Consider the following 115343-nt stretch of genomic DNA (forward strand, 5'->3'; position numbering starts at 1 on the left):
AATTAAAATAGTTACATAATTTTTGATGTGTTGATGGTTTGGAAAAGACGTTTTCGCATTAAAATAATTAAAGTAATTTGTATGGATTAATCTATTGCAGGGTTTTAACTGTGTTCTTTATGAATTATGATAAATGTTATAATATCCTTTATTTGTCATGTACAACATAAAAATCATTTAAAATAAGAAGTTGTCTGTATTAAAAAAATTGAATTATATTGACAATTAGGTGTGATGGTTGTACAATTTTAACGATTGTTTTTACAGAGAATGCCGCTTGGTATTTTATAGATGAAAGGGGAAATAATATGAAATTCAGAAAAGCAACTTTTGTGTTTGCGATGGTTTTGCTCATGTCGCTGATAGTTTCGGCTTGTGGAGGCAATGAAAATAGCGATAGCTTGGAGCGTGTTTTAGACAATGGTAAATTAGTTGTAGTTGGTAGTGGTGGATATCCTCCTTTTAATTTCATTTCTGACAGTGGGGACGTAATAGGATTTGATGTTGATACAGGTGAAGAGATAGCAAAACGTCTGGGAGTGGAGTTGGATTATGTGACATCTGACTGGGACGGTTTAACAGAAGGTTTGCGTAGTGGTCGCTATGATGGAATATTAGGAAGTATGGCTATAACATATGATCGTTTAAAAGTTGTTAATTTTACGGAGCCATATTATTATTCCGGCGCACAGTTATTTGTTCGTTCAGATTCGGGAATCACTGATCCTGCAGAGATGGAAGGTAAAACGATTGCTGTTGCAACAGGAACCAATTTTGTAAGAGATGCAGAAGAGCTTGGAGCAGAAACAGCTTTATATCAGGATGATAATGCTACTATGATGGAACTTATAAATGGTCGCGTTGATGGTGTTATTACAGATCGTCTGGTTGGTATGGCTGCGATGGATGAGCTTGCAGGCGGAAGCGAACTTGTGATGGCAGGTGAGCTGCTTAGACTAGAAGAGATGGGTATCGCTATAAATAAGCATGATGTTACTCTTTTAGAGAAAATTGATGAAATTCTTGCCGAAATGCATGAAGATGGTACATTATCAGCTATAAGTGAAAAGTGGCATGATGGTGTGGACATTACTGTAAAATAATCAGTTTTTTATACTTGGCATGCTGCACAGTTTGCAATTTAAGACATGCTTAAATTATTTCAAATGATTTAATTTAGCTATTTGATAATCATTATAAAACACGCACTGAAGTACAGTTTTCAAAAACTGTACTTCAGTGCCGTATACGAGGAGAATCGATATGGGAATGGATCTTGCTTCCTGGCTGGATTATTTTAAAACTTTTTTACCCCCGGCCTTAATGACTTTGCAAGTGACTTTTTTTGGCATACTTACCGGCGTGGTTTTAGGTGTTTTATTTGCACTTTTGCGAATATCAAAAATCAAGCCTCTGAACTTTATTTCAAAGCTTTATATAGGAATTATAAGAGGGACGCCGCTTCTTTTGCAGCTGCTGCTTATATATTTTGGTCTTGTAAATATTATAAGGCTGGATAGAATACCTTCCGCAATTATTGCTCTTGGTGTACATAATGGAGCTTATATAGCAGAAATATTCCGTGGTGCAATTCAGAGCATAGATAGAGGTCAGAGAGAAGCCGGTATTTCTTTAGGTATGACCAATATGCAGGTTATGAAAAGAATAATCTTGCCGCAGGCTTTTAAACGTGCAATCCCTCCTCTGGGTAATCAGTTTATCATTGCTCTTAAAGATTCTTCTCTGGCAAGTGCAGTTGCAGTTCCTGAATTATTGTTGCATGCCAGACAATTGGCTTCATCAAATTATTTGATGATAGAAATGTTATCTATTGCTGCAGTATTTTATTTGATTATGACATCTTTACTTACTTTGCTGGCAAATAAAATAGAGAAAAAGCTAAAGGTCAGTGACCATCGAACCTGATTTTTATAAAATATTTGAATAATTTTATGCTATGCATTTATACTGGAAAGGAAAATCGTTATGATCAAGATAAGATCACTCAGCAAATCATATGGTAAATTAAAAGTTCTAAAAAATATAGATTTAGATGTTGCGCCAAGTGAGGTTGTTGTAATAATTGGTGCAAGTGGTTCAGGTAAAAGTACTTTGCTGCGTTGTATAAATTTTTTGGAAAGAGCACAAAAGGGAACCATAACAATAGAAGGTAAAGAAGTAGATAATAAAAGCAAAAAATTGCATCTGATTCGTAAAGAAGTTGGCATGGTATTTCAGCATTTCAATCTTTTTCCACATATGACAGTGATGAACAATGTAATAGAAGGCTTGGTGCAGGTAAAAAAAATACCGCATGGCGAAGCGCTGAAACAAGGCAATGTTATGTTGGAAAAGGTAGGAATGATTGATAAAGCAGATGTTTATCCTGCTATGATTTCCGGAGGTCAAAAACAACGAGTCGCTATTGCTAGGGCATTAGCTATGAATCCGAGAATAATGCTCTTTGATGAGCCGACATCTGCTCTTGATCCTGAACTGGTAGGAGAAGTTTTACGTGTAATGAAAAGTCTTGCAGAAGAAGGAATGACTATGGTTGTAGTTACACATGAAATGGGTTTTGCCAGAGAAGTGGCTGACAGAGTTATTTATATGGATGAAGGTCAGATAGTTGAACAGGGAACACCTGAAGAGATTTTTGATAATCCTCAGAATGACAGAACAAAAGCTTTCCTTAGCCATATTATCTGACTACTTGGTTTTCAATGCTAAAAATATTTGCTGGTACTGACAATACCCATAATAAGATTGTTTGACACTCTTAAAAGGCTGAATCATAATATAGTAAATTATGATTGCGAAAAATTATGGGGTATCTGGATATGCTTTATGGCTGGCTTGTTGTAAATGGTTTTTTTATATCAGATAAATTTGAAGACATTTATGAACGCTTATTTAAAGCTGCTTCAAAGTATAGAGTGCGCTTAAAAAGAATAGCTAATAATGATATAACAGTTTGTTTACAGGATGATCCTTTCGCAGAGGATTGTCCTGATTTTGTTTTGTTTTGGGATAAAGATATAAGACTTGCCAGATACCTCGAAAACAAGGGGGTTCGCCTGTTTAATTCAGCAGAGGCTATAGAGTTGTGTGATGATAAAAGCATGACCTGTTTGCGTCTGCAGCAGGCAGGTTTGGATATGCCGAAAACGATAATCGGCCCGATGACTTTTGACAATGTTGGCTATCTTAACTGGTCTTTTCTAGATAGTATAGAGAATTCTCTAGGTTATCCTATGATAATAAAATGTGCGTATGGTTCTTTTGGTCAGCAGGTTTATCTGGCAAAAAATCGCAAAGAATCAAAAGCTGCTATTGACTGCATAAGTCCAAAACCAATTGTTTTTCAAGAATATATTGAAGAAAGTGCAGGCAAAGATTTGCGTTTGCAGGTTGTTGGCAACGAAGTTATCGGTTCAATGATACGCCAATCGGCTAAAGATGAGTTTAGAGCGAATTTGTCCTTAGGCGGGCAGATGAGGAAATGGCAACCAAGTATAGAAGAATCCGATCTTGCTATAAAAGCCTGCAAAGCTCTAAATCTTGATTTTGCAGGTGTAGATATTCTTTTGGGAGAAAATGACCGTCCTCTCATCTGTGAAGTGAATTCCAATGCACATTTTAAGACACTATATCAATGTACTGGAATAAATACTGCTGAGGAGATAATGAAATATATTAGAACAATTTACAGTAAATAGAAAGTAAGAGGTGATGTAAAATGCAACTATCTGGCTGGCTGATATATGATGCTTTTGAAGCAAAGCGTAATGAGGCTTATATCAACAAATATATGAAAGCGGCATTTAAGCAGAGTGTTGAATTAAAACTAATAATTGCGGATAATCTTATTTCTGGTACTGACGATAAAAAAAGTTTTATTCTTTATGAGGGTAAAGAAGTAGAGCTTCCTGGTTTTGTTATAAATAGAACAGGGGATGGCTTTTTGGGATCGCATTTGGAATCCTTGGCCTTGTCTGTTTATAATAGTTCAGAAGTTACCAATATGTGTACTGACAAACGTAGATCAATGCATATTGCATTATCTGCAGGACTGGACGTTATGCCTTCTCTTTTTTTTAGATCATGGAGCACAAAACCTAACTGGGAATATCTTGTTGAAAAGATAGGAAATTCTTCTGAAGAATCAGCTTTTGTGCTAAAGCCTGTTAATGGAAAAGGCGGTAAAAATGTTATGCTGGTTAGCGACGAACTACAGTATAAAAGAGCACTGGTTACATTTGACAAAACCGAAGACATTATTATTCAGAAGGCTGCTTCTGATCTGGGGAAAGATTTAAGAATATACTTAATGGGAAGACATATTGTAGCTTCAATGCTAAGAAAATCTGATCCTTTACGAGATTTTAGAAGCAATTACTGTCTAGGCGGCGAGGCAAGTGTTTATAATCTTAGTCATTCGGAAAAAGCATTAGTAAAAAGAATAACTGATCGATATGATTTCGGACTTGTAGGTATTGATTTTATTTTTAATAATAACTCGCTTGTTTTTAATGAGATCGAAGATGTTGTAGGGTCAAGAATGCTGTATTCTATGACAGATATAGATATAGCAGATATGTATATTGAATATATTATCAAAGATATGCATAAAAAATGGATTGTAGGGAGTTGACTAACGACCAGTATTTTGTCATTATTTGTATCGGTACTGATTAAGAATCTGTCTGATTAGATTTCTAACCAGAACGGAGGATAAGTGATATAAAAAAGATAAATAATCAAAAAGAGACTGTGGGAAAAAAGACTTCTCTGGAAAGAAGCGTAAATCGACGGCAGATTTTGCGTGATGATTTGGAGAAATATCAACCGCGCAGCTGGAAAATAAGCCTGCCGGTAAGGGACTATACGATCAGAGCAGAAGATGCCATACCTGCACTGGCGGGAACAATTGGTAAGATATCTCTGATAGCTGCTTTCGTATTAGCTTGGATGGACGCTTACTCAATTAATGATCCTGTTATGGCTGCAGCCAATGTTCGCCTGGAATTATTTGTAGGCAGTGTTCTTACTCTCATATTTTGTGTTTTCTTAAATACGGAGATGGCTCCTCCGGGAACTCTTGCACCATTAATTCCATTAATCCCGCTTATGGCAGTAAAGGGTGTTCACCCGCTGCCTCTGGCTTTGCTTTCGGGCTTTTTGGGAATACTTCTATCTTTGTTTAAAGCTTTTCCCTATCTTGTTAGATTTAACGGAACAGGTACTAAAGCAGGAATTCTTATGCTTTTTGGCATAATGGGAATTCAAAGTTCTATAGGTGGCTTGGGGCGTTGGTCTATAAATAACGAAGTTCCTTGGTTGTTATTTTTTCTTCTTTTAGCAGGGGGATTGATTTTTGTTGTTTTGTACCTTAGACAGCAAACATGGTTGACAATACCTTTGTGTGCTCTGGTGGGACTTTCTTTGCCAATGCTATTTGGAATTTTTCCTTCTTTTACAAGCAGTCCTGCATTGCCGGTTATCAATCCTGCTTTGTGGTGGCTGGAAAAATGGGGAATTGGTTGGGGGCTTGATGCTGCAACTATTATTAATTCTTTGCCTTTTGCTGTCCTGATTGTAGTAATGTGGCCTTTGGACGCAGTCGCAATAACTGCAATGCACGAAAGAAATTATGCCCAGTACGGTGAAAAGTTGATTTTTCGCTTGAATCCTTCTTTTTTACTTGCCAGTATCCGGAATATAATAGGTGCATTCCTGGGCGGTGCCCAGACAGCAGCCGTATGGCGAAGCTTTTTGATTCCACTTGGTGTCGTAAGGCGTCCAATACCCGGAGCTGCTTTTCTGCTTGCTTTATCGGGGATAGTTTTTAGCTTGACAGGATACCCGATTGATTTGGCAATGTTTGTTCCTCTGATTAATCTGGTGTTGATCATGGGAGTTTTTTTGCCAATGTTTATAACTGGTATTCAGATAGTCCGATCTCTAAAAGAATGGAGCATTGCAATTATATGTGTAACTGCCGGTTACTTTATTTCACCATTGATTGGCTGGCTGCTTTCGGTGTTGATTGACCTTTTGCTGGCACGATTTGCCGCCTTTAATAAACGTGGACGATTATAGCGTTGAGCGATTATGCAAGGCATATTAGCTATCAAAGCATAAATTATCATCACAAAACCTACCCAGACCGGATTCCAAAGAAAGAATAGAATGGCAGGAAGCATAGCTAAATAATGTGTTAGCTCGGCTCTTCTTGATTCCAGAGCGAATTGGTTAAGAAACTTTGGATCATTTTCCTGCAAGGTCTTTTTGGCAAAACCTCTACCCAGAATTGCTGCACCGTCAGGAAGCTTGTTTTTCCAATTTTTTACTTTAAAGGCATCATGCCAAAATCTGCCTTGTTTTTCCCATTTTCGACATTTGTAAAGCCAGTTATCGCTGGCAAAATATTTATCAGGCATTTTCAACGTTATCAGGGCAGCTGCCATATGAAAAATAAACCAAGCAACAAAATCGATTATTATAGTAGGGATAACAGGTAAATCTATTATTCGCATATGCTTAACCTCATACCTTTATTTTACGACCTCTCCAGTTTACGCTGTGCAGAACCTTGGTTCTAAATAATGACCAGATAAAAAGAATTGTAAAAAAAAGATGCAAAAAAGGATAAAAAACAAGCAAAATCAAGTTGAAATTTCCAACTCTTCTGGTTTGGAAAATAAACTGAAACATATACATTAAATAAGCGATAATTGCTGAACCTATCCAGAAATCTGAACCTGAAGTGATCGAACGAATCAAAAGAGCTGTTGTCGAATAACCGCCACTAATCCAAGCAATAATTAAGGCAAAAACAAAAGGGTGTGTAGACTGAGAAGCTGTTCCAAAGCTTTTGGTCCAACCTTCAAATAACTGTCTGAATCCTTCAGGGTACATTTGAAAATTAATTAACCCTCTGCCTGCATAACATTCTACTTGGAAACCGGATTTTCTGAACAATTCTCCCAATGCAAGATCATCCATCACAGCAGAACTGACTGCTTTGTGCCCTTCTATTTGGAAATAGTCTTTTTTGCTGCAAATTATACATGGACCAAAAGACCCAGCACTTTTGAATTTATTTTTCCAGGGAGTGAAAACGTTCATTCCTGCCAGGACAATAACATTGAATATGGCAGATAAACTCTCATAAAACTTTGTTACATGGTGATATGGCTGTAAAGATAAAATACCACTTCCGTTCATATCATTATATGCACTGGCTATTTTAGACAGACTTTGATTATCTTCCAATCTAGTATCTGCATCCAGAAACATAAGCCAGTCTCCTTTGGCTTCCTGTGCCCCTGTCCAGCAGGCATAAGATTTGCCAATCCAGCTATCATCTAGTCTGCTTGTGCTTATAACTTTTGCGCCTGCATTAGCAGCTATCTGAGCTGTTTTGTCATCAGACTGGTCATCAACAACAATTATTTCAAAAGGCTGATTTGCTTGATCTTTCAAGGTTTTCAGCAGTGCCGGAATCCTGTTTTCCTCGTTTCTGGCAGGTATTATAATACTAATCTTAGCGCATGATTCTGCAGCTTTTTCTCTAGCTTGGTCTGATGAATTTTCATCTTTTTTGCCTGGTTCAGGTATTTTCCACAGAATTATAAAACCTGATATTATGGAAATAGTGATGACTAAAAGACTAAAAAGCAGCATGTTTTACCTCCTCTTTTAAGGTAGCATTTTGCGGAATTTCTTCATTAGATTAATATACTTGATTTTATAAGGTGGGTATTTAGCTTTCAAATCAAATCTAAGAGAATTGTAACTAAGTGTTTTCTGATAAGAAAAGACGTCTAGACTTGCTTTGCCATGATAACTGCCATAACCGCTGTTTCCGACTCCGCCAAATGGTATTTTGGGACTGGCTGCCTGCTGAAGAACTTGATTCAAACAAAAAGATCCGCTTGGCAGTTCTGTTTCAAGTGTTTTAATTAGTTGCTTATCCTTGCAAAATGCATATACTGAAAGAGGCGTCGGAGTTTTTCTAACAATTTCTATAATTTCATCATAATTTCTGTAAGTGATTATAGGTAAAATAGGGCCGAAAATTTCTTCCTGCAGAAGCGCTCCTTCAGGCTCTATAATAATAGTTGGTTCAATATATCTGTTTTCAATATCAAAACTGCCGCCATGCTTTATCGTTCCCATTTTTAAATATGACAGGAGTCTATTGGTATGTTTTTCATTAATGATACGGCCATAATCAGGACTGTTTTGAGGATTTGCTCCATACATTAGATGAATTTGATTTTTTATAATATACAGAAATTTATCGAGTGATTTTTCTGGCAAAAGTAAATAATCGGGTGCTATACAAGTCTGGCCGGCATTAAAAAATTTACCCCACGTTATATTTTTTACTGTAGCCAGGTTTACACTTTCACTATCAACTATACAAGGGCATTTACCACCGAGTTCAAGTACGGAAGGTATTCGTAGTCTGGCTGCTGCTTTTGCTATAATGTCTCCTACTGATTCGCTTCCCGTAAAAAAGATAAAATCCCAGTCAAGCGATAATAAGTCTGCGGCTGTTTTAGCATCGCCTTCTACGGAAGTTACTGTGTTTTCATCAAAGTATTTTTCTATTAATTCAGTCAAGAGTCTGCTGGTAGAAACTGCTTGTTCGGAAGGCTTTAAAAAACAGCGGTTTCCGCATGCCAGTGCTCCTGCCAAAGGCAGTAAAGACAGCTGAACAGGGTAGTTCCACGGGCTTATTATCAATATAGAACCATAAGGTTTTCTCTTTACAAAAACCTTTGTTCCTGGTTTGCTTAAAACTTTTTTTGCCCGGAGAGCTTTTTTGCTTGTTTTTAGCAAATAGTCAATTTCATTTAAGGTAACGGCTATTTCTGAAGCATATGCTTCAAACTTTGATTTGCCCAAATCTTGATTTAACGCCTGTAACAAATCGTCTTCATTTTCCTCTATCATCTGACGAAGTTTTTTTAATTGCTGATGACTCCAAGATAACTGGTCATATTCTGCAGACCAGATTAATTTTTTTTGCATTTTAACAATGCTTTGCCATTTATCCAGAGACATATTACTACCTTTTTATTGTCAAACAATACCTTTCTGATGATAAAAAATATTTCAGGTGATTAATTTTCTGAATCTTTTTTGATAATTATATCGCAAACCTGTTGGCCGCTTAATGTAACCATAGGCATGCCACTGCCTGGATTAACAGAACCACCAACAAAAAGAAGATTATCAAATAATTCACTCTGTTTAGGATTTTTTAGACCATGATTTTTTTTCTTGTTTGAAACCGTTCCATAAATAGCACCATGGTCTGATAAATACATTTGTTCAATATCAGAAGGGAGCCAAATATCCTCGGTTACAATGTGTTTGCGTAAATCAGTAATCCCCATTTTTTCCATTTTCATAAGAACTATTTCTCTTAGTTTAAGATAGTCATCTCTGGAAAAATCTTTAGACTGAATGTAAGGGATGTGCGGGAGTATTTTGATGTTCTCGAATCCTGGTCTCGCTTGTGCAGGATCGGACTTGTTGCTGTTAACGACATAAAGCGTTGGATCATCTGGTAATTCGTACTTATGGAAAACTTTGTTAAAATGAGATTTCGGATTTGCCGAAAAGAAAAAATTGTGATGAGCAAGCTGAGGATATAATCGATCAACGCCAAGATGCAAAACAAGTCCTGAGCAGGCAGGTTCAAATTTTTGACGTTTCTTTTCCGCATATTCTGCTTTGTCTAAAAGTTTTTCGTAAGCTGGCAGAACCTCCATATTAGAAACAAAATAATCAGCACTTATAATACTGCCATCAGATAAAACTATACTTTCGATGCTCTTGTTTTGTCCCGTTATCATTTCTGTTACGAGCACATTTCTGTAAATCTCTACGCCTACAGTTTCGGCAAGTTTTTCAAGACCTTCTGCAATTTTGTACATTCCCCCCGGTACATACCATAAGCCTTGCGAATATTGCATATATATCATCATATTCAGCACTGCTGGTGCGTCATAGGGGGAAGATCCAACATATTTAATAAAATATGCCGGCATATCAAGCAAATTTTGATTGCTCACATATTTAGCAATTGCATCATACATTGTTGAAAAATAATCAAAATCTTTGACTGCGTTTATCAGACCATGTTCGCGGAAAATATCTTTAGCGGTATCTGCACCTTTTTGAAAATAACTCTGATCTGTTGCCTTATACAAGCCTTGAGCATAATTAAGAAAATCGCGGTATTCATATATGTGCTTCTGGTCAAGCGTGTTGTTTTCGCTTGCCATTTTATCCAAATCACTATATAAATCAATCGTAGAACCGTCAGGGAAAAAAGATCGCCATTCGAGATCTATTCTTTGAATCTTGATATAGTCTTGCATGTTCAAATTGCTCTGCTGAAATAATTTTTCGAAAATTTGCGGCATAGTGAGAATTGAGGGGCCTAGGTCAAAGTTGAAACCATCCTTTTCAAGGTGATTCAGTTTGCCACCCAAATGATTATTTTTTTCATACAAGGAAACAGAATAACCTTTTTGAGCAAGAGATATTGCTGCGGATATACCACCTAAACCAGCTCCGATTACTGCAACTTTTTTGTTTTTTTTCATTTTATGCTCCTTGATTTGCTTTTGCGGTCAACTTGTAACGAATTGTTTAACAAGATATCAAGTAAAAATATACTATGAGCACTTCATACATTTTAGCATACTATCAGTATTTAATTTCAGAAATATATTTGAGGAACAGCGTAAAAAAACATTTTGAATCTTTAATGTGTTCTAAATAATTATTTAATTAAATCTCTGAGCGCTGCACTTAGCTTGTTTGGATCAGTGTATTCTTTATATAATTCGACAGCTTTTTCGACAGTATGTCTGCTTATGAGAGATGCCGTGTGTTTCATCGGCAGTAAATTATGTATAGATACACTAAATGATCGAATTCCTAAGCCTACCCACAAAGGCAAAGCATGTGAAAGTGCTGCCGCCTCTCCACACAGTATAACTTTTTTGTTATTGTGTAGCTGCGCTATCGAAACTATTTGCGATATTAAATTTAAATTAGATCGAGAAAAAATACTTTCTCCTGAATAATAAGACAGATCATTACTTCCTATACTTATAAAATCAGCTGCTTCTATAATTTTTTTGAGTTTTTCAATTTTCATAGGCGTTTCAATCATTGCTCCCGTTTTAGGAACTTCAATAAATCTGTTGCTTTCTTTTAGCAACTCTTGTTGGGCTATATAAAGAAAATTTTTGCCTTTCATAAATTGATTGATGGATAGAACCATAGGAAAAAGAACAGCGATATTACTGTTTGCAGCTACTTTTAAAATTGCTTTTAGTTGCTTTATAAATTCTTCTTCGTTTCTTAAACTTCTCGCTAATCCTCGCAAATCGGGTGGTTCGGACCTTAAAGGAATTAAACTTTCCCTTATGTCTGTTATTTTGCTTGTATTTTCAAAAGTTTCTGAAACAGCAAGATCAAAAGTTCTGAATATGATTGTTTTTCCTTCGGTTTTTCGTGAAATATGTGAATAACTCTCAAATTGTACTTTTTCATCTAGCAAATCCTCTGGCTTTAAGAAAAGTGTTTCTGTGCGTAAAAGACCAATTCCATCATAATTAATATTTTCTAGCTGATCTATCTGCTCGGACTGGAGGACATTTGCTTGGATTTCTAACTTGATATTATCTGCTGTTAGCGAAGGCTGATAACGATTTGATTCATAACAATCTTTTTGAACCTGAATTTTTTCTTTGGCAGTTTCAATAAGTTTTTTTGTGTTTTCATCAGGGTTGACATATGCTTTGCCGTTATCCGCATCAAGATATGTGAAGGCTCCCTGAATATCATTCTGATTAGAGAATAAACTGTTACACTTGAAAATTGCAGGTATTTCCATCGATGCTGCCAAAATAGCCAGGTGTGAATTGGTTTCTCCTTGTTCACAAATAAGACCGGCTATTTTTTTGTGTGGGATAGAAATAAACTGAGAAGGGCTGATATTTTTTGCAGCAATAATAGCACCCTCTTCTATTTCGTAAGAGGGTAGAGGAGGACTGCTTTGTAAATTTGCCAGCAATCTATTCAAAATATCCTTAATATCCTGACTTTTTGATCTCGCTCTATTATCTTTTAATTCTTCGAACCTTTTTATCTGAGCCTTGTAAATTTTTTCGATAGCACTTGTGCAGTTATAATTAAAGTTGTTTATTAAAATTTTGACAGAATCATTTAGATCCTTATCTGCCAAAATCATAAGCTGAAGTTCAATAATATCAGCTTGCAGGTGCTGGTCTTCAGCTAAAGATTTTTGCTGCAAAAAAAGTAATTGTTGTTGGCTTTCAGACAAGGTAGTGTCAAATTTTTGTAGCTCATATTCAGAATTTATTGTTTGTGCAGGCATTTTCGAGGATATAAGTAAAGTATTGTCTACATAATTATCGGAAAAGTTGTTTGTAAATGGATAACAAGAGTTTTGTGCAAAATTTTTATCAGATGGTATAAAGACCAATTTACCACAAGCTATTCCAGGAGACGCAGGTGTACCTTCGATAAGAATTTGTTTCTTGATTTTGTCACAATGATTAAAATCTTTCAAAAAAGCCTCCTGCAATTAAAATGACATTGATTATTTTTTTACTTTTCCAGTATATCAGCAGTTAAGGAATGATAACAACTATAATGATATGATACAATATTTATAAAATCTATAGAATTGGAGTGAATACGATGCCGCGTCCAATCAAATGGAGAAAAATCGAAAAACTTCCATCAGTGTGTCAATTTTTTCCAGAAGTTAATGATCTTACTGGAATTGAGGAAAATATTTTAAAGCTGGAGGAGTTAGAGGCTATAAGGCTCAAGGATCTAGAGGGATTAGAACAAGGCGATTGTGCAGTGAAAATGGAAATATCAAGGCCGACTTTCCAGCGCATTCTCATTTCTGCTCGGTCGAAAATTGCTGATAGTCTGGTCAATGGTAAAGCCATAAGGATAGATGGCGGCAAATATACAAAAGCCATTAATCCTGTGCGTTGTCTGGAGTGCGGACATTCATGGCAGGAAAGTTCTGAAAATACAGATAAATGTTCACTTGAAACTTTTGTTTGTCCTGGTTGTCATTCAAAGCATTTACAATGTGGACAAAGAAAAAAAGAAACTGAAAAAATCCAATGGCGAAACTGTCGTAAAAACAAATAATAATTCAAGTGATAATTTTAGATAATATTAAAAAGAGGAGTTAACTGTCAGATTTCTGATTTGCGTTACTCCTTTTTGCGTCTGGTTGACATAATAAAAATATAGTTCTAAACTAAATAATGAGCATATGCTCAAAAGGAGGATAGAAAAATGAAAATAGCAATTGCAGCAGATGGTAAAAATGTATCTGAGCATTTTGGACATTGTGAAGGTTTCTTTTTGTACGTGGTAGAAGAAAAAGAAGTAAAAACAAAAAGTTTTATTCCTAATCCTGGTCACAAGCCAGGTCTCTTGCCGAAAATTTTGCACGAAGAAGGAACCAGTATAGTTATTTCAGGAGGTATGGGTGCAGGTGCGATAGATCTTTTTTCTGAAAACAATATAAAGGTAATAACAGGTGCATCCGGATTGGTTGAAGATGTGGTGTCTCTTCTTGTTGCCGGCAATTTACAGACCAATGGTACAGTTTGCAAAGAGCATAAACATGCTGATAGCTGTGGAGGTCATCATTAATGGAGGCAATGGAGCGAGCAGAGCTTGCAGTATCGCTTTTTGAACAAGGATATAATTGCGCACAATCTGTTGTGGGAGCATATGCTGATAAGGTAAATATGAGTAAAGAAGACCTTATAAGAATTGCCTCGTCATTTGGCGGTGGTATGGGAAGACTTAGAGAGGTTTGTGGAGCTCTTACGGGAAGTTTTATGATTTCCGGCTTGCTTTCAGGATATGTGGATCCAGAAAATAATAACCAGAAGAATATGCATTATAAAAAAATACAAAGAACAGCAACTTTATTTGAAGATAAATATGACACAATAATATGCCGAGAACTTCTGAAATTGAAAATTAAACATGATTATCCTGAGGCAAGTGAGCGAACGAGGGACTATTATCGAAGCAGACCCTGCGCAGGTTTTATCTTTGATGCTGTTATTAATCTTGAGAAGATAATCGATGAGGGTTCACTATCTAGGTAGAATGATGTAAAATATAATACCATGATTTATATTTTGCATACTATTCATAATTTAAGATCGCGTGAAAGGAGTTTTTATGTCTGCTAAAGGTATAGAACATCTTAAGCGTGAAGGTTTTTTTAGAGCCCTTGATTATTGGCTTTTGGTTCCGATTATGATTGTCACTTTAATAGGACTTTATGTTCTCAGCCAAGTGCTTTCTGAAGGGTTTGGAGATGCTTATCCTCTTAATTTTTATAAACAAATGGGAGCCGTGCTTTCTGGTATGGTTATCGTTTTAGTGATAAGCATTTTTGACGGCGCTGCAATGCGCCTTCTAAGCTGGCTGATTTACGGAGTTAGTTTGCTTTTGCTGATATATGTGAGAATAGATGGCTTTTCCATGGAAGATGTCTGGGGTGCTGACAGATGGATGCAAATTCCTGTTATAGGTACTTTTCAACCATCAGAATTAATGAAAGTCGGTCTTGCCATGGTTTCTGCACAAATTATGGAAAAAATGACTTTGCAAAGTATCAAATTATGGCAAGGAACACTTTTTCTTTTGCTTGTGTATGTACCTCCATTGCTTCTGATAATGATGCAGCCTGATTTTGGCACTACCATGGCTATTGCGTTTATGGCTGTTTGTATGGTTTTTGTCTGGGGAATAAAGTGGAGATATATTATGATAGGACTATCAAGTGCTGTTATTGCTGTTCCTGTTCTCTGGTTTTCTTATTTAGCAGATTGGCAAAAAAGCAGAATTATAACATTTTTGTTTCCAGGTCATGACCCGGATGCAAGCTTTAATCTTAATCAGTCCAGACAAGCTATCGCTTCGGGAGGTTTATCGGGAAATACTTCTGATTACTCTGTACATGTGCCGGTAAAAGAATCTGACTTCATATATACGGCTGTTTCTGAACATATGGGTTTTTTGGGAACCACGGTTTTATTAATGATGGCTTTTTTCTTTATTGTAAGAAGCTACTATATTGCAGGAAACCTTGTAAAGAAAAGACCTGCATCAGCTTACATGCTGGTAGGGTTGGCTTCTGTTCTTGCCATTCAATATATAGAAAATTTAGGAATGACCGTTGGAATAATGCCAATAACAGGTATACCGCTGCCTTTTGTAAGTTTAGGAGGCACGGCAATGATTGTAAATTTCATTGCTTTGGGAATAATGTTGAACATTGCTGCGGAACGAAAAATGTTACGGTAGATATTTGTATCTTTTGTGACGTTTATATAATAAAAATCTTTATTAGTGCATCTTTGTTGATTGTATACACAAAAAACTTGACAAAATATTATATGAGATATAAAATAAAAACAAGCTCCAGGGAATACCATAAAAGTTTTGTCAGAGATCGGTAAGCCGCCGCAGAGAGTATGCGGAAAGCGAAAAAGTGATTAATGGGACACGAGAAAAGTGTAAACAAATCGCAGGTCAGGTTGATGGATTTTAAATACGAAAATTAGTAGAAGATAAAAGGATTAGTCCCTAGATCGGAAACAGGTTTTGGTAATGGTTCAGTAGATATGATTTTAATTTCGCATAAAGGGTAACCGCAAAGGACAAATACTTGAAAAGGGTTCGCTGGAGCCCTTTTTTTCTGGATTTTTTATTGACAATACAGTAATTATTTTCGTGAAAATTCTGATTTGTCTATTTCTGCTATATAAGGAAGATGACGTCCTTGCTCTCTGATATCCATACCATAGCCGATCAGTCTGCTCTCAGTTATTTCAAATCCGTGGTACGCTACCGGCACATTTATAAGCTGTTGTTCAGGGTTAATAAGAAGAGTACATACTTTTACACTGGCAGGCATGCGGGCGGCCAGATTTTGAACGATATAACCTGTAGTAAGTCCTGTGCGTATAATATCCTCCATAACCAAAACATGTTTATCTGTTATTTCCAGATCAAGATCTTTAGTTATCCTGACTATACCTGTTTGATTGGTGGCGTTCGGGTAGGTTCCTATACTTATAAAATCAAGTTGCAAAGGTATGTTAAGTTTTCTTGTCAAATCTGCCAGAAAGTACATTGAGCCTTTTAGCATACCTACCATGATAAGCTCCTTGCCGGCATAGTCTTCATTAATCTGGTCGGCTATTTTCGCTATTCTCTCTTCAATCTCGTCTTTGTTATATACTACTTTTTTTATCGGAAAATCCAGAATATTCATAAAGTACCTCTTAACATTTATTTGTCACGAGCTGCGCTGAATCTTTCAACTAAAGACTGGAAATCTTTTTTATAGACAATTTTTACATTGGTTCCAGGATACATTTCTCTAACTTTTCTTGCTTTTCGGTTTTTTTGGGTTACATATTTTTGATTCATTGTTGTTAGTTCTATATATGTATCAAATTGAGTTAAGTAAAAATCAGGGCTGAATGCCTGGATGACGTTTCCTTCTGCATCCCATTCTATGGGAAAGGTTCTAGGTTCATAAAGCCATTCTATGTGATACATGTCAAGAATACGGGCAAATTCAATTTCTGCAGGATTTTTGAACACAGGTTTTTCTGTAAGATTGTTTATTGTTTTTGCTTCCTTGCTTTCACGGGCGATTCTAATCCTTGCTTCTTTTTCCCGGATAAGAGCAATCACTGCTGCACAAGCTTCGTCAATAGAAATGCCAGCAGTATTAATTGCTATATCATATAGGCTGCAATCACTTAAATCTGCTCCGAAGACAGTGGAAACAAATCTTTTATGTTTTCTGTCAGCTGTAGTAAGTATACCGGCAGCATCTTGATCCTGGCAGTTGAATTGTTTTTTTACTCGGTCAATTCTAATATCCTGTGGTGCGGTCAATCTTATATGAATCGCTTCCTCGTGATCACTAAATAAAATCTGTGAACCAAAACCCACAAAAATAACCGATTCTCTGCTAGTTAAAGTCAGCAGCTGATCGGTTAAATAATCAAGATAGGTTTCACCTTTTTTCATTTCGCTTAAAAAAAATTTAGAGCTTTCTCTTAATCTATTAACTTCTTTTTCGGCACAAATCGGAACAAAAAACATCTCAAGAAGTTTTTCGCGGTTGATAAGAATCCAGCCCATCCTGTCAGCCAAAGTTCTGGCAATTTCATCACCCATACTTCCCATCTGTCTTGATATTGTAAGAATAGCCAAAGACCATTCCTCCTTTTGTCATTATCATCTTTTCAGAATAACTTTATTATATCATAGCTGATTATCCTGTTTTTAAAGATATCATTCTGCAGTTAATGATGCAATTTCCTCTAGCCTGGCAATAATCGGAATATGTTGTGTGCATTTTTTTTCGCATTCTCCACAGGAAATACAATCAGCTGCTTTACTCAAAGGTATATTCCAATGATATTTGAGCCTTTCCTGAATTGATTCACCAAATAATTTTTGATTATATGCATCCATATATTTAGGTATCTGTATATCAACCGGACAGCCTTCACAATAACCACAACCTGTGCAGAGATCATTTAAGGATCTGCCCTTATTGTCGTACTCTGCTCTTATGTCAGAAACAGGATATTCAACTAAGTTTTCAACCGACTTTACGGCATCATTAACATGCTCTTTAGAAGACATACCTGCTAATGTAATAGTAATTTCGCGATGAGATGCAACAAATCTTAAAGCAGACTGTGGAACGGTTAATTCGGAATTTTCTGTTAAATAAGAAAATAGCTCCGGATGAGCAGGTATTACGCCACCTCCGAGAGGATTCATTGCTACAACACCCATTCCCTTGGCATAAGCTTTTTCAATACCTGATTGCCGGAATCTATAATTCAAAGCATTATAACCAATAAGCATTCCCTTAAAAAGGTTTTCTTCAATTACTTTTTCTAATTCATTACCTGGCATATGTGATGAAACAACAATATTACGAATTAGTCCATCTGATTTAGCTCTCTCAAAAAATTTATAAAGTGCTTCACTTTGTTTTGTATATGATTCAAGGCTTAACATGCACCAAAGGTGATAGAAATCAAGATAATCGACTTTTAATCGGGTGAGTGTTTTTTCCAACCTTTTTCTGAAAGCTTCTTCAGTGATTTCATCGCCGGTAGTGTGTAAATTTGCCTTTGATGACACATAGAACTTATCTCTTTTAAGTTGCTCGAGAGCGATGCCTGTAATTATTTCACTTTTATCATCACAATAAAATGGAGCTGTATCAAAATAATTTATCCCTTTTTCTGCAGCATAAAGCGCCACTTCCGCACACTTCTCAAATCTGCCTGCTTCAACATCCTCTTCGTTATACCGCATGCAGCCCATTCCTATGGCAGAAACCTGTATATCAGTATTGCCATATTGTTTATAGTACATAATAGATCCTCCATGATATAGATTTTTTGACAACGGCTTTTTGTCCCTTTTCTATTATACAGTATTTATTGAAAATCTTTATTATCAAAAACAGTTTTCGATTTAAATGAAAACGATCAATAGGGGTAACATGTGTTTCTGGTAAAAGAATAATAGCATGCTAATATTTGTAAAGATAATCTAATAAATTTAATATGGCTAAGCAAAGTGAAGATATCATTATATCTTCAAAATTTATTTGATGATCTTAGCGATGGCAAAGTTATTAACTAAGATATAAATCAAATTTTGAATGGAGGCAATAACATGAACAAAGTAAAATTAGCAATCATTTATTATAGTGCAACAGGAATAAACTATCAATTGGCTGAGTGGGCAAGAGAGTCAGCGGAAGAATCAGGAGCAGAGGTGAAATTAGTTAGAATAAAGGAAACCGCACCTGATAATGCTATTGATTCAAATCCGGCATGGAGAGCAAATTATGATGCAACTAAACATATACCGGAGGCTACTTCTGAAGATATTGAATGGGCAGATGCGATTATTTTTAGCATCCCTACAAGATTTGGCAATGTGCCGGCACAAGCAAAACAGTTTATAGATATTCAAGGTGGATTATGGGCTCAGGGTAAGCTAGCGAATAAAGCAGTAAGTGCTATGTCTTCGGCTCAAAATCCTCATGGAGGACAGGAAGCTACTATTTTAGCTCTTTATACGAGCATGATGCACTGGGGAGCTATAATTGTACCACCAGGATATACAGACAATTCGATATTCGCTGCTGGTGGTAATCCATACGGCACATCTGCTTCGCAAGGTGAAGATGGAAAGCCGGTTGAAGATGTGAAAGAAGCTGTAAAACACCAAGCAAGAAGAACAATTGAAGTTGCATCTTGGATTAAATCAGGTCAGAAGTAATATCTTTAGAATTTTTATCTCGATAAATTTTGATGAGATATATTATTGAAATGATCGTAATAATCAAAAAAAGAGCAAAAGCAATGACGAAGGATTTGTCAAAACTTGTTACAATCAGGCTGCCTGACAAAATAGAGAGTAATACTTTTGGCATGACTCCCATCATGGAACACCACATATAATCAATGAAGTTAAATCTGGAGGCGCCTATTATGACACTTGTAAGATTAATAGGCGCTCCTGGTATGAAGCGCAACAAATAAATCGTTAACTTCTGATGTGTTTGTTGTTTTTCGACTAAAGAATTGAATTTGTCGTACTTGTTTGATAATTTTGTGATAGCGCGCAAAAAAAGTGTTTGTCCCCACAATTTACCCATATAATAGTTTAAGCAAAACTCCAGTCCTACACATAAAAATACAACAGGTATAGCTAAAGAAAGAGGTAATAATATACCGGAGGCAATATAGACGGGAACTGCTGGAATAACAACAACAGCTATTGATTTCAGCAAAAATAATCCTGCTATGATAATTAGAGATATACCTGTATGTTCTCTTATTGCCAGTAGTTTTTCCTGATTATCGCCCGAAAGTTCTCTTCCTACGATGAGTGCAACTATAAGAATAAGAATTCCAGCAACAAATGTTAACCAAAATTGTGAGCTTTTCAATCTTTCCATACAAAGATTATACTCTAATAAAGTTCAATTTACAGTTAAATATTACCTAAGTATACATTGTCTAAATATTTTTCGGCAATCGATTTCAACCTGTACAAAGTTTTTCTAGGAGTAGGTTCAATGGACAGCATCTTATATTGAGGAAAAAATCTGGTTAGATGTAATGGGATATCTTTAGATATATCTGAAAGCCAAACTGCCTGATTAAACATATCTTTATCGCTATCGTTCAGACCGGGTATTATTAGTGATGTTACTTCAATGTGGCAATTTTTAAAGGCTTTGAATATTGTGTTTTTTACTGGTTCAATCTTGCCTCCTGTAAATTCTTTATAGAATGAATCACTAAACGCTTTCATATCTATATTCATTGCGTCAATATACGGAAGTAAATTTTCCAGCGGTTCATTACACACATATCCATTAGTGACCAGTACTGTTTTAAGCTGAGCCTTTTTGGCGAGCTTTGCAGTTTCCAGAACATATTCATACCAAATAACCGGTTCATTATATGTGAAAGCAAGGCCTATATTTCCTTTATCGTTATAATCTATAGCTGTTTTTACAAGATCTGTTGGCGAAATAAATTTTGTTTTGATTTTATTGACAGATGATCTGGCAATAGAATAATTTTGACAGAATGAGCAATGCAAATTACACCCGAAAGTTCCTACTGAAAGAATACTGCTTCCTGGGAAAAATTTTCTTAGTGGTTTCTTTTCGATCGGATCAAGAGATATTGCCGCGATTTGCCCATAGTTATCACAAACCATTTCCCCATTTTGATTGTGCCTGCCAGAACACAACCCAAATTGTCCAGGCTTAATGCTGCATCTATGGGGACACAAAAGACATTCAACCAATTTGTTTTCTTTTCTGATAAACCATAAGGCGGTTTTGTCCATGGAAGTTTCCCGCTTTCTGTCATAAATTTTTAATGATAACGTCTTACTTCAAATCTTTCAATATTGTAATCTTCAGAAGCAGTGATCCCTGCTTTTTGTAAAGCAATTGCTATTTGCTGATGAGGTGTATCAATGCCTTCCAAATCAGGCAGCAACAGCCCTCGACGAAAACCACAGCTTACTATTACACCATAACGCTTGACATCAAGTTGCTCAGGGTTAATTACAGGTTCTGGTTCAGACAAGACGTCTACACTTATCTCTAAATTTTCCAGATCTTTGATTGAAAGTGGAGGGAAACGCGGATCTTCGCTGGCTGCATGTCTTGCATTCGTCATTATTTCTTCCGCTAAATTATTACATGCAGGAGAAATCGTTCCTATGCAACCACGTAAATGTCCATTCTGTTTCAATGAAACAAAAGTGCCTGCTCTCATTTTATAGAATTTGTCAGGAATCCATTCAGGTACGGGTATTTTGCGCTCCTTTTCTATCCATGCTTCAATTGCTTCGCGTGCAAGGTGCACATGATCACTTTCTTTTTTTCCTTCAATTTGTATGCCGGCTGTTAGATAGCCCACGCCGAACGGAGCCTGATAAGAGTATATTTCAGGTCTGCCTGCTACGTTTTCTAAAAGGCCGTACATTATAGCAAAAGACCTTGTTCCACATTCTGCGGCCGCCTCCATTTCTGTTTCTGAAATAGATAACAGCTTTTGAATATCACCAGTTTCTACTATAGTTTTTATTTTCTGATCATAAGAAGCCCCTTCGGGACAGTAACCTGCCGGTGCTTCTGCAGTAAGTCCATGAGATAGATCCCCACTTGCAATATAAACAATTTTTTCATTAGAAGCTGTGACTGCATCAAAAATACAGCCACCAAATTTAAAGAGTTCATTTAGATTTGTTAATGGTGTAGAAACAACAATAAGTTTGAATTTTACGGAAATTTTTTTCAAAAAATATATGGGAACCAGTACCCCATGATCCAGTTTTTCATAAAAATGATTTCTGTCTCTTAGGTTTCTGTCAGGAAAACCTGAGTTAAGTCCTGATCTTTCTGCCTGGCTTATTATATTTTCAGTCAGAGGTAAATTATTTTCTAGCTCAAAAGATAAATCCGGTCTGCCAAAAGCAGAAAAATCCCCATAAAGCCAACGGTTTTTGGGGAAACAGAAAAAATCTCTAAAACAAGGCGCATGAGGCGAGGAAATAATTACTGTATCAGGCTTCTCTTGTTCTATCTTGCGTACTATTTTATCTGCTGATTTTAGAGTGTCGGCTATTTCATATTCACGCCCTTGACCTATTTCCGGTATCATTACCGGCGGATGCGGCATAATATAACAGCTTAAAATTTGTCCCATTTTCTTGCCCCCTTTATCATTGTCAGATCATTTATCTGACTGCAATATGCTGGCATTGGCAAAAGCTGTCAATCTACTTTCAAACTATGCAGACATAAACAGTTATTCTAAAATCATTGTACCAGATATTCATAAAATTTTAAGACGTTAGCACATGTCTATGCTAAAATCATTATTATGAAACCGGAGGTAAATTTATGTTTAAAATAGGTTGTCACCTTTCTGCTTCAAAAGGTTATGTTCACATGGCAAAAGAAGCTATTTCCATTAATGCTAATACTTTTCAGTTTTTCACCAGAAATCCTCGTGGGGGAAAAGCAAAGGCTCTTGATATGGTTGATATTGCTAAATTTAATCAAATGTTTGTAGAGCATTCTTTTGCACCGATTCTTGCACATGCACCTTATACTTTGAATGCTTGTTCTGCAGACCAGAGAGTAAGAGAGTTTGCTTTTGAAGTAATGGGGGATGACTTATCAAGGCTTACTCATACTCCTGAGAGTTATTATAATTTTCATCCAGGAAGTCATGTTGGTCAAGGTGTTGAAAAAGGAATAGAACTTATAGCTGATTTATTGAATAAAGTTGTCAAAGATGATAAAGGGCCTATTGTTTTACTCGAAACAATGTCTGGCAAAGGAAGTGAAGTTGGAGGAAGGTTTGAAGAAATAGAAAGTATTATTGAAAAAGTGAATATGCCTGAACGTTTTGGTGTCTGTCTTGATACTTGTCATGTGAATGATGCAGGATATGATATTGTAAATAACCTCGAAGGAGTTTTGGATGAGTTTGACCGTATAATCGGTCTGGAAAGGCTTAAAGCGATACACGTAAATGATAGTAAAAATCCTTTTGGAAGTCATAAGGATAGGCATGAAAGACTGGGAGAAGGAACGATAGGTCTTTTGGCAATTGAAAAAATTATTAACCATTCTTATCTGCGAAATTTACCATTTTATCTTGAAACACCAAATGAGTTGGAAGGCTACGCTATGGAAATTGCTGAATTGAGGAAATTATATATAGAGAAATGATGTATATTATTCATTATTTTCTAGCGGTTATAGAATAATTATGCAGTCTCTGTTATAGTATTAAGTCGAATATAAAAATGGGGGATTTATTTATGCCAAAGCGACAAGATATTCATAAAATTTTGATAATAGGGTCAGGACCTATAGTTATTGGTCAAGCTTGTGAATTTGATTATTCAGGCACACAAGCCTGTAAAGCATTGCGCAAATTAGGTTATGAAATAGTGCTTGTTAATTCTAATCCAGCAACTATTATGACGGATCCGGGAATTGCTGATCAGACTTATATTGAGCCACTTAATATCAAACGTCTGACAGAAATAATAGCCAAAGAAAAACCTGATGCCGTTTTGCCTAATCTTGGAGGACAATCTGCTCTGAATCTTTGTTCTGAATTGAATCAGGCTGGAATATTTGATCAATATAATGTAAAGGTAATAGGAGTACAAATTGATGCCATTGAGCGTGGAGAAGATCGTATAGCATTTAAAGAAACGATGAATCGTTTAGGTATCGATATGCCCCAGAGTAAGCCCGCATATACTATAGAAGAAGCTGAAAAAATAGCATCAGAACTTGGATACCCTGTTGTTATTCGTCCTGCCTATACAATGGGAGGTACAGGTGGAGGTCTGGTATACAATATAGAAGAACTCCGAACTATAGCTCAAAGAGGAATTGCTGCTAGTATGGTAGGTCAGATTTTGATTGAAGAGTCTGTGCTCGGTTGGGAAGAGCTGGAGCTTGAAGTTGTTCGTGACAGCAATAATAAAATGATAACTGTCTGTTTTATTGAAAATATCGATGCAGTAGGTGTACACACAGGTGATTCCTTCTGTTCTGCTCCTATGCTTACCATAAGTCCTCAAGTACAGCAAAGACTGCAGGAGGCAGCCTATAAAGTAGTTGAAGCGATAGAGGTTATTGGAGGTACAAATGTCCAATTTGCCTATAACCCTAAAAGTGATAGATTTGTAATTATAGAGATAAATCCAAGAACGTCAAGATCCTCAGCTCTTGCGTCAAAAGCAACAGGTTTTCCGATTGCGCTTATTTCTGCAATGCTGGCGGCAGGATTAACTTTAGATGAGATTCCTTATTGGCGTGATGGATCTCTTGATAAATATACTCCATCAGGAGAATATGTTGTTGTAAAATTTGCTCGCTGGGCTTTTGAGAAGTTTGCAGGAGTGGAAGATAAACTCGGAACCCAAATGCGTGCTGTAGGCGAAGTTATGAGCATAGGCAAAAACTACAAAGAAGCTTTGCAAAAAGCGATCCGCTCTTTGGAAATCGGTAGATATGGTCTGGGGTTTGCTAAAAATTATAATCAGATGAGTCTTGAGGATTTGCTTGCTCTTTTAGCTGAACCTAGTAGTGAGAGGCAGTTTATTCTTTATGAAGCTATACGAAAAGGTGCGGATATTGATAAACTTGTGAACATAACATATATCAAAAAATATTTTCTGCAGCAAATGACAGAATTGGTAGAATTGGAAGAAAAAATATTAAACTATCGTGATAGTAAATTACCTGATGAATTGCTTTTACAGGCAAAAAGAGATGGTTTTGCCGATCGTTATCTAGCATTGCTGCTCTCTTGCGATGAATCTGCCATACGTGAACAGAGAACTGTTTTAGGTATTACTGAAGAATGGGAAGCCGTTCCTGTAAGTGGCGTTGATGATGCCTGCTATTATTTTTCCACTTACTGTGGAGCGGAAAAGCTGCAGATTAAAGCTGATTTTTCTGAGATCCAAAACAGTGATAAAAAAGTAATGATTCTTGGCGGAGGACCAAACAGAATAGGTCAGGGCATTGAGTTTGATTATTGCTGTGTCCATACTGCCTTAGCTCTGCGCGAACTTGGATATAAAACCGTTATGGTTAATTGCAATCCTGAGACTGTATCAACAGATTACGATACTTCCGACCGACTTTATTTTGAACCTTTAACTGTAGAGGATGTACTTAGCATCTATGAGTCAGAAAAACCTTTAGGTGTCATTGTTCAGTTTGGAGGACAGACTCCATTAAATATAGCAAATGATTTAGAAAAAGCAGGTGTAAATATTTTGGGTACAACTCCTGCTACTATCGATCTTGCAGAAGATAGAGATCAGTTCAGACAGATGATGGATAAACTCAATATTCCAATGCCAGAGTCCGGAATGGCAACAAATCTTCATCAGGCTTTGGAAATAGCAGAAGAAATAGGCTATCCTTTAATGGTAAGACCGTCCTATGTTCTTGGTGGCCGTGGCATGGAAGTAGTTCATGATGAATCTATGTTAAAACAGTATATGGAGGCTGCGGTAGGTGTTACCCCTGATAGACCTATTCTGATAGACAGATTCCTAAGTCATGCTGTAGAAGCAGAGGCAGATGCGATTGCTGATGGCAAGAGTGCTTTTGTGCCTGCTGTTATGGAGCATATAGAGCTTGCGGGTATTCATTCAGGAGATTCTGCCTGTGTTATACCACCAATCAGTATATCTCAGAAGAATATTGAAAAAATAAAGGACTATACAAAACGCATAGCAGAGGAAATGAATGTAATAGGCTTAATGAATATGCAGTATGCAATTGCTGATGAAAAGGTATATGTTCTTGAAGCTAATCCCAGGGCGTCAAGAACTGTGCCTTTAGTTTCAAAAGTTTGTGATATTTCAATGGCTAGAATAGCGACAGAATTTGTTATGGCAGCATATGAAGGGAAAAAAGCAGGTATAGAAAAACTGTCTGAAAGAAAAGTTTCTTATTTTGGAGTAAAAGAATCAGTATTTCCTTTCAATATGTTTCCTGAAGTGGATCCTGTTCTTGGTCCGGAAATGCGTTCTACAGGAGAAGTTCTTGGCCTGGCAGATAGTTTTGGTCTGGCATATTTCAAAGCCCAGGAAGCAGCTCAGGCTGTGCTGCCATCTTCTGGTACTATCCTAATTAGCGTTAATGATGCCGACAAGGCAGAGGCTCTTGAAGTTGCAAAAGCTTTTGCTTCAGTAGGCTTCGATATTAAGGCTACTATCGGTACCCGCAAATATCTTGAAGAGAATGGAATAAAAGCAGAGCTTGCAATAAAATTACACGAAGGCAGACCAAATTTGGCGGATGATATAACAAATAAGGAAATATGTTTGGTGATAAATACAGCTGCAGGAAAACGTAGCAAGTCGGATGACTCATACATACGTAAATCAGCAATAAAAAATAAAATTCCCTATATAACAACGATGACCGCCGCAATGGCCAGTGCAAGAGGAATTGCTGATTATTTAGCAGAAAAATCAGCAAACAGCAGCCCTAAATCTCTTCAGGAATATCATGAGTTGATTCAAAAGAAATCATAATATCAGGAGGTTTCTTCTATGAAGATGATTGATTATGAGAAAATAAAACGGTTGAATAAATATATAGACAAGCTGCAGCAGGGAAGTGTTTCCGGCATTGCTGCGAAAGATCTGTATATGGAAAATAAAATTGATTTGATGAGTGTGACACCACAAGAAGCTTTTGAAATTTTCACTAACCGTTACAAAGCAGGTCAGTCATCATCAGAGATTTTAAACTATCTTGATAAAGTTATTAATGTATTTCATCATGGTCTTGTTGCTTACAAATGGAGAAAACCTATGACTGGAAGTTTTCTCCATTTGCTGAGTCTGGAAAACAGAAAACTGGTTGAACGTCTTGATGCTATAAGTGAAAAAATCCAAGATTTTCCAATAGTAAAACAGAAAGAAAGCCTCTTAGAAGATGTGACGAGATTGTTGGAATTTAATGATCATTATCTAAAAAAAGAAAATATTATTTTCCCGCTTATGGAGAAAAAACATAGCAGATTTGATGGCCTTGCAATTATGTGGTCACTGCATGATGAAGCAAGACAAAAAATTAAAGAGACGATTGAATTTCTGGAAAAAGAAACTCTAGATGAGGGTGAAGAGCCTGCTTTAAATATCGTCTTTGGCGAACTGTTTTTTGCCATGCATGGTATTGTTCAAAAGGAAGAATTAATACTATTTCCTACAATGGTTGAAATTTTCAATCATCAGGAGATGGAAGAGATGTTAAGACAAAGTTATGAATACTCTTTTCCTTTTCTTGAGAAAAATGAAATACCTCCCGAGCCTGATGGCATAAAATCAGATTTTTCTGTCATAAATAATTATTTGATTAAAACAGAAACAGGTAATATAACTTTGGAGCAACTTATGCTGATTTTTTCATCATTGCCTGTGGATTTGTCTTTTGTTGATGAGAATAATAAACTGTGTTTTTTCTCAAGGCCTAAGGATAGAATTTTTCCCAGATCTCAGGCTTCTTTAGGTCGTGATGTTGCTAATTGTCACCCGCCGGAAAGTGTTCATGTGGTACAGGAAATTATTGAATCTTTTCGCAGCGGTAAGCAAAACAAAGCAAGTTTCTGGATTGAAATAAAAGAAAAATTTATATTGATTCAATATTTTGCACTTAGAAATGAAAAAGATGAGTATAGGGGCGTACTCGAAGTGAGCCAGGATATAACTGATATCCGTAAATTAGAGGGGCAAAGAAGATTGTTGAATTGGGATGATTTATTATGAACTGATTTCATTAGACCAGACTACAGCATCAAGATAAAATTTGGCTAAGATATCCAAATCTATTCCAATATCTTCTGCTATTATTTCTGATAATATCCACTGAGCCTTTTCATATGCTATGGTTAGCTTATAGCATTGTGCCATTGGTGTTGAGATTGGTTTGCCGGATAGAATATCCTTGATTTCATCGGAGACAGGAAGTTCCGGAACTATCGCCGACATCTCGCAGCCGGTAAGGACATCAATCATGGAAAGAAGCCCAAGCGTAAAATAGGTCATTTTCTGGTTGGCATTTCCGGTTAACTCACTTAGTTGTTCAAGTACGCGACCTCTCTGCACAGATGTGCTTATGTTCTCTTCGTGGCTATGATCCCCAATGCGCCTTATTATCGTAATGAATGCCCACTTTTTTAATTCTCCAAGCCCCATTAATGCAGCTGCCTGCCGTATAGAATTTATTCTATTGCCACGATAGTATTTAACTGTTTTGGTCAGTTTAAGTATTTCATAGGTGAACGCTACGTCTTGCTCAATAATGTCAGCAATATCACCAATATCAGGATCTGGCTCATTTAACAGATGCATCAGGCGTATCTGATTATATTTTGAAGGCGGAATATTATTTGTATTTATAATTACAGGTTTGGCAAAAAAATAACCTTGGAAAAGTTCATAGCCAAGCCTTACAGCCATATCATAATCTTCTCTTGTTTCTACCTTTTCAGCAAGAAACCGTATTTTTCTGTTACGATTTTGAATTATGACAGCTTGTCTTTCTTCTTCTAATTTTAGTTCCATAAAATCAACTTTTATTATATTAGCAATATTTATTAATGCCTCATAATCATCTCGCAGAATAAAATCATCTAAAGCAATAATATAGCCTTTAGCCTTTAATTCTTTGCAGGCGGCAATAATTTCAGTAGTTGGTTCGATGGTCTCCAATATCTCAACAACAATTTGTCTTGGTGGGAAAAGTGTTGCTATTCCTCTTAATAGCATGTTCTCTGTAAAATTTATAAAAGCTTTGCTTTGATCTGATAATTCATTTACTCCCATGGAGAGAAATCCGGCTGCCATTACACTTGATGTTGCCATATCTCCGTCATGCTGATCATAAACAAACTGCCCCGGTTCCCGGTATAGCAGCTCGTATCCATATCTCCGGCCTCTGCGGTCAAAAATTGGCTGTCTGGCAAAGAGTAGTGGCACGTCAAGACCTCCTTTGGACTATGTTAATATATTTTAACATAATTAAACCTTTTGCAAAGAAATAATTAGATGTTTACGTTGTTTAACAGTGCTGTATTTGCTAGAATGAACTTCTAAGGAGGTTTTACACATGAAAGCATTATTTATTGGTGGAACAGGTACCATCAGCAAGGCTGTAAGCCATCGCGTGATTGAATTGGGTTGGGATCTGTACCTTCTCAACAGAGGGAATAGGCAAGAACATGTTCCGCCTCATGCACATATTATAATGGCAGATATAAATGATGAGCAAAAAGTAGCTGATCTTATATCCCAGCATTGGTTTGATGTTGTTGTTAATTTTATTGCATTTAATGTCTCAGACATAGAGCGTGATTTGAGATTATTTAAAAATAAATGTGGTCAATATATATTTATCAGTTCTGCTTCTGTTTATCAGAAGCCACTTTCCAATTATCTGATAACAGAGAGTACGCCTTTGTCAAATCCTTACTGGCAATATTCCCGTGATAAAATTGCTTGTGAGGAGAGATTACTTAAATCATTTCGCCTGGATAATTTCCCGATAACAATAGTAAGACCAAGTCATACATACGGTGATTGGTCGGTTCCTCTGGGTGTTCATGGTCCTAAAGGCAGTTGGCAGGACGTTTTACGCATTCGGCAAGGAAAACCAGTTATAGTTCATGGAGACGGCACATCTTTATGGACTATGACGCATAATCAGGATTTTGCACTTGCAATGACCGGTCTAATGGGTAATATTCATGCGATAGGTGAGACTGTGCATATTACTTCTGATGAGACATTAACCTGGAATCAAATTTATTTTTGCATAGGCCAGGCTATGGGTGTAAGACCTAATCTTGTGCATATAACTTCAGAACATCTGGCCAGAATTCGTCCTGAATTGGCAGGGACTTTGCTTGGTGATAAAAGCCACAGTGTTGTTTTTGACAATTCTAAAATAAAGAAGCTGGTTCCGGAATATAATGCAGTTATTAGATTTGATCAAGGCGTCCGTAGAACAATTCAATACATATTAAATCATCCTGAATTGCAGAAGTTGGATCAGGAGTGGGACGCATGGGTTGATGAAATTACTAATAAATAAATTATCAATTATCATCTGAAGGTTTTTTGGTGCAAGGAGCTGAATTGTGAATATAAAAGATCAGGATTATCTTAAATGGCCACATGATATGAGAGCCAAAGATGATTTTAAGTGGTGTGAAAAAGTAATAAAGTCTCATTCGGGAAGCTTTTATCGGGCTTTTAAACATTTGCGTAAAGACAAAGCCCTCGCTGTGTTTGCTATATATGCTTTTTGTAGAATTGCAGATGATGCAGTAGATGAACATAATGATGCGACAGAAATTAATTTACTTGAACAAAAGTTAACAGATTTTTCTCGTGGAATAAATTTTGATGAACCACTATGGAGAGCACTTAGATTGACTTTTGATAGATTCGATCTTACTTTTAAACCTTACTTTGATTTGGTTCATGGTCTTAAAATGGATCTTGAACATGTTCAGCCTGCAGATATGGCGGCTTTTGACAATTATTGCTATTTTGTTGCCGGCACCGTAGGGTTGATGCTTTGCCCTCTTATGGCAAAAGATCCTGAGAATAAGAAGATCGAAAATATTTGTGTGAAACTCGGACATGCAATGCAAATAACTAATATTTTAAGAGATGTTGGAACTGATCATAGATTAGGTAGAATATATTTACCTGCAAATATGATGCAGGAAGCAGGTATTGATTCAACACATTTGGCTGAACCTCTTATGTCAAAGAACTTAATTGCTCTTTGGGAAAAATTGGCAGCCATTGCAGAAGAGTATTATCTGGAAGTTGAAAAAAATATAGATTTTTTCGACAAAAAAGCTAAACTTCCATTATTACTCTCTCTCGAATACTATAGATCAATCATACATGAATGCAGAAAAAGTGATTATATGCTTTTGCAAAGAAGAATATTTGTTCCAAACTGGAAAAAATTACTTATTTTCTGGAAAATAAAATTTAAGACTATTTTGGGGTGACCTTTATTGATAAAAATAAATGACTTGATTTTTTTTGTACTAAGTCTGGTTGTTGCCGCTTTTGTTTACATTAAAGGGGCATTGACTTTAGCTGGGTATTTTACTGCTATGATATTGGCTTTATTCTTATTCTATATAGGTGGAGCACATTTCATAATTGTATTATTAACTTTTTTTATCAGCTCAACCCTCTTATCAAAAATAAACAAAAGCTTGAAAGAGTCGTTGGAAATGAAAATCTCTGAACATACAGGAGCCAGGACAAGTATTCAAGTTCTAGCTAATGGAGGTCCTGCCCTGATTATGGCGATTCTGTTTGCCATATATCGACAGCCTGAATTTGTAATTTGTTACTGCGCTGCTCTTGCTGCAAGCAATGCAGATACCTGGGCGTCAGAACTGGGAGTATTGAGCCGTAAAGATCCTATATCATTTATATCCGGCAAGCCGATCGAGAGAGGCCTCTCAGGAGGAGTTACTGCGTTTGGCTTTGTTGCTTCAATTTGCGGTGCGATGCTTATTGCTCTTATAAGCAGTATTTTATTATTCCCTGTAAAGTTTGAAATAATGATTGTTGTTGTATCAATGATAACACTTGCCGGCTTGCTTGGTTCTCTTTTGGACAGCTTGCTGGGTGATATTCTGCAAGCAAAATATATTAATCTACAAGGAGATATAACGGAAAAAAAGTATAGTAATGGCAAACCTAACAAGCTAGTAAAAGGATTTGCTTTTGTAAATAATGATTTGGTAAATTTTTTGAGCTCTCTATTTGCAGCTCTGATTTCATTAATTGTGATAAGGGTTTCAGATCAGAGTTGGCTTTATACTTTGCGATTATATAATTTGACTGATATTTTTTTGCCATTATTTTAGCAAGGGAGATTTACAACGAAAGCATATTTCATCTGAAATATCATTTAAGTCTGCACAGCAATTGCAAAATATGATGCTGTCTCCTGATTTGTCGTATTTTTCATAAGTGCCCAAAAAACCATGAAACCTGACATGATCACCAATTTTATAATAATTATATTTAGTATCATCGTTACGACCGATACTTTCATGAATTTTTCCTTTCATGTCGCGAATAAAAACAGTGTAGGCCATATATTCTTGCCAATGATAACTTCCAGAACCATCACTGTCACTATAATATTTTTTCTCTTTCTTTTTTTCTATTCTTTTGTCTACGACAATTCCATCCCAGCTTTTCCGACCTGACTTCGACAGTATTTGAATGCTCGCTATAAGAATAAACATACCACCTATAATAAAACCAATATACAAAGACTCAGGATTATCCATTTCTGAACCTACTTCACCGGCAATATAAAAACCAACAATTGCAATTGTCGCAATAATCAATGCAAAAATAATTGTCCAGAGTTTAGTGTTTTTTGCATATTTTATAATAGCAGGATCATTTATTTTAGGTGAATAGCCTATATTGCCGCCTTGTTTACGCTGTTCAAAACTGTTATTGTAGCTTTGCTTAGCTGTAGAAAATCCTGTACCACATTCAGGGCAAAAGGAGGCATTTTTATTAAGCTTACTGCCACATTTATTACAATACATTCTAAATATCTCCTTATTGATAGTTTAAGAGTTTATGCTATTTTATGATTGTATCATCAGAAGCAAAAAATAATGGTGACGCTGTTATTTTGTCAATGACAAATTTATTTGCAAAAGCCTAAATATAGAGTTATTATCAAAAAGTTAAATAGTTATTTATTAGAGAAGGGTTAACAATGGTGAATGGTATGCAACTTCTGATACTTATCTTAAATAAAACAGAATGTCTGGATAATCTGTTTGAAAACCTGATTAAAATAGGGGTTAAAGGTGCAACTGTTATTGAAAGCACGGGTATGGCTAGATTGATTGGCAATCAGTCGCAAAATTTTTTTGAATCAATAAAAATGATTATAGATCCAGATCTGCGATCAAATCTAACCTTATTTATGGCAGTTGATGATACATTGGTTGATCTTGCAAGGGAAACTATAGATGAAGTTGTGGGAGGACTTGCAAAACCTGATACGGGAGTCTTATTTGGTTTGCCAATATCTTTCTTTGATGGTAAAGTTTCAGATAAATAAGTTTGATAGAATAATCAAATTGAGATATTGTTCTTAGTATTGACAATTCATTGTCATGATTGTTATCGTGATCTTAATTTAGCAGTGGAGGGTTCTTTATGAGCAGAATAGTTGTTATCGGCAGCCTTAATATGGATCTTGTAGTTAATAGTCCGCGTATGCCTTTGCTAGGAGAGACAATAACAGGTAGTGATTTCATGACCTGCCCTGGAGGTAAGGGCAGTAATCAAGCTGTTGCTGCTTCAAGATTAGGTGCAGAAATATCTATAATTGGATCAGTTGGCAATGATCTTTTTGGTAAATCTCTTATCAAAAGCCTTGACTCTGATGGAATTGATTACTCTGCTGTAAAAGTTGGTGATGTTCAAACCGGAACTGCAACTATCGTGGTAATTGAAGGAGATAATTTTATAATTTTAGATCCTGGGGCTAATGGTCAAGTTTTCCCGGAGGATATAGACAGGAATATAGAAATGATAAAAAGTGCGGATATTATAATGCTGCAACTTGAAATCCCTCTGAATACTGTTAAATATGCTATAGATCTTGCGAAAAAATATAATATAAAAATAATGCTTGATCCTGCTCCGGCTGTCCCTTTGGATTTTGAACTGCTTAAACAGGTCGATATTTTTAAACCAAATGAACATGAATGTCAGATTGTAACAGGCCTGAATGCAGATACTGTAGAAACTGCCCTTGTAGCTGTTAAAACTATGAATACAATGGGAATCAAGCTTCCAATTATAACCATGGGTAAAAGAGGCGTAGTTTATTTTGATCAAGATAGTCAGAAGGCTGTGCATATGCCTGCGAATGATGTTGCCGTTGTTGATACAACTGCTGCAGGTGACTGTTTTAGTGGAGCTCTAGCTGTTGCTTTGGCAGAAGGTAAAAATACTTTTGATGCAATAAGTTTTGCCGGCAAGGCATCTTCTTTAGCAATTTCAAGATATGGTGCCCAGCCTTCTTTGCCATATAGAAAAGAACTGGAATAGATTACTTCTTACTAAAAGAAAAATCTATTAATCTGTAATTTTTTCAGCTGCCTTATAAATAGCTTTTCTGTCTTGTGAGGGCAAGGATTTTTCGACCAGATAGCCAAGAATAAAAATAACTGGTAAATTCAGAGCGAATCTTATCAGCATAAAATTAATTCCAAGAGAGCTTGCCTCAAACAAAAGCAAGGGGATTTTTGTTGTTGACCATGCACCGATAAAAATCATAATGTTAGAAAATTTAGTTCCTTTCTTTAACATTATGCCGGCAAAAGGAAATGCGGCATATAATGGCCCAGCAGCAAAGGAACCAAGTAAGAAAGAAATAGCAATTCCTTTTATTCCTGACCCTGATCCTGTAAGTTTAATCATAATTTCTTTTGGAACCCAAACATCTAATAAGCCCAATAGAATAAAGATAGGTGGAATAACTGCAAGCATTTCAATAATATTTTCAAAAGTCATATGTATAGCCTTAAAACCTATGTCTGGAGCTAAGGCTATTACAACTAAGTAAATTACTGAAAAAATTAAAAATAAGGAGTATCTTTTTACTAGAGAAATTTTAAGTGGAATTTTTGGGGGCTTTTCTGAAATGTTAATAGGCTGACTCATGATAATATAACTCCTAAAATTATTGCAACAAAAACTGCCATAATAAATGCTAATGAATTTCTTGTTAAGGTAGCTCTTTTGCCAAAATATTTTATTTCAACAGGAATTGTTACTATTCCCACCATCATAAGGGTAGAAATAAAAACCGCAATCTGGCTTATGCCGGCACCATTGATTAATAAAGCTGCAGCAAGCGGAAACGCTACAAATCCAGGAATAAGAGTTATTGATCCTATGATTGCTGCTAACAACATACCAATCCAGCCTGATTCCTGACCGATTATTCTGCTTATCAATTCTGGAGACAATACAGCCAACATTAATCCTATCAAAAGAAGAATTGCCAAAAATTGAGGCAATATATTCTCAAAAGCTTTCCAAGCCTTTCTTAATGCCATTTTGGTTCTTTTTTTATCTTTGAAAAAAGAGGCAGTTAGTAAAGCGACTGCCAAGCTGTATAAAACAATATTAAATATCATAAATTAATCTAACACCTTCTATCATTAGAATCATTATGCGATTAAATCATATTTAATAGAGTTTTAAAGTGATATTAGTCACATTGAACTCCTTTTTTATCTTGTCGAAGCCTTTTTAAATTTCCCCATTACAGCGAGAGTTATCGTCGTAATTCCTAGAGCTCCTACTATCAAAGTAAATAAAACTGAGTTCTTTCTATTGGCAGGGTAATTAATAGATGGGAAAAAAGGCAAATATCTTATTGTGACCGTACTCCCTTTTTGTGGAAGATTTGAGTAATTAAAGACATTACCCATGTCATAACTTCCGTTTATTCTTTTATCATCATCTGTTATAAAAGAGTAACTAACACGATAGTCATGATCCATTGCAGAACTGGAACTGTTAATTATCTGTCGTACATCTGTTACAACTGCCATTGTAGTATTGCCTAATAAAAAAAGCACAGGTATTCTTAAGGCATACATGCAAAGCAACAATCCCACCAAAAGTACGACGATGTTTGGTTTGGTTAATTTCTTTTTTGTTTTTCCAACTGATTTTTGATTGTTATAGGGTATGCCTGTATTAGTATCAATAACCTGTGATCCGCAAAACTCGCAGAATTTTGTTGTAGGCTGCAAAGGTTTACCGCAGTGGCGACAAAATTTCGAAATTACCATCATTAGACTCCTTGATGTACTTTTTATAATTCATAACAATGTCATTTAATGTCATTCAATTTTATCATATTATATGGTAAATGGCACTTTGATAAATTTATTGACACAAATTTTAATTGTAAAAGTGTCTTTATTTAATTATAAAAAGAAAAAAATTTTCAACTGTGATAAAATAATGTAGATAATTTAGAGAGGTTGCAGGATTATATTCCTGATATTTTTATGGCAATAAAAAGTTTTCTTAAATTAGTTGAAATTCAAACAAAAGTAGCAAGCGTATTACCATTTATACTTGGAACCATGTATGCAGTTTTCCGGTTTGATAATTTCAGAATTTGGGCTTTCCTCTTTATGCTGGCGTCTCTGATATGTATTGATATGGCAACGACTGCAATTAATAATTATATGGATTATAAAAAAGCTATCAAGAAACATGGTTTTGGCTATGAGAGTCATAATGCAATTGTGCGAGATAAACTTCAAGAAAAATATGTTTTGGCAACCATAATAGTATTGCTTGTTCTGGCTGCTGTTTTTGGAATTCTGCTTGTTTGCATTACAGATTATCTTGTTTTAATTATTGGAGTAATATCTTTGGCTGCAGGGATTCTTTATTCAACCGGCCCTGTACCTATTTCCCGAACTCCTTTTGGCGAAATCTTTTCTGGTGGATTTATGGGTTTGATTATTCCTTTTTTGGCAGCTTATATCCATGTGTCGGGAGAAGAATTTCTTATATATAAGATTAATTTAGAAAGTATAAATCTGCAGCTTTTTTGGCCGGAATTACTTTTCTTGTTATTAATATCCTGGCCTGTGGCAGCAGGAATTGCTAATATTATGCTGGCTAATAATATATGTGATCTTGACGATGACGTAGTTAATAAAAGGTATACCTTAACTTATTTTATCGGCAAATCCAAAGCGATTACTTTATTTAGAATATTATATTATAGTGGTTATGCTGCAATATTGCTTTTGCTTATTTTTAGAGTTTTAAGCTGGCCGGCCGTTTTGTTTTTCGTTACAATTATACCTGTTGAGAAGCATATTAGGTTATTTGCAAACAAACAAAGTAAGCAGGAAACTTTTGTACTTGCAGTTAAAAACTTTGTCATCCTATCTGTTTTCTTGATAATGACTATTTCTATTTCTTTTATTTTAGGAGTTCTGTGATGCCATCAGTCATCTGAACGCTTAAATCGTTAAAAACCCATATGACTTCTACATCTTCCAGACTGTCTGCGTATTCTCTGCCTTGTTCATAGGGAAGAATAAAGAAAACTGTTGAATAAAAATCAGCTAAACCAGAGTCAGGGGTAACCACTGTAATGCTTGAAAAATAATCAGCAGGAAATAGAGTCGAGGGATCTATAATGTGATGGTATCTTTTACCGTCGACTATATAGTATCTCTGATAATCACCGCTGGTTACTACCGAGGTGTTGTTAACAGCAAGAGTATATAAAATTTCATCATCGGTTTCCGGCAATTCAGCAGCCGGATTTTGTATTCCGATATTCCAGCTGTTTCTGTTTTCGTCCAAAGGTGGATTGGCAACGCTGACATTTCCGCCGCTGCTTATAATGAAGCTGTTCCAGCCGGCAGTAAGCAGTTCTTGTTTTACTAATTCTGTTGCATAACCTTTGGCTACAGCTCCTAGATCTAATTTCAAATCGGAATCTTGCAAGAAAACCGTATTATTCTGTTCGTCAATAATAATATCATCGACATTGGTGTGTTCGGCAGCTTTTTTCAGATCTGAAATATCAGGCAAATATGCTTGATCGATATTGTTGATTGAGTCTGCTCGGCTGTCATGCCATAATTCAAGCACCGAACCAAGAGCTATGTTAACAGTATTCGGCGATTCTTTTTGCCATTCAATTGAAATTTTGAGAAGATCAATAATCTCTTTTTTGACAGGTACGGGTTCAATTGCTCCAATCTCATTAATTGTTTTTATATTATTTATGCCTTCGTAAGTATTATAACGGTCAAATAATTGATGCAGTTCTTCAAATCTCTCATCAGCCATATTGATATACTTCTCAAAATCTTTTTCTGTTTGACTATAGCCGATAATAGTAATGGTAGTATCAAAAGCACCAACCATGTGACTTGTATATCTTTTCGCCTGATTATCATTTTTACTGCATGATTGGAGTAAAAATGCAGCTACTATCGTCAAAAGAATGATCATTAATTTAAATGAAATACATTCTTTTTTTCTTATCGGAATCCGGGTGTCAAATTCTTGATTTTTCATTTTTTAATAATCCTTCTCTCATATTAACTACAAATACAAATTATAATAAAAAATCCTCCGACTAAGCAACCGGAGGATTTTTTTGGAACGGAACCAAATGCTTTATCATCTGAAAAACGATAAATCAGTTGCAAGAATTATTTGCTGGCATCTTCTATTGCTTCAATTGCAGCAGCTATGTAGACGTCAACCTTAAGAGTTGCCTTTGAAACCAGATCGGCCTCATCAGGTACATTTGCTCCTGTATCGTCTGCTTTAACTTTCATATTTTTGATTTCTTCAGCCGTTTTCCCTGTCATCCATTCTTCGATAGCGTCTATTTGCTCATACCATTCACGACCGATACCAGAGGCAACTATCATGCCATAATCATCACCAAGCTCACGTTTAGTTGGATACTCGATAGATGTATCAGATGTGATAACACCATCTTCATCAAAATTAATTCTGGTTTGAGCTGCATCAATTTTGATATCCACTACTTTGCCATCTTCATCAATCATTACGGCTGCCATCACAGTATCTGCCTGAGCAGTACCGATCTTCACGCCTTCATCATTTTCCGCCAGATCCTTTGACGATCTGATTGTGGTAATCTGCCCAAGACCTACTCTGGTTTCTGAACTAGAAGAAGAACAACCAGCAAGTGCTACAATAAATACTAGTACAAGAATTAATGCTATAATTTTTTTCATAAAAATCCTCCTTTTTATGACATATAATGCCTTTTATTCAAAATGTTCCTGTTCCTTTGTCTTTCCCTGGTGTCTATATTTTATTAATACCGTAAAGAATGAAAACTCTATATCATTCTTAGCAAGTATATAATAACAATGAAAATTCTAATATTACTATGTTATTCTTCAACAATATTTACAAATTCATAAAGATATTTTTTACCCTCTGAATCTGGAAGATCATCTAATGTATTTCGACACTTTTTCAGATTGTCAGCAAGAATCTGTTTTGATTTTTCGAAGCTTCCTTTTGCTCTTGCCAGTTTTATTAAGTCTTTTGTTGTTACTTCATTTTTATCGCCTGCTAAATAATTTTCGAGAAGCACTTTGTAGTCTGCATAGGATGCAGATAATAAAATTGGCAATGTAACGATTCCATCCTGTAAATCTCTTCCTGTAGGCTTGCCTGCAATGCTTTGATCTTCATTCATGTCGAGCAAGTCATCTTTTATCTGAAAAGATGCACCTAGTCTTATGCCAAAATGCCATAATTTTTTCTGATCTTTTTCAGAAACTTGTCCTATATAAGCTCCACTGGCACAGGAAGCGGCAAACAATAAACCTGTTTTACCCGATATTCTTCGCAAATAAGTTCTATAGCCAGGAACTTTGTTTTTACCCAGGTATTGAGAAATGTCTCCTGCACAAATTTGTTCTATCACATATGCCAGTTTAGACGTTTCTTCTAATGGAAGCTCACATTCTGCCAGCATTCTCAAGGCTCTTGCAAGCATGTAATCTCCGGCATATATAGCAATGTGATTACCTTGTATTCTGTGCAGAGAAGGTTTGTTACGTCTGGTATCGGCATCATCAATAACATCATCATGTACAAGTGTTGCTGCGTGCATAGTTTCTATTGCTGCTGCCATCGGCAACACTTTTTCTCTGCAATAATCACCTGTCATAGCTGATGCAATAACTAATGCAGGACGGATACGTTTGCCTCCATTTGTCACAACTTCTTTAGCAAATTTCTGCACATATCCTTGAGATGTGAATTTCTGCATTAGATATTGTTCAAAATATTCAAGTTCTGCTGCCAAATTCGGCATCTTTCTGACAATTCTTTTATCCATAGTTTTTTCTATTTATTCTTCTGTATGCGAATGCTTTTCTTTTGCCGTGGGAAGAATAATTTTAGTCTGCGGTTCTTCCAGACTCCTTCCCATACTCTGTTAAGCCAAGGGAGCAGATAATGATCCATACCAAATGCTCTGCCTGCTCCTCCCATAGTAGCTATGGAGGCGAATCCCAACCACCATGTGTGAAAATATAATCCTGTTGAAGTCACAAACATTGTTAACATAGCAAATGAACCTAAAGATGCAAGGAAGGTAAAGCTGCCTGTTATCAGAAGCAATCCTATTATTATTTCTGCAGCTGTAACTGCTATCTGGAAAAACATTTCCCAGCCCTGGCTACTTAAAGCCCAATTCTCTATAATCCAAGGAACAAGATTAAAATTGCCAAATCTTAATAAATCAATTTTGGCAAACATATCTTTAGTTACAGCAGAGCCTTCAATCATCTGACTTGCATATCCAAGCTCAAAATCAATGATTTTTAACTTTAAATCAAAAATCTGATCAATTCTTAAACCGCCGCCGGTAGCAGCAGAAATGGCATCTTCTGCTAATTGATATCCTCTGCTTAAACCTGAAAATTCTGCCAGTTTAGGATTTGTAAACCAACCATCTGTAACTTTTTTCAAACCTTCAAGAAGCCAGTACAATCCCATGAACATTCTTAACGGAAACAGCCACCATGCCTGCATTTTTTTCGAATAATGCTTTTCCAGGAAATGCTTATTTTGTCTGCGGTTTACAATTTCATTTTTCAAATAATTGTAGGGCCCTCTGAATCCCATGATTTCAAAAAGATAATGGGCATTTACCAGAAATTTCATCACAACTGATAACCATGAAGGAAGGCTTTTCCCCATTATTTCTGAAACAGCGAAGTAATTTCCTATACAAACCATAGTTCCATGGAATTTTACCTCTACTTTTTCTGGTTCCTGCCCTCTTATTTGGCGTAAAATATTAGCAGCAGCTCCATCCGCCGATTGAATGGCGTTTTCGACCATAGCTGCATATGGTTCTCCATTTGAATCTGCAAGAGCGCCGCAATCACCGACAGCATATACACCATCATGCTGAGTAAGACATGTATCATCTACTTGTATTCTGCCGTTTCGACCTTGTCTTTCAAGTCCTAGAGTTTCAGACTCATTGCTGCAGCAAACGCCGGCACACCATATCAAGGTCTTCGTATGAATTTCCTCTTTGCTTGTTAAAATCACATCACTGGTCATTTCGTTAATGCCTGTTTCAAGCATAACTTCAATACCTAGTTTTTTTGTCATATATTTATATGCTTTAGCACTGTTTTTTTCATCAAGTACAGGCAAAACACGATCAAGCAAATCTATGAGAATGAGCCTGATTTCATTACGTTCGATATTATTCTCTCGAGCCAGCTTTTTTGCCCATTGAGCGAGTTCGCCTACCATTTCTACGCCGGTGAATCCAGCTCCGCCTACTACAAATGTTAATAGCTTTCTTCTTTCATCAGCATCTTTTTCGTCACGAGCTTTTTCAAAACAGCTTCTTACATGTTCTCTTATTCGAATTGCATCATCATATGACCAAAGTGTCAAAGCGTTCTCTTCAAGGCCCGGTATACCATAAAATGCTGGTTTACTACCTATTGCAACAATGCAGTAGTCATAAGTATAAGTATCTTTGGCTCCGACCAGTTGTTTACTGTCAAAATCAAAATGGTCAATGCTGTCCTTTACAAGATTGACTTTTGTATCACGGAAAATATCTTTCAGGAAAATTCTGATTGTTTCCTCATCTTGTCTGTTTCCCGCTACCTCATGCAATTCTGTCAAAAGGGTATGGTAATCATTACGATCTATTAATGTGATTTCCAGATCATCTTTCTTCCCTTTTTTATTTAGATATATTGCAGCCGCCACACCTGCATATCCTGCTCCGACAATGACTGCTTTTTTTGACATTTGAGCGCCCTCCCTTGTTTTCTCCACGACGAAAAATGTTTCAAATAGGTATCTGCTAAACTGCCACTGTCAATTAGTATTATAGTTCCGTATAGTTTATTAGTTGTGCAAACAATGTATACGTTTGAAAAAATAATAAACTAATACAATAATATTATCACTAATCTAGCAGTTAAACTACTTGAACATAGAATTCTGTGAATGTCTTAGTCAGAATAAACGTATATAAGGAATATGGCTGTTATAATGGTTACGAAAATTAAACAAAATTAAACAATTAATTTTATTGCGTGATCGTTTACAAAAAAATAGTATTATTTGCTTTCGTAATCTGAGGTAGGTGGATTTAGGCACCCGCCTACATATACAAGTATAGCGATCGTAAAACTCCTTATGCTGTCTTGATTTCTTTTACATAAAGCTCTAAGAAACTGTTCGTCAAAACAAAATAAATCCTGAGATTCTTCTAAAACAAGAGCGATACTGTCAAGTAAAACAGATTTGCTTTTTGCAAGATCGTTAGACAATCCGTCAAAATAATCCAAAGCAATGATCTTTTTTATTTGCTGAGAAGTACTAAACCAGCTATGTTCATTTTGAATATGTGCACCTGCCAATCCCGGATTATCTGTAGATGCAGCCACCTTGTCTAATTTGCCAAGTGTCTGTCTTGCAAATTCTCTAAGCTGCGGTAATTCTCCCGATAATCGCATCATTACAGTTGTGTCCATTTCTGTCATAAGCTGCGCAAAGCGTATGGTTTTGTCCTGTAAAAGATTTCGCCAGGCATTCAATCCTAAAACCATTTTTATTTGATTTTCATTTTTATAAGTCATTTATTAATCTCCTCAAAAGCAATAATCAGATTGCTTTATTTCCTTTAAATAATATGATAAAAAACATTCTATTACAAAAATAAAATTAGAACAATCAGATTATTAATCTGAAAGATCGATATTGTTTGCTTTCAAATGCAACAATGTTTCTTTATTATTCTGATCAATTAAAAAATCCGCTCCTTTTGCTATTGCAAAATCTTGGAAATATAAATTCTCCATTGGTATCCATTTTCGAATGAAATCATCAATATTAATATTACTTCTTTTCTTCAATCTGATTAATTGATCAGTAGGGTTTATGTTTATAAAAATGCCAATGTCTATTAATTTACGCCATTTTGGATGCAGGCTATATGTGCCTTCAAAAATAATAACTTGTTCCTGCCTGATTTCGATATTAAGAGAATAGTTCATTTTAGAACAATCAAATACTCTATAATTTATATTAACATCGTTTTTGATAGGTTCAATTACCTCATCGATAAATCTTTCATAATGTATATTTCCGCCTGCAGAAGACAATCTCTTTTTCTTTCTTAATTCCGGCGGTAAAAAAAAGTGATCCATATGCACCACTGAACATTTAAATTCAGGAAGCAAAACATCTTTTAGGTGAAGTGCCAGAGTGGTTTTGCCTGCACCGCAATTTCCATCAATACCTATTATCAAAGGTTTGGAAAAACCTCGTTTTGCCTTAATATCTGAATACTTATCTGCAATAGTTTTATAGATTGCGTCTGTAACTTTTGTAATTGCCATATCATTAAAATCAGAAGTCAATTTTTCACCTTCTTAAATCAATCTGCAAATCTTATTTCTTCTTATTTGCTCTAATTACTGCTTCTTATTTTAGGTAAAATATGTCCTGATTTTTTTAGTGCAATTATGATTAAAGGCACTAAAACTAACTGAATAATGATTCCTGGTATAGCATTTATCCAAACAGAATTTATGAATAGTGACCATGTCAAGGTATTTCCTTGTATTCCTAAAAGAAAAATGCTTGTGATACCCCACACTATTCTTCCCAGAATCATTGATGATATAAGACTTATGTAGATAAAAAAATTTTTTTCTGGTAGCTTTTTGTGTAAAAAACCTGTGCAAAAGCCATATGCAGCCAGTTCCAGTGACATTGCCACAGCTACAGGAAACATTGGCGGCATGCCATACAAGAGACTTCGCAATATAGGCGTAATTAAGCCTACCAAAAGACCATAAGGCCAGCCGCAAATAAAGCCGCATAACAAAATCGGCAAATGCATTGGTAATAATTTATTACCTAGACTCTGTATTTGACCGGTTAAAAACGGCAGTATTATGCCTAAGGCAATAAATATTCCGGAAAATGCCAGGTTTCTGGTTGTTTTTTTATTCATGCAATACCTCTAATAAATGTGTAGAAAATGATTTAATGATAATTTATCACACAAAAGATTAATTCGAAAGTGCGAAGATCTAATAGATTTAAAACAAAATAAGAATATAAAAGATATACCGCTGTAATTGTGGGTAAAATTATTTGTTTCATTATATTGTAAGTTCGATAAAATATTTAGTAAAGTATTTGAGGTAATTGTACGATAAGTATAATTACGGTACTATTAGAATATATTTTTTTATGGGAGGGAACCAAAAGATGGAAGATTATTTGAATGAAAAAATTTTTTCTGATAAAGAAAAGCAAAATCCCTCAGATTTTGATTTTAAGCAGGAGTTTTCTGAATCATCTACAGCAGGAAGATATCTGACCTTTGTAATTGCAGAAGAGAAATATTGCATAGAAATAAGGTATATTACAGAAATTATAAATCTGCCGAAAATAATTCAAGTGCCTGAATTGCCTGAATATATGCCTGGAATTATTTCTTTGCGCGGGAAAATAATCCCTGTGATAGATTCCAGAGTAAGATTTGGCAAGCCCTGTACAGAATTTGATGAGAGAACTTGTGTCATAATTCTTGATATTTCAGAATATGTGATAGGTTTTATTGTGGAAAAGGTCGATGAAGTTATAAAAATGAATGATAGTAATATAGAACAATCTCCTTCCATAGAATATCTTGGTAATAGGTTCATAAAGTCCATAGGAAAAATTAATGATCAGGTTGTAATAGTTCTTGATCCGGAAAAAATATTAACAGAAAAGCAAATAAACCAAGTACAACAAAAACTGGAGGAACAGGCATGAACAAAAAGGAGTCAGCATTGAAGAAAGAAGAAAAAAAGAAAGCAAAAATGGCTCGAAAAACACAAAAAGAAACGAAAAAGAATAAAAAGAACAGTGGTAAAAAAGCCAGAATCAGTCTTTTGGGTAAAATTAAAATAGGTCCCAGACTTATTATTGCTTTTTTGATCGTTGCTTTAATTGCAGGAGCAATAGGTTTTGTCGGCATGAATGGCATTTCACAGATTGAAGAGCTGGATAAAGAAATGTACGATACGATGACTGTGCCTCTTACACAGATGCTGACTGTTGTCGAAGCATATCAGCGAATACGTGGTGATTTAAAAGATGTTGTAATGGCTGAAAATGAAAATGATAGAGCCAGATTTGCAGATAATGCAATGCGAAATTCTGTACAATTCAATGTCTATCTTGATATGTATGAGAAGACTCTTTTTTCAGAAGAGGGAAAAAGACTTCTTCCTGAGGTAAGAGATTCTTTCGCGGAGTACATGGAAGTCGCCAATGATATAATCCTGCTTGCGAATGAAGGTAAAAGAGGGGAAGCCATAAATCTGATGAATAATTCTGGTGAATTTATCAGAACCAATATGGATGCTAAAATTCGCAGAATGGTGCAAATTAAAAATGACGCTGCTGCCGCTACTGTTGCCTCTAATTCCGAAACTGCAGCTGCGACCAGAGCTCAGGTTTTGAGTTTGCTTTTTGCCGGTATGCTTATTTCGGTTTTACTTGGCATAGGAATTGCTCTTTCTATTACAAGACCCTGCAAAAAAGCTTTGACAATGATGAAAAACATGTCTAACGGCAATCTTACTTTAAGAGTCAATTCCAGAAATAAAGATGAAATCGGACAGATGACAAAAGCCATGGACAATTTTGCTGATATACTGCAAAACTCTGTTGTTCACAATATGCAACGTATTTCAGAAGGTGATGTAAGTATGGAAATAGAAGCCGTAGATGAAATGGATGAGATTACACCTGCGCTTCAGACTATGATCAAAGCTATACGCGAATTGGTAAAAGATGCCAATATGTTGTCAGAGTCTGCCATTGCAGGAGACCTTTCTGTACGTGCAGATGTTTCTAAGCATGGTGGAGATTTTGCCAAAGTTGTCGAAGGTGTAAATGCAACACTTGATGCAGTCGTAACACCTTTAGATTCTGCATCGGCATTCATAGAACAGCTTGCACAAGGTAACGTTTCTGCTCTGATGGAGAATAATTATCAGGGCTACTATTATCAGTTTGTCGACAATATCAACAAAGTTGTTAATTCACTTTTGACAATGCTGGATCAGATGAATCAGCTATCGCAGAGTGCTATCGAAGGCGATCTTACCAAAAGAGCTGATGTATCAGAACTTCAAGGAGGTTATGCAAAAATAGTTAGCGGTGTTAATGACACCTTAGATGCCGTAATTGAACCTGTTACTGAAGCGACAACTGTGCTTGAAGAGATGTCCAAGGGCAATTTAAAATTGAGGGTTAATGGCGATTACAAAGGAGACCACTCAATTATTAAACAGGCCTTGAATAAAACTCTGGATGAAGTTTCTGGATACATCGATGAAATATCTTTTGTTTTGACAGAGATGTCAAACTCAAATTTCGATGTTGTCATCGAGAGAGATTATATGGGCGATTTCGTGAACATAAAAGATGCTCTTAATCTCATAATAAACACTTTTAACGAAGTTCTATATGAAATCAATGAATCTGCAAATCAAGTTTCAGCAGGATCAAGGCAAGTATCTGAAGGCAGCCAGTCTTTGTCACAGGGGACAACGGAACAGGCGAGCTCTATACAAGAATTAACCGCTACTATGACAGAGATTGCTTCCCAGACCAAGCAGAATGCTTCCAGTGCAAGTGAAGCTAATCAACTGGCAGTTCAGGCAAAAGGAAATGCTGAGCAAGGAAATGAACAAATGAAACAAATGGTAAAAGCAATGGAGGAAATCAGTGACTCTTCCAATAATATTTCTAAAATAATAAAAGTTATTGATGACATTGCTTTCCAGACAAATATTTTGGCTCTCAACGCAGCTGTCGAAGCTGCAAGAGCCGGACAACATGGCAAAGGCTTTGCTGTTGTTGCCGAAGAGGTCAGAAATCTTGCAGCAAGAAGTGCTGAAGCTGCTAAAGAAACTACAGAAATGATTGAGACTTCAATCAGAAAAGTAGGAGACGGAACAGAAATTGCTGATCGAACAGCTCAGGCTTTGCAAAAAATTGTTGAGGATATTTCAAGATCTTCCGATTTGGTTAATGACATTGCTTTGGCGTCAAATGAGCAGGCATCTGGTATAGCTCAGATAAATGAAGGCGTAACCCAGGTTTCAAAAGTTGTTCAGGCAAATTCAGCAACATCAGAAGAAAGTGCTGCTGCAAGTGAAGAGCTTTCCAGTCAAGCTCAGATGCTCAAAGAAAGAATTAGCAGATTTAATTTAAGATTAAACAATTAACTTGAAATTATTGCTGCGGGAGTAATGCTAAAGCGTCCTATGAAATTTTGTTCAATATAAATATTGATAAAAAACGATCTCCTCTCTTAACTGCGGGAGATCGTTTTTTGTTGGAAAAGTTCTAAATAGAGTTGACATTAATAGTAATATAACACTAAACTATAAATGCGAATGATTCGCATTCGCGTTTGGTTGTATGCAAATCTAAATAGATTTATGCTCCGTTTATTATTAGTATTTTGATGACAAAGGCGTTTAAAGCAAAAGGGGATTATTATGAAAAAGATTATAGTAATTAGCGTTATTCTATCCTTAATGGTTATGATTTTTGGCTGTGCACAAAACAGTACTGATATAGAGACTGTTAATACTACTATTGCAGAAGAAAGCCAGAAAGAAGAAGTTGATAGTGAAAGTAAAGAGGAAAACAAAGAAACAATTGTTCAAATAGATAAACTTAAAGTAGTGGCTAGTTTCTACCCCATGTATGACTTTGCTGCTCAAATAGGCGGTGAAATGATCGAATTAATCAATATGGTGCCTTCTGGTGTGGAACCGCATTCGTGGGAACCTGCAGCAAATGATCTGGTAAATCTGGAAAAGGCAGATGTTTTTATATATAATGGAGCAGGAATGGAACATTGGGTTGATTCTGTTCTGGCAGCTTTGCAAAATGAAAATCTGATTATTGTTGAAACTACTGCTGGTATTGATTTGTTGGCAGGTCACGACCACGGTGACGATCACGACCACGATCACGACCATGATCACGACCACGATCACGATCATGACGAAGATCATGGACATGACCACGACCACGGTGATACAGATCCTCATGTTTGGCTTGATCCAATGCTTGCTAAACAACAGATGGAAGCTATAATGAACGCTTTTATAAATGCTGATCCAGATAACGAAGAGAAATACAGACAAAACTATGAAACCGCTTCTCAGAAACTGGCTGATCTTGATAAAGAATTTCATGAAGCATTTGCAGACCTTAATAGCAGAGATATTGTTGTAGCTCACCAAGCATATGGATATATGACCTCCGCATATGAGCTTAATCAGATAGCAATTTCAGGATTATCCCCTGAAGATGAACCTAATCCTGCAAGAATGGCAGAAATCATTGATTTAGCACAAGAAAGAGAAATCAGAGTTATCTTTTTTGAAGAACTTGTAAGTCCTAAAGTGGCAAATGCTATTGCGGAAGCTATATCTGCAGACACGGCAGTTCTTAGTACGCTTGAAGGTCTTACCGATGAGCAAATTGAAAATGGCGAAGATTATTATTCTGTGATGAGAAAAAATCTTGAAGTCATTAAACAATATTTGAGTTGAAATAACTAGGCCGATTAATTTTTGAAATAATTGTTAATTAGCTTCAGCATTAAGAGGTGCCTGCAGTGCAAGCAGAGATAAAAAAAGAAAAAGAGGATGTTGCTGTAATAACAGTAAAAAATGTTAGTTTTGCCTACAGCAACAGCAATAATGTTCTAAACAATGTAAGTATGGCTGTGATGCCTGGTGAATTTGCTTCTTTGCAAGGATCTAATGGTTCTGGCAAAAGCACTTTGCTTAAAATTTTACTAGGAGAGCTAATGCCATTAACTGGAACCGTTGAATTAATGGGTCAAAATCCTACTCAGTTCAGTGATTGGATAAAAATAGGATATGTTGCACAAAATAAAGCGTCAAGCTATGGGGGGTTCCCGGCTACTGTTGAAGAAGTAGTTATGGCCCACTTGTATAAAACCATAGGATTTTTTAAACTGCCAGGTAAAAGAGAGCGCAAGCTTGTTAGTGCCGCTTTAGAACTTGTTGATATGCTTGAGTATGTAAAACGCCCAATAGGTGAATTGTCTGGTGGACAACAACAGCGGGTTTTACTGGCCAGGGCAATGGTAAATAATCCTGACCTTGTTTTGCTTGATGAACCGACTACAGGGGTTGATGCTAAAAATGCCAAAGCCCACTTTGAACTGCTGGCAAAGTTAAATCGTGAAATTGGATTAACTGTACTTATTGTTACGCATGACATGTCAAAAGCAGCTCAATATGTTAAGAAAACGTATTGCCTTGAAGATGGCAATATGGTATGCCTTAATAAAGATCAGATAATAGAAGAGCTTTCTCATCGTCATAAGCATCCGCATTAAAGCAAGAGAGGTATAGATGGAAATTTTGCAATATGACTTTATGCGCAGGGCATTGTTTGTTGGTCTTCTGTTAGCGATAATCATTCCTTGTGTAGGTGTAGTTGTAGTTTTTAAGCGTTTGTCAATGATTGGAGACGCACTTTCCCATACTTCTCTGGCCGGGGTTGCTATTGGTCTTGTAATGGGTTTTAATCCGGTTTTGGGAGCGATTGCTGTTAGTATAGTTGCAGCTCTGAGCATAGAAGCTATTCGTAAAAGAATACCAAGATATTCAGAGCTGTCTATTGCAATTGTAACATCAGCAGGAATTGGCTTAGCTGGTGTTATATCTGGATTTGTTCAAAGCTCGGCTAATTTTAATAGTTTTCTTTTTGGCAGTATTGTTGCCATAAGCCGTTTTGAACAATATCTGGTAACTGGTGTTGGAACAATTGTAGTTTTAGGCTTTTGGTTGTTATATAAAGAGCTGTTTTATATTGCTCTGGATGAGTCATCTGCGAGATTGGCCGGTGTGCCTGTGAAAACAGTGAACTTTATTTTTACTTTGCTAACGGCAATAACAGTTTCCATAGCGGCAAGAACAGTAGGGGCCCTTGTTGTTTCTTCTTTGATGGTAGTTCCTGTTGCTTGTGCCATGCAGATAGGCAGAAGTTATAAAAAGACTGTTGTGCTCTCTGTTGTATTTGCAGTTTTGTTTACTTTAAGTGGCTTGTTCATTTCATATTATGCTGGATTAAGACCAGGAGGAACCATAGTTCTTATAGGTGTAGTAAGTTTAATTTTTATATTGTTGTTAAAGACATTAATTTCCAAAATAAATTTCTTATACAGAGGGAAAAAAGCGGTTGTAAAGGTGGATCAGTGGAATGAGTAGGAATAATAAAGATCTGCAAAAAAAACTTGCTGATATAAAGCAGACCAGACCGCGCAAACTGGTTATAACTGTTTTGCAGGAGGCTAAAACCCCTATGAGTGCCTTGCAGATACAGTCTGAAATAGAAAAAAAGGGTGAGAATGTCTGGCTTTCAACAGTATATAGAATTTTGGATTTGCTGGTTGAGCGGGATATAGTTATAAAGAGTACTGTACTTGATCAGGAACAGTCTGTATTTGGACTTAACAGGTACGAACATACACATTATGCAGTGTGTGTAAGTTGTCATATGATAATCCCTATGGATAACTGTCCAATGGCGAGATCTGATTTTAATCCTGGGCTCAAAGATAAAAATTTCAAAGTGATTGGTCATAAAATAGAATTATACGGTTATTGTAACCAGTGTCAGGAAGAATAAAGAAAAAAATGCACCCTAGAATGTTAAGGCATCCAGGGTGCATTTAAATATGACGTTTTCTTTTTGCTTTTCTGGCAAAAGTAATATAACTATTACCAACGTCCGCCGCCGCCGCCGCCGAAGCCACCTCCAGAGAAACCGCCGCCGCCTCCGCCAAAGCTACCGCTGCCACCGCCGCTGCTGCTAGGAGGTTGAGAAATCATAACAGTATTCATTTGTGTTGCGGCTCTGTTCATCTGATTTGCAAAATGTAAAGCCGTAAATGTAGTCATTGTATCGGTATAGTACCAGGTAGGCGGTTGGATAGCTATACCTTCAAATTGTTTTGCCCACTTATTTGTGACATCAAGGACATAGGCATAAGGTAGTACATTATAAAAATATGCCGGGTTGTCATTAACTAATGTCTCTATTCGTTGTTTCTCCGCTCTTTGCATAAAACTACGGAATCCCATCAGGCGGGCAAAGAGCTTTTCACCTTCAATTGTTTTTCGGTTCATTAGTATAACAAAAGGAACAATTACCAGTGAAGAAAAAGCGGCAATTAATGAAGATTTATAAGGATCTAAAGAACTACTTAAAATTGTCATTGCTGATGTGAATTGAAAATTAAGCATAAGTATGCTTGGGATAATTACAGAGATGATTTTACCTGCCTTACTCTTAAGTTTCCATTTAAGCCGAGTATAGATAAGAAAAAGTATACCAGATAACATTACTATTGCATTAATGATACTGGTAATAATTAATGCGTCAGCATCCTCCAGCAGTCCAACAAAAAAAGTACGTGCAAATGATACTATTAACGGCAAAAAACAAATAAATATTCCTGCTATTTGTGCATGACTGCTTTTTTGCTCAAACGTATTATGCTGATGTGCTCCTTTCAGCTGATTTTTAGCTGTTTGCAATGTAGTATAAAAAGTTTCCTTTAATGAATCCAATTCAATATGATCGCCTTTTTTGAAAAGCCCTTTGAAAATAGTTAATTGATAGACTGGTTTATCAGCAGGTAGATCCTGCAGTTTTTTCAAAGATATTTTTTTGTTCTGCTCTATGATATTAATGTATCCCTGATCAGCCCAGTACATTATTAAAGCAATTAAGTCTTTATTGTCGGCCATACCGTCAGCCACGTAACCTGCATGGGCAGGATCAATACCATTTGGTGCATAGAATTCAACTGTCTCAGGTACCGGCCTATCACGACCCAGGCGCATATAAAGAATAATTATAAATGCCAGAGCCAGTATCGATATTCCTATAGTTGTAAAATCCAGGAATCCATTGTATCTGGCTTCTGTGAAATAGCCTTCAGGCAATTCTAAATAAACGGTTACCGCCTCAAATGCATTTAAGCCTTCAGGTACAGATCCGGAGATTGTTTTTCCGTCAACTTTATAATCAACAGCTTCATTATTTTCGCTGCCATAATAACCCGTAGTGAAGTTGATATCCTGTGAATCGAATTCGTTAGGCATCTGAATTGTAAAACTGAAATTAAGTATATTAGTGGTCCATTGTGGACCCAGTAGATTGAAGTAGAGAAAATCTGCCAGGCCTGAATGATCAGGTCCTGTGGTGTATGTATAACTGATCTCATATTGATATCTACCGTCAAGCCAGATATCAGGATCGCCAATACGTATTACTTTATTCCTGTTTTCCGTATATATATCTGTCTCATATCCAGGAACTTTAATGTCACGAATTTTTGCTCTGTACCTGCTTTCGTCAGCACCTGGCAAATCAACATTGAGCAGATAAGGTATATGCAGAAAAATCCCTCTACTGCTTTCAAGAAAATTAACGTCTATTTTTTGCCTGATTTCATAAACGTTAGCGTCGGTTAGGTTTACATCTATGTGAAAATTTTCAATTATATAGCCTGAATCAAGAGCCGCCTCAGTCTTTTCTGAGATTGCTAAAAAAGGCATTGCAGCAATGATTGAGCATATAAAAACTATAATAGTGTTTTTAAAAAAGGTTTTTTTGAAAACCCACATATTAGCCCCCCTGATCATATCAAAACTGAACCTTTACATTTTTTCTTTCCTGCTCATTATCTACCTCAAACATAGGAGATTTTTTAAATCCGAACATGCCGGCAATTATATTGCTGGGGAAAGATTCGACTTTTATATTAAATTCACGAACACAGGCATTATAATATTTGCGTGACTGAGCAATATCATTTTCAATCTCAGTTAACTGATTTTGTAAATTCATAAAATTAGTATTTGCTTTGAGATCCGGATATGCCTCGGCAACTGCGAATAAACTTTTTAATGTACCTGACAAAGCATTTTCTCCTGCCAGTCTCTGCTCTGGACTTGATGCCTGACTGATCATGCTTCTAGCTTGTATAACCTTTGTAAGAGTGTCCTTTTCATGAGATGCATAACCTTTAACAGTCTCTACAATGTTTGGAATAAGATCGAATCTTTTTTTCAGATAAACGTCCATAGTTGAAAAAGACTCTTCAACTATATTTTTCTTTTTAATAAATCCGTTATAAGTTCCTGCCAGCCAGAACAGTAGCAGAACTATAACTGCTGCTGTTATCAACAGCCCAATAGTACTTCCTGAAATAGATAGTGCAATATTTTGCATTTTTATTACCTCCATCGCTACGTAAATGATTAATAAAAAAATTCTTGTTAATAAATATTACCATATATATGATCTTTTATTTTCTTGCTGAGGTCAAGTCGAAGGGGAGACCGGTGGATATAATGATATTATCTGGCATATAATCGCCTTTAATTGTATGATATATATATATATATTCAGAGGCTGAGAGGAGAAAACATCATGACTACTTCTAAAGGCGACTGGGAAATACTAAAGATTGATCCTTGGCTTTCTTCTTATTATGATGATATTGAACTAAGGATGCAAAAATATAAAAATCTAAAGCAGCAGTTGCTAAAAAATCATTCAAATTTGAATGATTTTGCAAATGGACACCATTATTTTGGTTTTCACTGTGAAGAAGAAGGATGGTATTACAGAGAATGGGCTCCTGCAGCAGATGCGCTTTATTTAACTGGAGATTTTAATGAATGGAATAAAACTTCTCACCCTTTAATTAAAAAGAATGATGGCATCTGGGAGATATTTGTTGCAGGTAAAAACTCCCTGAAACATTTATCTATGGTGAAAGTGATTGTTCAAAGTAATGGCTATGAAAGGTATCGCATTCCGCTCTACATCAATAAAGTAGTCCAGGATCTTATAACACATGATTTTTGCGGGCAAATCTGGAAACCTGACGAAGAATTTAAATGGACCGATAAAGATTTTACTATACCAGCCAAACAGACCCCACTTATATATGAATCACATATTGGTATGGCTCAGGAAAAAGAGGGAATAGGTACTTATAAAGAATTCGCAGATTATATATTGCCGAGGATAAAAAGCCAAGGATACAATACTGTTCAGATTATGGCAGTAATGGAGCATCCTTATTATGCGTCTTTTGGCTATCATGTTTCTAATTTTTTTGCATCCTCTTCCTGGTTTGGAAATCCTGATGATTTGAAATATCTTGTAAATAAAGCTCATGAACTTGGAATAACAGTTCTTATGGATATTGTTCAGTCACATGCGGTAAAGAATATATCAGAGGGCATCAATGAATTTGATGGTACTGATTATCAATTTTTCCATTCAGGATCAAGGGGTAATCATTCTGCTTGGGATTCAAAAGTTTTTAATTATGGTAAACATGAGGTTATACACTTTTTGCTTTCCTGTATAAAATACTGGCTTGAGACTTTTCATTTTGATGGTTTCAGATTTGATGGTGTGACGTCTATGATTTATCTTGATCATGGACTAGGAACCGCTTTTGACAATTATGACAAATATTTCAGTCTAAATACTGATGTTGATGCAATTACATATTTGCAATTGGCGAATGATCTTATTCACGAGATAAACCCTCAAGCGATAAGTATAGCTGAGGATATGAGCGGCATGCCGGGAATGTGCCTTCCGGTCGAATATGGAGGCATAGGTTTTGATTACAGACTTGCCATGGGTATACCAGATTTTTGGATAAAGACTGTTAAGAAAAAAGATGAGGACTGGGATATGTGGCAGCTCTGGCATGAATTGACTACAGGGAGACCTGCAGAAAAGAAAATAAGCTATGCCGAATCACATGATCAGGCCTTGGTTGGTGATAAAACCCTTATTTTTCGTATGGCCGATCAGGAAATGTACTGGAGCATGAATAAGGATAGCAGCAATGTAGTAATAGACAGAGCAATTGCATTGCATAAAATGATCAGATTTATAACACTTCTTACCGGAGCAGATGGTTATTTGAATTTCATGGGTAATGAATTTGGACATCCTGAATGGATTGATTTCCCAAGAGAAGGAAATAACTGGAGCTACAAGTACTGTCGCCGCCAGTGGAGTCTGACGGATAGTCATTTTTTGCGTTATAGCGAATTGAATGAATTTGATATTGCTATGTTAAAACTGGTAGAGGATTATGATCTTTTGGGAATCGATCCTAAGCAATTATGGCTGAATCAAGAGGATAAAATAATTGCTTTTACCAAAAAAGAAATGATATTTATTTTTAATTTCCATCCTAATAAATCAATTGAACGGTTTTGCCTGCCGGTAAATATGCAAGGTGAGTGGAAAGTGGTGATTGATAGTGATGAATACAGATTTGGAGGTCAAGGAAGAATTTCTCATGACTCAATTTATAAATCCGTTTGGCTGTCAGATCAACAGGCCGAAGGTATAGTAATTTACAGCCCTTGCAGAACAGTAATTGTTTTGGGGAAGAATAAATTCGATTGATATTTGCTAAGTGGATAAATTTGCAAAAAACGTCAATTTTTGAATAAAATTTACTTTTAAATAGTTGATTATTGATATTATTAGTCTTTAAGAACGAATTAAATTGATGTCTTAGCTTTTTTTATAAATAAAAATATTAACGCCGATACTGCTGGATATGAGGTTTAAAAATTTACTATATATATTAAGTATATTTTGTGTTATTTTTTATTTAACAATATTTGTCACGGTATTCGTTTTGATTCGGATAGGATAATTAATGATTAAAAAAACATCTTCTTTATTTCTTAGTTTTGTAATTCTGGTGCTTTGTTTTAGTCCCTTTATGGTTTCTGCGGATAATCATGTAGAAATTGATTGTTTTGTAGAGTCCTCAGAGGTAGCTGATAATGAAAAAATAGAAACAGAAATTTCTTTATCTGATAGTGGCGATTATGAAATTCTTGTCTCTTTTGCAGAAACAGCAACCAGACTTGATAAATTTAAGCTTGATAGAAAATATACTGCATCTCTTACAGAGGAAATTGTCGATGAATTATATCTTCTGAATATTTCTTCAGGACAAAATTTAGAGCAGCTGCTGGAAAATATAGAATCTGAACCAGGCATAAAATATGCGCAGCCGAATTATATTTATAGACCTTCAGATTCAATCTCATCAGACTATTTAACTGGTTTATCAAACGATCTTGTAATTGACAGTCCCTTGTATTTTGCTGCTTCTACAATAAATGATCCAGGATTTTCAAATCAGTGGGCTTTAAATAATATTGGACAAAATTCCGGTACTGTAGGCATTGATATAAATATTCTGCCGGCCTGGGAGATTTCAACCGGCCTGGAAGATATAATTGTAGCAGTTATTGATACGGGTGTTGATATAAATCACCCAGATATTATAAATAATATCTGGATTAATCCTGGAGAAACTGCGGATGGTACAGATAGTGATGGTAATGGTTTTGTAGATGATCTGTACGGTTGGGATTTTGCCCGTAATATACCCATTGGTGCTGCCGGGTATCTTTCACACAATCATGGTACCCATGTTGCCGGAATAATTGCGGCTGAGCAAAATAATGGACAGGGAATAAGCGGTGTTGCTCCTAACATAAAGATTATGCCTATTAATTTTATGTCATATAGATCTTCTAATGAGAGTAAGCCTGTAGGATCCTCAAAGCTTGCTATAAAAGCAATTGAATATGCTAAAGACAATGGTGCTCATATAGTAAATGCTTCATGGGGGATAACCGGTTACTACGAACAAGCTTTAGAAAATGCAGTTGCTAGCAGTGGGATGTTATTTGCTGCAGCTGCCGGTAATAGTGGAAAAAACTCTGATTCTGCTTCTAACGCACAATATCCAGCTGCTTTCGAATTACCAAATATGATTTCTGTGGCGGCGATTACAAATACAGGCAGTCTGGCAAGCTTTTCTAATTATGGTGCCAAAAGTGTTCATCTTGCTGCTCCTGGAGCAAGTATTTTAAGCTTACTACCCCAAAACAGTTATGGAAATATGAGCGGCACATCTATGGCTGCACCTCATGTAAGTGGAATAGCCGCACTTATGTTGTCAGTTAATGCTGATCTTACTCCAAAAGATATTAAGGATATACTCATATCAAGTGTCAGGCCAATGAATAATATGGGCAGCACGATTTATAGTGCCGGAATAGTGGATGCAAGCAAGGCTGTAAATATGTCTGCTAATTACGGTACAAGTACAACAAAACATCAGGTTATTTTCCGTGACTGGAATAATACCTTATTAAAAAGAGAATATGTAACTTATAACAGTTCGGCAAAGGCTCCTGCAAGCCCCAAAAGAACAGGCTATACCTTTACCGGCTGGGATACTGATTTTTCTAAAGTTGTTTCTCCATTATCCATAAAAGCAAATTATAAAATAAACACATATACAGTTCAGTTCAGAGATTGGAATGGAAATATCCTGAAAACAGAAAAAGTCAATTATAATCAAGGGGCTACTGCTCCTGCAAATCCTAAAAGAACAGGCTATACCTTTACCGGCTGGGACAAAACTTTTAGCAAAATAACTTCTAATCTAACAGTTACGGCAAATTATAGGATAAATACATATACGGTTCAGTTTAAAAACTGGGATGGAACTGTCTTAAAAACAGAAAAAGTACCTTATAACAATAGTGCAACTGCTCCTGCAAATCCTGCACGAGCTGGATATGTTTTTAATGGCTGGAACTCTGACTTTAAAAATATAAAAAAGGATACGGTAATAACTGCTGTTTATCGGTTGGCAAAATTATCGACAAGTAGTAATTCACAACTTACAATAGATCAAAACAATAATTTTATCCGAGGAATAACTGCTGGCACAACAGTAAACAGTGTATACTCTCAGTTTGTCAATCCGGAAAATACTATACGATTGCTGGCTTCAAACGGTCAAACGATTAATGATCGAAATAGCTTACTTGCTACAGGGATGAAAATACAATTGACAGATGGCAGTGATCAAAAAAATATTATTATAAGAGGAGATGTCAATGGTGATGGACAGATTAGTGCATTAGATCTGTTGCAGGTCAAGCAGCATCTTATGGGCAGAAGTTCATTGCAGTCGGTTTACTATGAAGCTGGTAAAATAGGCGGACAGGAACAGTTATCCGCATTAGATCTTTTACAGATGAAAAGACATCTGCTGGGTCAGATAGATATTAGATAGAATAACAAGTGATAGGAGCAATTTATGCCAACTATAAATAAAATTCGTAAAAATACAGGACTTATAATTGTTGTTTTCGCAATACTTATGGTTAATGTAGCCAGTGTTTCGGCAGCTGGTGCATCTTTTTCCTTATCTACATCATCAGGAACAATAAGGGTAGGTGACACGATCACTATAACAGGATCTGTCAGTGCAGCAGCAGCTATTGCCACTTTTGATCTTGATGTTACATATGATCCTAGTCTGCTTGAATTTCAAGGTGCGCAGGCTGCCGGTTCTGTTTCATCAAGTGAGCTTGATATAGGAGTTTCTACTGGTAGAATCCAGTTTTTGTATCTGGACGATGGCGGAGGAACCAGTGGTATAACAGGTGGAAATATTTTTCAACTTTCTTTTAGGGTAATTGGAGGTCAAGCTGGAAATACGGCAGGGTTAAATTATAATATCAGAACAGTAGGAGATGCATCGGCTCAGGCGATGACCGCTTCCGGTTCAGGTGTAGGCATGAGCATTGCTGCTCCGAGATCCAGTAATAATAATCTTAAATCTTTATCAGCAACTCCCGGCAGTATTTCACCTGCTTTTTCTCCTGGGGTCACGAGTTATACAATGTCAGTTCCTTTTGAGGTTGATAGAATAAATCTGCAGGCTGCCGCTGAAGACACAAATGCATCAGTTAATATCAGTAGTCCTGGATTAGCTGCCGGAGGTAGGACTACACTTAGTGTTACTGTAACTGCCGAATCAGGTGCACAAAAGACATATTCTATTGTTGTGACAAGAGCAGAAGATCCTAATTATGTGCCGGAAAGTAATTCTGATTTAGCAAGTCTTTCCGTTGAAGGGTTTGCCATTTCACCTGCTTTTTCACCCGATCAAAAAGAATATATAGTGTATCTGCCGTTTGAAATACAAAACATAAATATAGCTGCATCCGCAGCAGGGTCAAAGGCCAAAGGTATAGATATAAAAGGCAATAATAACTTGATTGCAGGTCAGGTGAATATTGTTGAAATAACAGTTATAGCGGAAGATGATTCTGAACAGGTGTATTTAATAGCTGCTTTTAGGGCAGAAGAATTTACCAGTCTTGATGATATAAATGTTTCACTAGGTTTGGCAGAAGAACCTGTAAATGCAACAGAGCCAGAGCCTGAAATTAAGATTACTGAAGAAATAATAGTTACAGAAACGATTCAATTAGAAGAAGTGGAATCTGATTTGCCTGATTCAGAAGATAAAAAAGTGCATATAGGCAGATTTTTATTTGTATTTATGATTATAATTATTGTAGCGCTTATGGTAGCTTTGAGTTATATGTCTTTTCTGTTTTATAGATTAAAGCAAAAAGAATTAAAAGACTCCATTAAAGATTTTGAAAAATAAAGAATTATTTATTAATTCACAAAATACAGTTGTTTAATAGGTATTATTTCCCTAAAAAATGAATGAATGTTAGAATAGAGTGAATCTATAGTCAATCAGCTATAATAAAAATGCAGCTGTCTTTTATAAGCGGGAGGTAGAAATGACAAAGCATATAATGGTTCTTAATTGTGGTAGTTCCTCAGCCAAATTTAATTTGTTTAGACTGGAAAAAGAGAATATACTTAGTCCGGTTTTGCAAGGGGTTGTAGAGGAAATTGGCAATATTGACAAAAGTCTTCTCAAATATTCTGCTGACGGCAAGAAAGAGAAAATCAGCAAACCGGTTGTAAACCACCAAAATGCACTTCTTGGGATATTTGAGCTCTTAACTCAATTAGGTATAGATAGAGAATCGATTTGTGCTGTTGGTCATAGAGTTGTACATGGTGGAGAAGCTTATTCAGGCAGCGTTAAAGTTGATGAAAAAGTTATAGAGACTATTAGAAGCCTTATACCTATTGCGCCGCTTCATAATCCGCCTAATCTTGTAGGTATTGAAGAAAGCATTAAACTCCTTCCCAACGTTCCGCAGGTGGCGGTTTTTGACACTGCTTTCCATGGATCTTTACCAGAGCAGGCATATAGATATGCTGTACCATCGTCTTGGTATGAGAAAATGGGAGTTCGTAAATTCGGGTTTCACGGCACATCCCATATGTATGTTGCAAAAAGGGCTGCCCGCATATTGAATAAGCCTTTTGACCAGTTTTGCGGCATAACCGCCCACCTTGGTAATGGTTGCAGTATAACAAAAATTGAAAATGGAAAGTCGGTTGATACAAGTATGGGATTTACGCCTTTGGAAGGTGTAATAATGGGTACAAGATCTGGAGATATTGATCCTGCTTTGATAAGTCATGTTGCAAGTACTCTGGCAGTTGAAAATTCGCTTGAAAAGGGAGAAGCATACGATAAGGTTATGCATGCTCTTAATAAAGAAAGTGGACTTAAAGCCCTGGCTGATACAAATATGATGCAGGTTGTAAGACAAAAGGCTGAAGATGGCAATCTGGAGGCTCAGATTGCAATTAATATTTATGCTTATAGAATCGCAAAATATATTGGACAATACTGGGCGACCTTGCCTTGCGCGGATGCTCTTGTTTTTACCGCCGGACTTGGTGAAAATGAAGGATATGTGCGCAAAAAAATTCTGAATTATCTTGCTAATCTTGATTTTGAAATAGATGATAAAAAGAATGCAATTCGAGGTGAAGAAATCACTATAGCGGTGAGCAATATTAAATCTGCGTCTCCTTTCAGAGTAATGGTTATTCCTACTGATGAAGAAGCTGTGATAGGGTATGACACACTTTATTTGGGATATCTTGGGCAAAATATCCCGTCAGTGTACCCGTTTGAACAATAATAAAAACAGATCAACAGCATTTACTGTTATTTTTAATTTATGAGGTGGAAAAACTTTGTCTATCTTGTTTTACAAGTTTAAGGAAGTGGTGCTATCTTTAGCCCCTGTGGTAGTGATCGTATTATTACTTCACTTCTTTTTGACTCCGCTGACAACTTGGCAATTGCTTCGTTTTTTAATAGGTTCGATTTTTGTAATTATTGGGTTGTCGATATTTCTTGTAGGCATAGATCTAGGAATTTCTCCCTTTGCTGATCGTCTGGGCGAAACAATTGCAAAAAGTGGCAAAATCCGTATAGTTGCTCTTGCAGGTTTGCTGCTTGGTTTTTTTATTTCGATGGCTGAACCTTCACTACATATTCTTGCTTCAGAGATTAGCGTAGTAACTGATGGTGGAATTGACCGCTGGATTCTAATTATAGTAGTTTCTGCAGGAATTTCTTTATTGGTTTCAGCAGGTTTGATAAGAATATTGTATAATACCCCACTCTATATTATCCTTACGGTGCTATATATAATAATATTTTTGCTTTCCTTTTTTGTTCCTTCAGATTTTCTGGCAATTGCTTTTGATGCTTCCGGAGCGACAACAGGTGCAATGGCTGTGCCCTTTTTACTCTCTCTTGCACTTGGTATAGCCAAGATGAAAAAAGATGGCAAATCTTCAGAGAAAGATAGTTTTGGACTTGTTGCCATAGCTTCTGCCGGAGCAATTATTGCAGTTCAGATAATGAGTCTTTTTGCTGATAATATTATTGCTCCAGATGAGCTTAGTAATTATTCTGGAACAGACAAAGCAGTCTGGAGTCCCTTTATAAATGAAATGTTAAATGAAGCTTTTAATTCCTTATTATCAATAGCTCCTTTATTTATCATTTTTCTTGTCTGCCAGTTATTCTTTTTTTCCCTGAAACGGAAGTTTTTTATCCGTATTTCACGAGGTTTTTACTATGCCTGGATAGGACTGGTTATTTTTATGGCTGGTGTTAACGCCGGGTTCATGGAAGTTGGCCGTGAAATAGGTTCAGAACTGGCAGCCTTTAGCAAAACTACTCCTCTGGTTGTTGTAGGATTTATTTTAGGTCTTAGTAGTGTGCTGGCTGAACCTGCTGTTCATGTTCTTACTCAGCAGATTGAAGAAGTTACAAGCGGATCAATTAGGCGCATTTCTGTACTTATGGTTTTAGCATTAGGCGTTGGTATTGCAATTGCTTTATCTGTTTTGAGGATTCTAATACCAGCGTTTGAATTATGGCATATACTTTTACCGGGATATATTATAGCTGTTTTATTGTCGCATGTTGGCTCTAAGTTATTTGTAGGTATTTCTTTTGATGCAGGTGGAGTAGCATCAGGTCCAATGACTGCTACCTTTATTTTGGCATATATGCAGGGGGCTGCAAATGCTACAGAAGGAGCAAACATACTTATTGATGGATTCGGTGTTATCGCTCTGGTTGCATTAACCCCCATATTAACACTTCAAGTGCTAGGATTGATGTACAGGAGAAAATCTTTGGTGAGATCAGGAGTTGATAAAGATGATGATTGAAGATTGTGACAGCAGAATATTTATTATAGTGGCTATAGTTGATAAGGGTAAAGGCAGTAAAGTTCTTAAGCTTTGCCGGCAGTCCGGTATCAGTGGAGGTACAATTTGCTATGGTAATGGAACTGTAGGGCAGAGCATGTTTACCTGGCTTGATAATGCAGGCGTAAGAAAAGAAATTGTCATTATGGCAGCTCCTGAAAAAAAGGTCGAATCCTCACTTGATTATCTTAATCATAAGCTGAAATTAAGCAAACCTGGTCATGGCATTCTATTCACGATTGCCTTGGAGGAAATATATGGTTCCAAAAATTGCAGCATGTCTGCAGAAGATGATTTAAATTATATAAGTGATATTGAGGAGCGAGGTGTAAAAGCGGTGGATAATTTGTATAAAGCGATTTTTACTATAGTTGACAGGGGGAACTCGGAATTAGTTATTGAATCTGCTGAGCAGGCAGGTGCAAAAGGTGCAACTATAATTAATGCACGTGGAGCCGGCTCTCATGAAACCAGCACATTGTTTTCAATGCTGGTGGAGCCGGAAAAGGAAATCATACTGATTATCGCTGAGGAAATTCGCGTAGATGCAATTACAACTGCTATCAGATCGGCTGCTGAGCTTGACAAACCAGGTAAAGGCATACTTTTCGTAGCTGCCGTTGATAAAACCATGGGGCTATATTAAATTTAACTTGTTAGCTGAAAAATTTCCAGAATATTGCTATCTGTAATTTCGGCATCCGTCCAGGCTATTAATGCTCCATTGCCTTTTGTATGCTTGTTTATTTTATTGATCCACTGTATCTCATTACTACTTTTAGCTCTAATCAATAAATTTGTTGAATTAGTTTTAAACATTGAAGCATTGATAATCCACCATTTAACACTAATACCTGCACGATCCAGATCGTCTTCGAGGCGCTTGGCTTCATGATAAGGCGTTTCTTCAGGCAATGTAACAATCACTACGGCTGTTTCTTTTTTGTTCCTCAATCTAGGCAAAAGATTTCTGACTGAAGCAGTAACTTCTCCTGCAGACCGTTCAACCTCTTTAGCATAACTTTGTGACGAGTCCATCAGTAGCAGGGTATGCCCCGTAGGTGCTGTGTCTATAACCACAACCTTTTCATTTGCTTTTTCAACAATATCTGCAAATGCACGGAAAACTGCAATTTCCTGAGTGCAAGGAGATCTTAAATCTTCTTCTATATATGCAATATCTGACGCCGATGCCTTGTTGGCAATAGCTTTTGCAAGGACTTCTTTACGATAAATCTCTAATTGTTTATGTTCATCAATCCGACTCATTGTTATTAGGTTAGTTTCCGAAATTATATAGTCCAGATGTGCTGCGGGATCTGTTGTTGCCAGATGAACCTTTTTGCCTTTTTGGGCAAGACCTAGTGCAATAGCCGCTGCCATGGTTGTCTTACCTACCCCGCCTTTTCCCATAGTGAAAATCACTTTTTTATTGCTTTCAAACAAGTCATTAATTACATTCTTCAGACCTGGTAAATCCTGATCTGAAATTTTGTGTTCTGAAACTATATATTTATCATCAGTTAGCATATTTCTGATGTTTTTTATTCCAGAGATATTATAAGCTCGCATAGGAACATAGAATGTTTTTTTGTTTTTCAGTTCCGCTGGCATTGCTTTTAGCGCTTTTCTCTGTTTTTCGTATAAACTTTTAGAAGTCTGATCATCATATTTTTCCAGCAAGCCGTTTACTAACAGCAGCTGATTATTTATGCCTATTGATTGGAGTTCTTTAGAGGCACGCTCTGCCTCTTTCAAAGGAGTTTCATCTGGTCTTGTGATAAGCAATAATGTCGTGAGTTTACTATCTGCTAATGTTGAAACGGCATTTGCGTACATTTCTTTCTTATCACCTAGTCCAGAAAGCTGTCCCAAGCAAGATGCTCCATGAGCATTATTTGATATAAAATCATTCCAGGCTGAAGGTAATTGTAACAATCTCAGTGTATGCCCTGTAGGAGCGGTATCAAAAACAATATGATCATAATCATTGCTGATATTGGAATCCGTTAAGAAATGCGCAAATTCATTAAAGGCTGCAATCTCAACTGTACATGAGCCCGATAACTGCTCTTCCATATTTCTAATAACTGATTCCGGCAATTTGCCTCTGTATGGAGCTACAACACTATCTTTGTAATTTGCTGCTGATTCAATAGGGTCGAGATTAGCAACTGTTAGTCCCGGAACATCATCAATTTTTTTACCAAGACTGCTCAGTTTGGTATTAAAAACGTCCTGTAGATTAGATGCCGGATCTGTACTTATTAATAATACTTTTTGCCCCTGGTCGGCAAGATTGACAGCAAAAGAACAGGCAATAGAAGTCTTACCAACTCCTCCTTTGCCTGTAAAAAACATATATTTAGTTAAATTAACATTATTGATATCAAGAATGTTCAAAAGTATCACCCCAAAGCTCTTTCTTAAGCAAAAAAATTATCAGTAAGTTCAAGAAGATTTATCAGTTCATTATTGTCGGGATATCTGCCTTTAAGTACGATTTCATCATTTACCATAGTTATTGGTAGAACGTCTAAACTTTCGCTATTAATTATTTTATTTATTTTTATGTTTGAAATAAATTTTTCTGGAGAATTAGAAAGGTTATGTCTTTCTGCTTTGATCCCAGATTTTTCTAATTTGTTAAAGATTGATGAAATTCTTAGAAGTTCAGGATCCACGCTTACTCCGCAAAGTCCTGTGGAACAACACATCGCTGGTTCATATATAGAAATTGATTTCATTTGTTTTACCTCATCTTTCTAAAATGATTACTTGCAAAAATTCTAACTACACTAAAGTATAGTTTGAACATTGATAGTTGTCAATATTCAAATGTTTGAATGTTGTGTTATCACATTTATTGACAACTATCAATGTTATTAGTAAAATTCTCAATATTACAAATAAATAAAGAGGTTATTATGACTAAAATAACTAAAAAAAGTAAGATCAATGATAAATTTTCTGCTAATAATGAGAATGCAAACCATATTGATAATAAGCACCGCTCTTTAATTTTTCGTGTTGCTATTGTTCTTATTATTCTTGTTTCTATTGTTACAATTTATTTTATAAAAAACCCATTGGGGGGCGGGAATAATTCTAAAGAATACGATTCTTCAGAATTTGCACTAGATGCTACTGATAATTTTGATATGGAAGAATTACTTTCATACAATATGCCAATGATAATTGATTTTGGTGCAGATTCCTGTGAACCGTGTAAATTAATGGCACCGATCCTAGAAGAGCTTAATCAGGAGCTTAGGGGGAAAGCTATTATTAAGTTTATTGATGTATGGAAAAATTCCTCCGCCGGTAGCGATTTCCCTATACAGGCTATACCTACACAGTTCTTCTTTAATGCTGACGGATCTCCTTATGTTTTTGAAGATCCAGAAACTGCTGCAAGACAGGGATTCATAATGTATACCCTTCGTGATACAGGTGAACATGTATACACAGCACATCAAGGTTTTTTGGATAAAGAATCTATGCTGGATATATTAAAGGAAATGGGGCTGGAATGATAAATCAATTTCTTGAGCAGATTAGTATAATAATTCTAGATAATATGTGGCTTGCTCCACTTATTGCTTTGCTGGGAGGCGTGTTAACAGCTTTTACGCCTTGCTCTCTTTCCAGTGTGCCTCTTATAATTGGTTATGTTGGAGGCTATGCCGGTAATAATACAAAAAAAGCTTTTAGATACTCGCTTGTTTTTTGCAGTGGAATGGCAATTACTTTTACAACGTTAGGAATTACAGCATCCTTGCTAGGGAGACTAATGCAGGTTGCTGGTTCCTGGTGGTATATTTTGCTGGGTATTATAATGGTTTTAATGGCTCTTCAGACTTGGGAAGTTGTTACAATAATTCCTCAATCTGCTTTAATGACAAAAAATAATAAAAAAGGGTATCTGGGAGCCTGGTTGGCTGGAATGCTCGGTGGTTTGTTTGCTTCTCCATGTGCGACCCCTGTATTAGTGGCACTGTTGGCGATAGTAGCACGTGATGGGCGTATTTTGCTGGGAGCAGTGCTACTGCTTTTATACTCAATAGGACATAGTATCCTTTTGATGGTAGCAGGTACATTTATTGGATTTGTTAAACAGCTGTCAAGATCAAATAAATATGGTCTTATAAGTAAAATTTTAAAGATGCTAATGGGAGCGGTAATTCTTTTGCTTGGATTATATCTACTTTATCAAGGCTTCTAAAAAAAGAGTGTTACAAAATTTTGCAACACTCTTCTTTTCATTGGTATATCGTCAAAGCTAATATTTGTAAATTATAGTTTTTCAGATAACAAATCTTCTTTTAGTTCTAAAATTTTACTCTCTATTACTTTGATTGTATTAATAAAGATTTCGTCCGATTTGCCGCTTGGATCTTCCAGACCCCAGTCGAATCTTTTTTTGCAAGGAAGATAAGGACAGTCGACATTGCAACCCATTGTAATAACATAATCAACAGACGGTATCTCGTTGATCAATTTGGAATACTGGGTCTTTTCCATATCAATACCATAAATCTGTTTCATAAGCCTTACCGCGTCCTTATTAATCTCCGGCTTTGTCTCTGTGCCTGCTGAATAGCTTTCAAAAGCATCAGATGCAAGATGTCTACCAAGTGCCTCGGCAATCTGTGATCTACAGGAATTGTGGACACATATAAAAGCAACTTTTACCTTTTGTTTCATTTAAAATCTCCATTAATTTTTTTGTTGATATTTCAAGCAGTTTGTTTAGGTTCTGGTGGAAACCAGTCTGTTGTTTTGTTGGCAATTTTTACTAATGTAAGCATTACAGGCACTTCTACCAAAACACCAACTATGGTAGCCAAAGCAACCGGTGAGGTAGGTCCAAATAATGAAATAGCGACTGCTACAGCAAGTTCAAAGAAATTTGATGCTCCGATCATGCCTGCAGGCGCCGCAACACAGTGGTAAAGTTTTAACTTTCTTGAGGTGAAATAAGCAATGAAAAAAACCAGGAAAGTCTGAATGGTAAGCGGTATAGCTATTAGTAAAATATGAAGAGGATTGCTTAGTATAACATCGCCCTGGAAAGAAAAGATAATTACAAGCGTCAGTAGAAGACCACCAATTGTTACGTTATTAAATTTGGTTATAAATGAATTATTAAAATAATCTAAACCTTTGTGTTTAATAATTTTGACACGGGTGAAAACGCCCCCCACGAGAGGAACAACAACAAAAAGAACCACAGATAGTATCAATGTTGCCCACGGAATGGTAAAACCGCTTATTCCCAATAACAAAGCAACGATTGGAGTGAAAGCAACAAGAATAATCAAATCATTTGTAGCAACCTGGACTACTGTATATGCTGCATTTCCCTTTGTAAGATAACTCCAGACGAAGACCATGGCAGTGCAAGGTGCTGCTCCAAGTATAACCGCACCTGCTAGATAGCTTTGGGCCAGATCAGATGGGATAAAATTTTTAAATATAACAAAGAAGAATACCCAGGCAATACCGAACATTGTAAATGGTTTGATAAGCCAGTTAACAACCCAGGTTACATATAATCCCTTGGGGTTTTTGCCTACGAATTTAACACTGGCAAAATCTACTTTCATCATCATGGGATAAATCATTAGCCAGATAAGTATAGCAATTGGAATTGATACCTCAGCATAAGTGAATTTGCCAAGAAAGTCTGGTATCTGTGGCAAGAATTTGCCGATCAGAACGCCAGCTGCCATGCATAATATTACCCATAGCGAAAGATATTTTTCAAAAAAACTAATTCCCTGTATTTTTTTATTTTTCATTAAGCCGCCCCCTAGTGTTTCTATCAAGATGAATTAATTCTAAACCGAATATAGATATATGTCAATATGGACACATATCTATATTGTTGTCTTTTAGGAGGGGGTTATTAAAAATAGCCATCTGTGATATAATACTAACAAATTTGGGTGTAAATAATGTATAAATGTTAATTAGAACCCTGCTATCACTTTATCGTGTCATCCTAAACGGAAATTTTAACATGAAATATGAAAGTGAAGGAACAGGAATGAAACGGAAAAATATTGAAAAAAAAGGTCAGGATTTAGAACTTCCTTTAGTTCGTAAAGTTGAATCTGAGAATATTTGTAATGATGAAAATGGGAATAGATCATCATACTCCGGATATGGTATTATTACTTTAATATCGGAGAAGATATTTTCATTCAAGGGGAAGAACAATCTAGAGAGAGCCCTCCCGCCTTTGACAGGTGTCCTTGTTGTTTTCACTATGATTTTGCATATGACTATCGGAGCAGGCGCCGCGCTTCGTCCGATTGAACAAATAAATGAATACGAGGAACAGAATTCTTATAAACTAGCAATGCCAGAGCAAGATGTATTGGAAGATGCTTCTTTTAGTAGAGGTCAGTCAGAAAATTTATCTGGTGTTGTTATAAGTGATGATCGAGAATCGGATGAAGATTCTGTAGAAAATGAGTCAGACAAAATAGCTTCTGAAGATGAGATGGAAGAGGAACAAAGTTCAGATATCACTGAGGTTGAAGAAACTTCTGAAACAGAGGTAAATGAACCGTCAATAGAGGAAACCTCTGCAGTAGAAACAGAAGAAGCATTAGTTTTTGAAACGATCGATCAGACTTTGTTTTTAAAATCCAATATGGTAAATATAAGAAGTGAACCGAGTACGGATTCGGATGTGCTTGATACAGCGGCTATTGGACAAAGCATAAGACGCATAGGTGTTTCTGAATTGTGGAGCAAGGTTGCGCTTGATGGTGGTGTAGAGGGATATATTATGAATGAATATCTCACCGAAACACCGCCACCGACTCCGACACCAACTCCAACCCCGGCTCCGACTGCTACCCCTACGCCTGTACCTGCTCCTGAGGTTGTGGTTTCTCCTTCTTCAGCTATAAGTGCTCAGCAGCAACAGGAAATGGTAAGTTTAGCATATTCTTTTATTGGCAACAGATATGTTTATGCAGGCAGCCAACCAGGATCCTTTGATTGTTCCGGTTTTACCAGTTATATCTATAGAACTATGTTTGGAATTGACTTGCCAAGAACTACTACAGGTCAGATTGCCCGTGGCATAAGTGTTCCTATATCAGATATTCAAATTGGTGATATTATCTGTTTTGATTGGAAAAGAAATGGTAGTTGCGATCATGTAGCACTTTATACTGGTAATGGCAGTTATGTTCATGCTTCCTATTCCCGAGGAAGAGTGGCAGAAGGCTCGATAAATTCGGCTACTCAGCAAAATGCGATAATGTCTGTTCGCAGGATTATATATTAAGTTTTCTATTGTAGTAGGAAAGGTAAGATTTTTATGCCTAATCTGGAAAATGAGCAGGTCGTTGATTCTGTTGACTCAAAATCAAAAAGCTTTTTTCGCCGAACCGCTGTCTGGCTTATACCTGTTATTGTAATTGTTATTGCCGCTGTTTCTGTTACTTCATACTATGTAAGAAGTGCTTGGGAGAAAGCCGAACAGGAAAGAATTCTTCAGGAGCAGATACGACTTGAGTCTTTAGAAAAAGAACGTGAACAATACGAAGCTGCAAGAGCAGAAGTAGTAATTGATACTTTTTACGAAGGAATATTTATTGAAAAAATTAATCTTGCCGGCTTGTCCAAGTCAGAAGCAAGCAAAATGATTACTGATGAAATAAATGACCGCCTTGATCAGATAAAATATACTATAACTTTTGAGGGTCAGGAATGGATTTTGACAGCGTCAGATATTGAAGCTGAATACGATATTGAAAAAGTAATAGAAGACGCATGGAAAATAGGTAGGATAAGTGGTGCTCCTGATGAAAAATCAAAAATTTATGATCGCCTTGAACAAATCAATGAATTAAAAGAAGAGCCTGTAATTTTGGATATTCCCTTTAACTATGATCAGAAAAAAGTAAGTGATTTCTTAAAAAGTGAAGCCAAAAATTTAGAAGTAGAACCTGTTGAAGCTACTGTGACTGGATTTGATATAGGCAGCAAGAAATTTATTGTATCACAGCCTGTAAATGGTCTGGCGGTATCGGCAGACGATGTGATAATAGCCATAGATAATGATCTGAATAGCCAGAACTACCAGGCTTCATATAGTTTAAAGAGTGAAGTCATACCTGCGGCAGGTTCTGATTTACCTTCGCGGGTAGCAAATCTTGGTTTGGTTTCGCAGGCGACTACCTACGCAGCAACTCCAGATGCACCTAGAGATAATAATATTAGTTTGATTGCAAAAGCGCTTAATGGGCATGTTGTTTTACCTGGAGAAACTTTTTCTTTTAATGAGGTTGTTGGGCGCAGGACTGTCGAAAAAGGTTATCAGGCGGCGGGAGCCATTTTTGATGGGGCTTTGGTTGCAACTGTTGGGGGTGGAATCTGTCAACCCAATACAACTTTGTATCAGGCTGCCTTAAAAGCTGACTTAAAGATTACAGAACGTCATCCTCACACTTTCCCGAGTTCATATACAACCGTAGGTCTTGATTCAGCTATTGACTGGGGAAGCGCTGATATGAAATTCGTTAATACTACAGACTATCCGCTTGCTATTGTCTGTTGGTATAAAAAGCCGGAAATCACCTTCCAGATTTATGGCAAACCATTGCAGGCTGGTATGACAATAAATCTTAGTGCAGAAACAACAGCGAATGAGCCGCCTGAAGAGCCAATTGAGCAGTTGATACCAGAACTGGCTCCAGGTACCAGAAATTTGAAACGTGCTCCGCACAATATGATGAGAGCTCAGTCCTATAAAAATTACATTTTAAATGGAGAACTCATAAGAACTGAACCTATAACTGCTAGTTATTATCCTCCTATCAGAGCAATATACGAGGTAGGACCTCCTCTTGATCCATCTGAAATGCCCCCCGAAAATCCTGATTTGAATCCTGAATCAGAACAAATTGATCCAACTGTTCCTGAATCAGGAGAACCATTGATTCCTGTTCCAGCACCTGAAGTGGAATAAAAATGCATAAAAAAGTATTCCCGCCAGCCCAAAATGCTGGCGGGTTTTTTGTGTTTTTTATGATTTTGATTAACTCCCGGGATAAGAGTCTTGTCTGCAAAGTTTAATAGAAAAAATGACCATTTCTAAAAAGCGTGGTGTTTTGTTTGTTATGGCCATGATCATCACTACCGCCTGTGCGTAGAAGTCTTAATTTTAATGCAATGTTTGACAAAAGATCTTGCTCTGACTTTTCTGCTTCGCCATGAAAGGCTTCTATTCCGATCAATCCCCAACTACGATATTCTGACAGTCTTAGACTTAGATCTTCAATCATTTTTGTATTGCCGCGTGGTCTACACCAGCCGTATAGTGCAGGATGAGCCAAAACAGGAACCCCACCTGCCAGACGAATTTGCAAAATAGCTTCTCTCAAAGTCGGACGGGGTCTTTCTATATAACCTGGTTTGCCATAACCGAGAATATCCGCAAAGGCTTGAGCTGTTGTTTTAACATAACCTCTTGCTTTTAGAAGAAGTGCCATTTGCATTCTGCCGACACTATAATCTCCGGAGGCGTTTAAATCTTCTAAAGAGATGTCATAGCCCAGAGCTTGTAATGTTTCTACCATTTTTATATTTCTGGCTTCTCTTGCGTTTTGTTGTGCTTCCAGAAATGTTTGCAGATTTTCTTGTCCGCCGTAAGGGAAATAAGCCAGCAAATGTAATTCCCTCTCTTCTTGAACAGATATTTCAACTCCTGGGATAAAAATTATATCCTTTAAGCTATTTATGGCCGAATTATTTGTTTGACTTAAACAATTTTGAACAGTTTTTATCGCAGACATATTATCATGATCTGTTACAGAAAAAGAAGTTAAACCTGCTTTTACAACTCTCCTGCAAACTTCTTCAGGACTGTCACTACTATCAGAAGCAGTTGTATGAATATGAAAATCAGCAGATCCTTCTGTCATACATTTTTCAATAAGCGTCTTATGTTCTGGCCTTGCCAAGAAAAAATAATGATTATTTAATGTTTTATCTGATTTATCATGAAATATATTATCAGGATTTGCAATTAGAATATCCTCTTGATTTTTTTGTATTACAAGCTTTGGACTGAATTCTTCTGTGATTTTTCGAGGAAGTATTATTTGAGTGTTAAAAATTTTTGAGATTATTCCTTCTGTAATTTCTCTCTCTGAAAAATAAATATAATTATTGAAAAGATATTTTATTTTTTGAAAAAGTGGGGTGCTTGTAAAAAGAAAAATAGGTCTTGAATCGTCTTGCCAGCAAAGAATTTCCTTGAGATTGAATTCTTTGATTATAACTTTATATGTGACTTCTCCTTGTCTGGTTTTCAATAAAAAATTCTTTGCTTTTTGTGAATGCTCATGTTTGCCACTATCGACAAGACATAGAACCGCACGATCAAAAAAATCTTTAACACAGTAAAAATAATCTTCATTAAAAACATCTTCAGAATTTTTATTAAAAGAAGAATATAGATTATTTAAAACAAAGATCCGGTCTTCCAGATCTTTGTTAGAGATATCTTTTATATAACTGCAGTCAACAATATCTGGTTGACCATCATATGTCCAGTTATCAGACATAACTGGTATAAGCATATTTTGACTCCTTCGGATTAATCTCTCAAATTAAAAGCCTTATGAATTTCTTTTACTTCCTGATCAGAAATTTGAACAATTGATCCCAGACGCAAACTGCTTATAATCGCATGGGCACTGTACTCCGCTACTTCAAGGCGATCGAAAGCATTTAATAAATTTTGCCCAGTTACGATTACACAGTCATTTTCACAGATGACAACAGGTGTCTTGTGGCTAATAATATCTGCCGTCATTTCAGGTTGCATAAAGCTAGCACCAAAAGGAATTTTTTCGATGTTTCTTAACATGATATAGCTTTCAGGAATTGTTCTTGAGTCAAAAATTGCTTCTGTAACAGCAAAAGCCATTGTATAGGGCGGATGAGCTATCAATATAGAATTTATATCACTGTGTTTTTGATATATCATATTATGCAGTAAAGCTGATCTGCTAGGTGTTTTACCTTCCTCATGGGCATTATCTCTAACAAGTACTAGATCTTCAACTTCAAGATATTTTCTGTCTTTGCCATAAGGTGTTATTAAAAATGAGTTGTCGGAAAGTCTTACGGAATAAGTTCCTTGCGTGCTGGTAAATAAATTCTGGTCATAAGAACGACGGATAAGTTTAATCATGTCACGTCGGGCGGCTTTTTCTTCGCTGCTGTGACCTTCTGGTACAAAAGTTTTTAGAGGAGGATTATTTTTTTGCCGTGAAATATCAATCAATCTATCATCCAGAGTTTTAATATTACCAAGTAAAACAGCATGTTGTTCTATTCTGGCACTGAATTCGAGAGTTTCAAAAGCCATAAAGGCTTTGAATAATGTTTCTGCACCTATAACAATACCATGATTTTCCAGAATGACAGTTGAAAATCCCTCATCAAATTTTTTTGCTATTTTTTCTCCAAGATCGTCACTTCCAGGTAGTCCATATGGTGCCATAGCGATTTTGCCGCATATTAAGTTGACATTAGGTATTAACCGTACATCTGGCAGTCTTCTTACAATGCTGAAGGCAACCAGAGCTGAAGGGTGAGCATGTAGCACGGATTTTATATCAGGCCTTCTTCTGTACACAGACTGATGAAAAGGCAACTCGCTTGACGGTTTGTGTTTACCCTTGACCGAGCCATCTGCTTTTACGCATACCATATCATCTCTGGTTAAACTTCCTTTATCTACTCCGCCTGGTGTAATCCAAAGATCACCTTGTTCGTCCATAATGGACAAATTACCACCAGAGGTAGTTGTCATGCCATAATTATAAATTCTGTCCATTATCATTACTAATTGATCAGCTGGATGTAAAAGATCAAATTTCATCTGTAACCTCCAAATTTTTTTGCCTGACATAAAAACAGTGCTCTTCTGTGCAAATATGTTCAATACATATTATACTCCAGAAGATGTCTCAATAAACAGCATTTCAGTGGTTATTTGGCTTCAAACTATAAATTGCTGCATTATTCTCATGAGGAAAAGCCGCAACTTTTGTGAAGTTATCTTCGTAGAAATTTTCATTAATATAAAACTGATCATGCTGTCTCAATGTGTCGTCGATCAGAAGATAAGCGATGTTATTTTCTTTAGTGAATTTATATATTGAGTCAGGGTTTAAATCTGCGCCACCAAAAAGCCATTGCTCAGTTTCAAAACGCATACCTGTATCATGACCTGCAGACCAGGCATAATAGCTATGTCCAAGCCAAGATAAACGTCCGGTAAGAAAAAACTTATGATAGTGATAGGGGGCTGTTAAGAATACTGCATCTGGTTCCGTATTATCTCTGATCCAGTCTGTCATCGGTGTATTTAGTTCTATTTTATAAGAAAGCTTATTTATATTACGAAAGATATGCCATTCCATTATTCCTGTAATAATTAAAGGTAGAATAATTACCAGCACAAAAGCTCTCATAAGTATTTTTTTGGCTTTTTTCCCGTTTGCCCATAATTTTATCAATAAATCACCAATCCATATATTCAGCATAATTGTGGCAAGCATGATATATTTATGGTTAACAGTTATGTCTGGAGTTAGAGAGACAGTAAAAGCAAAAATCAAAGGGGCAATTGCTGCAAGAGTGAAAAAGCGAATTCTTTTTCCTGAAATGATCACAAAAAGAAAAATAAGCAAAAAAGATAGTCCCATTAACTCAAATAAATATGCCAAAACTCCTGCTATAGAAGTGTCTTCTGAAATGAAACCCCATTGCAAACTGAAGGACACTATTTTTTGAGCTCCGCCAGAAAACAGTTTTGCTTGAAGGAGTGCACCGATAAATGAACCTGAAGCAGCTAATAGATAAAACGCTTTCCCCTCGGATTTTATTGCGAATACGGCTAAAATAATCAGGGTTGTTATTAAAACAGAACCATGCCAGTAGGGCAACATAAATAAAAGCAGGCAAGCAATTAATACTTCCTTCAAATTTGAATTTGTATTTAGCCAGGCTTCTTTGTTTAACCAAAGCTTATTTATATTTTTATTAGAAAAAGTTGGCAGAAATAAAAGAAAAACAAGCAGCATAACGGCTATTGCAGGCATAAGATGGCGTTGGTTTGCGTAGACATTAACTGCCCATAGTCCCCAATCATCATGGGGTGTATTTCCTATAAAAGTTCGTTCAAATTTTATTTCATTGATCCATAGTGCTAAATCTATACCATGTCTTTTATACAAATCGCCCAGATAAGTGAAAAAAGCCATTGAACTTCTGGCAAGTGTAAGTAGCGGAGTAAGATAAAAAACGGCAGATTTGCCAGTTAAAACAACAGCAACGGTACCCAGGAGGATCATGGCACTAACAATACCTAGAATGCTGGGAAGATTAATTGCTGAGGCAAGAGAAAGTCCCAAATAATTCAAATTCCCGCAAAGAAAGAAAAACATAAAATGATAAGAGATTCCATCGCCAGCAAAATGCGGATATTGTGTAGGCCAGTTTTGCCCCTGAGAGAAAGAACTAACAAGTGCTGTATGCGGAGCAAAATCACTGAATACAGAATATCCAGCTGCCAGGTAATTGTTTTCTATCTTGAAAGAGCTTGTCATAAGCCAGGTAGAAAACAATATCAAAAAAAAGCATGTCATAAAGAATAAAATCAGAATATTGCGAAACTTACGATCATTTTTCAAGTAAAAGAGTTGTTTTAGGAAATAGTTTCTGTAATTTAAGTCATAATTGTTTTTAGAAAATATATTTGACCAATTTGAATTTGAAAACTGTTTTCGATGATTTCTCAGTATTTTATTTATTGAGGAATAATAACTTTTTAATAACCATATAAATGATAGGAGCATAATTGTTAAGTTAGCCGGCAAAAGCGGATGAATTGAGCTGTTTTTTAAAACAGCATCAAAAATTAATGCAAAAAGATAAACCAGCCAGCTCAAAAGTATAAATCCCAGCCATAAACCGCCGGCTGCCTGTGCTGCCGGCGCTAAAAAAGTTCCATCCGCACAGTTGCCGGAAAACGACCTTCGGTTTAAACGTAGCCACCAGCTGGCGGTACTGCCGGTAGCCAGCTTCAGGAGTCGCATCCCTAAGCACCAGCAAAGTAATATGTATATAACGGCAAGCATTGTTATTTATTCCCGCCTCTTTCTGTTGCTGATTCTTGATTTTTATTATCTTCTTCCTCATTATCTGAGAACTTGTTTTCTGTCTTCTCAGATATAATATATCTTGGTCTGCCTTTGACTTCTGTAAAAATTCTGGCAATATACATGCCAATTAATCCCAGGCTTAGCATAATACTGCCACCAATTAGCAGCTGCAGGAGAATTACTGTTGTAAAACCACTGGCAGCCTGGCCGCTAAACCAATTGAAAAGTGTTTGGATTGCCAGGATCAAAGATCCTGCAAGTAGAAGCATTCCTAGAAAAGTCACAAATTGCAATGGCATTGCCGAGAATCCTGTTATGGCATTCATACTTAGACCGGCGAGCTTAAACAATGACCATTTACTGCCTCCTGCCTGCCGATCTGCAACTTCAAAGGAAAAGGTTGTTCTCTTAAATCCAAGCCATGCTGATATTCCACGAAAGAAAGTATCATGCTCCTCAAGTTTTCTCCATTCCAGCACTACTTTTTTGTCAAGAAGTTTAAAATCAGAAGCATTTCTTAGATCATAGCCAGAAAAAAGTCGAAACAAGCCATAAAAAACCTGAGCGTTTAATCTACTGGAAAGGCTTTCTTTTCCTCTGGTCGACTTTATGCCTTCAACAACGTCATATCCTTGTTGCCAGAGTTTTATCATTTCAGGAATATGTTCGGGAGGATGCTGCAAATCTCCATCCATAAGAATAACAGCATCGCTGTCGGCGTAGTCAAGAGCAGCACAGATAGCAGCTTCCTTACCAAAATTTCTTGAAAAATGAAGGCCTCTTATGTGAGAATCTTCATTGACAGAATTTTGGATTACCTGCCAGGTACGATCTTTTGAACCATCGTCTACAAGTATAAGTTCATATTGCAGTTTTGTGTCTTCAAGAATGGGTTTAAGAGCTTTTAAAGTAATAGGAATCTGCTCTTCTTCATTATAAAATGGTATCAACAGGGAAATTTTCACAGGACACCTCCGCTTTATTGCTAAATTGACTTATATTTTACCATACCTTTTTTGATTGATAAAAAGGTCTTTTCGGTATACAATACTAGGTGGTTCAAACAATAGACCGTTATATACAGTGTGACTGGTATTAATAATTGAGGAGTGTGACAAAGATGGCCATGATGCAGAAAAAGAATGTAGAAGACCTGAATGTTGAGGGCAAGAGAGTAATTGTCCGAGTTGATTTCAATGTACCTTTAGACAAAAAGACTGGTGAAATAACTGATGATAAAAGAATAGTGGGTGCTTTGCCAACCATAAAATATCTGTCAGAGAACAAAGCGAAGGTTATTCTGGTTTCGCATCTTGGTCGACCCAAGAACGGACCGGAGGCAAAATTTTCTATGAAACCAGCTGCAGATCGTTTAGCTAAGCTTCTGGGCAAACCAGTTGCTCTTGCTTCAGATGTTATTGGCGAAGATGCAAAAGCCAAAGCTGCAGGGCTTGCCGATGGTGAAATTCTTATACTTGAGAATGTTCGTTTCCATAAAGAAGAAACAAAAAACAGTCCTGCTTTTGCTGCTGAACTGGCTTCAATGGCTGATATATATATAAATGATGCCTTTGGAACAGCACATAGAGCACATGCTTCAACGGCAGGTTTAGCAAACTACTTGCCTTCTGCTTGTGGTTATCTTATTCAAAAAGAAATTGATATTATGGGTGAAGCTCTGGCCAATCCTAAAAGACCATTTGTAGCAATCCTGGGAGGGGCAAAGGTATCCGATAAGATAGGTGTTATAGAGAATCTTCTTGAAAAAGTAGATACGCTTATAATTGGCGGTGGTATGGCTTATACTTTTTTTGCTGCCAAAGGTGCAAATATAGGAAGTTCATTATGTGAGACTGATAAAATTGATCTGGCAAAGTCTCTGATGGAGAAAGCGGCAGCAAAAGGTGTTTCACTCCTTTTGCCTGTGGATACTGTTGTTGCTCCTGAATTTTCCGCTGATGCCGAAAGTAAAACTGTTAATTCAAGTGAAATTCCTGATGGCTGGATGGGGCTTGATATTGGTCCAGAAGCTGTAAAAACATATTCTGAGGCTGTAAGCAATGCCGGAACTGTTGTCTGGAATGGCCCGATGGGTGTGTTTGAATTTGAAAAATTTGCTAATGGTACCAGAGAAGTAGCTCGTGCAGTTGCAGATTCATCTGCTATTTCTATTATAGGTGGTGGTGATTCTGCCGCTGCTGTTGAATTACTTGGTTTTGCTGAGCAGGTATCTCATATATCAACAGGTGGAGGCGCTTCTCTTGAATTGCTGGAAGGAAAAGTTCTGCCTGGAATAGATTGTCTTATGGATAAGAATCCACGTCGTACATTCGCTGCAGGAAACTGGAAAATGAATAAAGGTATTCCTTCTGAGGCTGTTAGCCTGATTAATGATTTGAAGGCAAAAGTTTTAGATGCTGAATCAGAAATTGCTTTAGGCGTACCTTTTACTGCTTTAACAGCTGCTCTTGATGCTGCTGCTTACAGCAATATTAAAATAGCTGCTCAAAACTGTCATTTTGAGGATAGTGGTGCTTTTACAGGAGAAATATCCGCTAAGATGCTGGCTGAGATGGGTGTGCCATATGTTATTATTGGTCATTCAGAAAGACGTGAGTATTTTGCAGAAACAGACGAAACGGTAAATAAAAAAGTTAAGGCTGCTTTATCATGGGGTGTGCGTCCTATAATATGTTGTGGAGAAACCTTGGAACAACGTGAAGCAGGTGAAACTTTTGATCTGATCAAAACTCAGATTAAAGCTGCTTTTGCCGATATCCCTGAAAATAAAACACACTTGATAACAATAGCATATGAACCCATCTGGGCCATTGGTACAGGCAAGGTAGCAAGTGATGAGCAAGCCCAGGAAGTTTGTGCATTTATTCGTGGTTTGCTGTCTGAAATTTATAACAGTGATGTTGCTCAGGCAATGAGAATTCAATATGGCGGCTCTGTTAATGCCAAAAACGCTGCCGGGCTGTTTGCTCAAAGTGATATTGACGGCGGTCTCGTTGGTGGAGCTTCTCTGAAGGCTGAGGATTTCAGCGTTATATGTAATGCCGGATCTAATTTGTAAAATTCTACCGTCCGGCGGTAAGTTTTGACTAAGGGCCGCGGATAATTTGTTTATCCCGGCCTTTTTTATCTAGGAGGAATTCTAATGGTAAAATTAAATAAAAGACCAGTTGCTCTTCTTGTTTTGGATGGTTTTGGGTTTAACGAGTCTGCAGTAGGTAATGCTGTAGCTGCTGCATCAACTCCTAATCTCGACAAGTATCGGGCAAATTTCCCAAGCACTCTCGTTCGGACAAGTGGTATGGCAGTGGGATTGCCGGATGGACAAATGGGGAATTCAGAAGTAGGTCATACCAATATAGGTGCTGGACGAATTGTTTATCAGGAGCTTACAAGAATAACTAAATCTGTCCAAGATGGTGATTTTTTTGAAAATGCTGCTCTTTTAAGTGCAGTGGAGAATGCAAAAAAACCTGGACAGGCGCTGCATTTGTTTGGACTTCTTTCAGATGGAGGCGTTCATAGTCATAATGATCATTTATATGCTCTCCTACAGTTGGCCAAAAAAGCTGAACTGGAAAATGTTTATGTTCACTGCTTCTTCGATGGTAGGGATGTGCCACCGGATTCAGCTAAGTGCTATACCGAGGAATTACAGAAAAAACTGCAAGAAATAGGCATAGGCAAGATTGCCTCTATAATGGGTAGATATTATGCTATGGATCGTGACAATCGCTGGGAACGTGTCGAAAAGGCTTACCGTGCGATGGTTACAGGAGAAGGCATTATTGCAGATAATCCTGTCAAAGCAGTTGCTGATTCATACGAATCAGGTGTAATGGATGAATTTGTTGTACCGACCGTAATTGTTGAAAACGGCAAACCGATTGGATTAATCAAAGAAAACGATAGTGTTATATTTTTTAATTTTAGGCCGGATCGCGCACGAGAGATTACTCGTTGTTTTATACAGCCTGATTTTTCCGGCTTTGATTTGCCCAAAGGTTATTTCCCTCTTAAATTTATAACCATGACACAATACGATAAAACTTTTGATCTTTTTCCAGGTTTGGAAGTTGCTTATAGACCGACAAGTCTTGACAATACTTTTGGTGAATATATTTCTAAGAACGGCTTAACACAACTACGCATAGCTGAGACAGAAAAATATGCTCATGTTACTTTTTTCTTTAACGGTGGTGTGGAAAAAGAGTATTCTGGCGAAGATCGTGCCTTGATTCCTTCTCCTAAAGTTGCAACATATGATCTTAAACCTGAAATGAGTGCTTATGAGGTTGCAGCTGAGGCGTTAGACAGGATCAATAGTGAAAAATACGATGTAATTATTCTGAATTTTGCTAATTGTGATATGGTTGGTCATACGGGAGTTTTTGATGCTGCCAAAGCTGCTGTTGAGGCAGTTGACGAATGTACAGGCAAGGTGGTTGATGCAATTCTGGCAAAAGGCGGAACTGTTCTTATCACTGCTGATCATGGAAATGCAGAGCAGATGATAGATCCTGATCAAGGTGGACCTTTTACAGCCCATACAACTTTGCCGGTTGAATTGATTGTTGCAGGAGCAGGGAATGTAGAGTTGAAATCTGGTGTTCTTGCTGACCTGGCTCCAACTATGCTTGATCTTATGGGTCTGGAAAAACCTGTAGAGATGACAGGGAACAGTTTGATAAATTAATTAAATATGTGAAATAGATTTAGATAACAAGCACAATCAAACGATTCGTAATTAACAATATAATTGTCCTGCTTTTACTGTAATAATCTATATATATATGCTATAATAGCTGTTGGTTCTTGACTGAACCGTAGTGATACAAGGGAACAAAATATAAAGGAGAGAGTCACATGGCAAAACAAAAAAAATTCATGACCATGGATGGCAATACTGCTGCAGCATATACTTCATATGCTTTCACAGAGGTTGCCGGCATTTACCCCATTACCCCATCGTCTCCAATGGCAGACTATACGGATCAATGGGCACTTGAAGGTCGCAAGAACATTTTCGGTCAAACCGTCAATGTTGTTGAGATGCAGTCTGAAGGTGGTGCTTCAGCAGTTGTACACGGTTCACTGGCAACCGGTGCTTTGACAACTACTTATACTGCTTCGCAGGGTCTTCTTCTGATGATACCTAATATGTATAAAATGGCTGGTGAGCTTTTACCGGGAGTTTTACATGTAACTGCCCGTGCTGTTGCAAGTCATGCCTTATCTATTTTTGGAGATCATTCAGACGTTATGGCATGCCGACAAACCGGTTTTGCTATGTTGTGCTCTTCAAGTGTTCAGGAAGTTGTAGATTTGGCAGCAGTTGCACATCTTGCTGCAATAAAGGGCAGAGTTCCTTTCCTGCATTTCTTTGATGGTTTCCGTACTTCGCATGAAATGCAAAAAGTAGAAGTTCAGGATTATGATGATTTAGCTAAACTGGTTGACATGGATGCAGTCGAAGCTTTCCGTCAACGTGGTTTGACTCCTAATAAACCGACTCTGCGTGGTACTGCTCAGAATCCAGACGTTTTCTTTCAGGCGCGTGAAGCTTGTAATCCTTACTATGATGCTTTGCCGGCTGTAGTTGATTACTATTTTGATAAAATTAATGAGCTGACAGGTCGTGATTATAAGGCTTTCAATTACTATGGTGCGCCTGATGCGGATCGTGTAGTTGTTTGTATGGGTTCCGGCTGTGAAGCTCTTGAAGAGACTATTGATTATTTGATTGCTAAAGGTGAAAAAGTCGGAATGGTAAAAGTTCATCTGTACCGTCCGTTCTCGACAGAAAGATTGCTGGCTGCAATTCCTGAAACAGCTAAAAAAATCGCTGTTCTTGATCGCACAAAAGAACCTGGTGCGCATGGCGAACCTCTCTTTCTTGATGTTTGTGCCGCTTATACAAGTGTATGCAACGGCCCTATGATTATAAATGGTCGCTATGGTCTTGGTTCAAAAGACACAACACCAGATCAGTTCATGGCTGTTTTCAAAAATCTGGCTTCAGACCAGCCAAAAGTAAACTTTACAATCGGTATTGTTGATGATGTAACTCATCTTTCTCTTCCTACTGAAGAATCAATAGATACTGCTTCTGAAGGAACAGTTGCTGCCCGTTTCTGGGGACTTGGTGCAGACGGAACTGTTGGTGCGAATAAAAACTCTATTAAGATTATTGGTGACCATACAGATATGTATGCTCAGGCCTATTTTTCATATGACTCTAAAAAATCAGGTGGCGTAACCATTTCAGATCTGCGTTTTGGTAAAAATCCAATCAGATCTACTTATCTGGTTAATAAAGCCGACTTTGTAGCTTGTCATAATCAGTCATATGTTGACAAATATGATATGCTTGCTGCACTTAAACCAGGCGGTATATTCTTGCTGAATACTCTTTGGACAGATGAGGAAATAAGTAAGCATCTGCCTGCTGAAATGAAGCGTTATATAGCTAAAAATAATATTAAATTCTACACGCTTGATGCTGTTACCAAAGCTGTTGAAATAGGTCTTGGCGGACGTATTAATACAATTTGCCAGGCTGCTTTCTTTAAGCTTGCCAATATTATACCTGTTGAAGATGCTGTTAAGTATATGAAGCAGGCTATTGTAAAATCATACGGAACCAAGGGTGACGAAATTGTCAACATGAACTATGCTGCTGTTGATGCTGGCATTGATGCAGTTAAAGAGTTCAAAGTTCCTGCTGACTGGGCTGATGCTGCTGACGATGATAAGGTAATGAAAGAAATACCTGCTTTCATAAGAGATGTCGTAGAAGTAATGAATGCACAGAAAGGTGATTCATTGCCGGTAAGTGCTTTCAGTGGTCGTGAAGATGGTACTTTCCCACAGGGCACCAGTCAATACGAAAAGCGTGCGATCGCTGTCAATATTCCTCAATGGATACCGGAAAACTGTATACAGTGTAATCAGTGTTCTTATGTATGTCCACACGCTGTAATCCGTCCTGTTCTATTAACTGATGAAGAGGCTGGTAAAGCTCCGGAATCATTTGTAGCCAAAAAAGGTATGAAACCTTATGATTCTTTCCAGTATCGCATCCAGGTTTCAGCATTAGACTGTACAGGTTGCGGTTCTTGTGCAAGTGTATGTCCTTCCAAGAATAAAGCTCTCGTTATGTCTCCTATTGGTGAGAACATGATAGAAGCCGATAATTGGGAATATGCACTTACTGTTGAACCAAAACAAAATCCAATGAGTAAAAATACTGTTAAAGGCAGCCAGTTTGAACAGCCTCTGTTAGAGTTCTCAGGAGCATGTGCAGGTTGTGGTGAGACTCCTTATGTTAAGCTGATTACTCAGTTGTTTGGTGATCGTATGCAGATTGCCAATGCTACCGGTTGTTCCTCAATCTGGGGTGGATCCGCTCCTTCAATGCCTTACACAACAAATAAATGCGGGCAGGGTCCTACATGGGGTAACTCACTGTTTGAAGATAATGCTGAATATGGTATGGGTATGCACCTTGGTGTAAAACAACTGCGTTCACGCATAGTTGCATTTGCCGAAGAATTGATCGCTGCCGGTGCTGATGAAGAAATAACAAAAACAGCACAGGCATGGATTGATGCAAAAGAAGACAGTGATAAAACACGTACAGTTAGTGAATCTTTTGCCAATGCCCTCAAAGCTTATAAAGGATCTGACGCTGCCGCTAAAAAATTAATTACCAAACTTCTGGAGCTTGAAGATTACTTTGTTAAACGTTCTACCTGGATTATCGGTGGTGACGGCTGGGCATATGATATCGGCTACGGCGGTCTGGATCATGTTTTGGCATCAGGAGAGGACATCAATGTTCTGGTTCTTGATACCGAGGTATATTCAAATACCGGTGGTCAGTCATCTAAGGCTACACCAACAGGTGCTGTTGCTCAGTTTGCTGCCGGCGGTAAACCGATCAAGAAAAAAGATCTTGGTTTGATGGCTGCGACTTATGGCTATGTATATGTTGCCCAGATAGCTATGGGTGCAAATCAGACACAGACACTGAAAGCTTTTGCAGAAGCTGAAGCATGGAATGGTCCTTCAGTAGTTATAGCTTATGCTCCTTGTATCAACCATGGTATGAAGGGTAATCTGACTGTTTCACAGCGTCAGTCAAAAGATGCCGTTGATTGTGGTTACTGGCATTTGTACCGCTTCAATCCTGTATTGAAGAAGGAAGGCAAAAATCCTTTTGTTATGGATTCAAAGAAACCTTCCGGTGATTTCCAGGCATTCCTTAGAAGTGAGGTTCGTTATACCACCTTGTACAAGAAATTTGATAAGGAAAAGGTAGATGCAATCTTTAATCTGGCTGAAGATCATGCCAAAGAGCGTTATGAGAATTATGTTCGTATGGCTGCTGATCTATCATCATTAGAGGGTTGATAATTATTTTATAAATCAACCTGCTGCTCCTGAGCAGTATATGATAAAAAGTGTTATAATAAAACCCCGTCAAGAAGACGGGGTTTTATTTTGTCGAGGGGGAGAATATTCTATGAAGCTCGAAGAGAGTCACAAACTGTTGTTGTCCGATACTCTGGTTCCTGATATATTTATTGCAGAATACTTGCCCTCTTTAGATGGGCTGGCTGTTAAGCTTTATATTTATTTGCTACTTGCTGTAAAAAATAAAAGCAGAATAAATGAAAATGATCTTGCAAGAAGAATGGGTACGGAGCTGGATCATATTAAAGTGGCACTGCTTTCACTGGCAGATTTAAAACTCATTAATATAAGTGATGATGGTCTGGAGATATGTGATGTTAAAGCTCAGGAAATTGAACGCATATACAGGCCTAAAACAAGCTCAACACCACTGGAAATAATATCTCATAATAATGTATTTAGTCAGCGGGAAAAATTATTATCTGATATTTCCAAAACTTTTTTCCAAGGATTGATGTCGCCGTCTTGGTATTCAGAAATAGATAGTTGGTTTGACAAGTATCATTTTGAACCAGAGGTAGTATATGCTTTGTTTCAGGAATGCTCCAGACGCAAAAAACTGGATAACAAAGCTTATATAAATAAAGTAGCAGAGAATTGGGCTTCACGCAGAATTATTACTTATCAGGATCTTAACAGTTACTTTTTGTCATATGAAAAAATTAATAAAATGGTTAAAAAAATAGGCAAAAAGTTGCGTAAAAATATGACAGAGTATGATGAAGAAATTGTATCTAAATGGGTTGAAAAAATGGGATATGATTTTGATATTATAGAAATTGCACTTAGAAAAACTGTTAGACTCTCCCACCCAAATCTCTCATATATTGATAAAATACTACAAGAATGGTTTTCACACCAGCTCAGAGATTTGGAATCCATTAATGCATACGAACAGGAAAAAGCAGCAAGAATTGGAGCTGTAAGAAATAATCAAAATAAAAAAACTGAATATAAGCCGGCAAATATGGGTAATTTTGAACAGAGAAATTATAGTAATGATTTTTTTAAGGAGTTCTATGAACCTGTGGATCTGAAAGATACTAAGGAGGCAGAGCAAAGTGAATCAATCGATAAGTAAAGCTGTTGCAGCTGCATATGAACACAGAAGAGATCGAGCAGAAAAGGAACGTCTGCAAAATATCGATAAAATATATCTTAAATATCCTGAGATCGAAATTATTGATAGAGAGATAGCTTCGGCAGGTGCAGCCATGCTTTTTGAAGCAATCGATCCCGAGAGACCTCGTTTAGCTGCAATCAAAAAAAAAGAGCTGGAAAAAAAGAGAGCAGATTTTATCCTTGCACACAATATAAGTGCTGATTTTGATCAGCCGGTATTTCATTGTAAAGCATGCAAAGACACAGGAATGGAAAAACAACATCTATGCAGTTGCTATAGACAGGTCATGATGCCTCTGTTAATAGAACATGCTAATTTGAAGAATCTTAAAAATATTAAATTTGATCAGTTCGATGAAAGTCTTTTTTCCGATAAAGTCGATGTGGAAAATAATAAAAGCGATGTGTCACCACGCAAGAATATTTCTGCAATTAAGAATTCTGTTATTAAATATGCAGAGGCTTTTGCAATGAAAAAAACAGAACTTATTGCATCAGAGAAATTAGCCGATAATTTATTGTTTATGGGTAAACCAGGGACGGGTAAGACTTTTCTTATGGCTTGTCTGGCCAATACTTTTCTTGAAGAAGGTTCAATGGTTTTTTATGTGAGTGCACCAGAATTGTTTGAAATACTCAATGAGCTTAGGGTTTTGCAATCATCCTTTCAGCCTGATCCAGTAAGAATGGAGCAGGTATCTGCTTTATATGATAGTATTTTGCATGCGGATTTGTTATTGATTGATGATCTAGGGACAGAAAATAAAGGAGCCAGCAGATACAGTGAACTACTGACTCTAGTAGACAGAAGACTTGCTCCTGGACTTCATACTGTAATATCAAGCAATGCCGATGCCGGAGCTATTAAGGCTTCGTATGATGAAAGATTGTTAAGCCGACTAATGGGCAATTACGCAATTTACAGATTTTTTGGTGATGATATACGATTGCAGTTAAGTCGCAGACGCCGTGGATTATGATTTCAGTCAATATCCGGCAAAGGAGTAATTGCAACTGATGGAGAAAGAATTTCAAAAGCCTTTCTAACAGATATTTCTGCAGGTTTTGGCAGGCCTGGATTGAATGAAAGGTATTTATCAGCGTTTTTGCCAAAATCAGAAAAATCAGGAGTTGTCGCTGTCAGTAAATTTAAATTACCGGCTATTTTCCACTTGTTGATACAGGCTGGAATAAGAACTGATTCTCCCTGTTTAATTTCAATTTCATGTGTATGCTCAGATTGCTGCCAGAACAGCATTCCCTGACCAGCGATAACAGTAATTGTATTAAACCTTTTAATCAGATCATCAGAATCAATACTTGTCTTTACTTTCCATTTTTCAACTTTGAAGTATTTATTTAATGCAAGCAATTCAATAATATTGCCTTTTTCTTCATAAATTTTTGCACCAGACTTTAAAACATTTTCGCCAAAATTAAAGTCAATCACATCAAGTGCTTTTTCTATGTGAAGAGGGCGGCTTTGTCCAGACTGATCTTTTCTGTCATAATCATAAACCCTGTATGTTGTATCAGAATTCTGCTGAATTTCACAAATAAGAAGCCCTTTTCCTATAGCATGTAAAAGTCCTGCTGGGATATTGATAATATCTCCTTCCTGAACATTTACATAATTCATACATTCATTCAATGTTCCGTCAGCAACAGCCTGAGTAAAACTTTCACGTGTTACACCAGGCTTGGTTCCTATTATCAATTTGCTTCCTGGTTTTGCCGAAACGATGTACCACATTTCATTTTTGCCATATTCTCCATTCTCAAGTATAGATGCCTGTTTATCATTAGGATGTACCTGCACTGATAAATCATCACAAGCGTCAATTAGTTTTATGAGAAGTGGAAATTTATAGCTTTCCTGCTGATCAAAATATTCTCCTAAAAGATCGGAAGCATATTCTTGTAAAATATAGTTTAGAGTTTTCCCTTTTAGATCTCCATTTGAAATAACTGACATTCCATTTGGATGAGCTGATATTTCCCAGCTTTCTGCTACTATGCCTTCATCAGGCAATTTTTTGCCCAATATGGAAAGTGTACGACCACCCCATAGGTAATCCTTGTAAACATTATCAAATTTGAACGGATATAACATTAGGTCACCTTCTTTATTATTTTTTGCCATGCTATAATTAAAACAGTCTGTTCATTGCTTTTCAAGTAATAAATAAAGTTGATAAAGTTTTGTAAAAATATTCTATGAAGCAGTGAAAGATAATTATTCAGAGGATATATTATATGAATATAAAATGTGGAAATGATCTGATAGGAATAAACAGAATTGAAAAAGCTATTAAAAAATCAGGAAAACCTTTGCTGGATCGAATATGGACTGAAAGAGAGCAGAGTTTTTGTAGATCAAGTGCTGGTCTTGCAGGGCGCTTTGCCGCTAAAGAAGCAATTGCCAAGGCATTGGGTTCAGGTATTGGTCCCAAAGGGGTGCGATGGACAGATATTGAAATACTACGTAAAGAAAACGGTGCTCCTGAAGCTTTTTTGCATGCTGCTGCTGCAGATCTTTATAAAGAAATAGGTGGTATTTCTTTAAGTATAAGTCTTAGTCATGACATGGATCTGGCACAGGCTTTTTGCGTTATTTTGTGTGATTGAGGAGAACAATCTTGGGATTAAAGAAAAAACCAGGCGGTTTTAGACCGCCAAGAAAAGTTGAGGAATACTGGAATCTTTATAAGAAAGGTCTATATGTCGAGAAACCATCGAGGAAGCTTCCGGCATGGTTTGTCCCTCTGCTCATTTTCCTGCTTATAATAACCATTGTCTTCTGGGCTGCTCCGATGGCTTTGTCGCGCTTGCAGATCCGCGTTGAAGACAGTTCTGATCATAATAATGATGTGTATATATATGAAGAGAATGTGTGGACTGTAAACAAGCCTGTGGCAGATGTTTTTGATCGTGCCGATCTAAAAGCAAAGCGTCTGACTCAAGTGCTTTATAATGAGCCTGTGACAGTAATTGATGATGAAAATACTGTATGGGGCTTTAGAAAAGTTGCGCTGACCGGAGGAAATACAGGGTTTATGCTTGCTACTGACCTGATGTCCTCAAGTGATAGTATAGAACCTGCTTTGGCTCAATATAAAACAATTGTATCTTCAAGTTCTAAGCGTATTATGAGCCATGCCCGAAGTGGTACTATGCTGGTGGAAGTGATGATGGGAACAACATTGTTTGCAGATTATAGAGGAGATGGAATTTTAAGAGTGCGTCTGCCAGATGGCGGTTATGGCTGGGTCAGTGAAGATGGTTTACTGGTGATTTTACCTGATCAATCTATTGAGATAAACGAAGATGGTGCAAGATATTACTGTAATACTGCTATGTCATTTCATAATGTAACTGTTCTGGATCAGGGTCAATCAAGAGATGGTGTTTCCGTAGAGGGGATTGCAAGAATTGCGGGTATAGTCAATGGTATTGAATTGCCAAGAACTATTGAAGAACAAATTCATGCTGGTAAAGATGTATCCCTTGCTTATATAAACAGTCAAGAAAAGACCGATCAAGATGAAGAAAATGATGAAAGTGCGGGAAATAATGAAAATCAGTCCGCTGTCAACAAGACTAACGGATTTGATTTGAGTGTCCTGAGACCTGCCGACCTGGTCTTTGTTGATGATGCAGCAAATCCTGGAATTCCTGTATCAATGGCAATAGTAATGGAAAACGGACAATTTTTAATGGCGAAATCTGGAAGCACCTCAATACAATTGGTAGATCCTGTTCAAATAGCAGATTGGACAAACAGAATTATTTCAGTTAGAAGGCTATTTTAAACAATAATAAAAAATTAGTCAGTTATGTTTAATTTAGAAATGCCGGTATAAATAGTAAAGTTTCAGGCAATAAGTAAACCACAAAAAAGGATATCAGCTAACTGATATCCTTTTGCATTCTGCGTAAACCCGTCAAGCGACAAAACATGTCGTCAACGCAGCTTCAGGACCTCTTAACCGCGTTGGAACGGAGGCACCTGGTGCAAACATGCATTGTTGTGGGAGTTCCATTTACAACAACCCTCACGGTGCGAATATTTGGTTTCTGCTTTGTTAGAGCGCGACGTGATACCTGTGAACGGGTAATGCTGATTTTTCTGCCAGAGAGTAAGTCTTTCTGACATACCTCACACTTAGCCATTTGAACACCTCCTTACGTTTTGTGCTAAAACGTGCACAAGGAATAATATCATAATACATATCTAAAAGCAAGCTTATAAGTGCAAATCAAAAAAAATTAGTTATCTTCTTTGCCGGTTGACGGCCATGTTCCCGGTTTTGAAGGTAATCCGTTGTGGATTGTTCCTGTAGGGCATTCCATTAAACATTCACCACAGTAAGTACATTTTTCATGATCGATGATGGCAAGAGTTCCTTCCATGCTTATTGCATCATATTTACAAGCCTTATAACATCGACGGCAGCCTATACAACCGACACTGCAATTTTTCCTTGTCTGTGCACCAGGCCATTTGTTTTTGCACTGAACTGCGTACATATTAAGATGTTTTGGTACTATTTCGATTAAATTTTTGGGGCAAGTTTGAACACAAAGACCGCAGGCTGTACATTTATCTGCATTAATCCTAATTATCCCATTTTCCTTATATATAGCGTCAAAATCGCATATTTCCATACAATCACCAAAACCTATGCAGCCATAGGAACAGGAATTGGGGCCAGAGAAAAGACTATGTGCTGCGGCGCACGTTTTTGTGCCGGAATATTCATAACGCTTGCTTGTATGGTCTAATGTTCCGTTACAAAACATATAAGCTACTTTTGGTCTGAAATCAGGTTCACCTAATCCGAGATATTCAGCTAGATTTCTGGCGGTTTTTGCTCCACCGACCGGGCATTTAGCAGTATCATCATTTCCTTCGGCCAGATATTGAGCATAAGCTTCACAACTGCTAAATCCACATGCCCCGCAATTTGCGCCCGGAAGTAAATCTTTTAGTTTTTCCAGCTTTTCATTTATGGGTACCGCAAAAAATTTAGCTGTTATAAGAATTATTGTCCCTAAAACAAAAGCAATTAGGCCACCTATTGCTATCGGTAGAAGTATAGCATGCACATCTATGGTTGCTTTGATATTTGCGATCATTACTGTGTAAAATACACTGAAAAATTCCATTTTTCCCTCCTGCAAAACTTAACCGAACAATTTTTCTATCAATCCTTTGAATCCAAAAAAGGAAATCGAAACCAGAGCTGCCGAAACTAATGTTATTGGCAGGCCTTTCATAAATTTCGGGACATCTGCATGATCAACCTTGCTTCTCACACCTGCAAAAAGGAAAAGTGCCAGCATAAAACCTGCACCTGCGCCCAGACTATTTACAAGTGATTGGAAAAAAGTATATTGCTCATCAATATTTAAAATGGCAACACCTAAAATTGCACAATTGGTTGTTATCAGTGGAAGATATATTCCTAAAGATTGGTAAAGAGGCGGTATAGCCTTTTTTAGGACTGTTTCAATTATTTGCACAAGAGAAGCAATTACTAGAATAAAAATGACTGTTTGTAAGTATGAAAGGCCATAGGGAGCAAGCAGAAGATTAAAAATGGGCCATGTAAGTGCTGTTGCAATTACCATTACAAAAATAACAGCAAAACTCATCCCCATGGCTGTTTTAAGATTTTTTGAAACACCAAGAAAAGGACATATTCCGAGAAAACGGGATAACACAAAATTATCGACGAGAATAGCGCTAAAAAGTATAATCAACATTTCTCTCATGATCTGTCACCACCTTCGGAAATTTTATCGGAAGATTTTTTAAAATCAGGATCTTGAGCAGAATCTTCAAATGTTTTATGCAAGCTGCATGCTCCACAAAGCAGACAAGCTGTTTTGTCTGAAATTGCACCTTCACAAATATCTTCAGAATTTTGATCAGCATCTTCCTTTTTCAATTTTTCAGCTATTTTTTGAGAAAAAGCGATTAATAAACCATATGCAAAAAAACCACCCGGAGGCAAAATCATGATTAGCATTGGTTCGATTGTACCACCAGGTTGTAAAACAGGCAGACTGAAATCCATAAAAGAACCATTTCCCATAACTTCTCTGATTGTACCCATTAGAAATAATGTAGCAGTATAGCCTGCTCCCATTCCCAGTCCGTCAAAGATTGAGGGAAGTACACTGTTTTTACTTGCAAACATTTCTGCACGAGCCAGTATAATACAATTGACAGTGATTAGAGGAATAAATATACCTAACGAATCATTAAGCTCAGGCAAATAAGCCTGCATAAGCATTTGAACTATTGTCACAAAACTTGCAATTACTGTGATAAAAGCCGGAATACGAACCTTTTGTGGTATTACCGGCCTGAGCATTGATATGACAAAATTAGAACCGACAAGCACAAATGTGGCTGCCAGCCCCATTCCCAGACCATTACGTGCAGTCGTAGTAACAGCAAGCGTTGGGCATGCTCCCAACATTAGTCTAAGTACGGGATTCTCACGAAGGATACCTTTAGAGAATTCTTGCTTTAACGGAATTTTTCTGGCCGGCATTATGATTCCTCCTTTATAATTTCAGAATAAAGAGCATTAATTGCATTGATTGATTCAGAAACTGCTCTGGAGGAAATTGTTGCACCAGAAACTGAATCTATGCTTTCTCTGCCTGGTTCATCTGGTTTGGTCGTATAAATTATACTTGTATCAGCTCCGATAAATTGATCGAGAAAAACTTTCTCTTCAATTTTTTTGCCAAGTCCTGGCGTTTCCTCATTAGACAAAACTCTGATTCCTGTAACTTTTCCCTGCTCGTCAAGTGCTGTCATTATAGGTACAAATCCACCATACCCTCGAGTTGATGCAGTGAATAGAAAGCCTGTTCTAAGGCCTTCCTGATCAAAAACCTCATAAATTTGCTTTACAGCCATTTCGTCTGTTTGCCATTGTGAAAAATCATATTCCACAAACTCTGTGGCATCAGGGAAAAGTGCTATGCGATTTGCATTTTCAGCATCAATTGCCTGCTGCAGCCTAGGAGCCATTGTCAACTGATTAGTGAAGGCTAACAAAGCAGTAGCTATTAGACATATTAATGCGAGAATCAAAGCAGGATAGATGCCATTATCTTTTTGCATGACTTAATCCTCCTCCGAATGGTGCGGGTTGAGTCCATCTGTCTATATGTGGCGTCAATATATTCATAAAAAGAATAGAGAATGATACGCCCTCGGTCATACCGCCAAAAAGTCTTATTATGGCCGTAATTATACCGCAGCCTAAACCGAAAATAATTTTACCCTTTCTTGTAAGTGGTGAAGTAACATAATCTGTTGCCATGAAGAAAGCTCCCAGAAATAATCCTCCCGACAAAATGTGATACAAAGGATCTTGTCCACCAGCAAGTGTTACTAGTGCAACAGTTCCGATATAAGTCAGAGGAATCCATAAGGTGATTACTTTTCTAATTACAAGGTAAACAATACCTATGGTAAGGGCAGCTATTGAAATTTCGCCTAAGCAACCACCTTTTATCCCAAGGAAGAGTTCAAGATACGATGGCATTTCACTTTGAGTCTGTAAGAGATAAAGCGGAGTTGCTGTTGATACAAGATCATTACCTACAGCAGGAGCAATGGTCTCAGTAATCCCGGTACTTAAAACATCAATTCTTTTTTCGAGTACTGCCCAACGGGTCATGGCTGCAGGATATGATATGGTCAAGATAACTCTTGCTGCCATTGCCGGATTAACAAAATTATGACCTATACCACCAAACATTTGCTTAACAATAACTATGGCGATAAAGGATCCTACGGCTGCTATCCAAAGGGGAATTGTAGGAGGTAGATTTAAGGCTAACAGTAGGCCTGTTACTATTGCACTTAAATCACTTATAGAATTATAACGCTTCATTACTTTGCGGGAAATATACTCAAAAAGAACAGCTGTACCGGTAGTAACAAAAATAATGATTGCAGAAGCACTTCCGAAAATCCATATAGAAACAATTACTGCCGGCATCAATGCAATGATAACATCCAGCATTAAACGCCTGGAGGTTATACCATCGCGTATATGTGGTGATGAAGAAACCTGAAGCATCATTTTTTATTACCCTCCACTGTTATTGACTGACGCACATATGTTTTACCGTTGCGTAGACTTTGTACCAGATGTCTTTTGGCAGGACATACATAAGTACAGCAGCCGCATTCAATACAATCCATTACATGATACTGTTTAAGACCTTCTATATTTTTATTCCGGGACATAATATCAAGGCTTGTTGGTAAAAGAAGCATAGGGCAGGCTGTAATACAACGTGCACAACGAATGCATTGAGTTTCTTCTGGAATAGCTGCCTCTTTTTTCCCGAAAACAAGAATTGCATTGTTATGTTTTATAATGGATACATCTAATCGATCAACTGCAACTCCCATCATTGATCCACCCATAATTATTTTGCCTGCTTCTTCCGATAAACCACCTGCGGCTTCAATAACTTCTGGAATAAGTGCGCCTATTGGAACATTGACATTGCAAGGAAGATTAAGACCGCTGCCGTCAAGCGTTACTCTTTTTCTTACAAGTGGCATGCCGGTTGTAAGATATTTAGAAATAAAACGAACGGTGCTGACATTGAGCATCAGCACACCTATATCATGAGGCAAGCCTCCCGAGGGTATAATTCTTTTGGTTAAAGAATAAATTAGCATTTTTTCAGCACCCTGAGGATAAATTGTTTTTAGACTTACAACTTTTATATCTGGTTTAATATTAAAAGCAAGATAATACTTCGTTATCTCATTGCGCAAAACTTCAGCGGCCAAAGGTTTATTATCCTCTACCCCTATTATTGCTTTTTCTATCTGCATATATTTCATTACCTGCATAGTTCCATCTATTATTTCATCAGGATGCTCTGCACATTGACGAAAATCAGCAGTTATATAAGGTTCGCATTCAGCTGCATTTATCAATAATACATCGGGTTCCTTTCCCGGCGGTGGCTGCATTTTCATATATGTAGGGAATCCGGCTCCTCCCAGACCTACCAGGCCTGAATCACGCAGCGCCTTTACAAAACTATCCTTATCTGTAACTTCAGGTGGAGAAATGCTTTCATGCCACGTGTACTGCATGTCTGATTCTATTTCAACAACTTCCATAGAACGTCCATTGCTTGCTACTTCTTTACGAATAGCTTTAACTTTTCCGGAAACACTTGAGTGAATAGGAACAGCCATAGCAGAAACAGGTTTGCCAATTAACTGTCCCACCTTTACTTCATCACCTGCCTGCACTATACATTGACAGGGCGGTCCTATATGCATACTCATCGGTATTCGCAAAGTTTTGAACTGGTCAAGTCTTACTGTTGGATAAAAATGAGTGTTTTTATTCCCCTTCGGATGAACTCCGCCGGAAAAAGTAGAAAATTTTAACACCAGGTTATACCTCCCACCATTGCCTGAAACAATATAATCCATCAATTAATATAACATAAAACGATAATAAAACCATTAGATGTAGCAATGATCATAAGCTAATATATTGCTAAATCAGTAAATTTGTGCAATATGATAAAGATAAACGTTTACGCAACACAAATCTGAATACATGCTGACGAAAAAAATGCATAATACTAAATCTGAATATTATCGTAAACGGTTACGATAATACAGTTGCCTGTTGCTCTGGTACCGGGATAGTATATGGATTATAATAAAATTAAAAATTTAACAAATATGATTGTACACAGATTTTAGTTATGATTGGAAAAATCTTCTGATTTGAGAAAAATCTGATCAGGCATTATAGTCAACAAATAAAACTATCTGTTGTTTTATTGAAAAATTGACAGAATAATATATATTCGTAACTTTGGAAACGATATGAGGATAAAAAAAGATATATGCTTATATCGACATATGAACAGTTGTTCATATGATTAATGAGTGGAGGTTAGACATGGCTGATGAATGTTGCAGTACAAATAAAATTCATCCGGAAAGCGTTTGTTTGGCAAAAGAAAATATGCCCTCGGATGATGTTTTGAGAGATATGACTGAGCTTTTTAAGGTTTTATCTGACGAGACGCGTATGAAAATAATTAGTGCACTTGAGCATTGTGAACTTTGTGTATGCGATCTTGCAAATCTAATTAATGCAAGTCAATCTGCTGTTTCGCATCAATTACGTATACTACGCCAGGCTAGGCTGGTTAAATACCGTAAAGATGGCAAAAATTCCTTTTATAGGCTTGATGATGAGCATATAGAAGCGATTGCAAAATGCGCGCAGAGCCATGTGCAGGAGACCTACCACAAAGAATAAGAGGTCATACATAAATGGCAGCAGGTAAAATGGTTTTTAAAATCGAGAATTTAGGGTGTGCGAATTGTGCCTCGAAAATGGAAAATGCAATCAATAAAATGCCGGAAATAGAACTAGCTATGATTGATTTTCCAAATAGTAAGCTGCATCTTAACTTAAACCCGGGCTATAAAAAAGAAGGCATTGTTTCCGAGATTGATCAACTTATCAAAACGTTTGAGGGTGATGCAGGAATAATTTCAGAAAACACATCTGATAAGGGTGATATAAGCTCTAATGAGAATTTTAGTGAAGAAACTGATACTGCTATTAAGAAAATTGATTGGCGAAAATCCTTTCCGTTAAAACTGTTTATTCGTTTTTTGACAGGTGCATTGATTTTTGTTTCAGCTTTTTTGCCTCTATGGACGGAATTTGTTTCTGCTTCGTTGTTTGTATTAGCCTGGATTGTTCTGGGATATGATGTTATTATCAGAGCTTTCAAAAAATTGTTTTCACGGCAATTGTTTGATGAAAATTTTCTGATGTCTATAGCTACAATTGGAGCATTAATTATAGGTGAGTATCCCGAGGCTGTAGCGGTAATGCTATTTTATCAGGTTGGTGAAATTTTTCAGGATGTAGCGGTTAATCATTCCAGATCTTCGATTAAGGCTCTTACAGAATTACGGCCTGATTATGCTAATCGGCTTCAGCAAAACAGTCAGACTGATTACCAGACTGTCATGCCTCAGGAAATTGAAGTCGGTGATAGACTTTTGATTAAACCTGGAGAGAGAGTTCCTTTGGACTGTGTTATTGTCAATGGTTTTTCCGATATAGACATGTCAGCTTTGACGGGAGAAAGTATTCCAGTATCTGTATCTCCAGGTGATGAAGCTTTATCTGGCAGTGTAAACGGAACCGGTTTGCTGGTTGCACAAGTTAGAAAAAATTTTTCCGAATCAAGTATTTCCAGAATTTTGGAGATGGTAGAAACCGCCGCAGCCAGAAAATCACCTGCAGAAAAATATATAAGTAAATTTGCTGCCTGGTATACTCCTATAATGATAATCATTGCCACTATGCTGGCTTTCATTCCACCGTTGATACTATCAGAACCTTTCTCGGATTGGATATACAGAGCGCTTATACTTCTTGTAATATCATGTCCTTGTGCACTTGTTCTATCTGTGCCTATGAGTTATTTTGCCGGGCTTGGCGCTTCTTCTGCGAAGGGGCTGCTAATAAAAGGTGGACAATATCTGGAAAAACTTTCTCAGGTAAAACAGATTGTTTTTGACAAAACAGGTACTTTGACAAAGGGTAAATTTGTAGTTACAAACATTAAATCTTTTGCCAATGAAGATGAAGAAAGTATCCTTGAAATTGCTGCTAAACTTGAAAAATCATCTAATCATCCAATTGCGAAATCAATATATGAGGCATGGCTAAATACGAATAAAAATATAAATGACGAAATAGAATGGCAAGACTATCGGGATCGTCCTGGATATGGCGTTCAGGCTTTTTATCAGGGTATAGAATATAAATTAGGAAACGATCGTATGATTACTGAAGCGGGATTAATTGTTCCTGAAAATATTGAATCCTCGGCAGGCAGACAAAGAATATGGCTAATTATTGGAAACACTTTGTCAGGATATATTGAACTTTCCGATCAGGTTCGAGAGGGCGTTTTGGAAATGCTTTTAGAATTGAAAAATCAAGGTATTGAGAAAACAGCGCTTCTATCTGGTGATAAGTACGAGGCTGCTCATCTCATTGCTTCATCGCTGGGCATTGAAGAAGTCTATTCAGATTTGCTGCCTGATCAAAAGGTGGAAAAACTTGAAGACTTTATGCAGAAAAATAATAACAGAAAAGGAGCGACTGTATTTGTAGGTGATGGTATAAATGATGCTCCTGTGCTGGCAAGATCTGACTTAGGCATAGCTGTTGGTTCTGCAAGTGATGCCGCAGTCGAAAGTGCAGATATTGTACTTGTGGGGCATGACTTGAAAAAAATTAACACAGCAATTAATATTGCTAGAAAAACAGCAAAAATCGTGAGGCAAAATGTTGCTTTGACTCTTTCTCTAAAAGGAATAATCCTGATTTTAGCACTGTTTGGACTTGGCGGAATCTGGCAGGCTGTATTTGCTGATGTTGGTGTAACTCTTCTGGCTGTTTTTAATGCGATGAGAATACTGCGAGACTGATAAGTTACGACATCTACCATTGCATTTTAGGCATTTTTTCCCCTTTGCTTTTTTTGACATAACCTGCAGCCGACATACCTGCTTTAGCACCTTCTCCCACTGCTACAGCGACTTGTAACAGACCGCCTGTACAGTCTCCGGCTGCATATATACCAGGGAGATTAGTCGATTGATCTGAATTTGTTATTATTACTTTGCCATCATTGTTTAAACCTAGTTTTAACGCAAGATCAAGAGCTGAAGCTGTACCTTCGGCTATGAAGATTCCATCGACTTTTAATTTGCTGCCATCCTCTAGATCTAGGCCTTCGAGTTTTTCGTCGCTACCAAATATATTTTTTATTTTTCTTTTGTCGAGCTCGATTTTATCATCGCTGAACTGTCCGTCAAATTCGCGACCATTTGTAATTAGAATTATTTTTTCAGCAAAAGGTTTTAGCTCACTAGCTTCTTTTAATGCGTATTCACCATTGCCTATGACTGCTGCTGTTTTTCCCCTATAGAAAAAACCATCACAGGTAGCACAGTAGCTGATTCCTTTTCCTTCATATTCTGCAAGATTTTTTATGGTTGCTTTTCTTCTAGGTATACCCGTTGCCAGTATTACAGCAATAGAATTATATTTTGAAACGGAGGTATGAATTTCAAATTTTTCTAACCAGCTTATACCCGTTACTTCTTCTTCGATTATTTTCACACCCAGTCTTCTGGCCTGGCTTTCGCTCTGTTTTAGTAATTCAATTCCACTTATAGGCTCAGGAAAACCTAAATAATTTTCTATTTTTTCAGCTTTTTGCAAAGCTCCGTAATCTCTTCCTAAAACTAAAACGGAAAGTCCGGCTCTAACTGCATAAATCGCTGCTGATAAACCGGCGGGGCCTTTTCCTACTATTATCAAATCAAACATATATTTAACCTCCACAAAAGCATAGTTTATTTTTTATAGTATAGGATAAAACCATTTGCATCAAGTGACTGCATCACATAGTAGATTTTCTGACTGAAAATAAAATCCGCTCTGATTGAATTTTAATTCAAAAGAGCGGATTCTTAATACTTATATTACCGTATATTTTAATTTATTAATTTGTCCCAGTCTGAATTTTATCCTAAAATCGCTTTGAGATCTTCGTCTGCTGTTGTTGTTGGGCGGATTCCGAACTCTTCAACTAATACATTAAGAACGTTTGGAGAAACAAAATATGGCAATGTAGGACCAAGATATATATTCTTAACTCCTAGAGAAAGAAGTGTAAGGAGAATACATACGGCTTTTTGCTCATACCATGATAAAACCAAGGTCAGTGGCAGGCTGTTTATATCAGTTTCAAAAGCTTCTGCCAAAGCTACAGCCACTCTTATTGCTGAGTAGGAATCATTGCATTGCCCCATGTCCATTATACGAGGGAAAGGTCCTATTTTACCAATATCGAGATCGTTGAATCTATATTTGCCGCAGGCCAGAGTAAGTATTAATGTGTCCGAAGGTGATTTGGCAACAATATCAGTATAATAATTACGTCCTGGTTTGGCTCCGTCGCAGCCTCCGACCAGCATAATATGCTTAAGTGCTCCGCCTTTTACGGCTTCGATTACTTTATCGGCAACCCCCAGAACTGTGGCATGACCGAATCCTGTTGTGAGAACAGTTCCGCCATTAATTCCTGTCATGATTTTTTCTTGTTCATAACCTCCAAGCTCAATGGCTTTAGCAATAACTGGAGAAAAATCCTTGCCATCTTCAGAATTATCAATATGAACCAAACCGGGATATTCAACAACTGCTGTTGTAAAGACACGATCAGCATATGATGGCTTAGGTGGCATCAGACAATTGGTTGTAAAGAGGAAAGCTCCTGGAACATCAGCAAATTCTTTCTGCTGATTCTGCCAGGCTGTACCAAAATTGCCCTTAAGATGAGAATATTTTTTCAATTCAGGGTATCCGTGTGCTGGAAGCATTTCTCCATGCGTATAAATATTTATTCCTTTTCCAGCGGTCTGATCAAGTAATTGTTTAAGGTCATGCAGATCATGTCCGGAAACAACAATAAAAGGTCCTTTTTCAATTATGGTTGTTACTTCGGCCGGTACCGGATTTCCATAAGCTCCGGTGTTAGCACTATCCAGCAACTCCATACAGCGGAAATTATCTTTGCCGAACTGCATAAGAATTTCTAACCATCTTTCAACACTGTGATTCAGACCGGCTTCTCTCATTCCGATAAAAAGTGCTTCATTAACTTCTTTGTCAGTACGGCCCAGAACAAAAGCATGATATGCATATGCACCCATACCACGTAAACCTAGGATTAAAAGGCTGCGCAGTGAAACCTGATCCTGATCTCCTTTGAAAATATCTTCAGCACTTGCAATATCAGGCTGAGCTATACATGATGTGCATGAACCACAACCTTCATTTGCTGGAGAACGGTTCTCAATAGTAAATTCAACCAGATTAATCAACTTTTTCAAACTTGCATCATCAAAGCTGACATTTGTTACGGTTGTAAACAGACCCTCCATCATCAACTGTGCATCAAAGTCAGTAATTTCCTGACCTTCCATGATAAGTGCATAACGAATAAGTGCATAGGTTAGTTCATCCTGCAAAGCTGATGTTGACGGCTCTTTACCGCAAACTCCTATTGTTGTACATCCCTTTTGTGGTACTGTTTGTTCACATTGAAAACAAAGCATGTTTGACATAAATAGATCCTCCCTTAATTTTGTGATTGTTCTCTTGTCTATCCACAAAGGTGCTTGTGAAAATGCACTTGATAAAACTTGTATGATTTTTGTTTTATCGGTGAAAATGCACAAAGCTACCTACATGTTAATCTTCTAAAATTCTTCCGTCTGTGCTTATAGTTACGACTTTCCAAGGAATCATTTTGCCGCAGGCCTGTAAAGCCTGTCGTGCTGCCATATCTAATCCCCCACAGCAAGGTACTTCCATTCTGACTATAGTTACACTTTTTATGTTATTAAGAGTCAAAATTTGTGTGAGTTTGTCAGCATAACTTCCTGCATCAAGTTTAGGGCAACCGATTACAGTAATATGATTTTTTATGAATTCATCATGGAAGCTGGCTCTTGCAAATGCTGTACAATCTGCTGCTATAAGCAACTTGGCTTGATCAAAATATGGTGCTTGAACCGGCACTAGCTTCAGTTGGCAAGGCCACTGTTGTAATTGAGAATTTGCTTCTCCCGGATCTGCCGGTGTTTTTTGATGCGTGTTGTTTGAAAAAGGCTTGCTGTTCATAACCGGTTCACGTTTAAGCGCACGGGCATGAGTTCCAGGGCAGCCGCAGGGCAGTTTATCTTCATTTTTGTTTTTGACATCTGTTTGTTTTTCTTTTTCAGCTTTTTCTTTAATTTCAAGATCTGCAGGAGACCCTGGGGCAGGCATTAAAAATGGATCAGCTTTTCTTTTCCGGATAGTGATAGCTCCTGTTGGGCAGGCTGGCAAGCATGCTCCCAAGCCATCGCAGTATGTTTCAGAAATAAGTTTTGCTTTGCCGTCTACCATTGCAAGTGCTCCTTCATGGCAACCGCTTATGCATAATCCGCAACCATTACATTTTTCTTCATCAATATGTATAATATCTCTTTCCATCTATATTCCCTCGTTTCTATTTATTAACTTGTTCGACATGTCCAAGTGTACTATAATAAAATCATCATTTATGTAGCTGTGGCTACCAAATTGCACTGATAAGGATGGCAAAAGCAAATGCATCAAAAATGGATTGAACAAATGAAGGCAACCGGACTTTTTTTCGGTTTATCCGATCAAGAAATAATTGGTTTGTTACCTTGCTTTAAAGCAAATGAAGTTTCTTACGGGAAAGGGGATATAATGTTTCAGGCTGGCGATAGCCAGTCAGCTATAGGAATAGTTGTAGAGGGCGAAGTGCATATTCAAAAAGAAGATTACGCAGGCAATAGATTATTAATAAATATTGTAACTGCAGGGAATATGTTTGGTGAAGTATCTGCATTTGCAAATACCGGACGCTGGGCAAATACCGTAATTGCCGGACTCGATAGTACAATTGTTTTTATTCAAATTGAGCATATAAGTAAACCTTGCAGTCATATTTGTCAGGCTCATCGGTTTTTGATAGAAAATATGCTGAAAATAGTAGCGCAAAAAGCTTTGATTATGAATTCCAGAATCAATTATCTTAAGTTAAAAGGTATGAGAGAAAAACTGGCTACATTTTTGCTGGAACAGAGTTTTAGAAGTGGTAAACATACTTTTGATATACAAATGAACAGAGAGTCTCTTGCTGATTTTCTCAATGTGTCCAGGCCGTCAATGTCCAGAGAACTAGGGCGCCTGAGAAATGAGGGTGTTATTGATTTTTATAAATCTTCTTTTGTAATAAAAAATATTAAAGCTCTTCAGAAAATGATATGACAAAAAATTTGCAATACAGTTGTTTTAGATGGATTCAAAGGCTAGAATATAAGAATAAAGGAGGTTTTTCAAATGGAAGAAAATAATATTATGCTAATTAAAGTAAATCACAGATTGCATCAGGCGGAAGCTTTACAAAAAGTTTTTTCAGAATATGGTTGCAGTATAAAAACAAGATTAGGATTGCATGAGGCAGGTGATGTCTGTGCAAATGATGGACTTATTATACTTCAGCTGGTCAGCGGTCAATCAGATCTCGAAAGATTTGAGAAGCGTTTGAATGAGCTAGAAGGAGTAACCGCTAAACTGGTAAAAATCTAATTGCCGGATAAACGTCATGAATTTGAGTTGCAGATTTATTATCTTAAAAAGAAATTGAACTGGATTGGAAAACATAAATGAGAGATGAGAGATTAGACAGATTGGCAGATGTTCTGCTGGAACATTCATTGAGATTGGAAGCCGGTGATGTTGTTCAGGTTAGAGCTGCTGTAGAGTCAAAACCATTGGTAAAGGCCCTTTTCAGACGAGCTTCTGAATTGGGTCTGTTTTTACTTGTTCAATGGCTGGATGAGGAAATCTCCCGGCTTAATTATGAATTGCTTTCTGCAAAGAAGGATAAAGCTGAGAATTTTCTGAAACTGACAAATAAATGGGAATTACAGCGAAGCGAAGATATAAAAGCATATCTTACTATAAGAGCAGAAGTGAATGATCAGGAGCTCAACGGTATTTCTGCCGGAATTCTTCAAATGGCAGGTGCTGCTTCCAGAGAAGTTTCCGACCGTATTATTAATGAGAGACAATGGGCACTTTTTTACTGGCCGACCAGAGGACAGGCACAAAGGGCAGGGATGCCTTTTGACAAGTGGTTTGATCATGCGATGGCAGTATCTATAATTGATTACAAGAAATTGCATCAAGCAGAACTTAAACTGGCTGCTTTGATAGAACAAACGAATTCTGTTCGTATAGTAGCACCAGAAACAGAATTAACATTTTCTGTAAAAGGAATGCCTGCCGTTTGCTGTTACGGTCGTAGAAACGTGCCAGATGGCGAAGTTTATACCGCTCCTGTTATAGATTCAGTGGAGGGGCAAATAACATATAATGTGCCTTCAAATCAATGGGGACATACTTTCGAAAAAATAAAGCTCAAATTTGAAAAAGGAAAAATAATAGAATGTAATTGTTCCAGCAATTCAGATCTTCTAAATGATATTTTTAATAGTGATGAAGGTGCTCGTTATATTGGTGAATTTTCTTTTGGAGTAAATCCTAGGCTTACTGAACCAATGGGAAGTACTCTATTTGATGAAAAAATTACGGGATCAATTCATTTTACGCCAGGCAGAGCCTATGCTAAAGCAGATAATGGGAACAGATCATCACTGCATTGGGATTTAATTCAGATTCAGCGTCCTGAGTACGGCGGTGGAGAAATTTATTTTGACGGTAAGCTTATCCGCAAAGATGGTTTATTTGTTCTGCCTGAACTTCAAGAATTAAATCCTGGCGGTTTTGACTGAATACTCAACATAGAGTATAAGTATTGGAAAAGAGAAGGTACTTGACCAGTTTATATAAATTTACTAATATTTGATAATGATCTGAAATAGGAGGAGCAAGATGCTTGATATTAATCTGATCAGACAAACGCCTGATTTAATACGTGAAAAATTGGCTAAAAGAGGATATGAGGCTGATTTTAGTGAGTTTTTAGAAATTGATAGTAAAAGACGTGAACTTATAAGCAAGACAGAACAGCTTAAAGCTGAGAAAAACCGGGCTTCTGCGGAAATACCAAGGTTGAAAAAAGACGGCAAGGATATTTCTGACATAATGGCAAGAATGAAAGAAGTTGCGGACGCAGTAAAAATCATTGATGAACAACTTGCCGATCTGAATACAAAACAGCAAAGTTTTTTAGCGGCTTTGCCGAATCTTCCTGACGATAATATCGCTGCCGGAGGCAAAGAAAACAATAAAGTGATTAAAGTATTTGGTCAAAAACCTGAATTTAGCTTTGCACCACGTCATCATGTTGATCTGGTTGAGCAACTTGGTATTATTGACTATACGCGTGGTGCCAAACTTGGTGGAAGCGGTTTCTGGGTATATCGCAAGCAAGGTGCATTGCTGGAATGGGCTTTGCTTAACTACTTTATTCAGGAACACTTAAAAGATGGTTATGAAATGATGCTTCCTCCGCATATTCTTACATATCAGTGTGGATACACCGCGGGTCAATTTCCCAAATTTAAGGACGATGTTTTCCAGTTGAAAAATGATGATAGCGATGATTTTACCCATTTTATTTTACCTACTGCAGAAACTGCATTGGTAAATCTGCATCGTGATGAAATTCTTTCAGAAGCAGAGATGCCAAAAAAATATTTTGCCTATACTCCTTGCTATCGTAAGGAAGCAGGAAGCTATAGAGCAGAAGAACGGGGAATGATACGTGGACATCAGTTCAATAAGATTGAAATGTTCCAGTATGCTTTGCCTGAACAGTCAGATCAAGCTCTGGAAGAGCTTGTAGGTAAAGCTGCCAGATTAGTCGAAGGACTGGGATTACATCATAGAATAAGTGAACTGGCAGCCGGTGATTGTAGTGCATCTATGACTAAAACGTATGATATCGAAGTTTGGATACCAAGCATGAACGACTACAAAGAAGTTAGTTCCGCTTCGAATGCCGGTGATTATCAGGCTAGAAGAGGCAATATGAAATTCCGCCGCCAATCAACAAATAAGTTAGAGTTTCTACATACCTTAAATGCATCAGGTCTGGCGACAAGTCGAATTTTGCCGGCTCTTGTAGAGCATTATCAACAAGAAGATGGAAGTGTAGTTATACCTGAGGTTCTACGTCCCTGGATGAATGGGCTGGAAAAGATAAGTTATAAAGAGTGATTGTTACGCGACCGGAGGTTTTATTTCTGTTAAAATAAGGTAAACAGATCATGATTGGCAGAAATAGGAAACTTCAGAGCTAAAATGAAAGGGGTAATGACTATGCTGGTACGAAATTGTGCAGGTGGGGTTGTTTTTAACAATGATAAAGTGCTGCTTCTTATGAACGAGAAACAGGAATGGGTTTTTCCCAAGGGTGTCATGCGAACTGGCGATTTTCCTGATGAAGTTGCCGTTAAAAGAGTCCTGGTAGAAGCTGGCGTGAAGGCACGTATAATATCAGCGGCAGGCCGCACAAATTATGAATTTTATTCGATTTCAAGACAACGCCCGGTTGCAAATAAGATAGTTTGGTATATTATGACTACTGATGACGATGCAGTTACCCCTAACAATGTGCAGAATTTTTCTGACGGTGGCTTTTTTACAGTTGAAGAGGCTATTGAGAAGGTAACATATAGCCAGGATAAATCTTTGTTGATGTTGTCCTATCAAAAATACAAGGAGCTTGTATAGTAATCTGATGCGAAAGTCTTATTGTACGGTCAAACACGAGGCACGTATAGAGATTGAAGAAAAGAAATCTACTTTTATAGGATATTGTCAGCCGCTGGCTGATGAGCAGCAGGCTAATCTATTTGTCAGTGGCATTCGGGAAAAACATCCGGATGCCACTCATCATGTGTATGCATGGATATTAGGCGGTCAGGTTAAACTGCAGAAATATTCAGATGATGGTGAGCCTCAAGGAACTGCAGGTATTCCTGTGCTTGACGTTATGAGAAAGGCAGGAATTGAAGATCTTGGACTAGTAATAGTTCGTTATTTTGGTGGAGTATTATTAGGTGGCGGTGGACTGGTACGAGCTTATAGCAAAACCGCTTCTCTAGCTCTTGAAAAAGCTGAACCGGTAATAATGCAATTATGTTGCAGATATAAAGTTACTGTACCTTACCATGATTATGAGCGTTTGAAATTTCATCTTTCGCAAGGGGACTTTTGGCAAGGAGAAACAAAGTATTCGCTTGATGTTGAAATGTTGGTTGGTGCGATCCCTGATAAAGTGGAAGAGTTAATAAAAATATGTAAAGATCAGACTGCTGGCGTTGCTTTGATAGAAGAAGCTGAGCCGTCCTATGTTCCTTTGCCTCCTCCTGATCCGCCGCTAAGCATTTAATTATAATAATAGTTGGAGTTTTTAGCAGATTCGACTTCTGGTTGATTGTTGTGAAGATGCTGTTTATCAAATACATTTAACGGTGATGCCGTATTGTCGTGGAGGTACATATGTCAGGTCATTCAAAGTGGAGTAATATAAAACATAAAAAAGGAGCAGCGGATGCTCAAAGAGGTGCTATATTTACAAAAATAGGCAGAGAAATCCAGGTTGCAGTTAAAAATGGCGGTCCTGATCCGGAGTCTAATAGCAGGCTTAAAGATGCTATTGCAAAAGCCAAAGCAAATAATATGCCAAATGATAATGTTCAAAGAAGCATTAAAAAGGCTTCAGGTCTAAATGATACTGAAAATTATGAAGAAATATTGTATGAAGGATACGGTCCTGGCGGTATTGCAGTAATGGTCAGAACTTTGACTGATAACAGAAACAGAACTGCCGGTGATATAAGACATCTATTTGATAAATTTGGTGGCAATATGGGTACAAATGGCTGTGTTTCATTCCAGTTTGAAGAAAAGGGAGTTTTGATACTTGATAGAGAAGAGTTTCCTGAAATAGATGAAGAAACAATTATGATGGCTGCTTTGGAAGTTGGAGCTGAAGATATTTCTGTAAATGATGATTCGTTCGAGATTATTGTCTTACCTGAAAATTATCAACAAGTAAAACAGCAGATGATTGAACAGGGATATGTTTTTGCGGATATGTCTTTGGGACCGGTGCCTACTGTATGGGCAAAAGTTGATGATTTGGAAATTATTGAAAAAATGAAAAAAATGGTTGAAAAAATGGAAGAGCTAGACGACGTTCAAGAAGTCATTCATAATTGGGAATGCGATTGAATAAGATTTTTAAAACATTTACTTTGTTTTGATTAAGGAAGGTGTTCAATATGGCTTTGCTTTTCGATAAAAGAAAAAAGCCGGCAGATAAAAGTCAGCCGCCTTCTTCGGATAGTGTTAATGAACAGACAGGACCGTTCAAAACTCTTGGCAGAATATCTGATGTGGTAAATAAAACTGTTGCAGATCGTAATCAGATGAGCGAAGAAAAAACACGAGAGGCTTTGCGAGAGGTTTTATCTGGCATAGCTGTGATTGCGTTTATTGGCCCTAGTGGAACAGGGAAAAGTACGAGAGCTGTTTCTGTTGCACGTAAGCATCAGATAGCCTGGCTTATAGATGACGGACTATTAATAAATGGCAGCAGAATAGTTGCGGGAACATCTGCTAAAAAAGCAAAATCAAAGTTAGAATCTGTCAGACAAGCTCTTTTTGCTGACGAAACCAGAGCTGCTGTTATGAGAAGAGCACTAGCCGAGCATTGTCCTACGACTTTGATGATACTTGGAACTTCTGATGGGATGTTAACAAAAATATGCAATAACCTTTGGTTGCCTCAACCTGCTATGCTTATCAGAATTGAAGATATAAGCAGTGAAGAAGAAATGCGTCAGGCAAAACAAACCCGATTATCTGAAGGGAAGCACACCATACCGGTTCCCAGCATGGAGATAAAGCATGAATTTTCTGGTTATTTTGCTGATCCTATTTCAAAATTGCGTAAACGCTGGGATAGGGATAGGGGTATAGCACCTGTCGCACCTGATTCTGAAAGAACTGTTGTAAGACCTACTTTCTCAGGTTTGGGAAGTTATTCAATTTCTGATGAAGCTATGCGCATGATGATTGAACTGATTCTGCGCAGAATCAGGGGTGTGGCTGGTTTGGTAGACTTCAAAACGACAACTGAAGTTTATGGTGCTGTTTTTACTTTGGATTTATCTCTTTATTATGGATATAATGCGCAAATGATACTTCAGGAGGTTCAACAAAAAGTAAGCCATATGGTTGAGGAATATACTTCTGTTAATGTTATGGCGGTCAACGTTAGAGCAAGAAGAGTAATACACCAAAGTTGATTACATAAATTATGATCGAAATTAATTTTGATTGATTTGTGAAAAACTGGAGGTTTTTGTGAAAGAAAAAATATATACTATCCCTGTAAATGATGCTTATTTGTCTGATGCGGCTTGTCCGCTTTGCCAGTTAGAACATACAACAGAGCAGTCTTTGCTTGATTATTATCTGGGAGCTGCTATTATGGAACCCGATGTTAGGGTTGAAACTAATAAGAAAGGTTTTTGTTGTAATCATTGGGGACTTTTATACAAAAGAGAAGATAATCGTTTGGGATTAGGTCTGCTTCTTCATACGCATGTTGAGGATTTATGTAATGATTTAAATTCTGAGTTGACTGCAACAGTGCCTGGAGTTCGTAAAAATATATTTTCCGGAAAAGATAAAAATTATAAACAGAAACTTGAAACTATGGCAACTAAGATAGAATCAAGAACTAAAAGCTGTATAATTTGTGAAAGAATCAAATATACCATGGAAAGATATCTGGATGTAATTTTTCATCAATTTTTCCATGAGCCGGCTTTCAAACAATATTTCGAAAGTAAAAAAGGGTACTGCCTTCCACATCTTGCTATGTTGCTGAAAGAGGCTTCTCAAAAACTTAATCAGGAAGAGGCGTCAGTTTTTCTAAATGTTCTGGCTTGTCAGCAAAATGAGTCTTTAGAAACTTTGCGCGACGATGTTGAATGGTTTACTTTGAAATTTGATTATAGAAATACCAAAGCTGATTGGAAAAACAGTAAAGATGCTCTTCCTCGTGCAATAGATAAAATTAGCGGTAAAGTAAAAGATTAGTGCAACCAATATATTCGCATATAATGGGGGTGAAAAACATTGATGAATCTTGAAAACAGCCAGACAATAACTGATGTTGATGCTTCTTCCATGACCAATGCAATGCTTGAAGCTGTTAGTAAGAATGAACATAATCTGGTAATTGTGTTTAGGCAAGACCAGTTAGGTAGCGGAAACCGGGAATTGGGCAGGGGTTTAATCAGGCCATATCTGGAGGCTTTGCTGCGACTGCCTTTGCCGCCACAGACTTTCATTTTTTATAATTCTGCGGCCTATCTGGTTGTGAAACAATCTCCTGTTGTAAATTTGCTCAAGGAGCTTCAGAATAAAGGTTCAGAGATTCTTGTCTGTAATATCAGTCTGCAACATTTAGGACTTATTAGTCAAATGGAAGTAGGAGAAATAAGCACACAAGAAATTCTGCTGGAAAAACAGTTGAAAGCAGATAAAATACTTTGGCCCTAGGATTGCCAGCCTCCAACTTGATCCACAAATACTCTTGCCAGCTTTGGATCAAATTGAATTCCGGCATTTTTTATTATTTCATGACAGGCAAAAAACGTTGATTCTGCACATCGATATGGGCGATCGCTTGTTATGGCGTCATAACAGTCAGCTATGGAAACAATTCTTGCACCAAGAGGAATTTGATCTCCTTGAAGTTGTCGAGGATATCCTTTTCCATCCCAGCGTTCATGATGACTTAAAACACTATCCGCCATATCTGCCAGATCATGTACTGTGCTTAAAATTCTAAAACCGATTTCAGGGTGCCTTTTTATTTCTTTATACTCGTATTCGCTGAGTGGTCCGCACTTATCAAGTACAGAATCGCTGATCGCAATTTTGCCAATGTCATGCATCATTCCAATTGTTTTGAACTCTTTCAGAAGACTATCTTCGCAGCCAATAGATTGACCAAGCTTTTCACAAAGCCAGCCAACTCTTCTTGAATGTTTTTCTTCTCTGGGATGAGTTTCGTTTAGTGTCTGAACAATTGTATGTATTCTCTTGCCTCGTACGCTTGGGCTTTCAAAAAGTTTGCGTCTATACATTCGGTTTTCGGCCTGAGTATATACAAGATTAAAAGAAGTATCTGGAGATGTTTTCGTTTCCCAGCCAAAGGAAATTGATAAACCTACGGATTTCAATTCTATAGAAGAACATAACTGACGCATTGCTTTGACTCGTTTTTGTGCTGCAGTCTGATCTGTGTAAGGCATTAATATAACAAACTCATCACCGCCTAGTCTTGCTGCAATATCGTTTTTTCTGCACTGGGATTTTATAACATCGGCGGCACTACACAACATTTCATCACCAAAAGCATGGCCGAATGCGTCATTTATTTGTTTGAAGCCGTTTGCATCAGCCATTACGATTGTTAAAGGCAGAAATTCAGGATTGTCGTAAGTTTTTATCATTTTTTCAAAATGTTTTCTGTTAAAAAGCCCTGTTAATTGATCATATTTATTTAAATACTCGATGGTTTTTAAGGCAGAATCAAGTTTCTTTTGTTCCTCTTTAATTGTCTGTTCATAAAACTGTTGTTTATTTAAATCTTCAATATAATCGCTATATTTGATTGCAATTATTCCAGAATAAATTGTTAACAAGTCAAGTTGTTCGTTGGAAGGTTCTTCATTCATAATTAGCCATATTTGACCATGGTTTCTTTGGTTGCCTACTAGATTAATGTTAAGCAAAAAAAATCCTTTTGCCATCTGAGATATTGTTGATAAATTATTTTCGTATTTATCAGAGGTGCTTATATTATCAAGAAATGCTTTCGCATCAATATAGGTGTTTATCAAATTATTTTCAGGGCTGCTAAAAACTTTTGCCTTGTATGTATAACCTTTCTTAGCTATTTTTAATAGTTCTTCAAACAAAACGTAACTGATATTATTGGCTTTGGCGCCTGTTTGTATATTTTTTTCAGTTTCTGAATCATTCAAATAAGCTGCTAAATAGAAATTATTATCAGCAGTAATAATATTGTCGTTTCTGGCAAGATTTAATATAACTGATCGGACTCCGGGAATATTACTTAATATTTTCAAAAAAAATTCTTTAGAAAAATCTGTACAGTAATTTCTTTGCCAGCTTAAAATATCTTTAGCCAAGTTTGCTATTTGCATCTCGATATCCGTACAATGCTTTATATTTTCTTTGGAAACGCCACGATAATTTGACATAATGCCTCCCTGATAAAGTACTTATAACCGCTTATATCATTACAGGTTAAACAATGTCAAATTAAGTTTATAGTGACAAGATATTGCGGGTTTGTTACATAAGTCCTTGTATCGACAATTTATGATACTTATAATTGAAACAGTAAGGAGGAGGCAGAGAATAAATATTTATTTAAAGGTGGTTTTAGGATTCTCTGTCGAATGAAGATAATATGAAAACAACAGATTGTTTGATGACTATTTTTGGAGCTACAGGTGATCTTACACACCGTAAGTTGATTCCTGCCTTGTATCAGCTTTATTTGCAGTCTTACCTCCCACAAAAATTTAACATTCTGGCAATCGGCAGACGTGATAAAACAACTAATCAATTCCGCAATGATTTGAAAACTTCAATTATAAAATATATCAAAAAAACATTGGATGAAAAGCTCTGGACTGAATTCGAAAAAAAGATCGAATATATGCGAATGGATTTTCAGAATTCTCAGGAATATGAATTGCTGGCAAAAAAAATTAATTCGCAACGTGTTAAAGGGTTTTATGCTCGTAATAGTTTGTTTTATCTGGCTGTAGCTCCCGAATTTTTCGGATCAATAGTTCTTGACTTAAAAAAAGCGGGACTTATAGAACCTTGTGATGATTCTGACAATTCGCAAAATTTCTGGCAGCGGCTTGTTATAGAAAAACCTTTTGGCAAAGATTTGAAAAGTGCCACTGAGCTTAATGAAGTGATAACAAGTGTTATACCAGAAAAGAACATATATCGTATTGATCATTATCTTGCTAAAGAAATGATTCAGAATATTACTATGCTAAGAAGAGAAAATGCAATTTTTGAACCAATCTGGAATAAAAAATATATTGATAATATACAGATAAGTGTTCTTGAACATGAAGGTGTAGGAAGCAGAGCTGGATATTATGACAGAACAGGTGCACTAAAAGATATGATTCAAAATCATCTTCTGCAGATTGTTGCTATTCTGGCCATGGATTTACCCTTGAAAACAGATTCCTGGTCAGTTCATAATGAGAAGGTAAAACTATTAGAATCATTACATAACCAGATAAGTGAGAATGTAATTCAGCCTGTTATTACTGGTCAATATGAGAGCTATATCTCCGAAAATGGCGTAGAAAAAAACTCTGTTACAGAAACTTTCGTAGCATTGAAACTGACCCTTGATAATGAAAGATGGCAAGGGGTTCCTTTTTATCTTGTTACTGGGAAAAAAATGGCCGAGAAAGCCGCTCTGGTTACAGTTGAATTCAAAAAACCTTCAACTGCTTCGGAAATAGAGGCTTCGCCTAATTTGCTTCAGATAGGCATACAACCACGTGAAGGAATTCACTTGAAATTAAATACAAAAAAGCCTACAGTAATAGATGAAATGACTGTGGCAGAAATGGAGTATTGCCAAAGCTGCCAATATAATTTTAATACGCCCGATTCATATGAAAAATTACTGATGGATGTAATTATTGGAGATTCAACACGTTTTACTCGCTGGGATGAACTTGTACTGTCTTGGAGTCTAACGGATGAAATAGCCAAATACTGTGAAACCCATCCTGTTTTAGAAAAATATCCTGATTATTCCTGTGGACCTCAGGGAGCTATTAAAATGATTAGAAAAGATAAACGAAGATGGTGGCATCTGGCAGAAGGAGGAGATGCTCCTGAATCTTATTCTTGCAAAACAGCTGACTTTGAGGATTAGATTAAAATAGAATGCAATCTGATGCTGACATTAATCGCAAAAGAGGACAAGGAGGCCACAATGATCATACATGATATAACAATGACAATAAGAGAGAATATGCAGGTATACAAAAATAAATCTGAGAAAAAACCTGTTTTAGAAATTACAAGAGATTTTGATAATTCTGCAGCAAGAGAAAGCCGAATATGCATGGATATGCATACAGGCACTCATCTGGATATGCCCTTGCATTTTATTCCTGGAGGCAGTACAGTGGATCGGCTTGATCTGACAAGGGTTGTTACTCCTTGCAGAGTCATTGATCTGAGTTATATTGAACAGGCAATAACTGCGGAAGATTTAAAAGACCATAATCTATTGCCTGACGAAACTATATTGTTGAAAACCAGAAATTCGCAGACGGATGTGTTTGATCCGCAGTTCGTATATCTGGCATCAGATGGGGCAGATTTTCTTGTTGAAAGCGGTATTCAATGTGTCGGTATCGATGGTTTGGGTATTGAGCGTTCTCAACCTGAGTATAGCACGCATAAAACGCTGCTGCGTGCTGATATAATAATCTTGGAAGGTCTGAGGTTGCAAGATATATCACAAGGATACTATCTTCTTGTGGCAGTACCTTTGAAAATTGCCGGAGCCGAAGCTTCACCCGTTAGAGCTATGCTCATAGAGAGAGATAATCCTGGCAAGGAGGATTGTGAAAAGCCGCTGATTTCATTATAAAAA

102 protein-coding genes are annotated in these 115343 nt (G+C 37.0%); 57 read left to right on the forward strand and 45 right to left on the reverse strand.

The annotated features are described in order from the left end of the window. Positions 1-308 precede the first annotated feature (308 nt). From AC0KSB_RS01870 to AC0KSB_RS01895, 6 genes are all read left to right on the forward strand, one after another. The gene (locus AC0KSB_RS01870; protein WP_472306151.1) at positions 309-1103 is read left to right on the forward strand and encodes a transporter substrate-binding domain-containing protein; all 795 of its coding nucleotides are present in this window, start codon (positions 309-311) and stop codon (positions 1101-1103) included. 160 nt (positions 1104-1263) lie between these two features. Further along, positions 1264-1926 (forward strand): amino acid ABC transporter permease, encoded by a 663-nt coding sequence (locus tag AC0KSB_RS01875; protein WP_472306153.1) that lies wholly within the window; start codon positions 1264-1266, stop codon positions 1924-1926. 60 nt (positions 1927-1986) lie between these two features. Then, entirely contained in the window at positions 1987-2709 is a 723-nt protein-coding gene (locus AC0KSB_RS01880) for an amino acid ABC transporter ATP-binding protein (protein ID WP_472306155.1), read from the forward strand. A 116-nt stretch (positions 2710-2825) separates the two neighbouring features. Continuing rightward, on the forward strand, positions 2826-3719 hold the full coding sequence (locus tag AC0KSB_RS01885; protein WP_472306157.1) for an ATP-grasp domain-containing protein: 894 nt from the start codon (positions 2826-2828) through the stop codon (positions 3717-3719). A 20-nt stretch (positions 3720-3739) separates the two neighbouring features. Beyond that, positions 3740-4654 (forward strand): ATP-grasp domain-containing protein, encoded by a 915-nt coding sequence (locus AC0KSB_RS01890; RefSeq protein WP_472306159.1) that lies wholly within the window; start codon positions 3740-3742, stop codon positions 4652-4654. 119 nt (positions 4655-4773) lie between these two features. Further along, a complete protein-coding gene (locus tag AC0KSB_RS01895; protein ID WP_472306161.1) occupies positions 4774-6102 on the forward strand; it encodes a DUF3360 family protein in 1329 nt (442 codons plus the stop codon). On the opposite strand, the gene AC0KSB_RS01900 is transcribed toward AC0KSB_RS01895, so the two are convergent. From AC0KSB_RS01900 to AC0KSB_RS01920, 5 genes are all read right to left on the reverse strand, one after another. Beyond that, positions 6006-6539, reverse strand: coding sequence for a glycosyl-4,4'-diaponeurosporenoate acyltransferase CrtO family protein (locus AC0KSB_RS01900; protein WP_472306162.1), 534 nt, complete (start codon positions 6537-6539; stop codon positions 6006-6008). The genes AC0KSB_RS01895 and AC0KSB_RS01900 overlap by 97 nt on opposite strands. Positions 6540-6549: 10 nt before the next feature. Further along, positions 6550-7689, reverse strand: coding sequence for a glycosyltransferase family 2 protein (locus AC0KSB_RS01905; RefSeq protein ID WP_472306164.1), 1140 nt, complete (start codon positions 7687-7689; stop codon positions 6550-6552). 15 nt (positions 7690-7704) lie between these two features. Then, positions 7705-9078: an aldehyde dehydrogenase family protein gene (locus tag AC0KSB_RS01910; RefSeq protein ID WP_472306166.1), complete on the reverse strand. Its 1374-nt coding sequence runs from the start codon at positions 9076-9078 to the stop codon at positions 7705-7707. 59 nt (positions 9079-9137) lie between these two features. Further along, positions 9138-10631: a phytoene desaturase family protein gene (locus tag AC0KSB_RS01915; protein ID WP_472306168.1), complete on the reverse strand. Its 1494-nt coding sequence runs from the start codon at positions 10629-10631 to the stop codon at positions 9138-9140. A gap of 179 nt (positions 10632-10810) precedes the next feature. Further along, positions 10811-12631 (reverse strand): putative PEP-binding protein, encoded by a 1821-nt coding sequence (locus tag AC0KSB_RS01920; protein WP_472306170.1) that lies wholly within the window; start codon positions 12629-12631, stop codon positions 10811-10813. A gap of 131 nt (positions 12632-12762) precedes the next feature. Between AC0KSB_RS01920 and AC0KSB_RS01925 the strand changes: the two genes are divergently transcribed. The 4 genes from AC0KSB_RS01925 (at position 12763) to AC0KSB_RS01940 (ending at position 15420) form a co-directional block, all read left to right on the forward strand. Then, on the forward strand, positions 12763-13233 hold the full coding sequence (locus AC0KSB_RS01925) for a DUF134 domain-containing protein (RefSeq protein WP_472306172.1): 471 nt from the start codon (positions 12763-12765) through the stop codon (positions 13231-13233). 150 nt (positions 13234-13383) lie between these two features. Further along, entirely contained in the window at positions 13384-13746 is a 363-nt protein-coding gene (locus AC0KSB_RS01930) for a NifB/NifX family molybdenum-iron cluster-binding protein (protein WP_472306174.1), read from the forward strand. Further along, positions 13746-14213 (forward strand): C-GCAxxG-C-C family protein, encoded by a 468-nt coding sequence (locus AC0KSB_RS01935; RefSeq protein WP_472306176.1) that lies wholly within the window; start codon positions 13746-13748, stop codon positions 14211-14213. The genes AC0KSB_RS01930 and AC0KSB_RS01935 overlap by 1 nt, the downstream gene beginning before the upstream one ends. Positions 14214-14289: 76 nt before the next feature. After that, complete coding sequence (locus AC0KSB_RS01940) at positions 14290-15420, forward strand: FtsW/RodA/SpoVE family cell cycle protein (RefSeq protein ID WP_472306178.1); 1131 nt, start codon at positions 14290-14292, stop codon at positions 15418-15420. A gap of 421 nt (positions 15421-15841) precedes the next feature. Here AC0KSB_RS01940 and hpt read toward each other — a convergent pair whose 3' ends face one another. From hpt to AC0KSB_RS01955, 3 genes are all read right to left on the reverse strand, one after another. Further along, positions 15842-16393 (reverse strand): hypoxanthine phosphoribosyltransferase, encoded by a 552-nt coding sequence (hpt, locus tag AC0KSB_RS01945; protein ID WP_472306180.1) that lies wholly within the window; start codon positions 16391-16393, stop codon positions 15842-15844. Positions 16394-16410: 17 nt separating this feature from the next. Beyond that, on the reverse strand, positions 16411-17349 hold the full coding sequence (locus AC0KSB_RS01950; RefSeq protein ID WP_472306182.1) for a cytidylate kinase family protein: 939 nt from the start codon (positions 17347-17349) through the stop codon (positions 16411-16413). An 81-nt stretch (positions 17350-17430) separates the two neighbouring features. Beyond that, positions 17431-18534: an aldo/keto reductase gene (locus AC0KSB_RS01955; protein ID WP_472306184.1), complete on the reverse strand. Its 1104-nt coding sequence runs from the start codon at positions 18532-18534 to the stop codon at positions 17431-17433. Positions 18535-18840: 306 nt separating this feature from the next. Between AC0KSB_RS01955 and wrbA the strand changes: the two genes are divergently transcribed. After that, entirely contained in the window at positions 18841-19452 is a 612-nt protein-coding gene (gene wrbA, locus AC0KSB_RS01960; RefSeq protein ID WP_472306186.1) for an NAD(P)H:quinone oxidoreductase, read from the forward strand. Here wrbA and AC0KSB_RS01965 read toward each other — a convergent pair. From AC0KSB_RS01965 to amrA, 3 genes are read right to left on the reverse strand one after another with little or no spacing between them, the layout of a single operon-like run. Next, positions 19433-20134, reverse strand: a complete 702-nt coding sequence (locus AC0KSB_RS01965) for a VTT domain-containing protein (RefSeq protein WP_472306188.1) — start codon at positions 20132-20134, stop codon at positions 19433-19435. The two genes, wrbA and AC0KSB_RS01965, sit on opposite strands and share 20 nt — an antisense overlap. 35 nt (positions 20135-20169) lie before the next feature. Continuing rightward, positions 20170-21039, reverse strand: a complete 870-nt coding sequence (amrS, locus tag AC0KSB_RS01970) for an AmmeMemoRadiSam system radical SAM enzyme (RefSeq protein ID WP_472306190.1) — start codon at positions 21037-21039, stop codon at positions 20170-20172. 29 nt (positions 21040-21068) lie between these two features. Beyond that, entirely contained in the window at positions 21069-22409 is a 1341-nt protein-coding gene (gene amrA, locus AC0KSB_RS01975; RefSeq protein WP_472306192.1) for an AmmeMemoRadiSam system protein A, read from the reverse strand. 197 nt (positions 22410-22606) lie between these two features. On the opposite strand from amrA, the gene AC0KSB_RS01980 reads away from it, so the two are divergent. The 3 genes from AC0KSB_RS01980 to AC0KSB_RS01990 all read left to right on the forward strand — a co-directional run bounded on the left by AC0KSB_RS01980 (position 22607) and on the right by AC0KSB_RS01990 (position 28026). Next, positions 22607-23443 (forward strand): deoxyribonuclease IV, encoded by an 837-nt coding sequence (locus tag AC0KSB_RS01980; protein ID WP_472306194.1) that lies wholly within the window; start codon positions 22607-22609, stop codon positions 23441-23443. A gap of 92 nt (positions 23444-23535) precedes the next feature. After that, entirely contained in the window at positions 23536-26790 is a 3255-nt protein-coding gene (carB, locus tag AC0KSB_RS01985; RefSeq protein WP_472306196.1) for a carbamoyl-phosphate synthase large subunit, read from the forward strand. An 18-nt stretch (positions 26791-26808) separates the two neighbouring features. Continuing rightward, on the forward strand, positions 26809-28026 hold the full coding sequence (locus AC0KSB_RS01990; protein WP_472306198.1) for a PAS domain-containing protein: 1218 nt from the start codon (positions 26809-26811) through the stop codon (positions 28024-28026). Here AC0KSB_RS01990 and AC0KSB_RS01995 read toward each other — a convergent pair. Further along, a complete protein-coding gene (locus AC0KSB_RS01995; RefSeq protein WP_472306200.1) occupies positions 28021-29238 on the reverse strand; it encodes an EAL and HDOD domain-containing protein in 1218 nt (405 codons plus the stop codon). The genes AC0KSB_RS01990 and AC0KSB_RS01995 overlap by 6 nt on opposite strands. A gap of 130 nt (positions 29239-29368) precedes the next feature. Here AC0KSB_RS01995 and AC0KSB_RS02000 point away from each other — a divergent pair, with 130 nt between their 5' ends. The 3 genes from AC0KSB_RS02000 to AC0KSB_RS02010 are packed head-to-tail and all read left to right on the forward strand — an operon-like array spanning position 29369 to position 32165. Then, complete coding sequence (locus AC0KSB_RS02000) at positions 29369-30352, forward strand: SDR family oxidoreductase (protein ID WP_472306202.1); 984 nt, start codon at positions 29369-29371, stop codon at positions 30350-30352. 46 nt (positions 30353-30398) lie between these two features. Further along, positions 30399-31289, forward strand: a complete 891-nt coding sequence (locus AC0KSB_RS02005; RefSeq protein WP_472306204.1) for a phytoene/squalene synthase family protein — start codon at positions 30399-30401, stop codon at positions 31287-31289. A 6-nt stretch (positions 31290-31295) separates the two neighbouring features. After that, complete coding sequence (locus AC0KSB_RS02010; RefSeq protein ID WP_472306206.1) at positions 31296-32165, forward strand: DUF92 domain-containing protein; 870 nt, start codon at positions 31296-31298, stop codon at positions 32163-32165. Here the strand turns inward: AC0KSB_RS02010 and AC0KSB_RS02015 are convergent. Next, on the reverse strand, positions 32157-32867 hold the full coding sequence (locus tag AC0KSB_RS02015; protein WP_472306208.1) for a zinc-ribbon domain-containing protein: 711 nt from the start codon (positions 32865-32867) through the stop codon (positions 32157-32159). The genes AC0KSB_RS02010 and AC0KSB_RS02015 overlap by 9 nt on opposite strands. Before the next feature lie 176 nt (positions 32868-33043). On the opposite strand from AC0KSB_RS02015, the gene AC0KSB_RS02020 reads away from it, so the two are divergent. After that, positions 33044-33394 (forward strand): hypothetical protein, encoded by a 351-nt coding sequence (locus AC0KSB_RS02020; RefSeq protein WP_472306210.1) that lies wholly within the window; start codon positions 33044-33046, stop codon positions 33392-33394. A 98-nt stretch (positions 33395-33492) separates the two neighbouring features. Next, positions 33493-34392, forward strand: coding sequence for a ribokinase (rbsK, locus tag AC0KSB_RS02025; RefSeq protein WP_472306212.1), 900 nt, complete (start codon positions 33493-33495; stop codon positions 34390-34392). Positions 34393-34419: 27 nt separating this feature from the next. On the opposite strand, the gene AC0KSB_RS02030 is transcribed toward rbsK, so the two are convergent. The 3 genes from AC0KSB_RS02030 to AC0KSB_RS02040 form a co-directional block, all read right to left on the reverse strand. Continuing rightward, the gene (locus AC0KSB_RS02030; protein WP_472306214.1) at positions 34420-35007 is read right to left on the reverse strand and encodes a permease; all 588 of its coding nucleotides are present in this window, start codon (positions 35005-35007) and stop codon (positions 34420-34422) included. Further along, positions 35004-35483: a permease gene (locus AC0KSB_RS02035; protein ID WP_472306572.1), complete on the reverse strand. Its 480-nt coding sequence runs from the start codon at positions 35481-35483 to the stop codon at positions 35004-35006. Before AC0KSB_RS02035 ends, AC0KSB_RS02030 begins: the two co-directional genes overlap by 4 nt. Before the next feature lie 99 nt (positions 35484-35582). Continuing rightward, positions 35583-36149, reverse strand: coding sequence for a zinc-ribbon domain-containing protein (locus AC0KSB_RS02040; protein ID WP_472306216.1), 567 nt, complete (start codon positions 36147-36149; stop codon positions 35583-35585). Positions 36150-36344: 195 nt separating this feature from the next. On the opposite strand from AC0KSB_RS02040, the gene AC0KSB_RS02045 reads away from it, so the two are divergent. Further along, positions 36345-37325, forward strand: a complete 981-nt coding sequence (locus AC0KSB_RS02045) for a 1,4-dihydroxy-2-naphthoate polyprenyltransferase (protein WP_472306218.1) — start codon at positions 36345-36347, stop codon at positions 37323-37325. On the opposite strand, the gene AC0KSB_RS02050 is transcribed toward AC0KSB_RS02045, so the two are convergent. The 7 genes from AC0KSB_RS02050 to AC0KSB_RS02080 all read right to left on the reverse strand — a co-directional run bounded on the left by AC0KSB_RS02050 (position 37306) and on the right by AC0KSB_RS02080 (position 44401). Further along, entirely contained in the window at positions 37306-38418 is a 1113-nt protein-coding gene (locus AC0KSB_RS02050; RefSeq protein ID WP_472306220.1) for an FAD:protein FMN transferase, read from the reverse strand. The two genes, AC0KSB_RS02045 and AC0KSB_RS02050, sit on opposite strands and share 20 nt — an antisense overlap. A gap of 137 nt (positions 38419-38555) precedes the next feature. Next, the gene (locus tag AC0KSB_RS02055) at positions 38556-39113 is read right to left on the reverse strand and encodes a hypothetical protein (RefSeq protein ID WP_472306222.1); all 558 of its coding nucleotides are present in this window, start codon (positions 39111-39113) and stop codon (positions 38556-38558) included. Between the two features lie 161 nt (positions 39114-39274). Beyond that, entirely contained in the window at positions 39275-40234 is a 960-nt protein-coding gene (locus AC0KSB_RS02060) for a polyprenyl synthetase family protein (RefSeq protein ID WP_472306224.1), read from the reverse strand. A gap of 8 nt (positions 40235-40242) precedes the next feature. Then, the gene (locus AC0KSB_RS02065) at positions 40243-42183 is read right to left on the reverse strand and encodes an FAD-dependent oxidoreductase (RefSeq protein ID WP_472306226.1); all 1941 of its coding nucleotides are present in this window, start codon (positions 42181-42183) and stop codon (positions 40243-40245) included. 314 nt (positions 42184-42497) lie between these two features. Beyond that, positions 42498-43019, reverse strand: a complete 522-nt coding sequence (locus tag AC0KSB_RS02070; protein ID WP_472306228.1) for a hypothetical protein — start codon at positions 43017-43019, stop codon at positions 42498-42500. A gap of 102 nt (positions 43020-43121) precedes the next feature. After that, a complete protein-coding gene (locus AC0KSB_RS02075; protein ID WP_472306230.1) occupies positions 43122-43802 on the reverse strand; it encodes a uridine kinase family protein in 681 nt (226 codons plus the stop codon). Between the two features lie 50 nt (positions 43803-43852). Further along, entirely contained in the window at positions 43853-44401 is a 549-nt protein-coding gene (locus tag AC0KSB_RS02080; RefSeq protein ID WP_472306232.1) for an ECF transporter S component, read from the reverse strand. 260 nt (positions 44402-44661) lie between these two features. Here AC0KSB_RS02080 and AC0KSB_RS02085 point away from each other — a divergent pair, with 260 nt between their 5' ends. The 6 genes from AC0KSB_RS02085 (at position 44662) to AC0KSB_RS02110 (ending at position 51138) form a co-directional block, all read left to right on the forward strand. Further along, entirely contained in the window at positions 44662-45213 is a 552-nt protein-coding gene (locus AC0KSB_RS02085) for a chemotaxis protein CheW (protein ID WP_472306234.1), read from the forward strand. Further along, a complete protein-coding gene (locus AC0KSB_RS02090; RefSeq protein ID WP_472306236.1) occupies positions 45210-47681 on the forward strand; it encodes a methyl-accepting chemotaxis protein in 2472 nt (823 codons plus the stop codon). Before AC0KSB_RS02085 ends, AC0KSB_RS02090 begins: the two co-directional genes overlap by 4 nt. Positions 47682-47957: 276 nt before the next feature. Further along, positions 47958-49025, forward strand: coding sequence for a metal ABC transporter solute-binding protein, Zn/Mn family (locus AC0KSB_RS02095; protein ID WP_472306238.1), 1068 nt, complete (start codon positions 47958-47960; stop codon positions 49023-49025). Positions 49026-49090: 65 nt separating this feature from the next. Continuing rightward, positions 49091-49843: a metal ABC transporter ATP-binding protein gene (locus tag AC0KSB_RS02100; RefSeq protein ID WP_472306240.1), complete on the forward strand. Its 753-nt coding sequence runs from the start codon at positions 49091-49093 to the stop codon at positions 49841-49843. Positions 49844-49859: 16 nt separating this feature from the next. Further along, positions 49860-50717: a metal ABC transporter permease gene (locus AC0KSB_RS02105; protein WP_472306242.1), complete on the forward strand. Its 858-nt coding sequence runs from the start codon at positions 49860-49862 to the stop codon at positions 50715-50717. Beyond that, positions 50710-51138 (forward strand): Fur family transcriptional regulator, encoded by a 429-nt coding sequence (locus AC0KSB_RS02110; protein ID WP_472306244.1) that lies wholly within the window; start codon positions 50710-50712, stop codon positions 51136-51138. The genes AC0KSB_RS02105 and AC0KSB_RS02110 overlap by 8 nt, the downstream gene beginning before the upstream one ends. 92 nt (positions 51139-51230) lie before the next feature. Here AC0KSB_RS02110 and AC0KSB_RS02115 read toward each other — a convergent pair whose 3' ends face one another. Then, positions 51231-53144 carry a DUF2207 domain-containing protein gene (locus AC0KSB_RS02115; protein WP_472306246.1) on the reverse strand — a complete coding sequence of 638 codons (1914 nt, stop codon included), beginning with the start codon at positions 53142-53144 and terminating at the stop codon, positions 51231-51233. Between the two features lie 19 nt (positions 53145-53163). Beyond that, on the reverse strand, positions 53164-53751 hold the full coding sequence (locus AC0KSB_RS02120) for a LemA family protein (RefSeq protein ID WP_472306248.1): 588 nt from the start codon (positions 53749-53751) through the stop codon (positions 53164-53166). A gap of 201 nt (positions 53752-53952) precedes the next feature. Here AC0KSB_RS02120 and AC0KSB_RS02125 point away from each other — a divergent pair, with 201 nt between their 5' ends. The 6 genes from AC0KSB_RS02125 to AC0KSB_RS02150 all read left to right on the forward strand — a co-directional run bounded on the left by AC0KSB_RS02125 (position 53953) and on the right by AC0KSB_RS02150 (position 63715). After that, the gene (locus AC0KSB_RS02125) at positions 53953-55968 is read left to right on the forward strand and encodes an alpha amylase C-terminal domain-containing protein (protein ID WP_472306250.1); all 2016 of its coding nucleotides are present in this window, start codon (positions 53953-53955) and stop codon (positions 55966-55968) included. Positions 55969-56227: 259 nt separating this feature from the next. Beyond that, positions 56228-58678 carry a S8 family serine peptidase gene (locus tag AC0KSB_RS02130; RefSeq protein ID WP_472306252.1) on the forward strand — a complete coding sequence of 817 codons (2451 nt, stop codon included), beginning with the start codon at positions 56228-56230 and terminating at the stop codon, positions 58676-58678. 24 nt (positions 58679-58702) lie between these two features. Next, the gene (locus tag AC0KSB_RS02135) at positions 58703-60067 is read left to right on the forward strand and encodes a cadherin-like beta sandwich domain-containing protein (protein ID WP_472306254.1); all 1365 of its coding nucleotides are present in this window, start codon (positions 58703-58705) and stop codon (positions 60065-60067) included. 142 nt (positions 60068-60209) lie between these two features. Further along, positions 60210-61478, forward strand: a complete 1269-nt coding sequence (locus AC0KSB_RS02140; RefSeq protein WP_472306256.1) for an acetate kinase — start codon at positions 60210-60212, stop codon at positions 61476-61478. 55 nt (positions 61479-61533) lie between these two features. Next, a complete protein-coding gene (locus AC0KSB_RS02145; protein ID WP_472306258.1) occupies positions 61534-63030 on the forward strand; it encodes a DUF1538 domain-containing protein in 1497 nt (498 codons plus the stop codon). Then, positions 63020-63715: a P-II family nitrogen regulator gene (locus AC0KSB_RS02150; protein ID WP_472306260.1), complete on the forward strand. Its 696-nt coding sequence runs from the start codon at positions 63020-63022 to the stop codon at positions 63713-63715. The genes AC0KSB_RS02145 and AC0KSB_RS02150 overlap by 11 nt, the downstream gene beginning before the upstream one ends. 2 nt (positions 63716-63717) lie before the next feature. Here the strand turns inward: AC0KSB_RS02150 and arsA are convergent, their stop codons facing one another. Both arsA and arsD read right to left on the reverse strand, forming a co-directional pair. After that, complete coding sequence (arsA, locus tag AC0KSB_RS02155; RefSeq protein WP_472306574.1) at positions 63718-65430, reverse strand: arsenical pump-driving ATPase; 1713 nt, start codon at positions 65428-65430, stop codon at positions 63718-63720. A 65-nt stretch (positions 65431-65495) separates the two neighbouring features. Beyond that, positions 65496-65816, reverse strand: a complete 321-nt coding sequence (arsD, locus tag AC0KSB_RS02160; RefSeq protein WP_472306262.1) for an arsenite efflux transporter metallochaperone ArsD — start codon at positions 65814-65816, stop codon at positions 65496-65498. A 180-nt stretch (positions 65817-65996) separates the two neighbouring features. On the opposite strand from arsD, the gene AC0KSB_RS02165 reads away from it, so the two are divergent. Both AC0KSB_RS02165 and AC0KSB_RS02170 read left to right on the forward strand, forming a co-directional pair. Continuing rightward, complete coding sequence (locus tag AC0KSB_RS02165; RefSeq protein WP_472306264.1) at positions 65997-66605, forward strand: thioredoxin family protein; 609 nt, start codon at positions 65997-65999, stop codon at positions 66603-66605. Continuing rightward, the gene (locus tag AC0KSB_RS02170; protein ID WP_472306266.1) at positions 66602-67294 is read left to right on the forward strand and encodes a cytochrome c biogenesis CcdA family protein; all 693 of its coding nucleotides are present in this window, start codon (positions 66602-66604) and stop codon (positions 67292-67294) included. Before AC0KSB_RS02165 ends, AC0KSB_RS02170 begins: the two co-directional genes overlap by 4 nt. Positions 67295-67365: 71 nt before the next feature. Here the strand turns inward: AC0KSB_RS02170 and AC0KSB_RS02175 are convergent, their stop codons facing one another. Beyond that, positions 67366-67776, reverse strand: coding sequence for an arsenate reductase ArsC (locus tag AC0KSB_RS02175; protein WP_472306268.1), 411 nt, complete (start codon positions 67774-67776; stop codon positions 67366-67368). A gap of 32 nt (positions 67777-67808) precedes the next feature. Then, complete coding sequence (gene arsB / locus AC0KSB_RS02180; RefSeq protein WP_472306270.1) at positions 67809-68873, reverse strand: ACR3 family arsenite efflux transporter; 1065 nt, start codon at positions 68871-68873, stop codon at positions 67809-67811. Positions 68874-69121: 248 nt separating this feature from the next. Between arsB and AC0KSB_RS02185 the strand changes: the two genes are divergently transcribed. Both AC0KSB_RS02185 and AC0KSB_RS02190 read left to right on the forward strand, forming a co-directional pair. Then, positions 69122-70378 (forward strand): C40 family peptidase, encoded by a 1257-nt coding sequence (locus AC0KSB_RS02185; protein WP_472306272.1) that lies wholly within the window; start codon positions 69122-69124, stop codon positions 70376-70378. Between the two features lie 33 nt (positions 70379-70411). Continuing rightward, the gene (locus tag AC0KSB_RS02190; protein WP_472306274.1) at positions 70412-72064 is read left to right on the forward strand and encodes a VanW family protein; all 1653 of its coding nucleotides are present in this window, start codon (positions 70412-70414) and stop codon (positions 72062-72064) included. Positions 72065-72167: 103 nt separating this feature from the next. Here AC0KSB_RS02190 and AC0KSB_RS02195 read toward each other — a convergent pair whose 3' ends face one another. From AC0KSB_RS02195 to AC0KSB_RS02210, 4 genes are all read right to left on the reverse strand, one after another. After that, complete coding sequence (locus AC0KSB_RS02195; protein ID WP_472306276.1) at positions 72168-73679, reverse strand: PHP domain-containing protein; 1512 nt, start codon at positions 73677-73679, stop codon at positions 72168-72170. Positions 73680-73696: 17 nt separating this feature from the next. Next, positions 73697-74989, reverse strand: a complete 1293-nt coding sequence (locus AC0KSB_RS02200; RefSeq protein WP_472306278.1) for a class II aldolase/adducin family protein — start codon at positions 74987-74989, stop codon at positions 73697-73699. 103 nt (positions 74990-75092) lie between these two features. Continuing rightward, positions 75093-77210, reverse strand: coding sequence for a hypothetical protein (locus AC0KSB_RS02205; protein WP_472306280.1), 2118 nt, complete (start codon positions 77208-77210; stop codon positions 75093-75095). Between the two features lie 44 nt (positions 77211-77254). Further along, positions 77255-78241, reverse strand: a complete 987-nt coding sequence (locus AC0KSB_RS02210) for a glycosyltransferase family 2 protein (RefSeq protein WP_472306282.1) — start codon at positions 78239-78241, stop codon at positions 77255-77257. A 155-nt stretch (positions 78242-78396) separates the two neighbouring features. Here AC0KSB_RS02210 and tpiA point away from each other — a divergent pair, with 155 nt between their 5' ends. The 5 genes from tpiA to AC0KSB_RS02235 all read left to right on the forward strand — a co-directional run bounded on the left by tpiA (position 78397) and on the right by AC0KSB_RS02235 (position 87874). After that, positions 78397-80355 (forward strand): triose-phosphate isomerase, encoded by a 1959-nt coding sequence (gene tpiA / locus AC0KSB_RS02215; protein WP_472306284.1) that lies wholly within the window; start codon positions 78397-78399, stop codon positions 80353-80355. A gap of 84 nt (positions 80356-80439) precedes the next feature. Next, positions 80440-81990, forward strand: coding sequence for a 2,3-bisphosphoglycerate-independent phosphoglycerate mutase (gene gpmI / locus AC0KSB_RS02220; protein ID WP_472306286.1), 1551 nt, complete (start codon positions 80440-80442; stop codon positions 81988-81990). Between the two features lie 170 nt (positions 81991-82160). Continuing rightward, entirely contained in the window at positions 82161-85709 is a 3549-nt protein-coding gene (gene nifJ / locus AC0KSB_RS02225) for a pyruvate:ferredoxin (flavodoxin) oxidoreductase (protein ID WP_472306288.1), read from the forward strand. A 112-nt stretch (positions 85710-85821) separates the two neighbouring features. Beyond that, a complete protein-coding gene (locus AC0KSB_RS02230; protein ID WP_472306290.1) occupies positions 85822-86853 on the forward strand; it encodes a DnaD domain protein in 1032 nt (343 codons plus the stop codon). Beyond that, positions 86834-87874: an ATP-binding protein gene (locus AC0KSB_RS02235; RefSeq protein ID WP_472306292.1), complete on the forward strand. Its 1041-nt coding sequence runs from the start codon at positions 86834-86836 to the stop codon at positions 87872-87874. Before AC0KSB_RS02230 ends, AC0KSB_RS02235 begins: the two co-directional genes overlap by 20 nt. 2 nt (positions 87875-87876) lie before the next feature. Here the strand turns inward: AC0KSB_RS02235 and AC0KSB_RS02240 are convergent, their stop codons facing one another. Continuing rightward, positions 87877-89007, reverse strand: coding sequence for a type I phosphomannose isomerase catalytic subunit (locus AC0KSB_RS02240; RefSeq protein WP_472306294.1), 1131 nt, complete (start codon positions 89005-89007; stop codon positions 87877-87879). A gap of 143 nt (positions 89008-89150) precedes the next feature. On the opposite strand from AC0KSB_RS02240, the gene acpS reads away from it, so the two are divergent. Continuing rightward, positions 89151-89522, forward strand: coding sequence for a holo-ACP synthase (gene acpS, locus AC0KSB_RS02245; protein WP_472306296.1), 372 nt, complete (start codon positions 89151-89153; stop codon positions 89520-89522). An 11-nt stretch (positions 89523-89533) separates the two neighbouring features. Further along, positions 89534-90706: a hypothetical protein gene (locus AC0KSB_RS02250; RefSeq protein ID WP_472306297.1), complete on the forward strand. Its 1173-nt coding sequence runs from the start codon at positions 89534-89536 to the stop codon at positions 90704-90706. 163 nt (positions 90707-90869) lie between these two features. On the opposite strand, the gene AC0KSB_RS02255 is transcribed toward AC0KSB_RS02250, so the two are convergent. The 7 genes from AC0KSB_RS02255 to rsxC all read right to left on the reverse strand — a co-directional run bounded on the left by AC0KSB_RS02255 (position 90870) and on the right by rsxC (position 96354). After that, on the reverse strand, positions 90870-91067 hold the full coding sequence (locus AC0KSB_RS02255; protein WP_472306299.1) for a large ribosomal subunit protein bL28: 198 nt from the start codon (positions 91065-91067) through the stop codon (positions 90870-90872). Positions 91068-91163: 96 nt separating this feature from the next. Continuing rightward, on the reverse strand, positions 91164-92063 hold the full coding sequence (locus AC0KSB_RS02260; protein WP_472306301.1) for an RnfABCDGE type electron transport complex subunit B: 900 nt from the start codon (positions 92061-92063) through the stop codon (positions 91164-91166). A gap of 18 nt (positions 92064-92081) precedes the next feature. Further along, positions 92082-92672: an electron transport complex protein RnfA gene (locus tag AC0KSB_RS02265; protein WP_472306303.1), complete on the reverse strand. Its 591-nt coding sequence runs from the start codon at positions 92670-92672 to the stop codon at positions 92082-92084. After that, positions 92669-93460, reverse strand: coding sequence for an electron transport complex subunit RsxE (gene rsxE / locus AC0KSB_RS02270; RefSeq protein WP_472306305.1), 792 nt, complete (start codon positions 93458-93460; stop codon positions 92669-92671). The genes AC0KSB_RS02265 and rsxE overlap by 4 nt, the downstream gene beginning before the upstream one ends. Then, positions 93460-94041 (reverse strand): RnfABCDGE type electron transport complex subunit G, encoded by a 582-nt coding sequence (locus tag AC0KSB_RS02275; protein ID WP_472306307.1) that lies wholly within the window; start codon positions 94039-94041, stop codon positions 93460-93462. The genes rsxE and AC0KSB_RS02275 overlap by 1 nt, the downstream gene beginning before the upstream one ends. Next, positions 94028-95011, reverse strand: coding sequence for an RnfABCDGE type electron transport complex subunit D (locus tag AC0KSB_RS02280; RefSeq protein WP_472306309.1), 984 nt, complete (start codon positions 95009-95011; stop codon positions 94028-94030). The genes AC0KSB_RS02275 and AC0KSB_RS02280 overlap by 14 nt, the downstream gene beginning before the upstream one ends. Beyond that, complete coding sequence (gene rsxC, locus AC0KSB_RS02285) at positions 95008-96354, reverse strand: electron transport complex subunit RsxC (RefSeq protein ID WP_472306311.1); 1347 nt, start codon at positions 96352-96354, stop codon at positions 95008-95010. Before rsxC ends, AC0KSB_RS02280 begins: the two co-directional genes overlap by 4 nt. A 523-nt stretch (positions 96355-96877) precedes the next feature. On the opposite strand from rsxC, the gene AC0KSB_RS02290 reads away from it, so the two are divergent. Together AC0KSB_RS02290 and AC0KSB_RS02295 are read left to right on the forward strand one after the other, a co-directional pair. Further along, on the forward strand, positions 96878-97243 hold the full coding sequence (locus tag AC0KSB_RS02290) for an ArsR/SmtB family transcription factor (RefSeq protein WP_472306313.1): 366 nt from the start codon (positions 96878-96880) through the stop codon (positions 97241-97243). 14 nt (positions 97244-97257) lie between these two features. Continuing rightward, entirely contained in the window at positions 97258-99444 is a 2187-nt protein-coding gene (locus AC0KSB_RS02295; RefSeq protein ID WP_472306315.1) for a heavy metal translocating P-type ATPase, read from the forward strand. A gap of 13 nt (positions 99445-99457) precedes the next feature. On the opposite strand, the gene AC0KSB_RS02300 is transcribed toward AC0KSB_RS02295, so the two are convergent. The 3 genes from AC0KSB_RS02300 to AC0KSB_RS02310 form a co-directional block, all read right to left on the reverse strand. Next, the gene (locus AC0KSB_RS02300) at positions 99458-100351 is read right to left on the reverse strand and encodes an NAD(P)/FAD-dependent oxidoreductase (protein ID WP_472306317.1); all 894 of its coding nucleotides are present in this window, start codon (positions 100349-100351) and stop codon (positions 99458-99460) included. A gap of 197 nt (positions 100352-100548) precedes the next feature. Continuing rightward, positions 100549-102153 (reverse strand): hydroxylamine reductase, encoded by a 1605-nt coding sequence (gene hcp / locus AC0KSB_RS02305; RefSeq protein WP_472306319.1) that lies wholly within the window; start codon positions 102151-102153, stop codon positions 100549-100551. Between the two features lie 127 nt (positions 102154-102280). Continuing rightward, positions 102281-103066 carry an ATP-binding protein gene (locus AC0KSB_RS02310; protein WP_472306320.1) on the reverse strand — a complete coding sequence of 262 codons (786 nt, stop codon included), beginning with the start codon at positions 103064-103066 and terminating at the stop codon, positions 102281-102283. 117 nt (positions 103067-103183) lie between these two features. Here AC0KSB_RS02310 and AC0KSB_RS02315 point away from each other — a divergent pair, with 117 nt between their 5' ends. The 10 genes from AC0KSB_RS02315 (at position 103184) to AC0KSB_RS02360 (ending at position 111157) form a co-directional block, all read left to right on the forward strand. Beyond that, the gene (locus AC0KSB_RS02315; RefSeq protein ID WP_472306322.1) at positions 103184-103873 is read left to right on the forward strand and encodes a Crp/Fnr family transcriptional regulator; all 690 of its coding nucleotides are present in this window, start codon (positions 103184-103186) and stop codon (positions 103871-103873) included. 72 nt (positions 103874-103945) lie between these two features. After that, entirely contained in the window at positions 103946-104194 is a 249-nt protein-coding gene (locus AC0KSB_RS02320) for a CPF_0552 family protein (RefSeq protein ID WP_472306324.1), read from the forward strand. 77 nt (positions 104195-104271) lie between these two features. Then, the gene (locus AC0KSB_RS02325; RefSeq protein WP_472306326.1) at positions 104272-105402 is read left to right on the forward strand and encodes an aminopeptidase; all 1131 of its coding nucleotides are present in this window, start codon (positions 104272-104274) and stop codon (positions 105400-105402) included. Positions 105403-105502: 100 nt separating this feature from the next. Next, positions 105503-106792 (forward strand): serine--tRNA ligase, encoded by a 1290-nt coding sequence (gene serS / locus AC0KSB_RS02330; RefSeq protein WP_472306328.1) that lies wholly within the window; start codon positions 105503-105505, stop codon positions 106790-106792. A gap of 102 nt (positions 106793-106894) precedes the next feature. Continuing rightward, positions 106895-107308: an NUDIX domain-containing protein gene (locus AC0KSB_RS02335; protein WP_472306330.1), complete on the forward strand. Its 414-nt coding sequence runs from the start codon at positions 106895-106897 to the stop codon at positions 107306-107308. After that, positions 107301-107969, forward strand: coding sequence for an IMPACT family protein (locus AC0KSB_RS02340; protein ID WP_472306332.1), 669 nt, complete (start codon positions 107301-107303; stop codon positions 107967-107969). Before AC0KSB_RS02335 ends, AC0KSB_RS02340 begins: the two co-directional genes overlap by 8 nt. Before the next feature lie 110 nt (positions 107970-108079). After that, a complete protein-coding gene (locus AC0KSB_RS02345) occupies positions 108080-108814 on the forward strand; it encodes a YebC/PmpR family DNA-binding transcriptional regulator (protein ID WP_472306334.1) in 735 nt (244 codons plus the stop codon). A gap of 50 nt (positions 108815-108864) precedes the next feature. Further along, on the forward strand, positions 108865-109893 hold the full coding sequence (locus AC0KSB_RS02350; RefSeq protein ID WP_472306336.1) for an Asp23/Gls24 family envelope stress response protein: 1029 nt from the start codon (positions 108865-108867) through the stop codon (positions 109891-109893). Positions 109894-109951: 58 nt separating this feature from the next. Further along, positions 109952-110692 carry a DUF6062 family protein gene (locus AC0KSB_RS02355; protein WP_472306338.1) on the forward strand — a complete coding sequence of 247 codons (741 nt, stop codon included), beginning with the start codon at positions 109952-109954 and terminating at the stop codon, positions 110690-110692. 42 nt (positions 110693-110734) lie between these two features. Then, a complete protein-coding gene (locus AC0KSB_RS02360; RefSeq protein ID WP_472306340.1) occupies positions 110735-111157 on the forward strand; it encodes a DsrE family protein in 423 nt (140 codons plus the stop codon). Here the strand turns inward: AC0KSB_RS02360 and AC0KSB_RS02365 are convergent. After that, positions 111154-112890 (reverse strand): bifunctional diguanylate cyclase/phosphohydrolase, encoded by a 1737-nt coding sequence (locus tag AC0KSB_RS02365; RefSeq protein ID WP_472306342.1) that lies wholly within the window; start codon positions 112888-112890, stop codon positions 111154-111156. The genes AC0KSB_RS02360 and AC0KSB_RS02365 overlap by 4 nt on opposite strands. A gap of 212 nt (positions 112891-113102) precedes the next feature. Between AC0KSB_RS02365 and zwf the strand changes: the two genes are divergently transcribed. After that, positions 113103-114614, forward strand: coding sequence for a glucose-6-phosphate dehydrogenase (gene zwf, locus AC0KSB_RS02370; RefSeq protein WP_472306344.1), 1512 nt, complete (start codon positions 113103-113105; stop codon positions 114612-114614). Positions 114615-114674: 60 nt separating this feature from the next. Then, positions 114675-115340: a cyclase family protein gene (locus AC0KSB_RS02375; protein ID WP_472306346.1), complete on the forward strand. Its 666-nt coding sequence runs from the start codon at positions 114675-114677 to the stop codon at positions 115338-115340. Positions 115341-115343 lie beyond the last annotated feature (3 nt).

It is taken from the genome of Ercella succinigenes (assembly GCF_900002895.1).

What these genes read in the sequence shown, in the direction of transcription:
- AC0KSB_RS01880 (WP_472306155.1), top strand. Translation starts at nt 1,987, where the DNA reads ATGATCAAGATAAGATCACTCAGCAAATCATATGGTAAATTAAAAGTT.
- AC0KSB_RS02360 (WP_472306340.1), top strand. Translation starts at nt 110,735, where the DNA reads ATGAATCTTGAAAACAGCCAGACAATAACTGATGTTGATGCTTCTTCC.
- AC0KSB_RS01965 (WP_472306188.1), bottom strand. Translation starts at nt 20,134, where the DNA reads ATGGAAAGATTGAAAAGCTCACAATTTTGGTTAACATTTGTTGCTGGA.
- AC0KSB_RS01990 (WP_472306198.1), top strand. Translation starts at nt 26,809, where the DNA reads ATGAAGATGATTGATTATGAGAAAATAAAACGGTTGAATAAATATATA.
- AC0KSB_RS02280 (WP_472306309.1), bottom strand. Translation starts at nt 95,011, where the DNA reads ATGATGCTTCAGGTTTCTTCATCACCACATATACGCGATGGTATAACC.
- AC0KSB_RS02240 (WP_472306294.1), bottom strand. Translation starts at nt 89,007, where the DNA reads ATGTTATATCCGTTCAAATTTGATAATGTTTACAAGGATTACCTATGG.
- AC0KSB_RS02030 (WP_472306214.1), bottom strand. Translation starts at nt 35,007, where the DNA reads ATGAGTCAGCCTATTAACATTTCAGAAAAGCCCCCAAAAATTCCACTT.
- AC0KSB_RS02300 (WP_472306317.1), bottom strand. Translation starts at nt 100,351, where the DNA reads ATGTTTGATTTGATAATAGTAGGAAAAGGCCCCGCCGGTTTATCAGCA.
- AC0KSB_RS02325 (WP_472306326.1), top strand. Translation starts at nt 104,272, where the DNA reads ATGAGAGATGAGAGATTAGACAGATTGGCAGATGTTCTGCTGGAACAT.
- gpmI (WP_472306286.1), top strand. Translation starts at nt 80,440, where the DNA reads ATGGTAAAATTAAATAAAAGACCAGTTGCTCTTCTTGTTTTGGATGGT.
- AC0KSB_RS02165 (WP_472306264.1), top strand. Translation starts at nt 65,997, where the DNA reads ATGACTAAAATAACTAAAAAAAGTAAGATCAATGATAAATTTTCTGCT.
- AC0KSB_RS02260 (WP_472306301.1), bottom strand. Translation starts at nt 92,063, where the DNA reads ATGGAATTTTTCAGTGTATTTTACACAGTAATGATCGCAAATATCAAA.
- AC0KSB_RS02205 (WP_472306280.1), bottom strand. Translation starts at nt 77,210, where the DNA reads ATGCGACTCCTGAAGCTGGCTACCGGCAGTACCGCCAGCTGGTGGCTA.
- AC0KSB_RS02315 (WP_472306322.1), top strand. Translation starts at nt 103,184, where the DNA reads ATGCATCAAAAATGGATTGAACAAATGAAGGCAACCGGACTTTTTTTC.
- AC0KSB_RS02125 (WP_472306250.1), top strand. Translation starts at nt 53,953, where the DNA reads ATGACTACTTCTAAAGGCGACTGGGAAATACTAAAGATTGATCCTTGG.
- AC0KSB_RS01915 (WP_472306168.1), bottom strand. Translation starts at nt 10,631, where the DNA reads ATGAAAAAAAACAAAAAAGTTGCAGTAATCGGAGCTGGTTTAGGTGGT.
- AC0KSB_RS02135 (WP_472306254.1), top strand. Translation starts at nt 58,703, where the DNA reads ATGCCAACTATAAATAAAATTCGTAAAAATACAGGACTTATAATTGTT.
- arsB (WP_472306270.1), bottom strand. Translation starts at nt 68,873, where the DNA reads ATGAAAAATAAAAAAATACAGGGAATTAGTTTTTTTGAAAAATATCTT.
- AC0KSB_RS01870 (WP_472306151.1), top strand. Translation starts at nt 309, where the DNA reads ATGAAATTCAGAAAAGCAACTTTTGTGTTTGCGATGGTTTTGCTCATG.
- AC0KSB_RS02000 (WP_472306202.1), top strand. Translation starts at nt 29,369, where the DNA reads ATGAAAGCATTATTTATTGGTGGAACAGGTACCATCAGCAAGGCTGTA.
- AC0KSB_RS02090 (WP_472306236.1), top strand. Translation starts at nt 45,210, where the DNA reads ATGAACAAAAAGGAGTCAGCATTGAAGAAAGAAGAAAAAAAGAAAGCA.
- AC0KSB_RS02195 (WP_472306276.1), bottom strand. Translation starts at nt 73,679, where the DNA reads ATGCTTATACCAGTTATGTCTGATAACTGGACATATGATGGTCAACCA.
- AC0KSB_RS01890 (WP_472306159.1), top strand. Translation starts at nt 3,740, where the DNA reads ATGCAACTATCTGGCTGGCTGATATATGATGCTTTTGAAGCAAAGCGT.
- serS (WP_472306328.1), top strand. Translation starts at nt 105,503, where the DNA reads ATGCTTGATATTAATCTGATCAGACAAACGCCTGATTTAATACGTGAA.
- acpS (WP_472306296.1), top strand. Translation starts at nt 89,151, where the DNA reads ATGAATATAAAATGTGGAAATGATCTGATAGGAATAAACAGAATTGAA.
- AC0KSB_RS02350 (WP_472306336.1), top strand. Translation starts at nt 108,865, where the DNA reads ATGGCTTTGCTTTTCGATAAAAGAAAAAAGCCGGCAGATAAAAGTCAG.
- rsxE (WP_472306305.1), bottom strand. Translation starts at nt 93,460, where the DNA reads ATGCCGGCCAGAAAAATTCCGTTAAAGCAAGAATTCTCTAAAGGTATC.
- AC0KSB_RS01930 (WP_472306174.1), top strand. Translation starts at nt 13,384, where the DNA reads ATGAAAATAGCAATTGCAGCAGATGGTAAAAATGTATCTGAGCATTTT.
- AC0KSB_RS02105 (WP_472306242.1), top strand. Translation starts at nt 49,860, where the DNA reads ATGGAAATTTTGCAATATGACTTTATGCGCAGGGCATTGTTTGTTGGT.
- AC0KSB_RS01955 (WP_472306184.1), bottom strand. Translation starts at nt 18,534, where the DNA reads ATGTACTATAAACAATATGGCAATACTGATATACAGGTTTCTGCCATA.
- AC0KSB_RS02290 (WP_472306313.1), top strand. Translation starts at nt 96,878, where the DNA reads ATGGCTGATGAATGTTGCAGTACAAATAAAATTCATCCGGAAAGCGTT.
- AC0KSB_RS02130 (WP_472306252.1), top strand. Translation starts at nt 56,228, where the DNA reads ATGATTAAAAAAACATCTTCTTTATTTCTTAGTTTTGTAATTCTGGTG.
- AC0KSB_RS02335 (WP_472306330.1), top strand. Translation starts at nt 106,895, where the DNA reads ATGCTGGTACGAAATTGTGCAGGTGGGGTTGTTTTTAACAATGATAAA.
- AC0KSB_RS02015 (WP_472306208.1), bottom strand. Translation starts at nt 32,867, where the DNA reads ATGTATTGTAATAAATGTGGCAGTAAGCTTAATAAAAATGCCTCCTTT.
- AC0KSB_RS02320 (WP_472306324.1), top strand. Translation starts at nt 103,946, where the DNA reads ATGGAAGAAAATAATATTATGCTAATTAAAGTAAATCACAGATTGCAT.
- arsD (WP_472306262.1), bottom strand. Translation starts at nt 65,816, where the DNA reads ATGAAATCAATTTCTATATATGAACCAGCGATGTGTTGTTCCACAGGA.
- AC0KSB_RS02190 (WP_472306274.1), top strand. Translation starts at nt 70,412, where the DNA reads ATGCCTAATCTGGAAAATGAGCAGGTCGTTGATTCTGTTGACTCAAAA.
- AC0KSB_RS01935 (WP_472306176.1), top strand. Translation starts at nt 13,746, where the DNA reads ATGGAGGCAATGGAGCGAGCAGAGCTTGCAGTATCGCTTTTTGAACAA.
- AC0KSB_RS02060 (WP_472306224.1), bottom strand. Translation starts at nt 40,234, where the DNA reads ATGGATAAAAGAATTGTCAGAAAGATGCCGAATTTGGCAGCAGAACTT.
- AC0KSB_RS01900 (WP_472306162.1), bottom strand. Translation starts at nt 6,539, where the DNA reads ATGCGAATAATAGATTTACCTGTTATCCCTACTATAATAATCGATTTT.
- zwf (WP_472306344.1), top strand. Translation starts at nt 113,103, where the DNA reads ATGAAAACAACAGATTGTTTGATGACTATTTTTGGAGCTACAGGTGAT.
- AC0KSB_RS01875 (WP_472306153.1), top strand. Translation starts at nt 1,264, where the DNA reads ATGGGAATGGATCTTGCTTCCTGGCTGGATTATTTTAAAACTTTTTTA.
- AC0KSB_RS01885 (WP_472306157.1), top strand. Translation starts at nt 2,826, where the DNA reads ATGGGGTATCTGGATATGCTTTATGGCTGGCTTGTTGTAAATGGTTTT.
- AC0KSB_RS02275 (WP_472306307.1), bottom strand. Translation starts at nt 94,041, where the DNA reads ATGCAAAAAGATAATGGCATCTATCCTGCTTTGATTCTCGCATTAATA.
- arsA (WP_472306574.1), bottom strand. Translation starts at nt 65,430, where the DNA reads ATGTTTTTTACAGGCAAAGGAGGAGTTGGTAAGACTTCTATTGCCTGT.
- AC0KSB_RS02050 (WP_472306220.1), bottom strand. Translation starts at nt 38,418, where the DNA reads ATGAAAAATCAAGAATTTGACACCCGGATTCCGATAAGAAAAAAAGAA.
- amrA (WP_472306192.1), bottom strand. Translation starts at nt 22,409, where the DNA reads ATGGGACAAATTTTAAGCTGTTATATTATGCCGCATCCGCCGGTAATG.
- AC0KSB_RS02065 (WP_472306226.1), bottom strand. Translation starts at nt 42,183, where the DNA reads ATGTCAAAAAAAGCAGTCATTGTCGGAGCAGGATATGCAGGTGTGGCG.
- hcp (WP_472306319.1), bottom strand. Translation starts at nt 102,153, where the DNA reads ATGTCAAACATGCTTTGTTTTCAATGTGAACAAACAGTACCACAAAAG.
- AC0KSB_RS02255 (WP_472306299.1), bottom strand. Translation starts at nt 91,067, where the DNA reads ATGGCTAAGTGTGAGGTATGTCAGAAAGACTTACTCTCTGGCAGAAAA.
- rbsK (WP_472306212.1), top strand. Translation starts at nt 33,493, where the DNA reads ATGAGCAGAATAGTTGTTATCGGCAGCCTTAATATGGATCTTGTAGTT.
- hpt (WP_472306180.1), bottom strand. Translation starts at nt 16,393, where the DNA reads ATGAATATTCTGGATTTTCCGATAAAAAAAGTAGTATATAACAAAGAC.
- AC0KSB_RS01980 (WP_472306194.1), top strand. Translation starts at nt 22,607, where the DNA reads ATGTTTAAAATAGGTTGTCACCTTTCTGCTTCAAAAGGTTATGTTCAC.
- AC0KSB_RS02110 (WP_472306244.1), top strand. Translation starts at nt 50,710, where the DNA reads ATGAGTAGGAATAATAAAGATCTGCAAAAAAAACTTGCTGATATAAAG.
- AC0KSB_RS02365 (WP_472306342.1), bottom strand. Translation starts at nt 112,890, where the DNA reads ATGTCAAATTATCGTGGCGTTTCCAAAGAAAATATAAAGCATTGTACG.
- nifJ (WP_472306288.1), top strand. Translation starts at nt 82,161, where the DNA reads ATGGCAAAACAAAAAAAATTCATGACCATGGATGGCAATACTGCTGCA.
- AC0KSB_RS01940 (WP_472306178.1), top strand. Translation starts at nt 14,290, where the DNA reads ATGTCTGCTAAAGGTATAGAACATCTTAAGCGTGAAGGTTTTTTTAGA.
- AC0KSB_RS02310 (WP_472306320.1), bottom strand. Translation starts at nt 103,066, where the DNA reads ATGGAAAGAGATATTATACATATTGATGAAGAAAAATGTAATGGTTGC.
- AC0KSB_RS02070 (WP_472306228.1), bottom strand. Translation starts at nt 43,019, where the DNA reads ATGACTTATAAAAATGAAAATCAAATAAAAATGGTTTTAGGATTGAAT.
- AC0KSB_RS01905 (WP_472306164.1), bottom strand. Translation starts at nt 7,689, where the DNA reads ATGCTGCTTTTTAGTCTTTTAGTCATCACTATTTCCATAATATCAGGT.
- AC0KSB_RS02200 (WP_472306278.1), bottom strand. Translation starts at nt 74,989, where the DNA reads ATGAAATTTGATCTTTTACATCCAGCTGATCAATTAGTAATGATAATG.
- AC0KSB_RS02345 (WP_472306334.1), top strand. Translation starts at nt 108,080, where the DNA reads ATGTCAGGTCATTCAAAGTGGAGTAATATAAAACATAAAAAAGGAGCA.
- AC0KSB_RS02175 (WP_472306268.1), bottom strand. Translation starts at nt 67,776, where the DNA reads ATGAAACAAAAGGTAAAAGTTGCTTTTATATGTGTCCACAATTCCTGT.
- AC0KSB_RS02055 (WP_472306222.1), bottom strand. Translation starts at nt 39,113, where the DNA reads ATGAAAAAAATTATAGCATTAATTCTTGTACTAGTATTTATTGTAGCA.
- AC0KSB_RS02140 (WP_472306256.1), top strand. Translation starts at nt 60,210, where the DNA reads ATGACAAAGCATATAATGGTTCTTAATTGTGGTAGTTCCTCAGCCAAA.
- AC0KSB_RS02085 (WP_472306234.1), top strand. Translation starts at nt 44,662, where the DNA reads ATGGAAGATTATTTGAATGAAAAAATTTTTTCTGATAAAGAAAAGCAA.
- AC0KSB_RS02115 (WP_472306246.1), bottom strand. Translation starts at nt 53,144, where the DNA reads ATGTGGGTTTTCAAAAAAACCTTTTTTAAAAACACTATTATAGTTTTT.
- tpiA (WP_472306284.1), top strand. Translation starts at nt 78,397, where the DNA reads ATGGCCATGATGCAGAAAAAGAATGTAGAAGACCTGAATGTTGAGGGC.
- AC0KSB_RS02150 (WP_472306260.1), top strand. Translation starts at nt 63,020, where the DNA reads ATGATGATTGAAGATTGTGACAGCAGAATATTTATTATAGTGGCTATA.
- AC0KSB_RS02080 (WP_472306232.1), bottom strand. Translation starts at nt 44,401, where the DNA reads ATGAATAAAAAAACAACCAGAAACCTGGCATTTTCCGGAATATTTATT.
- AC0KSB_RS01925 (WP_472306172.1), top strand. Translation starts at nt 12,763, where the DNA reads ATGCCGCGTCCAATCAAATGGAGAAAAATCGAAAAACTTCCATCAGTG.
- AC0KSB_RS02265 (WP_472306303.1), bottom strand. Translation starts at nt 92,672, where the DNA reads ATGAGAGAAATGTTGATTATACTTTTTAGCGCTATTCTCGTCGATAAT.
- carB (WP_472306196.1), top strand. Translation starts at nt 23,536, where the DNA reads ATGCCAAAGCGACAAGATATTCATAAAATTTTGATAATAGGGTCAGGA.
- AC0KSB_RS02170 (WP_472306266.1), top strand. Translation starts at nt 66,602, where the DNA reads ATGATAAATCAATTTCTTGAGCAGATTAGTATAATAATTCTAGATAAT.
- AC0KSB_RS02095 (WP_472306238.1), top strand. Translation starts at nt 47,958, where the DNA reads ATGAAAAAGATTATAGTAATTAGCGTTATTCTATCCTTAATGGTTATG.
- amrS (WP_472306190.1), bottom strand. Translation starts at nt 21,039, where the DNA reads ATGGACAAAACCGCCTTATGGTTTATCAGAAAAGAAAACAAATTGGTT.
- AC0KSB_RS02230 (WP_472306290.1), top strand. Translation starts at nt 85,822, where the DNA reads ATGAAGCTCGAAGAGAGTCACAAACTGTTGTTGTCCGATACTCTGGTT.
- AC0KSB_RS02295 (WP_472306315.1), top strand. Translation starts at nt 97,258, where the DNA reads ATGGCAGCAGGTAAAATGGTTTTTAAAATCGAGAATTTAGGGTGTGCG.
- AC0KSB_RS02020 (WP_472306210.1), top strand. Translation starts at nt 33,044, where the DNA reads ATGGTGAATGGTATGCAACTTCTGATACTTATCTTAAATAAAACAGAA.
- AC0KSB_RS02375 (WP_472306346.1), top strand. Translation starts at nt 114,675, where the DNA reads ATGATCATACATGATATAACAATGACAATAAGAGAGAATATGCAGGTA.
- AC0KSB_RS01910 (WP_472306166.1), bottom strand. Translation starts at nt 9,078, where the DNA reads ATGTCTCTGGATAAATGGCAAAGCATTGTTAAAATGCAAAAAAAATTA.
- AC0KSB_RS02040 (WP_472306216.1), bottom strand. Translation starts at nt 36,149, where the DNA reads ATGGTAATTTCGAAATTTTGTCGCCACTGCGGTAAACCTTTGCAGCCT.
- AC0KSB_RS02185 (WP_472306272.1), top strand. Translation starts at nt 69,122, where the DNA reads ATGAAACGGAAAAATATTGAAAAAAAAGGTCAGGATTTAGAACTTCCT.
- wrbA (WP_472306186.1), top strand. Translation starts at nt 18,841, where the DNA reads ATGAACAAAGTAAAATTAGCAATCATTTATTATAGTGCAACAGGAATA.
- AC0KSB_RS02120 (WP_472306248.1), bottom strand. Translation starts at nt 53,751, where the DNA reads ATGCAAAATATTGCACTATCTATTTCAGGAAGTACTATTGGGCTGTTG.